This window comes from Janthinobacterium sp. GW822-FHT07H11 (assembly GCF_058798615.1).
The window spans coordinates 4,324,770-4,440,112 of record NZ_CM179507.1; the positions used below are offsets into that span (position 1 = coordinate 4,324,770).

The 115,343-nt window shown below is 66.0% G+C and carries 92 protein-coding genes and 2 tRNA genes (2 of these 94 cut by a window edge); 27 read left to right on the forward strand and 67 right to left on the reverse strand.

The window, feature by feature from the left end; translation table 11 throughout:
• Positions 1-990: the 5' portion of a peptide chain release factor 3 gene (locus AC3RCJ_RS19040; RefSeq protein WP_492961510.1), read on the reverse strand. The gene continues 687 nt to the left of window position 1, outside the view; only the first 990 of its 1,677 coding nucleotides appear in the window; it begins with the start codon at positions 988-990; its stop codon lies beyond the left edge, outside the window.
• A gap of 199 nt (positions 991-1,189) precedes the next feature.
• Between AC3RCJ_RS19040 and AC3RCJ_RS19045 the strand changes: the two genes are divergently transcribed.
• Positions 1,190-3,247, forward strand: a complete 2,058-nt coding sequence (locus AC3RCJ_RS19045) for a methyl-accepting chemotaxis protein (RefSeq protein WP_492961465.1) — start codon at positions 1,190-1,192, stop codon at positions 3,245-3,247.
• A gap of 229 nt (positions 3,248-3,476) precedes the next feature.
• Positions 3,477-4,286 carry a Crp/Fnr family transcriptional regulator gene (locus AC3RCJ_RS19050; protein ID WP_492961463.1) on the forward strand — a complete coding sequence of 270 codons (810 nt, stop codon included), beginning with the start codon at positions 3,477-3,479 and terminating at the stop codon, positions 4,284-4,286.
• Between the two features lie 72 nt (positions 4,287-4,358).
• Here AC3RCJ_RS19050 and AC3RCJ_RS19055 read toward each other — a convergent pair whose 3' ends face one another.
• The 12 genes from AC3RCJ_RS19055 to AC3RCJ_RS19110 form a co-directional block, all read right to left on the reverse strand.
• Positions 4,359-5,774: a sensor histidine kinase gene (locus AC3RCJ_RS19055; protein ID WP_492961461.1), complete on the reverse strand. Its 1,416-nt coding sequence runs from the start codon at positions 5,772-5,774 to the stop codon at positions 4,359-4,361.
• A gap of 145 nt (positions 5,775-5,919) precedes the next feature.
• Entirely contained in the window at positions 5,920-6,552 is a 633-nt protein-coding gene (locus tag AC3RCJ_RS19060) for a response regulator (RefSeq protein WP_034783185.1), read from the reverse strand.
• A 192-nt stretch (positions 6,553-6,744) separates the two neighbouring features.
• Positions 6,745-7,155: a MerR family transcriptional regulator gene (locus tag AC3RCJ_RS19065; RefSeq protein WP_492961459.1), complete on the reverse strand. Its 411-nt coding sequence runs from the start codon at positions 7,153-7,155 to the stop codon at positions 6,745-6,747.
• A gap of 10 nt (positions 7,156-7,165) precedes the next feature.
• Complete coding sequence (locus AC3RCJ_RS19070) at positions 7,166-7,513, reverse strand: integration host factor subunit alpha (protein WP_010399205.1); 348 nt, start codon at positions 7,511-7,513, stop codon at positions 7,166-7,168.
• Positions 7,514-7,685: 172 nt separating this feature from the next.
• Complete coding sequence (gene pheT, locus AC3RCJ_RS19075; RefSeq protein WP_492961457.1) at positions 7,686-10,112, reverse strand: phenylalanine--tRNA ligase subunit beta; 2,427 nt, start codon at positions 10,110-10,112, stop codon at positions 7,686-7,688.
• 78 nt (positions 10,113-10,190) lie between these two features.
• A complete protein-coding gene (gene pheS, locus AC3RCJ_RS19080; protein WP_034751917.1) occupies positions 10,191-11,207 on the reverse strand; it encodes a phenylalanine--tRNA ligase subunit alpha in 1,017 nt (338 codons plus the stop codon).
• 148 nt (positions 11,208-11,355) lie between these two features.
• Positions 11,356-11,715: a 50S ribosomal protein L20 gene (rplT, locus tag AC3RCJ_RS19085; protein ID WP_010399214.1), complete on the reverse strand. Its 360-nt coding sequence runs from the start codon at positions 11,713-11,715 to the stop codon at positions 11,356-11,358.
• A 26-nt stretch (positions 11,716-11,741) separates the two neighbouring features.
• Positions 11,742-11,939 carry a 50S ribosomal protein L35 gene (gene rpmI / locus AC3RCJ_RS19090; RefSeq protein ID WP_038493025.1) on the reverse strand — a complete coding sequence of 66 codons (198 nt, stop codon included), beginning with the start codon at positions 11,937-11,939 and terminating at the stop codon, positions 11,742-11,744.
• Positions 11,940-12,166: 227 nt separating this feature from the next.
• On the reverse strand, positions 12,167-12,727 hold the full coding sequence (gene infC, locus AC3RCJ_RS19095; protein ID WP_205711303.1) for a translation initiation factor IF-3: 561 nt from the start codon (positions 12,725-12,727) through the stop codon (positions 12,167-12,169).
• A gap of 12 nt (positions 12,728-12,739) precedes the next feature.
• On the reverse strand, positions 12,740-14,647 hold the full coding sequence (thrS, locus tag AC3RCJ_RS19100) for a threonine--tRNA ligase (RefSeq protein WP_230539337.1): 1,908 nt from the start codon (positions 14,645-14,647) through the stop codon (positions 12,740-12,742).
• 211 nt (positions 14,648-14,858) lie between these two features.
• Positions 14,859-14,935 (reverse strand) — tRNA-Val (locus AC3RCJ_RS19105).
• 86 nt (positions 14,936-15,021) lie between these two features.
• Positions 15,022-15,098 (reverse strand) — tRNA-Val (locus AC3RCJ_RS19110).
• 148 nt (positions 15,099-15,246) lie between these two features.
• On the opposite strand from AC3RCJ_RS19110, the gene AC3RCJ_RS19115 reads away from it, so the two are divergent.
• The gene (locus AC3RCJ_RS19115) at positions 15,247-15,711 is read left to right on the forward strand and encodes a hypothetical protein (RefSeq protein ID WP_492961453.1); all 465 of its coding nucleotides are present in this window, start codon (positions 15,247-15,249) and stop codon (positions 15,709-15,711) included.
• Between the two features lie 76 nt (positions 15,712-15,787).
• Positions 15,788-16,540, forward strand: coding sequence for a tetratricopeptide repeat protein (locus AC3RCJ_RS19120; protein WP_492964742.1), 753 nt, complete (start codon positions 15,788-15,790; stop codon positions 16,538-16,540).
• A 49-nt stretch (positions 16,541-16,589) separates the two neighbouring features.
• Here the strand turns inward: AC3RCJ_RS19120 and AC3RCJ_RS19125 are convergent, their stop codons facing one another.
• Positions 16,590-17,702 carry an acyltransferase family protein gene (locus tag AC3RCJ_RS19125; RefSeq protein ID WP_492961449.1) on the reverse strand — a complete coding sequence of 371 codons (1,113 nt, stop codon included), beginning with the start codon at positions 17,700-17,702 and terminating at the stop codon, positions 16,590-16,592.
• A 138-nt stretch (positions 17,703-17,840) separates the two neighbouring features.
• Between AC3RCJ_RS19125 and AC3RCJ_RS19130 the strand changes: the two genes are divergently transcribed.
• Entirely contained in the window at positions 17,841-18,803 is a 963-nt protein-coding gene (locus tag AC3RCJ_RS19130; RefSeq protein ID WP_492961447.1) for a M14 family metallopeptidase, read from the forward strand.
• Here the strand turns inward: AC3RCJ_RS19130 and AC3RCJ_RS19135 are convergent, their stop codons facing one another.
• Both AC3RCJ_RS19135 and sugE read right to left on the reverse strand, forming a co-directional pair.
• Positions 18,804-19,133, reverse strand: a complete 330-nt coding sequence (locus tag AC3RCJ_RS19135; protein ID WP_070217979.1) for an SMR family transporter — start codon at positions 19,131-19,133, stop codon at positions 18,804-18,806.
• A gap of 123 nt (positions 19,134-19,256) precedes the next feature.
• Complete coding sequence (gene sugE / locus AC3RCJ_RS19140; protein WP_070217981.1) at positions 19,257-19,577, reverse strand: quaternary ammonium compound efflux SMR transporter SugE; 321 nt, start codon at positions 19,575-19,577, stop codon at positions 19,257-19,259.
• Positions 19,578-19,785: 208 nt separating this feature from the next.
• Between sugE and AC3RCJ_RS19145 the strand changes: the two genes are divergently transcribed.
• The 3 genes from AC3RCJ_RS19145 to AC3RCJ_RS19155 all read left to right on the forward strand — a co-directional run bounded on the left by AC3RCJ_RS19145 (position 19,786) and on the right by AC3RCJ_RS19155 (position 21,679).
• Positions 19,786-20,148: a DUF1304 domain-containing protein gene (locus AC3RCJ_RS19145; RefSeq protein ID WP_035819959.1), complete on the forward strand. Its 363-nt coding sequence runs from the start codon at positions 19,786-19,788 to the stop codon at positions 20,146-20,148.
• Positions 20,149-20,270: 122 nt separating this feature from the next.
• On the forward strand, positions 20,271-20,567 hold the full coding sequence (locus AC3RCJ_RS19150; protein WP_492961444.1) for an ArsR/SmtB family transcription factor: 297 nt from the start codon (positions 20,271-20,273) through the stop codon (positions 20,565-20,567).
• Between the two features lie 56 nt (positions 20,568-20,623).
• Positions 20,624-21,679 carry an alkene reductase gene (locus AC3RCJ_RS19155; RefSeq protein ID WP_492961442.1) on the forward strand — a complete coding sequence of 352 codons (1,056 nt, stop codon included), beginning with the start codon at positions 20,624-20,626 and terminating at the stop codon, positions 21,677-21,679.
• Positions 21,680-21,787: 108 nt separating this feature from the next.
• Here AC3RCJ_RS19155 and AC3RCJ_RS19160 read toward each other — a convergent pair whose 3' ends face one another.
• Positions 21,788-22,027 (reverse strand): hypothetical protein, encoded by a 240-nt coding sequence (locus AC3RCJ_RS19160; RefSeq protein ID WP_492961440.1) that lies wholly within the window; start codon positions 22,025-22,027, stop codon positions 21,788-21,790.
• Positions 22,028-22,280: 253 nt separating this feature from the next.
• Between AC3RCJ_RS19160 and AC3RCJ_RS19165 the strand changes: the two genes are divergently transcribed.
• A complete protein-coding gene (locus AC3RCJ_RS19165; protein WP_492961438.1) occupies positions 22,281-22,892 on the forward strand; it encodes a 1-acyl-sn-glycerol-3-phosphate acyltransferase in 612 nt (203 codons plus the stop codon).
• On the opposite strand, the gene AC3RCJ_RS19170 is transcribed toward AC3RCJ_RS19165, so the two are convergent.
• From AC3RCJ_RS19170 to AC3RCJ_RS19225, 12 genes are all read right to left on the reverse strand, one after another.
• The gene (locus AC3RCJ_RS19170; RefSeq protein ID WP_492961436.1) at positions 22,889-23,449 is read right to left on the reverse strand and encodes a HupE/UreJ family protein; all 561 of its coding nucleotides are present in this window, start codon (positions 23,447-23,449) and stop codon (positions 22,889-22,891) included. The two genes, AC3RCJ_RS19165 and AC3RCJ_RS19170, sit on opposite strands and share 4 nt — an antisense overlap.
• Positions 23,446-24,084, reverse strand: a complete 639-nt coding sequence (ureG, locus tag AC3RCJ_RS19175; protein ID WP_492961434.1) for an urease accessory protein UreG — start codon at positions 24,082-24,084, stop codon at positions 23,446-23,448. The genes AC3RCJ_RS19170 and ureG overlap by 4 nt, the downstream gene beginning before the upstream one ends.
• Before the next feature lie 23 nt (positions 24,085-24,107).
• Positions 24,108-24,788: an urease accessory protein UreF gene (locus tag AC3RCJ_RS19180; RefSeq protein WP_492961432.1), complete on the reverse strand. Its 681-nt coding sequence runs from the start codon at positions 24,786-24,788 to the stop codon at positions 24,108-24,110.
• On the reverse strand, positions 24,788-25,312 hold the full coding sequence (gene ureE, locus AC3RCJ_RS19185) for an urease accessory protein UreE (RefSeq protein WP_492961430.1): 525 nt from the start codon (positions 25,310-25,312) through the stop codon (positions 24,788-24,790). The genes AC3RCJ_RS19180 and ureE overlap by 1 nt, the downstream gene beginning before the upstream one ends.
• 12 nt (positions 25,313-25,324) lie before the next feature.
• A complete protein-coding gene (gene ureC / locus AC3RCJ_RS19190) occupies positions 25,325-27,025 on the reverse strand; it encodes an urease subunit alpha (RefSeq protein WP_492961428.1) in 1,701 nt (566 codons plus the stop codon).
• A 1-nt stretch (position 27,026) separates the two neighbouring features.
• Entirely contained in the window at positions 27,027-27,356 is a 330-nt protein-coding gene (locus AC3RCJ_RS19195; RefSeq protein WP_492961426.1) for an urease subunit beta, read from the reverse strand.
• Positions 27,357-27,386: 30 nt separating this feature from the next.
• Positions 27,387-27,689, reverse strand: coding sequence for an urease subunit gamma (locus AC3RCJ_RS19200; RefSeq protein WP_492961424.1), 303 nt, complete (start codon positions 27,687-27,689; stop codon positions 27,387-27,389).
• Positions 27,690-27,714: 25 nt separating this feature from the next.
• On the reverse strand, positions 27,715-28,581 hold the full coding sequence (locus AC3RCJ_RS19205; RefSeq protein ID WP_492961423.1) for an urease accessory protein UreD: 867 nt from the start codon (positions 28,579-28,581) through the stop codon (positions 27,715-27,717).
• Between the two features lie 155 nt (positions 28,582-28,736).
• Positions 28,737-30,476, reverse strand: coding sequence for a DUF885 domain-containing protein (locus tag AC3RCJ_RS19210; RefSeq protein WP_492961421.1), 1,740 nt, complete (start codon positions 30,474-30,476; stop codon positions 28,737-28,739).
• 40 nt (positions 30,477-30,516) lie between these two features.
• Positions 30,517-32,721, reverse strand: a complete 2,205-nt coding sequence (locus AC3RCJ_RS19215; protein ID WP_492961419.1) for an EAL domain-containing response regulator — start codon at positions 32,719-32,721, stop codon at positions 30,517-30,519.
• A gap of 175 nt (positions 32,722-32,896) precedes the next feature.
• Positions 32,897-35,062 (reverse strand): sensor histidine kinase, encoded by a 2,166-nt coding sequence (locus AC3RCJ_RS19220; protein ID WP_492961417.1) that lies wholly within the window; start codon positions 35,060-35,062, stop codon positions 32,897-32,899.
• The gene (locus AC3RCJ_RS19225; protein WP_492961415.1) at positions 35,059-38,127 is read right to left on the reverse strand and encodes an ATP-binding protein; all 3,069 of its coding nucleotides are present in this window, start codon (positions 38,125-38,127) and stop codon (positions 35,059-35,061) included. Before AC3RCJ_RS19225 ends, AC3RCJ_RS19220 begins: the two co-directional genes overlap by 4 nt.
• A gap of 307 nt (positions 38,128-38,434) precedes the next feature.
• On the opposite strand from AC3RCJ_RS19225, the gene AC3RCJ_RS19230 reads away from it, so the two are divergent.
• A complete protein-coding gene (locus tag AC3RCJ_RS19230) occupies positions 38,435-38,926 on the forward strand; it encodes a GNAT family N-acetyltransferase (RefSeq protein ID WP_492961413.1) in 492 nt (163 codons plus the stop codon).
• On the opposite strand, the gene AC3RCJ_RS19235 is transcribed toward AC3RCJ_RS19230, so the two are convergent.
• From AC3RCJ_RS19235 to AC3RCJ_RS19265, 7 genes are read right to left on the reverse strand one after another with little or no spacing between them, the layout of a single operon-like run.
• A complete protein-coding gene (locus AC3RCJ_RS19235) occupies positions 38,923-40,830 on the reverse strand; it encodes an acyl-CoA synthetase (RefSeq protein ID WP_492961411.1) in 1,908 nt (635 codons plus the stop codon). The genes AC3RCJ_RS19230 and AC3RCJ_RS19235 overlap by 4 nt on opposite strands.
• A 46-nt stretch (positions 40,831-40,876) precedes the next feature.
• Positions 40,877-44,338: an indolepyruvate ferredoxin oxidoreductase family protein gene (locus tag AC3RCJ_RS19240; RefSeq protein WP_492961409.1), complete on the reverse strand. Its 3,462-nt coding sequence runs from the start codon at positions 44,336-44,338 to the stop codon at positions 40,877-40,879.
• A gap of 44 nt (positions 44,339-44,382) precedes the next feature.
• The gene (locus tag AC3RCJ_RS19245; protein ID WP_492961407.1) at positions 44,383-45,651 is read right to left on the reverse strand and encodes an OmpP1/FadL family transporter; all 1,269 of its coding nucleotides are present in this window, start codon (positions 45,649-45,651) and stop codon (positions 44,383-44,385) included.
• A 58-nt stretch (positions 45,652-45,709) separates the two neighbouring features.
• Positions 45,710-46,681 carry a fumarylacetoacetate hydrolase family protein gene (locus AC3RCJ_RS19250; protein ID WP_492961405.1) on the reverse strand — a complete coding sequence of 324 codons (972 nt, stop codon included), beginning with the start codon at positions 46,679-46,681 and terminating at the stop codon, positions 45,710-45,712.
• Positions 46,678-47,274 carry a VOC family protein gene (locus AC3RCJ_RS19255; protein WP_492961403.1) on the reverse strand — a complete coding sequence of 199 codons (597 nt, stop codon included), beginning with the start codon at positions 47,272-47,274 and terminating at the stop codon, positions 46,678-46,680. The genes AC3RCJ_RS19250 and AC3RCJ_RS19255 overlap by 4 nt, the downstream gene beginning before the upstream one ends.
• A gap of 31 nt (positions 47,275-47,305) precedes the next feature.
• Complete coding sequence (locus AC3RCJ_RS19260) at positions 47,306-49,189, reverse strand: FAD-dependent monooxygenase (protein WP_492961401.1); 1,884 nt, start codon at positions 49,187-49,189, stop codon at positions 47,306-47,308.
• Between the two features lie 10 nt (positions 49,190-49,199).
• Entirely contained in the window at positions 49,200-51,044 is a 1,845-nt protein-coding gene (locus AC3RCJ_RS19265) for an FAD-dependent monooxygenase (protein WP_492961399.1), read from the reverse strand.
• A gap of 231 nt (positions 51,045-51,275) precedes the next feature.
• Between AC3RCJ_RS19265 and AC3RCJ_RS19270 the strand changes: the two genes are divergently transcribed.
• Positions 51,276-51,974: a TetR/AcrR family transcriptional regulator gene (locus AC3RCJ_RS19270; RefSeq protein ID WP_492961397.1), complete on the forward strand. Its 699-nt coding sequence runs from the start codon at positions 51,276-51,278 to the stop codon at positions 51,972-51,974.
• A 6-nt stretch (positions 51,975-51,980) separates the two neighbouring features.
• Here the strand turns inward: AC3RCJ_RS19270 and AC3RCJ_RS19275 are convergent, their stop codons facing one another.
• The 6 genes from AC3RCJ_RS19275 to AC3RCJ_RS19300 all read right to left on the reverse strand — a co-directional run bounded on the left by AC3RCJ_RS19275 (position 51,981) and on the right by AC3RCJ_RS19300 (position 55,500).
• Positions 51,981-52,181, reverse strand: coding sequence for a hypothetical protein (locus AC3RCJ_RS19275; RefSeq protein WP_492961396.1), 201 nt, complete (start codon positions 52,179-52,181; stop codon positions 51,981-51,983).
• Positions 52,174-52,551 (reverse strand): DUF2750 domain-containing protein, encoded by a 378-nt coding sequence (locus AC3RCJ_RS19280; protein ID WP_492961394.1) that lies wholly within the window; start codon positions 52,549-52,551, stop codon positions 52,174-52,176. Before AC3RCJ_RS19280 ends, AC3RCJ_RS19275 begins: the two co-directional genes overlap by 8 nt.
• Positions 52,541-52,825 (reverse strand): hypothetical protein, encoded by a 285-nt coding sequence (locus AC3RCJ_RS19285; RefSeq protein ID WP_492961392.1) that lies wholly within the window; start codon positions 52,823-52,825, stop codon positions 52,541-52,543. The genes AC3RCJ_RS19280 and AC3RCJ_RS19285 overlap by 11 nt, the downstream gene beginning before the upstream one ends.
• A 1-nt stretch (position 52,826) precedes the next feature.
• Positions 52,827-53,216, reverse strand: a complete 390-nt coding sequence (locus AC3RCJ_RS19290; protein WP_492961390.1) for an Imm1 family immunity protein — start codon at positions 53,214-53,216, stop codon at positions 52,827-52,829.
• Complete coding sequence (locus tag AC3RCJ_RS19295; RefSeq protein WP_492961388.1) at positions 53,213-54,853, reverse strand: SulP family inorganic anion transporter; 1,641 nt, start codon at positions 54,851-54,853, stop codon at positions 53,213-53,215. Before AC3RCJ_RS19295 ends, AC3RCJ_RS19290 begins: the two co-directional genes overlap by 4 nt.
• 77 nt (positions 54,854-54,930) lie before the next feature.
• Positions 54,931-55,500: a TetR/AcrR family transcriptional regulator gene (locus tag AC3RCJ_RS19300; protein WP_492961386.1), complete on the reverse strand. Its 570-nt coding sequence runs from the start codon at positions 55,498-55,500 to the stop codon at positions 54,931-54,933.
• A gap of 127 nt (positions 55,501-55,627) precedes the next feature.
• On the opposite strand from AC3RCJ_RS19300, the gene AC3RCJ_RS19305 reads away from it, so the two are divergent.
• The 3 genes from AC3RCJ_RS19305 to AC3RCJ_RS19315 all read left to right on the forward strand — a co-directional run bounded on the left by AC3RCJ_RS19305 (position 55,628) and on the right by AC3RCJ_RS19315 (position 59,894).
• A complete protein-coding gene (locus tag AC3RCJ_RS19305) occupies positions 55,628-56,605 on the forward strand; it encodes an SDR family oxidoreductase (RefSeq protein ID WP_492961384.1) in 978 nt (325 codons plus the stop codon).
• Between the two features lie 3 nt (positions 56,606-56,608).
• Positions 56,609-57,466 carry a non-homologous end joining protein Ku gene (ku, locus tag AC3RCJ_RS19310; protein WP_492961382.1) on the forward strand — a complete coding sequence of 286 codons (858 nt, stop codon included), beginning with the start codon at positions 56,609-56,611 and terminating at the stop codon, positions 57,464-57,466.
• 115 nt (positions 57,467-57,581) lie between these two features.
• On the forward strand, positions 57,582-59,894 hold the full coding sequence (locus tag AC3RCJ_RS19315; protein WP_492961380.1) for a PAS domain S-box protein: 2,313 nt from the start codon (positions 57,582-57,584) through the stop codon (positions 59,892-59,894).
• On the opposite strand, the gene ligD is transcribed toward AC3RCJ_RS19315, so the two are convergent.
• The gene (gene ligD / locus AC3RCJ_RS19320; RefSeq protein WP_492961378.1) at positions 59,878-62,376 is read right to left on the reverse strand and encodes a DNA ligase D; all 2,499 of its coding nucleotides are present in this window, start codon (positions 62,374-62,376) and stop codon (positions 59,878-59,880) included. The two genes, AC3RCJ_RS19315 and ligD, sit on opposite strands and share 17 nt — an antisense overlap.
• 210 nt (positions 62,377-62,586) lie before the next feature.
• Between ligD and AC3RCJ_RS19325 the strand changes: the two genes are divergently transcribed.
• The 6 genes from AC3RCJ_RS19325 (at position 62,587) to AC3RCJ_RS19350 (ending at position 65,850) form a co-directional block, all read left to right on the forward strand.
• Positions 62,587-62,916: a hypothetical protein gene (locus AC3RCJ_RS19325; RefSeq protein WP_492961376.1), complete on the forward strand. Its 330-nt coding sequence runs from the start codon at positions 62,587-62,589 to the stop codon at positions 62,914-62,916.
• A gap of 222 nt (positions 62,917-63,138) precedes the next feature.
• Positions 63,139-63,480, forward strand: a complete 342-nt coding sequence (locus tag AC3RCJ_RS19330; RefSeq protein WP_492961374.1) for a hypothetical protein — start codon at positions 63,139-63,141, stop codon at positions 63,478-63,480.
• A gap of 40 nt (positions 63,481-63,520) precedes the next feature.
• Positions 63,521-63,853, forward strand: a complete 333-nt coding sequence (locus AC3RCJ_RS19335; protein ID WP_492961372.1) for a hypothetical protein — start codon at positions 63,521-63,523, stop codon at positions 63,851-63,853.
• A gap of 182 nt (positions 63,854-64,035) precedes the next feature.
• Entirely contained in the window at positions 64,036-65,058 is a 1,023-nt protein-coding gene (locus AC3RCJ_RS19340; RefSeq protein ID WP_492961370.1) for a serine hydrolase domain-containing protein, read from the forward strand.
• Between the two features lie 114 nt (positions 65,059-65,172).
• Entirely contained in the window at positions 65,173-65,526 is a 354-nt protein-coding gene (locus AC3RCJ_RS19345; protein WP_492961368.1) for a hypothetical protein, read from the forward strand.
• Between the two features lie 54 nt (positions 65,527-65,580).
• Entirely contained in the window at positions 65,581-65,850 is a 270-nt protein-coding gene (locus AC3RCJ_RS19350; RefSeq protein ID WP_474291878.1) for a hypothetical protein, read from the forward strand.
• Positions 65,851-65,904: 54 nt separating this feature from the next.
• Here the strand turns inward: AC3RCJ_RS19350 and AC3RCJ_RS19355 are convergent, their stop codons facing one another.
• The 6 genes from AC3RCJ_RS19355 to AC3RCJ_RS19380 all read right to left on the reverse strand — a co-directional run bounded on the left by AC3RCJ_RS19355 (position 65,905) and on the right by AC3RCJ_RS19380 (position 73,945).
• Positions 65,905-66,462: a fasciclin domain-containing protein gene (locus AC3RCJ_RS19355; protein WP_492961366.1), complete on the reverse strand. Its 558-nt coding sequence runs from the start codon at positions 66,460-66,462 to the stop codon at positions 65,905-65,907.
• Positions 66,463-66,696: 234 nt separating this feature from the next.
• Complete coding sequence (locus AC3RCJ_RS19360; RefSeq protein ID WP_492961507.1) at positions 66,697-68,139, reverse strand: efflux transporter outer membrane subunit; 1,443 nt, start codon at positions 68,137-68,139, stop codon at positions 66,697-66,699.
• A gap of 44 nt (positions 68,140-68,183) precedes the next feature.
• A complete protein-coding gene (locus tag AC3RCJ_RS19365; protein WP_492961364.1) occupies positions 68,184-71,384 on the reverse strand; it encodes an efflux RND transporter permease subunit in 3,201 nt (1,066 codons plus the stop codon).
• Between the two features lie 2 nt (positions 71,385-71,386).
• Positions 71,387-72,631, reverse strand: a complete 1,245-nt coding sequence (locus AC3RCJ_RS19370) for an efflux RND transporter periplasmic adaptor subunit (RefSeq protein ID WP_436540365.1) — start codon at positions 72,629-72,631, stop codon at positions 71,387-71,389.
• A gap of 271 nt (positions 72,632-72,902) precedes the next feature.
• Positions 72,903-73,763 carry an alpha/beta hydrolase gene (locus tag AC3RCJ_RS19375; protein ID WP_492961362.1) on the reverse strand — a complete coding sequence of 287 codons (861 nt, stop codon included), beginning with the start codon at positions 73,761-73,763 and terminating at the stop codon, positions 72,903-72,905.
• Positions 73,760-73,945 carry a hypothetical protein gene (locus AC3RCJ_RS19380; protein ID WP_492961360.1) on the reverse strand — a complete coding sequence of 62 codons (186 nt, stop codon included), beginning with the start codon at positions 73,943-73,945 and terminating at the stop codon, positions 73,760-73,762. The genes AC3RCJ_RS19375 and AC3RCJ_RS19380 overlap by 4 nt, the downstream gene beginning before the upstream one ends.
• 173 nt (positions 73,946-74,118) lie before the next feature.
• Here AC3RCJ_RS19380 and AC3RCJ_RS19385 point away from each other — a divergent pair, with 173 nt between their 5' ends.
• From AC3RCJ_RS19385 to AC3RCJ_RS19395, 3 genes are read left to right on the forward strand one after another with little or no spacing between them, the layout of a single operon-like run.
• On the forward strand, positions 74,119-75,078 hold the full coding sequence (locus AC3RCJ_RS19385; RefSeq protein ID WP_492961358.1) for a LysR family transcriptional regulator: 960 nt from the start codon (positions 74,119-74,121) through the stop codon (positions 75,076-75,078).
• Positions 75,075-76,046, forward strand: a complete 972-nt coding sequence (locus AC3RCJ_RS19390) for a D-2-hydroxyacid dehydrogenase (protein ID WP_492961356.1) — start codon at positions 75,075-75,077, stop codon at positions 76,044-76,046. Before AC3RCJ_RS19385 ends, AC3RCJ_RS19390 begins: the two co-directional genes overlap by 4 nt.
• Positions 76,043-76,498 carry a hypothetical protein gene (locus tag AC3RCJ_RS19395; protein WP_492961354.1) on the forward strand — a complete coding sequence of 152 codons (456 nt, stop codon included), beginning with the start codon at positions 76,043-76,045 and terminating at the stop codon, positions 76,496-76,498. Before AC3RCJ_RS19390 ends, AC3RCJ_RS19395 begins: the two co-directional genes overlap by 4 nt.
• 37 nt (positions 76,499-76,535) lie before the next feature.
• Here the strand turns inward: AC3RCJ_RS19395 and AC3RCJ_RS19400 are convergent, their stop codons facing one another.
• Positions 76,536-78,662 carry a TonB-dependent receptor gene (locus tag AC3RCJ_RS19400; RefSeq protein ID WP_492961352.1) on the reverse strand — a complete coding sequence of 709 codons (2,127 nt, stop codon included), beginning with the start codon at positions 78,660-78,662 and terminating at the stop codon, positions 76,536-76,538.
• 245 nt (positions 78,663-78,907) lie between these two features.
• Here AC3RCJ_RS19400 and AC3RCJ_RS19405 point away from each other — a divergent pair, with 245 nt between their 5' ends.
• A complete protein-coding gene (locus AC3RCJ_RS19405; protein ID WP_492961350.1) occupies positions 78,908-79,798 on the forward strand; it encodes a helix-turn-helix transcriptional regulator in 891 nt (296 codons plus the stop codon).
• A 55-nt stretch (positions 79,799-79,853) separates the two neighbouring features.
• Here the strand turns inward: AC3RCJ_RS19405 and AC3RCJ_RS19410 are convergent, their stop codons facing one another.
• The 10 genes from AC3RCJ_RS19410 to AC3RCJ_RS19455 all read right to left on the reverse strand — a co-directional run bounded on the left by AC3RCJ_RS19410 (position 79,854) and on the right by AC3RCJ_RS19455 (position 105,352).
• Positions 79,854-81,743 (reverse strand): hypothetical protein, encoded by a 1,890-nt coding sequence (locus tag AC3RCJ_RS19410; protein WP_492961348.1) that lies wholly within the window; start codon positions 81,741-81,743, stop codon positions 79,854-79,856.
• Positions 81,740-82,894: a saccharopine dehydrogenase NADP-binding domain-containing protein gene (locus tag AC3RCJ_RS19415; RefSeq protein ID WP_492961346.1), complete on the reverse strand. Its 1,155-nt coding sequence runs from the start codon at positions 82,892-82,894 to the stop codon at positions 81,740-81,742. The genes AC3RCJ_RS19410 and AC3RCJ_RS19415 overlap by 4 nt, the downstream gene beginning before the upstream one ends.
• Positions 82,895-83,011: 117 nt before the next feature.
• Positions 83,012-83,824 carry a thioesterase II family protein gene (locus AC3RCJ_RS19420; protein WP_492961344.1) on the reverse strand — a complete coding sequence of 271 codons (813 nt, stop codon included), beginning with the start codon at positions 83,822-83,824 and terminating at the stop codon, positions 83,012-83,014.
• Positions 83,821-88,449 (reverse strand): non-ribosomal peptide synthetase, encoded by a 4,629-nt coding sequence (locus AC3RCJ_RS19425; protein WP_492964763.1) that lies wholly within the window; start codon positions 88,447-88,449, stop codon positions 83,821-83,823. The genes AC3RCJ_RS19420 and AC3RCJ_RS19425 overlap by 4 nt, the downstream gene beginning before the upstream one ends.
• A complete protein-coding gene (locus tag AC3RCJ_RS19430; RefSeq protein ID WP_492964765.1) occupies positions 88,446-98,324 on the reverse strand; it encodes a non-ribosomal peptide synthetase in 9,879 nt (3,292 codons plus the stop codon). The genes AC3RCJ_RS19425 and AC3RCJ_RS19430 overlap by 4 nt, the downstream gene beginning before the upstream one ends.
• 50 nt (positions 98,325-98,374) lie before the next feature.
• Positions 98,375-101,365, reverse strand: a complete 2,991-nt coding sequence (locus AC3RCJ_RS19435; RefSeq protein ID WP_492964767.1) for a salicylate synthase — start codon at positions 101,363-101,365, stop codon at positions 98,375-98,377.
• A 198-nt stretch (positions 101,366-101,563) separates the two neighbouring features.
• The gene (locus tag AC3RCJ_RS19440) at positions 101,564-102,355 is read right to left on the reverse strand and encodes an ABC transporter ATP-binding protein (protein ID WP_492964769.1); all 792 of its coding nucleotides are present in this window, start codon (positions 102,353-102,355) and stop codon (positions 101,564-101,566) included.
• Complete coding sequence (locus AC3RCJ_RS19445; RefSeq protein ID WP_492964771.1) at positions 102,352-103,404, reverse strand: FecCD family ABC transporter permease; 1,053 nt, start codon at positions 103,402-103,404, stop codon at positions 102,352-102,354. Before AC3RCJ_RS19445 ends, AC3RCJ_RS19440 begins: the two co-directional genes overlap by 4 nt.
• Positions 103,405-103,415: 11 nt before the next feature.
• Positions 103,416-104,387, reverse strand: coding sequence for a FecCD family ABC transporter permease (locus tag AC3RCJ_RS19450; protein WP_492964773.1), 972 nt, complete (start codon positions 104,385-104,387; stop codon positions 103,416-103,418).
• Positions 104,388-104,395: 8 nt separating this feature from the next.
• Positions 104,396-105,352, reverse strand: coding sequence for an ABC transporter substrate-binding protein (locus AC3RCJ_RS19455; RefSeq protein WP_492964775.1), 957 nt, complete (start codon positions 105,350-105,352; stop codon positions 104,396-104,398).
• A gap of 159 nt (positions 105,353-105,511) precedes the next feature.
• On the opposite strand from AC3RCJ_RS19455, the gene AC3RCJ_RS19460 reads away from it, so the two are divergent.
• Together AC3RCJ_RS19460 and AC3RCJ_RS19465 are read left to right on the forward strand one after the other, a co-directional pair.
• Positions 105,512-107,365, forward strand: coding sequence for an ABC transporter ATP-binding protein (locus tag AC3RCJ_RS19460; protein WP_492964777.1), 1,854 nt, complete (start codon positions 105,512-105,514; stop codon positions 107,363-107,365).
• Positions 107,358-109,181 carry an ABC transporter ATP-binding protein gene (locus tag AC3RCJ_RS19465; RefSeq protein WP_492964779.1) on the forward strand — a complete coding sequence of 608 codons (1,824 nt, stop codon included), beginning with the start codon at positions 107,358-107,360 and terminating at the stop codon, positions 109,179-109,181. The genes AC3RCJ_RS19460 and AC3RCJ_RS19465 overlap by 8 nt, the downstream gene beginning before the upstream one ends.
• On the opposite strand, the gene AC3RCJ_RS19470 is transcribed toward AC3RCJ_RS19465, so the two are convergent.
• The 7 genes from AC3RCJ_RS19470 to AC3RCJ_RS19500 all read right to left on the reverse strand — a co-directional run bounded on the left by AC3RCJ_RS19470 (position 109,178) and on the right by AC3RCJ_RS19500 (position 114,185).
• Positions 109,178-109,687 (reverse strand): DUF1993 family protein, encoded by a 510-nt coding sequence (locus AC3RCJ_RS19470; protein WP_492964781.1) that lies wholly within the window; start codon positions 109,685-109,687, stop codon positions 109,178-109,180. The two genes, AC3RCJ_RS19465 and AC3RCJ_RS19470, sit on opposite strands and share 4 nt — an antisense overlap.
• Complete coding sequence (locus tag AC3RCJ_RS19475; protein WP_492964783.1) at positions 109,684-110,148, reverse strand: hypothetical protein; 465 nt, start codon at positions 110,146-110,148, stop codon at positions 109,684-109,686. Before AC3RCJ_RS19475 ends, AC3RCJ_RS19470 begins: the two co-directional genes overlap by 4 nt.
• 89 nt (positions 110,149-110,237) lie before the next feature.
• Entirely contained in the window at positions 110,238-111,119 is an 882-nt protein-coding gene (locus tag AC3RCJ_RS19480) for a CE1 family esterase (RefSeq protein ID WP_492964785.1), read from the reverse strand.
• Positions 111,120-111,192: 73 nt separating this feature from the next.
• Entirely contained in the window at positions 111,193-112,410 is a 1,218-nt protein-coding gene (locus tag AC3RCJ_RS19485) for a sensor histidine kinase (RefSeq protein WP_492964787.1), read from the reverse strand.
• On the reverse strand, positions 112,403-113,107 hold the full coding sequence (locus AC3RCJ_RS19490) for a response regulator transcription factor (protein ID WP_492964789.1): 705 nt from the start codon (positions 113,105-113,107) through the stop codon (positions 112,403-112,405). Before AC3RCJ_RS19490 ends, AC3RCJ_RS19485 begins: the two co-directional genes overlap by 8 nt.
• Positions 113,108-113,277: 170 nt before the next feature.
• The gene (locus tag AC3RCJ_RS19495) at positions 113,278-113,625 is read right to left on the reverse strand and encodes an SMI1/KNR4 family protein (RefSeq protein ID WP_492964791.1); all 348 of its coding nucleotides are present in this window, start codon (positions 113,623-113,625) and stop codon (positions 113,278-113,280) included.
• Positions 113,622-114,185: a GNAT family N-acetyltransferase gene (locus AC3RCJ_RS19500; RefSeq protein ID WP_492964793.1), complete on the reverse strand. Its 564-nt coding sequence runs from the start codon at positions 114,183-114,185 to the stop codon at positions 113,622-113,624. The genes AC3RCJ_RS19495 and AC3RCJ_RS19500 overlap by 4 nt, the downstream gene beginning before the upstream one ends.
• A gap of 139 nt (positions 114,186-114,324) precedes the next feature.
• On the opposite strand from AC3RCJ_RS19500, the gene AC3RCJ_RS19505 reads away from it, so the two are divergent.
• A protein-coding gene (locus tag AC3RCJ_RS19505; RefSeq protein WP_492964795.1) for a diguanylate cyclase crosses the window boundary here: on the forward strand, positions 114,325-115,343 show its 5' portion. It continues 565 nt past the right edge of the window; 1,019 of the gene's 1,584 nt are visible here — the first part of the coding sequence; its start codon is at positions 114,325-114,327; its stop codon lies beyond the right edge, outside the window.

The following is a 115,343-nucleotide window of genomic DNA, read 5'->3' on the forward strand; positions in this document are numbered from 1 at the left end:
ATTGGCCTGGATCTTGAAGACGAAACCGGTGAATGGCTGCTCGGTCGGATCGACGGAACGCACGGTGGCGTCGCGCTCGCGCGGCGCCGGCGCCCAGTCGACCAGCGCCGAGAGAATCTCGCGCACGCCGAAGTTGTTGATGGCCGAACCGAAGAACACGGGCGTCTGCACGCCGGAGAGGAACTCCTCCAGCTTGAACGGATGCGAGGCACCGTGCACCAGTTCAACCTCCATGCGCAATTGATCCATCTCCAGCGGGAACATCTCCTGCAGGCGCGGATTGTCGATGCCCTTGATGATTTCGAAGGCGCCGTCGGCCTTTTCCTCGCCGGCCTTGAACAGCATGATCTCGTCGTTCAGCAGGTGGTACACGCCGCGGAAGTTCTTGCCCATGCCGATAGGCCAGGTGACAGGCGCGCACTGGATCTTCAGCACCGATTCAAGTTCGTCGAGCAGTTCCAGCGGATCGCGCGTCTCGCGGTCCATCTTGTTCATGAAGGTGACGATGGGCGTATTGCGCATGCGGCACACGGCCAGCAGCTTGATCGTCTGCGCTTCCACGCCCTTGGCCGCATCGATCACCATCAGGGCCGAGTCGACGGCCGTCAGCACGCGGTAGGTATCTTCCGAGAAGTCCTGGTGGCCCGGGGTGTCGAGCAGGTTGACGACGTGGTCGCGGAATTCGAACTGCATCACCGAGGAAGCGACGGAAATGCCGCGCTGCTTCTCGATCTCCATCCAGTCCGACGTCGCGTGGCGACCCGATTTGCGGGCCTTGACGGTGCCGGCCATCTGGATCGCGCCCGAGAACAGCAGCAGTTTTTCCGTCAGCGTGGTCTTGCCCGCATCCGGGTGGGAAATGATGCCGAAGGTGCGGCGGCGCTTGACTTCGCGCGCGATCACGGCCGGCGCCTTGCTGCTCGCTGACGCCGCGGCATTGTCCGCGCTGTCGGTGGAATCGGGGGTGTTGATGTCGTTCTCGTTGGCCATATTGGTGACCATAATATGGCCCTCGCAAAAAACCCTCGATTTTACAGAAGGATCGGCCTTCCGTGTGAACTGCTTCACTCTGGCGAACGGCGAAATCGGCGGCGCGAATTGGCCAGGCAGCCGCGCAGTTCATCAAGGGGTCACAATCCGCAGGCAACATTGCACTGCAGAAATGTTGTCACCCTACCCTGGAAACCCGATGAAAATGCTCCTCACCCCCGCCATCCGCCTCATGCAGCGCCTGCGCCTGCTGCCCAAATTCATGCTCGTCTGCCTCGTCTTCCTGCTGCCGCTGGCGCTGGCGACGACCCTGCTGATCTCGGAACTGGGCAAATCGCTGGCCCGGGCGCAGGACGCGCAGCGCGGTGTCGCCTATGTGCGCCAACTGCAGGAAGGCACGCGGCTGCTGCAGCAGCGGCGCGGCCTCGAACACTTGCGCCTGAGCGGCAAGGCGGGCATGGACAATACGGCCGTCAACGCGCGCATCACGGCCGCGCTGGCGGCCCTGGCGCGCCTGCCGGCGGGCGCCGGCCTGCCCCAGGCGGCCGAGCTGACGAAGCAGTGGCAAGCGCTGCTGGGCCGCCAGGCGGGCCTCGCGGCGCGCGACAGCTACGCGGCGCATACGGCGCTGCTGCGCCAGGCCGGCAAGCTGGGCCAGCTGGTGGCCGACCGCTCGCACCTGAGCCTGGACCCGGACGCGGGCGCCAACCACCTGAGCGCCGTCTTCACGGCCACCCTGCCCGACCTGGCCGACAGCCTGTCCGATATCGCCGGGCGCGGCGCCGCCTACATCGACACGGGCCTGTTCGAGGCCAATGAAGACCAGCTGGTGAACGCGACGGCGCTGATCGCGCGCCACGAACTGGAACGCCTGCCTGCCCGCTACGAGGAAATCCTCGCCGCCCAGCCGGCACTGCGCGCCAGCCTGCAGCCGGCCCTGAAAGCGCTGCCGGCGGCACTGGCCTTCCTCGAGCGCACGAAAAACGAGGTGACGAATTCCTACGACCAGACCTCGGGCGCGCAATTTCACGCGGCCGGCATGCAGGCCATCGACGCCCTGCACGCACTGTCCGGCGCCTCGGCCACGGCCCTGGACGACTTGCTGGCGCAGCGCATCGCGCGCGACGAGGCGCGCCGCGCCCTGATCCTGGCGGCCATGCTGCTGGTGCTGCTGGCCGCCGCCTACCTGTGCGCGGGCTTCTATGCCGCCTTCGCGCGCGACGTGACGCAGCTGCGCGTGGCCGTGGGCGCGGCGGCGGCGGGCGACCTGTCGCAGCGCATCGACTCGCGCGCGCACGACGAGATCGGCGACCTGGTGCGCGACTTCGGCGCCATGACGCACGGCCTGGCCACCCTGGTGCGGGAAATCCGCGGCGGCGCGGCCGTCATCGCCGCCGCCGGCGCCGATATCGCGCAAGGCAATGCGGCCCTGTCCGGCCACACGGCCACCCAGTCCGAGGCGCTGGGCGCCACCGTGGATTCGATGCGCGAGCTGACGGCCACCGTGGGCCGCAACGAAGCCCACGTAGGACAGGGGCGCACGCTGGTGGCCTCGGCGGCCGAAGTGGCGCTGCGCGGCGGCGAAACCGTCGGCGCCGTGGTCGAGACCATGGCCTCGATCAAGGCCAGTTCGCACAAGATCGTCGACATCATCGGCGTCATCAACGGCATCGCCTTCCAGACGAATATCCTGGCGCTGAACGCTGCCGTGGAGGCGGCGCGCGCGGGCGAACAGGGACGCGGCTTTGCCGTCGTGGCCTCCGAGGTGCGCAACCTGGCGCAGCGCTCGGCGGCGGCGGCGCTGGAAATCAAGCGCCTGATCGGCGATTCGGTGGCCACCGTGGACGCCGGTGGCGACCTGGTGAACGCAGCCGGCAGCACCATGCGGCAAGTGGTGGACGCGGTGCAGCAGGTGTCCGTCGTCATTGGGCGCATCAGCAGCGCCGGTGCCGAGCAGAACGCGGAAATCGCGCAAATCAATGGCGCGCTGGCACAGATCGACGACATGACGCGGCAGAACGCGGGCCTGGTCGACGAGGCGCGCGAAGGTTCGCTGCGCCTGCACCAGGAAGGCGAGGCGCTGACGCAGGCCGTCAGCCGCTTCCGCCTGGGCGAACACGACGGCCAGCACGCGGCGGCCGCGCGCGCCGGCACGGGCACGCACAAGGGCCTGCCCAGCGTGCGGCCGGCCGGCCTGTGGAGCGCCAATAAACCGCGCGTGATATCACAAAATCGCGGACAACGGCGCAAGGCTTGACAGTCAAAAGTGTGCATGTAGGACAAGGACTACAATTTCGCCTCAAAAGAGACTACAAAGTGGCGACTGCTAATCTTATGTTCGCCACTTACATAAGCTTTTAAAGTAGCTACATCGCGATCTGCACCGCGCGGCTGGAAAAGATGCTGGCACCGAATGGGGTGAGAAGCTTTTCCAGCCAGCAACGCGGCAGTCGCACTCCGATGTAAAAAAGCCTGTGAGGAATAATATGAACCAAACTCAACTTAGCGTTCCCGTCCAAAAGAACCAATTGCTGCCGCGCGCCATGCCAGCGGCTGGCCGGGAAATCAAGCTTGCGTCGCGGGTTAGCCTCAGCAGTGCACAACAGAACGAATTGCTGGCCGCCCTGCCGCGCGCCGCGCTTGAATCGCTGTTCGAACACCTGGAACTGGTGGAACTGCCCTTCGGCAAAGAATTGTATGCTTATGGCAATAGCCTCGAGTACAGCTACTTCCCCACCACCGCCATCGTCTCGCTGCTGTATGTGATGGAAGACGGCGCCACCACGGAAATCGCCGTCGTCGGCCATGAAGGCGTGGCGGGCGCGTCGCTGGTCGCCGGCGAGCGCGCCATGTGCACGGCCGTCGTGCAAAGCGCCGGCTACGGCTACCGCCTGAAAACGCAGAGCTTGCGCGATGCCTTCAACCAGGGCGGTGCTCTGCCGCAACTGCTGATGCGCTACACGAATGCGCTGTTTGCGCAAATGGCGCAAAACGCCGTCGGTGGCCGCCACAGCTCGATCGAGCAAAAACTGTGCCGCTGGCTGCTGGACCGCCTGGACCGTTCGCCATCGAATGAATTGAAGGTGACGCAGGAACTCATTTCCATCATGCTGGGCGTGCGCCGCGAAAGCATCACGGCCGCCGCCGGCAAGCTGCAGGACGAAGGCCTGATCCACTACCGCCGCGGCAACATCACGGTACTCGACCGCCTGGGCCTGGAATGCTATGCGGGGGAATGCTACAAGGTGGCCAAGACGGAATACGACCGCCTGCTGCGCGACGTGTCGCGTTGCTGATGCGCCGCCGTGACGATACGGCGCGGTAAAAAAATGGCCGGGCATGCTGCCCGGCCATTTTTTTGTCTTGCGTCAGACGCTGGCGTCCTCGTCGATGTCTTCCGGCTCCGGTGTCAACGGCAAGGGAATCAGCGCCTCGACGCACGTGCCCTTGCCATGCGGCCCCTGCCGTACGGTCAAGGTGCCGCCCAGCAGCAAGGCGCGCTCGCGCATGCCCAGCAAGCCATGCGACATGGGTTTTTGCAGCGCATCGTCGGTAATGCCGATGCCGTCATCGATGACGCGCAGCACCAGGCCATGTTCATTGCGCTTCAGGGTCACGCTGACCGTGCCCGCGCGCGCATACTTGAGGATGTTCGTCAGCGACTCTTGCACGATGCGGAACAGGGCGATCGTCAAGGTCGCTTCGCGGTTGTCGATATTGATGGCCACGTCCGTCTCGCAGCGCACTGAGCTCATGCGCGCGAAATCCTCGCAATAGCTTTCGATGGCGGCGCACAGGCCCAGGTTGTCCAGCAGGCTGGGGCGCAAATCCTCGACGATGCGGCGCTTCAGCTCCACCGTTTCAAGCAGGGTGGCCTTGGCGCGGCGCAGTTGTGCGGCCAGTTCCGGCTGCGTATGGGCCAGTTGCTGCGTGACGGCACCCAGGTCCATGCTGATGGACGTCAAATTGGCGCCCAGCTCGTCGTGCAGCTCGCGCGCCAGGCGCGCCTTTTCCACCTCATTGACGCTGATCAAATGGCGCGACAGCACGGATAATTGCTCGGTACGCTTGCTGACCGTCGATTCCAGGGTGTCGTTGGCGTTTTGCAGCGCGAACTCGACGGCCGCCCGATTCTGGAAGCTGCGCCGCACCAGCTGGTAAAACATGACCAGCACGAGAATGGCCAGCGCATTGATGCCGATGCCCAGGATCACGGCTTTCTGGTATTCATGATAAAAGGCGGCGCTGCCGGTGGCCAGGGCCTCGTTCTGTTCGCGCGTCATGATCACCACCTGCAGGCGGATTTCGTCCATGGTGGCACGGTCGTCGGTGACGCGCGAGATATTGACGATTTCCGCCAGCCCGCCCTGCTTGTAGACATCGATGGACTGTTGCAGCATCGACATTTTCCGGCGGATCAGGCTTTTCAGCTGGGCCAGGTTCTTCAGCTGGCTGGGACTGCCGGCAAGCAAGGTTTGCAGTTCGTTCAGTTCGTTTTCGATCTCGGCGCCGGCCGTCTTCGATGGCCCCAGATAGGTTTCGGAATCGGAAATGAAATAGCCGCGCAAGCTGCTTTCCGCATCGAGCACGAGCACGTTCAAGTATTGCAGGCGGTCTGCCACGCGGGCGCTCTGGCTGAGCAAGGCGTTCGTGCCCTTCAGCGATTGCAGATTATGATAAAGACTGAAACCATTGAGCACAAGCAACAAGGCGCACGTCACGCACAGGATGGTCTTGTACAAGGGCAAGCGGTGATTCGGGGCCGGTTCAACGGTGAAATACATCCTGGTGTGCATCCTTAGCAAGGTTCGGCGCGGCAGAGAGGGCCGGCGCCGGCCAATTATAATCCTCGCTACAAACTGCTGCACTGCACAAGTCGTGCCTGCCGGGCTGGCTGAGCGATCATGGTTCCATGATCGCACCGCCAAGCTAGTCAAGCAAATTGTTTTTCATTGCGTAATAGGTCAAGTCGCTATTCGATTGCAAGCCCATTTTTTCCATGATGCGCGTACGGTAGGTACTCACGGTCTTGATGCTGAGCGACAGCGCCACGCCGATATCGGACACGGTGGCGCCGCGCGCCAGGCGCAGGAAGACCTGGAACTCGCGGTCCGACAGTTCCGTATGCAGGGCCGCATTCGTATCGCGGTCGAACGACTGCGCCAGCAATTCCCCCACGGTGGAGCTGACGTAGCGGCGTCCCTGGAACACCGTGCGCACGGCCGTCATCAGCTCGTCCGCTTCGCATTCCTTGTTCAGGTAGCCATTCGCGCCCATCTTGAACAGATTCAACGCATATTGCTGCGCCGGATAGCCGCTGAGTATCAGCACGGGCAATTCCGGCTGGCCCTGGCGGATCGTGCGCAAGGTATCGATGCCGCTCTGATCGGGCATGGCTATATCGAGCAGCAACACATCGCATATTTCGCGGCGGGCGATATCGAGCGCTTCGCGCCCGGTACCGGCTTCCGCCACCACACTGAAATCGCTTGACGACGAAAAAATCTGTTTGAATCCAGCTCGTACTATTTGGTGATCATCACAAATGGCAACGCGTATCATTGTTTCCCCTTAAATTTTCCTGGCCTGGGAAAGACTACCGGAACCTGAACGCTGCTCCGGTTCAGCGTCACTAACAAAAACGCAACATTAACATTATATTTAAAATGTGGCGCGCCACACGATACAGGCACTGCGCCAGTTCATTTTAATCAAAGGCGGTATCGGACAACCCGGCCTATATTGGTACAAATCTTATTTTAGCAAGTTCAAAATCGCAATTAATTCATTGCGTATCCATCTGCGGTCCAGCGGGGGAAGCGACGGCGCCGCTGGCTCGGCTGGCAAGACGGACAATGGCTCGCCATCGAGGACGGCATGGGCCGCGCCACGACTATCGAGCTTGTTGCGCGCACCGCTGATGGTAAAACCCTGCTCATACAGCAATTCGCGGATGCGCCGTATCAACAGCACTTCATGGTGCTGATAATAACGGCGGTTGCCACGCCGTTTGACCGGCTTGAGCTGGGAAAATTCCTGCTCCCAGTAACGCAGCACATGGGGCTTGACGCCGCACAACTCGCTCACCTCGCCGATCGTGAAATAGCGCTTGGCCGGGATGGGCGGCAAGGCGATCAATTCCGTTTTACTGATGCGCTCGTTCATCGCCACTCACTCAGGCAGCACGTGCCAGCGGACTGGTCTCTTCGACCATGCTCTTCAGCTTCTGGCTCGCATGAAAGGTCACGACACGGCGCGCCGTGATGGGAATTTCTTCGCCCGTCTTCGGGTTGCGGCCCGGCCGTTGCGGCTTGTCGCGCAACTGGAAATTGCCGAAACCGGACAGCTTGACGGCTTCGCCCCGTTCCAGCGCATTGCGGATCTCGTCGAAAAAGGTCTCGACCATGTCTTTCGCTTCGCGCTTGTTCAGGCCCACTTGCTCGAACAACAGTTCGGCCAGCTCCGCCTTGGTCAAGGTAGGTAGATCTTTTTCCGCTTCCTGGCGCACTTTGGCAACCAGCATGGCCCGGTGCAGATCGGCGGCCAATGCGGACTGCAGTACGGCGGAATCAACGTCGCTATTATTAATTTTCCTGCCCTGCCTTTTCTGTGCGCCCGAACCGGCCACATGGCAGGTTCGTCTACGGTTGACGACGGAAAGGCCGTCACGCAAAAAGCGACGGCCAGTCCGGTAATTACGAACGCAGTTTCGCGTCGTGGCCCTGCTTGGCGGCATCGATCAACACAGCCATCAGGCCATCGACGACATCGTCTTGCAGGGTGTTTTGAGTATCTTGCAAGCTAATCCGGAAAGCAAGGCTTTTTTCATCCGTTTCCAGCCCTTTTCCACGATATTCATCAAATAAAACAATGGCTTGCACGATACGCGCTGCAGGGCTTGCCTTGGCGGCCGCCTGGAAGGTATCGAGCAGATCCTGCACCGCCACCGATTGCTTGACGACCACGGCCAGATCGCGGCTGGCGCCAGGGAATTTCGAGATTTCCTGGTACACGGGCACGACTCTGTGCGTCAGGGCGGCCGCGTCGACTTCGAACAGCACGGGCGCCAGCGGCAAGTCATATTTTTGCATCCAGCGCGGGTGCAGTTCGCCGATGAAACCGATGACCTTGCCATCGAGTTCCACGTTGGCCGAACGGCCCGGATGCAGGGCCGGGTGCTCCGCCTTGGTAAAACGCAAGACCAGCGGCGCGAACAGCGCTTCCAGGTCCGCCTTCACGTCGAAGAAATCGACCGTGCGGGCGGGCTGGCCCCACTGCTCGTCGGCCACCGCGCCGTAGGCCATGGCCGCCACGCGCTTCGGCTGGGCGTAGCCGGCCACCGACAAGGGGCCGTTTTGCACGCCGTCGTCGCGCTGGTAGATGGCGCCCACTTCGAAGATGCGCACGCGGTTGGTCTTGCGGTTCAGGTTGTAGCGCACGTTGGCGATCAGGCTGCCGATCAGCGAGGAGCGCATCACGCTCATCTGGCTGGCGATCGGGTTCTGCAATTTGATCGGGTTCGTGTTGCCCGAGAAATCGCGCTCCCATGCCGTATCGACAAAGCTCATGTTAACCACTTCCTGGAAGCCCAGGTCGGCCAGCACATGACGTACCGCAAACAGGGAGCGGGTATTTTCTGGTGCAATCTGCATCACGTTCGCGGCCACGGGCGGCAGGGTCGGGATGTTTTCAAAGCCGTACACGCGCGCCACTTCCTCGATCAGGTCTTCCTCGATCTCGATGTCGAAACGGTAGCTGGGCGAGGTCACGGAAAACACGCCGTCGGCCAGGGTGAATGGCAGGGCCAGGCGCGTGAAGATGTCGGCGATCAGCGCATCCGTCAGCGGCACGCCGATGACTTTTTGCGCGCGCGCCGTGCGCATGGTCACGGGCTGGCGTTGCGGCAAGTTCACCACGTGGTCGTCGACGGGGCCGACGGTGGTGGCCGGCGTGCCGCAGATTTCCAAGATCAGGGCCGTGATGCGCTCGATGTGCTCGACGGTGGTGGCGAAATCGACGCCGCGCTCGAAGCGGTGCGCCGCATCGGTCGAGAAATTCAAGCGGCGGGCGCGGCCTTGAATGGCGTTCGGCCACCAGAATGCCGCTTCCAGGTAGATGCTGTCCGTATCGTCCGATACCGAGCTGGCGTCGCCGCCCATGATGCCGGCCAGCGATTCGATTTCCTGCTCATCGGCAATAACGCCGAGCCACTCGTCGACGGCGATGGTGTTGCCATTCAACAGCTTGACGGATTCGCCCGCCTTGCCCCAACGCACGTCGAGGCTGCCGTGGATCTTCGCCAGGTCAAACACGTGGCTGGGACGGCCCAGTTCCAGCATGACGTAGTTGGAAATGTCGACCAGGGCCGACAGCGGACGCTGGCCGCTGCGCTCGAGGCGCTGCTTCATCCAGTCCGGCGTGGCGGCACGGGCGTTCAAACCGCGGATGACACGGCCCGTGAAACGGCCGCACAGGTCCGGCGCGCTCACTTTCACGGGCAGGATTTCATCGCTGGAAACCGGCACGGTGCGGAACTGCGGCGCATTCAGGGGCACGCCCGTCAATGCCGACACTTCGCGCGCCACGCCCAGCACGGACAGGCAGTCTGCCTTGTTCGGCGTCAACTTGATGGTGAATTTCAAGTCGTTCAAGGCATAGTAGTCGCGGAAATTCTGGCCGATCGGCGCGTCGTCCGGCAATTCCATCAAGCCGGCGTTTTCTTCCGATAATTTCAATTCGCGCGCGGAGCACAGCATGCCTTGCGACTCGACGCCGCGCAGCTGGCCTACCTTGATTTCAAACGGCTTGCCGTCGGCGCCAGGCGGCAAGACGGCGCCGGCCATGGCGCAGACGACTTTCAAGCCCGGGCGCACGTTTGGCGCGCCGCAGACGATATTGAGCATGGTGCCCGTGCCGACGTCGACCTGGCACACGTTCAGGCGGTCCGCATTCGGATGTTTTTCCATCTCCAGGACCAAACCTACCACCACGTTCGAGAACGGCGGGGCGACGGGATCGACGTCCTCGACTTCGAGACCGGACATGGTCAGCAGATGGGCCAGTTCGTCCGAAGTCATCTTCGGATCGACCATGGTACGGAGCCAGTTTTCGGAAAATTGCATAATCAAGCCTTCAAATGGTCAAAGCTCACAGCGCGAGCGCACGGGCGCTCAAGCGCCATGAATCAAACGGAACAACGCTTAGTTGAATTGCTTCAGGAACCTTAAATCGCCCTCGTAGAACAGGCGCAGGTCGTTGATGCCATAACGCAGCATCGTCAAGCGTTCCAGGCCGGAGCCGAAAGCAAAACCGATGAATTTCTCGGGATCGAGGCCGAAGTTCTTCACCACGGTCGGATGCACCTGGCCGGCGCCCGACACTTCCAGCCAGCGGCCCTTCAGGGGGCCGGAGCCGAAGGCGATGTCGATCTCGGCCGACGGTTCCGTGAACGGGAAGTACGACGGGCGGAAACGCACCTGCAGGTCGTCCGTTTCAAAGAAGGCCTTGACGAAGTTCAGGTACACGCCCTTCAGGTCGGCAAAGCTGATGTCTTCGGCGATCCACAGGCCTTCGACCTGGTGGAACATGGGCGAATGGGTGGCGTCGCTGTCGACGCGGTAGGTGCGGCCCGGCGCGATGACCTTGATCGGCGGCGTGTGCGTGCGCGCATAGCGCACCTGCATCGGGCTCGTGTGCGTGCGCAGCAGCAAGGGCTTGCCATCGGTGTCGTTGCCATCGATGTAGAACGTATCCTGCATGGAACGGGCCGGGTGGTTTTCCGGGCTGTTGAGCGCCGTGAAATTGGTCCAGTCGTTCTCGATTTCGGGGCCGTCGGCCACGTCGAAGCCGATGGAGCGGAAGATTTCCTCGACCCGCTCCCACGTGCGCATGACGGGATGGATGCCGCCGGGCATGCGGCCACGGCCTGGCAGGGTCACGTCGATCGCTTCGGCGTTCAGGCGGCCTTGCATTTGGGCATCGGCCAGCGCATCACGGCGCGCCGTCAGCGCGTCCTCGATCTGCACTTTGACGGCGTTGATCAGGGCGCCCTGCGCCTTGCGCGCGTCCGGGTCCAGTTTGCCCAGGCCCTTCATCATTTCGGTAATCTGGCCAGTCTTGCCCAGGTAGCGGGCTTTGGCGTTTTCAAGTGCGGCAGCGTCTGCGGCGGCGATAAAGTCAGCCTGGGCCGAGACGACGAGTTCTTCTAGGGAGTTCATGCGGCTTTTCCTGTTTTGGAAATCAATCCTGGATTTAGTAATCTAGAACCCAACAATCAAAAACGGAAACGGGGCACAAGGTGGTTGTACACCCCTGCCCCGCTCTTTATAACGTCACCCTGGGGATGACGTTGTGCAATAACCGTGCTTACGCAGCGATTTTTGCTTTCACTGCGTTGACAATCGCAGCGAATGCTGGCTTGTCCATCACAGCCATATCGGCCAGGACTTTACGGTCCAGTTCGATATTTGCTTTTTTCAAGCCGTTCATGAATACGCTGTACGTTACGCCATGCTCACGGGAAGCGGCGTTGATACGGGCGATCCACAGGCGGCGGAAAACGCGCTTCTTGTTGCGGCGATCGCGGTAAGCGTATTGGCCAGCGCGCATAACTGCTTGCTTGGCAACACGGTATACACGGCTGCGGCGACCACGGTAGCCTTTAGCTTGAACAAGAATCTTCTTATGACGGGCACGAGCTGTAACCCCACGTTTTACTCTAGGCATAGTAACTCCTTAAATTGAGTGTGAGATTAAGCAGTCGGCATCATGCGCATGACGGATGTGACATCCGATGCGTTGATGTTACGGGTACCGCGCAACTGACGTTTGTTTTTGGTGGTTTTCTTGGTCAGGATGTGGCGTTTGAACGCGTGACCCGACTTGACTGTTCCACCTGGACGCACGCGAAAACGTTTTTTCGCGGAGCTTTTGGTCTTCATTTTAGGCATAGCAATCTGTCCTCTTACGGACAGCTCCATTTATAACAGGATTGCAGGTGGCAACACGACGCTGCGCTTAGATGCCTGCTTTCACATGTTGTGCAGCGGATGCGAGTCCGCTACAGTTCGCGCGGCCCGGACATTACTGGCCGGGCCGCGCAAATTCTGCCTGGGGTATGACGCCGCGCCAATGCTGGCACACGCAGTTTCCACCCACAGTAAAACGCTATTGTAACTTACTTCTTCTTCTTAGGCGAAAGAACCATGATCATTTGGCGGCCTTCCATCTTCGGGAACTGCTCGACCTGGCCGTACGGCTCCAGATCGGCTTTCAGACGTTCCAGCATGCGGAAGCCAATATCCTGGTGCGCCATCTCACGACCGCGGAAACGCAAGGTGATCTTGGTTTTATCGCCGTCTTCAAGGAACTTGATGAGATTACGCAACTTGATATTGTAGTCACCATCATCAGTCCCCGGACGGAATTTGACTTCCTTCACGAGGATGATCTTTTGCTTCAATTTGGCTTCGTGAGCTTTCTTCTGCTCCGAATACTTAAATTTGCCGTAGTCCATCAAACGGCACACCGGTGGCTGCGCGGTAGGCGCAATTTCCACCAGGTCGACGTTTGCCTCTTCCGCCAGGCGGAAGGCTTCAGCCAAACTTACGATACCGAGTGGCTCGTTATCGACCCCGCTTAAACGCATTTCAGGGGCAGTGATTTCGCCATTGATGCGATGTGACTTGTCAGTAGCTATTGTAATTTCCTTTAAAAATCTTGTAAGACGGTCGTGCAGCGAGTTTCCTCGTCAGGCCTTGGTGTCGACTTCATGTTTGAGTCGCTCAATCAGGGCATCGACGGACATGACGCCCAAATCGACATTGCCCCGCGCCCGCACGGCCACTGTATTCGCATCCCGCTCTTTGTCGCCAATTACTAAGATGTAAGGCAATTTTTGTACGGAATGTTCACGTATTTTATAGGTAATCTTCTCGTTACGCAAATCCGCCTGTACGCGCAGCCCCGCTTTGCGCAGTTTTGTTGTAACTTCCTGTACATAATCGGCTTGAGCGTCGGAAATATTCAACACCGACACCTGCACCGGCGACAACCACAAGGGCATGGCGCCCGCATAGTGTTCGATCAGGATGCCGATGAAACGTTCCAGCGAGCCCACGATCGCGCGGTGCAGCATGATGGGGACTTGACGCGTGTTGTCCACGGCCACGTATTCGGCACCCAGGCGGCCCGGCATCGACGGGTCGATCTGCACGGTGCCCACTTGCCATGCGCGGCCCAGGCTATCTTTCAGGTGGTACTCGATCTTCGGGCCGTAGAACGCGCCCTCGCCCGGCAATTCCGTCCACTCCACGCCACAGGCGCGCAGGGCAGAACGCAACGACTCCTCGGCGAAATCCCACGACTCTTCCGTACCGATGCGGTTATCGGGACGCAAGGCCAGTTTCACGTCGATGTTCGTGAAGCCGAATGCCGTGTACACATCCATGGCCTGCTGGTGGAACGCCGTCACTTCGCCGGCGATCTGCTCTTCCAGACAGAAGATGTGGCCGTCATCCTGCGTAAAGCCGCGCACGCGCATCATGCCGTGCAAGGCGCCCGATGGCTCGTTGCGGTGGCATTGGCCGAATTCGCCGTAGCGCAATGGCAGGTCGCGGTAGCTGCGCATGCCATTGTTGAAAATCTGGATATGCCCAGGGCAATTCATCGGCTTCAGCGCATAGGCGCGGTTTTCCGATTCCGTGATGAACATGTTTTCACGGTAATTATCCCAGTGACCGGTTTTTTCCCACAGGCCACGGTCGAGAATCTGCGGCGCCTTGACTTCCTGATAGCCGTTGACCTGGTATACATTGCGCATGTATTGCTCGACTTGCTGCCAGATCGACCAGCCTTTCGGGTGCCAGAAGATCAGGCCCGGAGCCTCTTCCTGGAAATGGAAGAAATCGAGCTGCTTGCCCAGCTTGCGGTGATCGCGCTTTTCCGCCTCTTCCAGGTTATGCAAATACAATTCCTGGTCTTCCTTCTTGGCCCAGGCCGTGCCATAGATACGCTGCAGCATCTCGTTTTTCGAGTCGCCGCGCCAGTAGGCGCCGGCCAGCTTCATCAGCTTGAACACTTTCAGCTTGCCCGTCGATGGCACGTGCGGGCCACGGCACAAGTCCGTGAACTTGCCTTCGGAATACAGCGACACTTCCTGGTCGGCCGGGATCGAACCAATCAGTTCAGCCTTGTAGGCTTCGCCGATACTGTTGAAGTATTCGATGGCTTCGTCGCGGGCAACCACCTTGCGCGTGACTTGCTCATCCTTCTTGGCCAGTTCCGCCATTTTCTTTTCGATCGCGACCAGGTCTTCCGGCGTGAACGGGCGCTTGTAGGCGAAGTCATAATAAAAGCCGTTGTCGATCACGGGACCGATGGTCACTTGCGCGTCCGGGAACAATTCCTTGACGGCATAGGCCAGCAAGTGGGCCGTCGAATGGCGTATCACTTCCAGGCCATCGGCGTCCTTGTCCGTGACGATCGCCAGTTCCGCGTCTTGCTCGATCAGATAGGAAGTGTCGACCAGCTTGCCATCGACTTTACCGGCCAGGGCAGCCTTGGCCAGGCCGGTACCAATATTGGCCGCAACCTGGGCCACGGTGACCGGGCCGTCAAATTGACGGGCGGAACCATCGGGAAGTCGGATTGTAAGCATATTGATCTCCATATCGGCGCTGGCGCCAGGTAAAACTGCGATGTGATGGGTAAAATAACTGAAAGGAAAACGCAGACGCAAAAAAACGCGGACTAGCCGCGTTTTTCACTTTCTTAAGACAAAGGAAACCCGTTCGACTAGCGTCACTCCCAAAGCTTGGTAGTAGTTCGCGGTGTCATAACCGGTTTACCCTTTCTCTCTAACTGCATTCTGGTGGGCGGTGAGGAATTCGAATCCCCGACCCCTTGGATGTCGACCAAGTATTCTAACCAGCTGAACTAACCGCCCGTAAAACTTTTGTTGATCATTGTATTTCAAATGACCGCTTGCGGCTTGCGCCAGCTTAACAACTAAAACTGCCTACTGCAAAATTCTGGTGGGCGGTGAGGAATTCGAATCCCCGACCCCTTGGATGTCGACCAAGTATTCTAACCAGCTGAACTAACCGCCCCGAAGACCAGCATTATAGAGAGGCTTTCCCAGAATGACAAGGGCTGTTTTGCAGGAAACTTTAATCTCTTTTTGAGCCGCTTCCCGGGCGTCAGCCTCCTTTATATAGAGTCGGCCCGGCGCACGCGGAATGCCGCTAAAATCGCGGCATGAACTCCACCCTATTAGCCTGGCTGAAAACCCTGAGCCGCATCTGCGGTTTCGAAACGGCCGACTCCTTCCCGCCCGGCCACCCGTATGCGCGCACGCGCTGGGAAGCCGCGTATTTCGATATCGCCTCCGACGTGAAGCCCGACGAGATCGAGCGGCGCATCTGCGCGGCCATCGCCAACACGCCAAGCGTCTTCGCCTACATCAGCAATCCCACGCCGCGCATGCAGCGCGCGCTGCTGAACGTGATCCACGACCGGCTGCGGCGCCAGCCCGGCGCGGGCGCCACGGACCTGGTCTTGTTATTGATCAATGCCTACGCCAGCCCCCACATCACGGAAGCCGTGCCCGGCCTGCGCAGCCTGATCTTCAACACGGAACATGAAGACACGAATCTGCGCGTGCATGCGATCCTGGAGTTACTGGTCGGCACGCCGCGCGGACTCGATGTAATCGATATGTAATTTACTCCTGCGAACTTGCCTGTCAAATGCGCCACGTCAATTTCGTCGTAGCAGGTTCCTGTACACTCCAAGAACAATGATGCCTGCCGACAACACCGGCAGCACGCCATTTGAAATGACCATCAGGCCAGGAGAGACAATGAAAAGACGTTCAACCAAGATCGCCATGTGGCTGCAATGCGCCCTCTTGATTGCCGCCATGGCTGGTCCAGGCGTAGCCGGCGCAGAAGATGTGCAGGCACCTGCGAGCCAGCGTATCGTAGAGGCATTGCCGCAAGATTGCAGCACTGAATCACACACACTCGTCAAGACGCGCGCCGACAGCGGCGATACGCAGGCTCAGCACTTGATGGGCATCAAGGCCTACCTCGGCGCTTGCGAGGACCGTGACCTCGACACTGCGGTGTTCTACCTATCAAAATCCGCCGCGAAATTTTTCCCTCCATCCATGTTCCACCTTGCCAGCGTCTTGCAGCTCCGCGGAGGCGCGCGCGATGCGGACTTGCTGCAATTATTTCGCGGCGCTGCAGAACGGGGATTTGCCAAGGCAGAGATGAACGTCCTCCTGTACTACGTAGACAAAAAGTCCAAGGTCTACGATATTGCCGAGGCCTATGCATGGCACTCTTTTTGCGCGCCACATGACACCTTTTGCGATTGGCCACAAATCAACGAGGCACTATCTCACATGAGCAAAAGAGAGAGGGAAAGGGGAGAAATACTCAAGGCCAGCTTGTTTGAAAAAATGAAATCCGTTGAAAGATTTGACGATATATTTTGCTGCGCTGGCACGAGGGTTGGCTCCGGCTCGGGCTTTGGCCGGCGTTAAACATGCATGATGCAGCCTTGGCAAAGCCCACTGCGGGAAATGCCGTACCTCAGCGGTGATTAGCCGGCACATAACGCGCCCGCAGGCGCATGAACGGCGTTTCCACCACTTTATATAGGAGCCAGCCCGTGGCGATGCTGACAGCAATGCTGATCAGTATTGCCGGCGCACCATCCGGCCCATGCCCCATGTCCTGCAACACCGGCCGCAGCAAGATGCACAGCTGCTTGTGCAGCAAATAAATCGCATACGACCACAACGCCAGGCTGGCCGCGCCCGGCACGCGCAGTTGATAGAGCGCACTGGCAGGACTCAGCGCGGCGACCAGCAGCAAGGTAAAACTGGCGGCCAGGGCCGGATAGCCGAACACGGTCACCGCATAGCCATAGTGATCGTTGAGAAACACATAAAACATCAGCGCCGTGCCCGCGATTCCCGCCAGCAAGGTGCGGTTGCCGTAGGCGGTCAGGCGCGCCCAGGCGGCAGGATGGTAGTTCTTCAGCAGCGCCAGCGCCACGCCCGCCACCAGCTCGTCGAAGCGGCACCACGACGCGTAATAAATATACTTGTAATAGCCGAGGCTGCCGCGCGGCAGGTGCACGTACTCATCCCACAAATACGCGCGCACCAGCATGCCGACGATCAAGCTGGCGGCCACGGCCAGCCACGCCCACAGCAAGGGCTTGCGGCAGGCGGCGATCGCCAGCGCCACGGCCGGCAGCAGCACATAGAACTGCTCTTCCACGCACAGCGACCACGCATGCGAAAACGCCGTGCCCGGCGTCAGGTTGATGTTTTGCGTAAAGGTCAGGAATTTCCACAGCGGCAATAGCGCGTTGTCACCGCGAAATGCGGGCCACAAGTAATACAGGGCCAGCACGACATAGAAATTGGGCAAGGTGCGCAAAAATCTCCGCGCATAGAAGCGGGGCAAGGAAAACCCGTGTTCGCTGCGCAGGGCCGCGAAGATCTGGTTGCCGATCAAATAGCCGCTGAGAGCGAAGAACAGGTCCACGCCTGTCCAGCCGATTTCTCCCCAGAAACCGAACGCCCCGCCCTCGCTGACGAACAGCAGATAATGATTCATGAACACAAGCACGATGGCCAGCGCGCGCAAGGTATCGAGGCCATACAGGCGGGAAGAATGGGACGTGCTGAGCATGGAATGGGCAAGGGAAAACAACGGTGGCGCCGATCATGCCACGCCAGAGTGCGCCATGGCCACATTTTTGCAGGCGTGCACGGCGAATCCCGCTAAAATATGCCGACCCCGCTTTCCCTTCCCGCAACAGCATAGGATATGTCCAGCATGAGCAGCGCACTCCACTTCAAGTCCATCAACTACACGGGCCAGGGCAGCGGCCCGCGCCTGATCGTCACAGGCGCCGTGCACGGCAATGAAACCTGCGGCACCAAGGGCATCCACCGCGTGATGGCTGAACTCGACAGCGGCGCCCTCTCCATCGTGGCCGGCAGCGTCACCTTCGTGCCCATCACCAACCCGCTGGCCTACGCCAAGGGCGTGCGCAGCGGCGACCGCAACCTGAACCGCAATCTGTTCCCGAACGACAATCCACAGGATTTCGAAGACCGCATCGCCAACTGGCTGTGCCCCTTGCTGGGCCAGCACGACGTGCTGCTGGACTTGCACTCGTTCAATGCCGACAGCCAGCCCTTCGTCATGGTGGGACCGCGCAACAACGATGGCCCGCTGCAACCGTTTCAACATGAAGAGAAGGAACGCGCGCTGGCGCGCCGCCTGGGCGTACGCCGCTTCGTCGATGGCTGGCTGCATGCGTATGGCCAGGGGGTGCAGCGCCGCCTGGGCAATAGCGAGCAGGTGGGCCTGGTCTTGCGCTACGGCGTGGGCACCACCGAATACATGCGCTCGACGGGCGGCTATGCGCTGACGCTGGAATGCGGCCAGCACGCGGACCCGGCCGCGCCCGACGTGGCCTACCGCGCCATCAAGAATACGCTGGCCTTCCTCGGCTTCATTGATGCACCGCAACCGGAACCGATCGCCGACGCCGACATGGAAGCGCTGAACATGGTCGTCGTGCACGACAAGCTGCACGCAAGCGACCGCTTCATCAAGACCTGGTCCAGCTTTGACAAGGTGAAACAGGGCGAACAGATCGGCGTGCGCGCGGACGGCACGCCCGTGACGGCCGAATTCGACGCCTACATCCTCTTCCCTGACGTCAACGCGCAAGCCAATGCGGAGTGGTATTACCTGGCGCGGGTGGCCAGCAGCTTTTGATTAGTGGCCGACGGACTTGGAAAACAAGTTAATGACGAGGACGCCGGCAATGATCAGCCCCAGGCCGATCAGGGCCGGCGTATCGAGGCTTTGCTTGAACCAGAACCAGCCCACGGCGGAAATGAGCACGATGCCCACGCCCGACCAGATCGCATACACGATACCGGTAGGAATGACCTTCAGGGTCAGCGACAAGCACCAGAAGGCGATGCTGTAGCCGACGACGGTGATCACGCTGGGCCACAAGCGGCTGAAGCCCTCGGATGCCTTCAAGGCGCTGGTGGCGATCACTTCAGCGATGATGGCGATGGCCAGGTAAAAATACGTCATGGCGAGGCTCATGCGACAGTCCTTTCAAGGTAAATAAAAACAACAACGCCCTGCCCGCCCGCCGCCTGGTCGATCAGGGCAGCGCGACAGCGCAGGGCGCAGGGCGCAACAGGGAAAAGGACGTTACTGCGGGCTGAGCAGTTTCAAGCCCAGGATGCCCGACACGATCAGGGCGATGCAGGCGATGCGCGCGGCGCTGGCCGGTTCGCCCAGCACCATGATGCCGAAGATGGCCGTACCCACGGTGCCGATACCGGTCCAGATCGCGTAGGCGGTGCCCAGTGGCAAGGTACGCAAGGCCAGGCCCAGCATCACCACGCTGCCCAGCATGGACACGGCCGTCAACACGGATGGCACGAGGCGGGTAAAGCCGGCGCTGTATTTGAGGCCGATGGCCCAGCCGATTTCCAGCAAGCCCGCCAAGACCAGGATGATCCACGCCATGATTATTCTCCCGAGGCGGCGGGGTCGTCCCCGCCATGCAGCCCCACAGCGAGCGGGGTCGTCCCCACAGGAGCAAAGGCAAAAGTATACCATCGGGTGAACGCTCTTGCCGCAAGCACATTTTTCTAGTGCGGCCACTCCAATCAAATGTTGCCAAAAAACATGCTGACGGCAGCATAATTACTGCATCCATTCACTCTCGGGAACAATGATGCTGCTACTGGCCCAAATCCTTACCGCCCTCATCCTGCTGCTGCACGTCTACATCGTGTTGCTGGAAACCGTGCTGTTCGATGCGCGCGGACGCAAGGTCTTTGGCCTGAGCAAGGAAAAGGCGGAAATCGTGCGCCCCGCCATGTCGAACCAGGGCTGCTACAACGGTTTTCTCGTCGCCGCGCTGGCGCTGGGCTTTTTTCACCCGGACGCGGCCATCGCCCATGCGTTCACCGTCTTCGGCCTGGCATGCATTGCCGTGGCAGGCGTATGGGGCGCGGCCACCGTCATGACGCGCATCCTCTACCTGCAAACGGTGCCCGCCGTCATCGCCCTGCTGCTGTTCCACTTCGCCTGAACCCTGCCTGAAAAATCCACTGGCCAGCAGGCTTTTCACTTATATCGTAATATACCGATATTGAAATTCACAAAAGACGATACATAGATCGTTTGAAGACGAACATCACCAGGAGAAACAGCATGGACATCGACGCCATCCACAAGGCGCTGGCCAATCCCGTACGGCGGCAGATCCTGCAGTGGCTGAAGGAGCCGGAGCAGTATTTTTGCGAACAAGACCATCCGCTCGACTTCGGCGTCTGCGCCGGCCTGATCGACCGCCGCCTGGGGCTGTCGCAATCGACGGTCTCGGCCCACCTGGCCACCTTGCAGAAGGCCGGCTTGATTTCCACCAGGAAAGTTGGCCAATGGAGCTTCTTCAAGCGCAATGAAGCCACCATCGAGGCCTTTCTGCAGCACATGCAGCAAGGTTTGTAACAGCAACCCCATCCATATCGCCGTCCGCGGCATTCTCGACAGGAAAGATAGCAATCATGGCAACTTTATTCGACCCCATCACCATAGGCAGTTTGCAATTGAAAAACCGCATCATCATGGCGCCGCTGACGCGTTCGCGCGCCGGCAACCCGGGCCGCGTGCCAAACGCCCTGATGGCCGAGTACTACACGCAGCGCGCCTCGGCCGGCATGATCATCTCGGAAGCGACGGCCGTCACGCCGCAGGGCGTGGGCTATGCCGACACGCCCGGCATCTGGTCCGACGAGCAGGTGGAGGGCTGGAAACACATCACCCGCGCCGTGCATGAGGCGGGCGGCAAGATCGTGCTGCAACTGTGGCATGTGGGCCGCATTTCCGCGCCCCTGTTCCTGGACGGCGACCTGCCTGTGGCACCCAGCGCCGTCAAGCCGGCCGGCCATGTGAGCCTGGTGCGCCCGCAACAGGAATACGTGACACCGCGCGCGCTCGATGCGGAAGAAATCCCCGGCATCGTGGCCGCCTACCGCCTGGGCGCCGAAAATGCAAAAAAAGCGGGCTTCGACGGCGTGGAAATCCACGGCGCCAACGGGTACTTGCTCGACCAGTTCCTGCAAGACAGCACCAACTTGCGTACGGACAACTACGGCGGCTCGATTGAAAATCGCGCCCGATTGATGCTGGAAGTGACGGACGCGTGCATAGCAGTGTGGGGCGCCGACAGGGTGGGCATGCACCTGGCGCCACGCCGCGATGCGCACGACATGGGCGATTCCGACCCGCGCGCCACCTTCGGCTACGTGGCGCGCGAACTGGGCAAGCGCGGCATCGCCTTCATCTGCGCGCGCGAAGCGCTCGGCGAAGACCGCCTGGGCCCTTACCTGAAGCAGCAATTCGGCGGTGTCTACATTGCCAATGAAAAAATGGACAAGGCGGCGGCCGAAGCCCTGCTGGCGTCCGGCGAAGCCGATGCCGTGGCCTTCGGCCTGTGGTTCATCGCCAACCCCGACCTGCCCATCCGCCTGCACGGCGATGCGCCGCTCAACCCGCTGAACGCCGACACCCTGTATGCACCGGACGCACGCGGTTACACGGATTACCCGGCACTGGCCTGATCGCCCGCCCTTACCGCCCCCGCCGGCGGGTGTCCCGATCCCGCAAGCCATCACGCCGGGATCGCGGCCCCGCCGTTTTGTATTGCCGCCCGCCCGCTGCCCTCGCCCCTAGCGCCATCGGCGCCGCGCCGGACGCGCCGGGCGCCGCGCCTGCGCACTGCTGAAGACGCGATAGATGACGTCGGCTGGCACGGCATTTTCCCGCAGGTAGGCCGTCGCCACCGTCCGCCCCAATGCATGATGAAAGGCCACGCCGCGCTCGACCAGCTCGGCCGTCACCTTGTCCGTCCGCGCATTGCCCTCGCTGAGCACATCCAGGCTGTTGTTCACATCGATACTGTTTTTCATGCCATCGCTCCATGTCTGGTGAATCAACCAGCATCAAGATATGACAGCGGCGCGCGCATTTAGTGCCCGGCACACTGGCCAGGCATGGTTAAATTGGCGGTACCGGCGGGCCGGATGCCGCATGGATAGAGGCCCGGGCCGCTTGTCGCCGTCGCCAGCCCCGTATAGAATGCCTGCGCAGAATTTTTGCTTCAAGGAAAATGGCCGCCAGCGCCATCCTATCAAAACAGAGACCAGCCACTAAAGGGTATCCATGGACGATTTATTTGTACAAGCGGGCGACTTGCCGACCTGGCACCAGCGCTGCGCGCTGCGCGTGCTGCACCTGTTCGGCTGGCGCATGCGCTTCCGCCCCCTGCCCGGGCCGCGCGGCATCGCCGTCGTCTACCCGCACACCTCGAACTGGGATTTCATGGTGGGCCTGTTCGGCAAATGGGCGCTGTCGCTGCCGTTCCGCTGGCTGGCCAAGGATTCCCTGTTCCGCGGCCCCATGGGCAAGGTGCTGCGCTACCTGGGCGGCGAACCGGTCGACCGCAGCACCACCAGCGGCACCATTGGCCGCCAGGCCGAACGCATGCTGGCCGCCGAGTGGTACTGGCTGGCCATCACGCCGGAAGCGACGCGCAGCTACCGGCCGAACTGGAAAAGCGGCTTTTATCACCTGGCCCTGGCCGCCAAGGTGCCGCTATTGCTCGTCTACATCGATTACCCGAACAAGGTGCTGGGCGTCGTCGACCATTTATATTTGACGGGCGACAAGGAGGCCGACATGGCCGCCATTGCCGCCGTGTATGCAGGCCACCAGGGTTTACATCCGGAAAAGGCCGCGCCCATCGTGCTCTCCGACAAGCGCCCCGGCGCCTAATTCATTCCCATCAACACCACGCCGGCGGCCGTCAAGGCGACGCCGGCCACACGCAGCACGCGCCCGGCCAGCACCTGGCCGACGACACGTCCCGCACACAGCAGCATGGCCGAGGCCAGCATGAAGCCGCAGGCGGCCGAGGCGGCCGGCAATTCCTGGCCATGCGCATTGCCATGCGCCAGCGCAAACACGCCCACGAGCAGCATGCCGAGCCAGTTCGGCAAGGCCAGCGCCAGTGCGATGGCCAGCCCGATCAGTGCCACCGTGGCGGCGATGCCCGTTTCCAGCCCGGGCAGCGTCAATCCGACCATGCCGGCCAGCGCGCCGAGCAGCATCATGCCGAGAAAAGTGGCGGGCTGGCCCCAGCCGCGGCGCTGCTGGCCGCCCCACAGACCCACGCCCAGCATGGCCAGCAAATGGTCGATGCCCGTGAACGGGTGGGCGAAACCGGCCAGCAAGCCCGCGCTGTCGCCATGGCCGGGGTGGGCCATGGCGGGCAAGGCCAGCAGGCACAGGGCCGCCACGGCGGCCGTTTTTGTCATCAGTATTGCGCTCATTGCAGCTCCTTGCCGGGTTGATCGAGCAAACCTTGCTCGCGGATAAAATCGATGACGACCTGCACGCCGTCGCCGCTGCGCAGGTTGGTGAATACGAAGGGACGTTCGCCGCGCATGCGCCTGGCGTCCTGCGCCATCACGTCGAGGTTGGCGCCCACGTACGGCGCCAGGTCCGTCTTGTTGATAATGAGCAAATCGGAGCGCGTGATGCCGGGGCCGCCCTTGCGCGGGATTTTTTCGCCGCCGGCCACGTCGATCACATAAATGGTCAGGTCCGACAGTTCCGGGCTGAAGGTGGCGGCCAGGTTGTCGCCGCCCGATTCGACCAGGATCAAATCGAGCTTGGGAAAATCTGCCTGCATGCGCGCGATGGCTTCCAGGTTGATCGACGCATCTTCGCGGATGGCCGTGTGCGGACAGCCGCCCGTCTCCACGCCCATCAGGCGCTCGGCCGGCAAGGCGCCGGCGCGCAGCAGGATTTCCATGTCTTCCTTGGTATAGATGTCATTCGTGATGACGGCCATGTCGTAGCGCTCGCGCATGCCCTTGCACAGCATTTCGCACAGGGCCGTCTTGCCCGAGCCGACGGGGCCGCCGATGCCGACGCGCAAGGGGTTTGAGGTAATCGAAGTCATAGCATGGTCTCTCGGTGTAGTGTTCAGGAACGGTACAGGCGGCTGTACTGCATTTCGTGCCGCATTGACAGCAGCGACAGGCCCGGTGCCCAGTTGCCCATCTCGTCGTCTGGCAAGGTTTGCGCCGTGCGGGCCGCCGCTTCCAGGTCGGGGCGCAGCGACAGCAACAGGCGCTGGCCCGCCACCTGCCCCAGCGGCACGGATTTCACGCAGACGAGCACCTGGTTTTCCGCCCAGGCGAACAGCATGGCCAGCAGCGCCTCTTCGCGCGGAATGGCCAGCGCCGCCACGGCGCAGGCATACGCGGTGGGCAGCGCCACCTCCGGCTGGCCCTGCAGCATGTCGATCAGCACGCCGTCGGCCACGCCCAGTTCGGCCAGCAATTTGCTCAATGAGTATCCCATCTGGATGGTCTCGGCGCGAAATTCCGCCGTGTCGCGCGAAGCGATGAACCGCTCGCTCCAGCGCTGCACGGCGCGCAGATCCTGCTGCCCGAACGCCTGCATCAAACGCCAGCACAGGGGTGCTTCCCAGCGCGCCAGCACCAGCGCCAGATGCTGCGCGATCCACTCGCGCGCCGTGGCCGCGTCGTGCACCAGGCTTGACTCGAGCGCCGCTTCCAGCCCCTGCGAATAGCTGTAGGCGCCGATCGGCAGGGCCGGGCTGGCGAACTGCAGCAGATGCAGCAGGGCCGAGGCCTGCATCAGGCGGCGCCCGGCGTATCACTGGGGCGGTGGATTTTCTGCCGCAGCGGCACGGGCGCCAGCAAATGCTGGCCATGGCCGTCGTGGTGGCCGTGGCCGCCGCCGTAGGCGCCCGCTTCCGGCTCGAACGGCGCGTCTTCCTCCGTCACGGTCGCCTGCAAGCCTTCCAGCATTTCCTTGAGCACTACGTCCTTGCGGATGCGCAAAAAGCCGTCGCCCACCTGCGCCTGTGTGTGGCGGTTCCCCAGGTGAAAGGCGCAGCGCAGCAGGGTGTGTGCGTCAAGGCAGCGCACCAGGTAGGTGGCTTCGCGCGCGGCGACGATCCGCACCACCTGCCCGCCCGGCCCCGTCATGCGCTCGCCGTCGCGCAGCACCGTGCCGCGCACGGTGAACACGGCCACGTCCTCGCCGTTCGACAGCACGGCGCGCAAGCGGCATTTTTCGCGCTGGTCGTAGGGCAGCACCAGTTGGGCAGTGGGCGCGCGCGCATCGTCGGGACTTAATTTGGTATGCAATGTGAGCATGATGTCTCCCGCTTAAAATAGAAAATAGCGCTGCGCCATGGGCAGCACGCTGGCCGCCTCGCACACGAGCAGCTGGCCGTCGGCGCGCACGGCGTAGGTTTCCGGGTCCACTTCCATGTGCGGCGTGGCGCCGTTGTGGATCATGTCGTGCTTGCGCAAGCCGCGCATGTTCTTCACGGCGATGACGGATTTATTGAGTTTGAGCTGGTGGCCGATATCGAGCTCGTAGGCCGCCTGCGAGACAAAGGTAAACGACTTTTTCAGGCCGCCGCCGAAGGCGCCGAACATCATGCGGTAATGCACGGGCTGCGGCGTGGGGATCGAGGCGTTCGGGTCGCCCATCTGCGCGGCGGCGATCATGCCCCCCTTGAGTATCATCGACGGCTTGACGCCGAAAAACGCCGGCTTCCACAGCACGATGTCGGCGATCTTGCCCGCCTCGATGGACCCCACCACGTGCGAAATGCCGTGCGTGATGGCCGGGTTGATCGTGTACTTGGCGATGTAGCGCTTGGCGCGAAAATTGTCGCTGCGCGCCGTGTCGGGCGCCAGCGGCCCCCGCTGCACCTTCATCTTGTGCGCCGTCTGCCAGGTGCGCATGATCACTTCGCCCACGCGGCCCATCGCCTGCGAGTCGGACGACATCATCGAGATGGCGCCCATGTCGTGCAGGATGTCTTCCGCGGCGATGGTTTCGCGGCGGATGCGCGACTCGGCAAAGGCGACGTCTTCCGCGATGGCCGGGTCCAGGTGGTGGCACACCATCAGCATGTCCAGGTGCTCGTCGAGCGTGTTGACGGTGAACGGGCGCGTGGGGTTGGTCGACGAGGGCAGCACGTTGGACTGGCCCACGGCGGCGATGATGTCGGGCGCATGGCCGCCGCCCGCCCCTTCCGTGTGAAACGTGTGGATGGTGCGGTCCTTGAAGGCGGCCAGCGTGTGCTCCAAAAAACCGCCTTCGTTGAGGGTATCGCTGTGCAGCGCCACCTGGACATCCATGCGCTCGGCCACCGACAGGCAATTGTCGATGGCGGCCGGCGTGCTGCCCCAGTCTTCATGCAGTTTCAGGCCGATGGCGCCCGCGCGCACCTGCTCTTCCAGCGGCAGCGGCAGACTGACATTACCTTTGCCCATGAAGCCCAGGTTCATCGGGAAGGCGTCGGCCGCCGCAAGCATGGCGTGCAGATGCCACGGACCCGGCGTGCAGGTGGTGGCGGCCGTGCCCACGGCCGGCCCCGTGCCGCCGCCCAGCATGGTGGTCACGCCGCTCATCAGGGCTTCCTCGATCTGCTGCGGGCAGATGAAGTGGATGTGGGTATCGACGCCGCCTGCCGTGACGATCATGCCTTCGCCGGCGATGATTTCCGTGGCGCCGCCGATGGGGAGCGTGACGCCGGGCTGGATGTCCGGGTTGCCCGCCTTGCCGATGCCGAAGATCAGGCCGTTTTTCAGGCCGATGTCGGCCTTCACGATGCCCCAGTGGTCGAGGATGACGGCATTCGTGATGACGGTATCCATCACCTCGGCCGCGCAGCGCTGCGACTGGCCCATGCCGTCGCGGATGACTTTACCGCCGCCGAATTTCACTTCTTCGCCGTAGATCGCGTAATCATGCTCGATCTCGATGAACAGTTCCGTGTCGGCCAGGCGGATGCGGTCGCCCTTGGTGGGGCCGAACATCTCGGCGTATGCGCTGCGGGGAATGCTGGCCATCTCAATCCTTTCCCGGTGGGGTATCCTGCAGTTCGCCCATCACCGCGCCATGGAAGCCGTAGACCTTGCGCTCGCCCGCCAGCGCCACCAGTTCCACCGTGCGCTGCTGGCCCGGCTCGAAGCGCACGGCGGTGCCGGCCGTGATGTTGAGGCGCATGCCGTAGGCGCGCCAGCGCTCGAAGGCCAGCGCAGGGTTGACTTCAAAAAAATGGAAGTGCGAGCCGACCTGTATCGGCCGGTCGCCCCGGTTGGCCACCACCACGGTGGCCGTGGCGCGGCCCGCATTGAGGCTGATTTCGCCTTCTTCCAGTTTGTATTCGCCTGGGGTCATGAGGGGCTCCTGTCAATGTCGCTTGTGTGCTTACGGTATCGGGTGGTGCACGGTCACCAGCTTGCTGCCGTCGGGGAAAGTCGCCTCCACCTGGATGTCGGGAATCATCTCGGCGATGCCGTCCATGACGTCGGCGCGCGACAGTATCCGCGTGCCGTCCGACATCAGCTGCGCCACCGACCTGCCATCGCGCGCGCCCTCCATGATGGCGGCGCTGATCAGGGCCACCGCTTCCGGGTAATTGAGCTTCAGGCCGCGCGCCAGGCGCCGTTCGGCCAGCAGCGCGGCCGTAAAAATGAGCAGCTTGTCTTTTTCGCGGGGTGTCAGGTCCATGGTTTTCCTTGTGCTTCCTTGCTGTTCAAGTGTTCCAGATGCGCGGCACGACGGCCTCGCGCCCCAATGCGGCCGGGCGCAGCAGCTGCCAGGCGGCCAGCATGGCGTGGCGCGCCGCCTCGCTGTCGCCGCACAACAGGCGCACCGCCACCAGTGATTTCATCTGCGTGGCGCCAAACATGGCGCCTTCCGGCACGGCGATCGCGCGCACGGCGGCCAGCACGGCCGGGGAAACTTGTGTGCCGACGGCGATCAGGGTGGCGCACACCGTGTGCCCGCCCAGGCCGAGGGGGCTGGCCATCAGCGCACCGCCGCCGGCCAGCACGCCCTGCTCCCACCACAGCAGCTTGCCGCCGCGGCGGATCCGCACCTGCTGGCCGATGCTGCCCGTGTTGAAAATCTCGCCCGAGGCGCTGCGGCCCAGGCAGACGATGTCGCAGCCGATGTAGGCGGCGTCCGCCGCCAGTTCCACCTCGTGGCGCAGGCGCACGCAGGCCTGGTCGAAGAAAATGCTTTCCTGCGGCAGCCACTCGATGGCCGCGCCGCTGCCGGCGCGCAGCGCGATGTGCTGGCCCGAGACATGGCCGTTGGCGCGGTACCATTTGGCGGCGCCTGGCGACGTGAGCAAGGCGTGCGCGCCTTCGCCCGCCGTGGCGTCGACGGCCAGCTGGTCGCCGCCCACCACGCCGCCGGGCGGGTGGATGATGATGGCGTGGCAAACGGCGCCGCCTTCGGGGTAGAGCGGCTTTTGCACGCGCAGGGGGCCGCAGTGCGTGCGCTCGACCAGGCGGCTGACGCCATCGTGCAGGGTAAAGCCCAGGCGCAGATGCGCCTGCCACGCGCTGTGCGCGCCGGCGCCGGAGGGCGTTGCAAGGCTGGGGCTATCGGGCATGCTGGGCAATCGAGTCACGATGCGATTACCAAAGCAGGATGCATGCCAGCGCCAGGGGGACGGGTGCGGCGCGGGAAAAGGCGAGAATCGCGCACCATGGCGCGGCGCGTGCACCAGCATGGTGCGCCGGCCGCGCCATGGGCGCTATGCGGCGGTCAGGGCGCCGCCAGGTAAGGGCTCTTGCCGCCGTCGGCGATGAAGCTGTCGATGCGCCGCTCCAGCACGGGCAGCGGCACCGAGCCCAGTTCCAGCACCGTGTCGTGGAAGGCGCGGATATCGAAGCGCGCGCCCAGCGCCGCCTCGGCCTTGCGCCGGCCTTCGAGGATCGCCATCTCGCCCAGGTAGTAGGACAGCGCCTGGCCGGGCCAGGAAATGTAGCGGTCCACTTCCGTCTCGATTTCATGCGCAGACAGCGCCGTATTGGCGTGCAGATAGGCTTGCGCCTGCGCGCGCGTCCAGTCCTGCGCATGGATGCCCGTGTCGACCACCAGGCGCGCCGCGCGCCAGGCCTGGTAGCTGAGCATGCCGAAGGTTTCATAGGCATTTTCATACATGCCCATTTCGGCGCCCAGGCGTTCGCAGTACAGGGCCCAGCCTTCGCCATACGCGGAGATATACGCGCGGCGAAATTCCGGCCGCCCCTTCTGTTCCAGCGCCACCGGCATCTGGAAGGCGTGGCCTGGCGCCGATTCGTGCAGGGTCAGCGCGGGCATGCTGTACAGCGGACGCGAAGGCAGGTCATGGGTGTTGACCAGGTAGACACCTGGCCCGCCGCGGCCGGAAGTGTAGTAAGGCGCCTGCTCGGGCGGCACGGGGATGATGGCGAAGCGCTGGCGCGGCAGGTAGCCGAAATACTGCGCCGCCTTGGCGTCGAACTTCTTCGCCACCCAGGCCGAGCGCATCAGCAGCTCTTCCGGCGTGCGCGCATAGAACTGCGGATCGCTGCGCAGGAACCGCAGGAAGGCGGCGAAGTCGCCCTTGAAGCCCGTCTGGCGTATCGTCTCCTGCATCTCGGCGCGTATCTTCGCCATTTCCTGCAGGCCGATCGCGTGGATCTGCGCCGCGCTCAGGGTCGTGGTGGTAAATTCCGCGATCTTCGACTGATAATAGGCCTTGCCGTCTGGCAGGCGCTCGGCGGCCAGGGTGGTGGCCGCGCCCGGAATGTACACGTCGCGCATGAAGGCCAGCAGTTCGCCGAAGGCCGGCATGACGGCCTCGCCGATCACCTGCGCGGCGGCCGCCCGCAGGGCTGTCTGCTCCTGCGCAGGCATGCCCGCCGGCAGTTGCTGGAATGGCCGGTAATACAGCGTCGCCTGCGCCTCGCGCGCCTCGGCCACCTCGGCCAGCGCCTGTTCGCGCCCGGCCAGCGTCACTTGCGGCGGCGTGAAGCCGCGCCGCAGGCCGGCGCGCATGTTCGCCATCTGTTCGTGGAAGTAGCGCGGCACGTCATTGAGCAGCGCCAGATAGGCGCGGTATTCGGCCGCCGTGCGGCGCGGCTTGCGGGCCGCGTAGGCGAGATCGTTCCAGAACGCCGTGTCGGCATTGAGCGGCCGCTCATACTCGCGGAACTGCTGCGCGGCCAGCAAGGCGGCCACCTGGGCGCGGTACACGGCATAGTTGATGCCCGCCTCGGCATCGAGGCTGGCGGCATCGAGCGCATCGAGCTGCGCCAGCACCCCGCTCCAGTAAGCCTGGCGCGCCTGCTGCGTGGCGGCATCCACGCGCGGCAGCGTGGCGTCGGCGTCGAGCTTCTGCGCCTGGCGCCACCGCCATTCCTCAGTGTAGATCTGCTGCAAGCGGCTGCCGGCGGCGGCAGGCGATACGGGAGCGGAGGCGGCGGCGGCACCGCCGAGCAGCAAGCATGCGCCGAACAGCGCGGGAATCAGTCTTTTCACGGAAGGCCTGTGCAAGGTCGAAAAGAGCAAGCATAGCCTGTCACCCCACTGCCAGGGTCCTTTTTTCGCGCAGCAGCGCCGTAAACGGTTCGGCCGCCAGCGGACGGCTGAAAAAATACCCCTGCATCTCGTCGCAGCCGTGTTCCGTCAGGAAGTCGACCTGAGCCCGCGTTTCCACGCCCTCGGCAATCACGCGCATGTCCAGGTTGTGCGCCAGCGAAATGACGGAGCGGGCGATGGCCGCGTCGCTGCTGCTGGTGGTGACGTCGTCGACGAAGGACTTGTCGATCTTCAGCACGTCGATGGGAAAGCGCTTCAGGTAGCCGAGGCTGGAATAGCCGGTGCCGAAGTCGTCGAGCGAAATGCCCACGCCGATATCCTTGAGCCGCGTGAGCGCCGCCACCGCCTTGTCCGGGTCGCCCATCACCGTGCTTTCCGTGATCTCGATGCCCAGGCAGGCCGGCGCGATGCCGTACTTGCGCAGGGCCGCCTCGACGAACGGCACCGTGCGGTCCTGCGCAAACTGCTTGCCCGACAGGTTGACGGCCACCTTGATGCTGCCCAGGCCGGCATCGTGCCAGACGCGGATCTGCGCACAGACGCTTTCCAGCACCCATTCGCCGATCGCCGTGATCAGGCCGTATTCCTCGGCCAGCGCGATGAACAGGCCAGGCGGCACCTTGCCCAGCACGGGATTTTCCCAGCGCAGCAGGGCTTCCGCACCCAGCATCGCGCCCGTGCGCAGGCACATTTGCGGCTGGTAGTGCACGGCGAATTCGTCGCGTCCGATGGCGCCGCGCAGCTGCTGCTGCATGGCCAGGCGGGCGCGGATATCGCTGCCCATGCGCTCGGTGAAGAAGGCGTAATGGTCGCGCCCCATTTCCTTGGCGCGCACCAGGGCCGTATCGGCATGCCGCAGCACGTCGTCGAGGCTGTCGCCATCGGCCGGGCACATGGCGATGCCGATGCTGGTGGTCAGCGCCAGGCGCTCGCCATCGACGCTGAGTTCCTCGCGCAGGCCGGCCAGGATGGTCTGCGCCAGCGCCAGCGTGCGCCCCAGCAGGGCGTCGTCCTGCAGCAGGATCTGGAATTCGTCGCCGCCCTGGCGCGCCACCGTGTCGCCTTCGCGCACGCAGCCCGTCAGGAAGCGCGCCACCACTTGCAGCGCCTTGTCACCCACGGCCTGGCCATGCGAATCGTTGATGTTCTTGAAGCGGTCCAGGTCCAGGCACATCAGCACCACCTGCTGGCCGGCGCGCGCGGCGCCCGCGCGCGCCTGCTCGAAACGCTCGCGCATCAGGACCCGGTTGGGCAGTCCCGTCAGCGCATCGTGGTAAGACAGGAAATCGATCAGGTGCTGCTCGGCCTTGCGTTCGCTGATATCGAGGAAGACGCCCACGTAATTGACGACGGCGCCATCGGGGCCGTGCACGGTGGAGACGCTGAGCAGGCAGGGATAGGTGTCGCCGCTCTTGCGCCGGGTCTGCACCTCGCCCGACCAGCAGCCGCTGCTGCGCAAGCCCTGGCGCAAGGCCAGCAGCACCGCTTCGCCCGTGTATTCGGCGTGCAGGCGCATGATGTCGACGCCCAGCACTTCCTGCGCCGCATAGCCGGTGATGCGCGTAAACGCGGGATTCGAGGTGACGATGATGCCGGCCGGGTCGGTGATCAGGATGGCGTCCTGCGTCGCTTCGAAGACTTGCCCGGACAGCCGCAGCAGCTCTTCATTGGCGCGGCGGATCTGCACTTCGTGGGCCAGCGTGCTGGCCACCTGCTCCAGTTCCGCCGTGCGCTCGGCCACCCGCCGCTCCAGGTTGGCGCGCTCCTGCGCCAGCTGCACGCGCGCCCGTCCCAGGCGCACATGGGCGTCCGTGCGGGCGAGGATTTCCTCGGCCTGGAACGGCTTGGCGATGAAATCGACGGCGCCCAGCGCAAAGCCGCGCACCTTGTCGTCCGTATCGTACTGGGCCGACAGGAAAATCACCGGCACCTGGCGCAGCGCCGGCGACTCCTTCAGGCGGCGGCACACTTCAAAGCCGTCCAGGCCCGGCATGCGCACGTCGAGCAGGATCAGCTCCGGCGGGCGCGCCTCGGCCGTCCACAAGGCCAGTTCGCCATTCGGCGCCTGGCGCACCGCATATCCTGCGCCACCGAGCAGGTCGCTCAACAGCTTGAGCGAGGCCGGCGTGTCTTCGACTATCAGTACTTCGCCCTTCGTATTCACTTCCGAAAAATCGCGGTGCATGTAGCAGTTCTCTCAGCTTTGGATGAGGCGCGGCAGACTGTCGCCGCGCTGGACAAGACACTTTTTTGCAGTGAACTACGTACTATCATCATAATCTTTATTGCAATTTAGCACCATCGCCAGGCCGCATTTTGCGCGCTTTTTTCACCGAATCCGATGTTGGCAGCCCACACTTTCACGTAGGCGCCGGCACGCCGTCACGTTCGAGCAAGGCGCACAGCTGCCGGTACTGGTGCTGTTCCAGCATCGCCTGCAGCCGGCCCACCAGCGGCTGCGCCGCCGGCGGCAGGTCCTCGAGCAGCAGCGCCACGCGGCCCAGGTTCAGCTCGCGCAGCGCCACCAGCAAGGCGGCGCGCTCTTCCCGCGGCAGTACCGCCAGGTCGTGCGCATGCAGCGGCTGCGCGGCCCCGGACACGGGCGCCGCGGGCGAGGGCACGGGCGGCGCCGCCACCGCGTCGGCCGCCTGCGCCTCGATGCTGAAGCGGAAGGTGGCGCCCTGCCCCGGCATGGACTCCACCGTCAGCTCGCCCTTCATCAGCTGCACGAACTCGCGCGAAATGGCCAGGCCGAGACCCGTGCCGTCCTTCGGCCCTTCGCTGTCGGCCTGCACGAACGGCTCGAAGATGCGCTGCTGGTCGCCGATGGCGATGCCGATGCCCGTGTCGCTGACGGCAAAGCTCAGGCGCCAGGCATCGTCGCGCAGCCGTTCGCCGCGCACGCGCAGGGTGACCTTGCCGCTGCCGGCGAACTTGACGGCGTTCGACATCAAATTCAGCAGCACCTGGCGCAAGCGGGTGGCGTCCAGACGCGCCGCCTGCGGCACGTCGGCGCAATCGAGCCACAGCGCCAGCCCCTGCTGCTCGGCGCGCATGCCCAGCATGTCCATCACTTCCTGCAGCAGCGGCGCCAGCGCCACCACCTCGGTCTGCGGCGACAGCCGGCCCGCCTCGCCCTTGGACAGTTCGAGTATCTCGTTAATCAGCGTCAGCAAATGGGTGCCCGAGCGGTGGATGATGGCCAGGTTGCGCTTCTCGTCGGCCTGCATGTGCGGCGAGGCGGTCATCAGGCGCGAAAAGCCGATCACGGAATTCAACGGCGTGCGCAGTTCGTGGCTCATGTTGGCCAGGAAGGTGCTCTTGGCGCGGTTCGCCGCCTGCGCCTGGCTGACGGCCACCGACAGCGCGCCAGTGCGCTCGGCCACCAGTTCCTCCAGGTGGTGGCGATGGCGCAGCAGCTCCAGTTCGGCCTCGCGATGCGCCGTGATGTCGTAGTTCGAGCCGACCATGCGCAGCGGCCTGCCCTCGCCGTCGCGGAAGATCACGGCATCGACCTTGATGTAGCGCACGCTCGCATCGGGCCAGAGGATGCGGTATTCATGCGCGAACGCGTGGCCGCCGTGCAGCGCGGCGCGGATGGCCGCCTTGGTGGCGGCAAGGTCTTCCGGCACCAGCGTGGCGCGCCAGATGGCCGATGGCGGCATGCCGCTCGCCGCCTCGATCTTGAATTGCGCGTACATCTGCTCGTCCCATTGCAGTTCGCCGGCCGCCACGTTCCAGTCCCAGATGCCGATGCTGGCCGCGCCGGTGGCCATCTGCACGCGCTCCTCGCTGCGCTGCAGCGCGCGGTAGCGGCTGTCGAGCAGGGCCACCATCTCGCGGATGGTGCGGTACAGGATGCGCAGCTCGCCCAGGAACCAGGCCTTCGGCGGCGTGCCCAACGCTTCGCTCCGGCCCGCCTTGACCCCGGCCGCATACTGGCCGATGGCCTTCAATGGCTTGAGCATCAGGCACCACATCAGCAGCCAGATGCTGGCCACCAGGATCACGTCGAGCGCCACGATCATGGCGCCGATGGCCAGCGCGCGCTGGCGCAGCTGCGCGTGCAGCAGCGCTGGCGTCGCATACACGGCGACGTTGCCGATGACTTGCCCGCCCATCGTCACGGGCCGCCGTTCGGCCAGCAAGTCCGCTTCGTCGGGCAGCACGGCCAGGCTGTCGAAACCGCCATCGGCGTTGCGGCGCAGGACCAGCGCTTCCTTGCCGATGGCCGGCATGAGTGCGCTGGCCACCAGTTCGCGGTTGCCCAGGGTGCCGCGCATGATGGCCTGCATCTGCTTTTCATCGAGGTTCCACAGCGGCAGCTCGATGGCCACCGCCAGCTGGTCCGCGCTGACGGACAGGCTCTGGTACAGCTGCTGCCAGCGCTGTTCGCGCTCGGACTGGTAAAACAGCACGGCGAACACCAGCAGCAGCGCAGTGACGACAAAGGTCAGCGCCACGCTGACGGCCAGCACGATGGAGATGCCGCCCAGGCGGGGCATCCGCTCGGTCGGGGAAGTCATATGCCGGCCCCATGCGTCAGGGCGCCGGGCCGCGCCAGCAATTCGCACAGCGACTGGTACTGGTGCTGTTCCAGCATGGCGGCGATATGCGCGGCCAGCTGCGGCAGGCCGGTCGCCACGCCGGCCAGCACGATGGCGCTGCGCCGCAGATCGAGCGCGCGCACCGATTCGAGCAGCGCCTGCCGCTCGGCCGCGCCAAGCTGCAGCAGCGCCTGTTCCACGTCGAATGCGGCCGACGGCGCCGCCTGCGGCCCGGCGGCGGCGCGCTGGAAGCGCAAGCCCAGTTGCTGCTCCAGCATGGCGAACAGGTGTTCCTGCTCGATCGGCTTGCGCAGGAAACCGTCGGCGCCGGCCGCCAGCGCCTCCTGCTTTTCCTCCTCGAAGGCGGAGGCGGTCATGATGACCAGGCGCGGTTGCGCCAGGTCCGCTTGCGCGCGCAGCCAGCGCGTCAGCGCCAGGCCGTCCATGTCGGGCATGCGCCAGTCGCTGAGCACCATGTCGTAGCGCCGCGCCGCCAGCATCGCCTGCGCCTGCCTGCCGCCGGCCGCCTCCTGCAGGCTGAAACCCAGCGGCGCCAGCAAACCGGCCAGCAGCTTGCGGCAGTTTTCATCATCGTCGACCAGCAGCACCGTGCGGCCCCGCTGGACGGCCGGCAGGCGGCTCACCCGGCCCGGCACCAGCGGCGCGGCCGTCGATGGCCGCATGGCAGGCGCGCGCAGGGAAAAGCTGAACGCGGAACCCTGCCCCAGCAGCGATTCGACGCGCAGCTCGCCCCCCATCAGGCGCACGAATTCGCGCGAAATGGTCAGGCCCAGTCCCGTGCCGGCCTGCGCCACCGCGCTATCGGCCTGCACGAACGGTTCGAAGATGCGCTCCAGGTCAGCTTCGGCGATGCCGCTGCCCGTATCGCGCACGGAAAACGCCAGCGCGACCTGGCCGTCGGCCTCCGGCTGGCAATGCAGCGCCAGCGTGACGCTGCCCCGCTCGATGAACTTGAGCGCGTTCGACAACAGGTTCAGCAGCACCTGGCGCAGCTTGGCACCGTCCAGGCGCACCAGCGGCGGCACGCCCGCGCGTTCCAGCCGCAGCGCGATGCCCTTGTCGCCCGAGCGCATGCGCACCATCTCGAGCACCTCGTCGAGCAAGCCGTTCAGGTCCACGGGCCCCGCCTGCAGCTGCATGCGCCCCGCCTCGATCTTCGACAGTTCCAGGATATCGTTGATCAAGGTCAGCAAATGGTGGCCGGCGCGGTTGATGATGGCCAGGTTATGCTTTTCTTCCTCGAACATGCTGCTCGAATCGGCCATCATCTGCGAAAAGCCGATCACGGAATTCAAGGGCGTGCGCAATTCGTGGCTCATGTTGGCGAGGAACACGCTCTTCGCGCGGTTGGCCGATTCGGCTTCGGTGACGGCCACGGACAGCGCGGCCGTGCGCTGCTGCACCAGCTCTTCCAGGTGGTCGCGGTAGCCCAGCAATTCCTGTTCGCTTTGCTTGCGCGCGGAGATATCGATGATGCCGCTGCGCACCAGGCGCCGCCCTTCCATGGGCAGCTTCACCAGCCGCACTTCGCAGGGAAACACGCTGCCGTCGGCGCGCCGCACATGGCGCTCCACGTGGACCGGCTCGCCCAGCATGACCCGGCGCAAATGCTCCTCCACCATCAGTCCCAGCGGCAAGCCATCGGGCTGCGCAGTGCTGTACAGGTCGAACGGGCCCCTGGCCAGCAGCGCCTCGCGCGACATGCCCAGCATCTGCTGGGCGCTGCTGTTGGCGTCGACGAAGCGGTCCTGGTCCAGGTCATACACGAGGATGGCTTCGGGCGCGTGTTCCACCAGGATGCGGAAGCGCTGCTCGCTTTCGCGTGCCTCTCTCTCGGCGCGCCGCAGCCGGCGCCGCTGCAGCAGCAGCGCGCTCAGCAGGCCGGCCATGGCGAGGAACACGGCGCTGACCGACAGCACGGCCACACGGTGCTCGTGCCACAGCTGGGGCGGACGGTTGACGAACAGGGTGTGCGGCGGCAGCTGGCTGATGTCGGCATCCCAGCGCTGCAGCTGCTGCCAGTCGTACATGGGCACCGGATGCGACGGCGGCAGCAGGGCGCCCGGCGCGGCAGGCGCCTTACCCTGCAGCAACTCCAACGACAGCTGCGCCACCTGCTGCGCCGCCTGCTCGATATGCAGGATGGAGCCGCCCAGGATACCCTTGCCCACGTTCGCGTTATACATGCCGAAGGCCGGCACGTTGGCCAGGCGCGCCAGCTGCGCGGCAAACTGCACCGGCGTGGCGATGGCGCCGTCCATGTCGCGGTTGACATTGCCCGCCACCAGCACGCTGTCGGCCGGCAGGTGCGCCACCGTCTCGCGCATCTGCGCCAGGGTCAGGCCGTCCAGGTAGCGCATGGCGACCTTGCCTTGCCACGCCAGCGCCGCCTGCTGCATGGTGCGCTTCAAGACCTGGTCGGCCTCGCTGGCGCCGACGGCCACGACGATGGTTTTGGTATCAGGAAACAAGGCCATGGCTTGCGCCAGGGTGCCGGGAAAATCGACGTTTGCCTTTTGCTGCCAGATGGCGGCGGGACTGCCCGCAGGCAAAGGCTTGCCCGAGGTATTGATCGCCAGCACCGGCACGCCGCGCGCCAGCGGCGCCAGGTCCGACAGCAGATAGTCGAGCGCGGGCTGCTGCATGGCGACGATCAGGTCGGCCTTGCGGCCCATGATTTGAGTGTACCTTAAAAGCAACAAATCACGCATCTCGCCCCGCTGGGCGGGGTCGCCCTGCGTGTTCAGGTTCAGATGCTCGACCATGACGTCTTCACTGGCCAGGCCGGCCGCCGTCATGGCGGCGACATAAGTACGCGTGTACGATTCCACGCCGGCGCGGCCGTAATCGTAGGCATTCAGGAACAGCACGCGCTGGCCGTGCACGGGCGCCGATGCCGGCGCGGCCGACGCGGACACGCACGCGGCCACGCAGAGCGACAGCAGCAATGCGCGGCAGCGGCAGCGTCCCGCTGCCCTGCCGGCCCCGCCGCCAGCGAACAAGCCGCCCGGCGCATCACGCATCACTAGCCATGCCCATGCTCACTTTCGCCTGTCACCATGTTTCACCCATGCGCCGGCTTGCCAGCCACCGACACTTACAAAAACATGATAACGTCAACTGCAGGAGCAAGTCCATGCCTTAAGGCAATCATTTCTCAATCTGCCCCGGCTTGCCCCGTGGCGCGTGGCGTCGCTAACTGGCGCAATAAGCAAGCACGCCGCCGGGCTCGTATTACATCGATCCGGACAAGCCGGCGCAGTGACAAGAAGGCATGCTGGCGAAGTGCAAGCCATTGCCCTAGCATGCTCTTTTGCCCCGAAAGCCGCCATGCCCATCACCCTGCGCCCCGCCCTACCCTCCGACATCGACGCCCTGTGGGCGCTGCGCACGGTGGCCGTGCGCGTCGGTTGTGCCACGCACTATGCGCCGGAGCAAATTACTGTTTGGACGGCCTCGCCCGTGCCGGACTCTTATGCCGCCATGCTGGCAGCAGGCGGCGGCATCGTCGCCATGCGGGACGGGGCCATCGCCGGCTACGCCATGCTCGATGCGGACAAGCAGGAAGTCGATGCCGTATTCGTCGATCCGGCCCGCGCGGGACTCGGCATCGGCAAGCGCCTGCTGGCGGCGCTGGAGCAGCTGGCGCACCAGCGCGGCATCGTGCGCCTGCACCTGTCCGCGTCGCTCAACGCCGTGCCGTTTTACGCTGCCGCCGGCTTCATCGCCTTGCGCGAGGAAGCGTATGCGCACCCCAGCGGCATCAGCCTGGCCAGCGTGGCGATGGAAAAGGCGCTGGCTTGGCGGTCCGCCATAGGCTAGAGCGCGCGCGCCCGGTGCTGGAAGGTGTAGCGCGCCAGCGCGGCCTGGAATGCCGTCGTGTCGCCCGCGGCGCTCCATTCGATGACGGTGCCGTACCGTTCGTCGGGGCACGCTTCCAGCGTCAGCAGCTCGAGCTGCAAGGCGCTGGCCTCCGCCTGCACGACGGACAGGATTTCGCGCCGCAGCAAGTCAGGCTTGAAGATTTTCCCCACCGTCGTGGTCGGTAATGCCGCCACGATATGGATGGTCTTGGGCAGCGCGGCCCGTTCCGGTATGTGCTCGAGCGCAAATTGCTGCAGCTGCTCCAGCGTGGCCGTCGCCCCCGGATGCAGCTGGAGATACACGACGGGCAGCTCGCCCGCATAGGCATCGGGCCGTCCCACGGCGGCGGCCAGCGCCACAGCCGGATGGCGGCACAGCGGCTCTTCGATCCACTTCGGATCGATATTGTGGCCGCCGCGGATGATCAATTCCTTGGTCCTGCCCGCAAGCCAGACATGGCCGTCCGCCTCCATGCGGCCCAGGTCGCCCGTATTGAACCAGTCCTGCTGTCCGCCCTCCCCGTCCGGACAGGCTACCCAGATGCCCCGGTTGTGCACGGGGTCGAGGTAGCCCTTGAACAGATTCGGTCCGCGGATCAGCAAGGCGCCTACCTCGTCCGCTTGCGCGTCGCGCAGATAGGCGCCTTGCGCATCGAGGATGGCGATGCGCACGCCCTGCCACGGCAGGCGCAAGCCGATCGAGCCATAGCGGTAGTCGCCGCCCGGGATGTTCAGGGTCGATACGCAGCCGCCTTCCGTCAAACCATAGCCCTCGCCGATGCGGATGCCGAAGGTGTCCATGAAGCGCTTGAACAGTTCCTGCGGCATGGGCGCCGCGCCGCAGATGCCAAGCTTGACGCACGACAAGTCCAGTCCCGCGCTGGGCGCCTGCAGCAGCGCCGCATAGATCGTCGGCACGCCCGAAAACGCCACCACCCGGTGATGCGCGACGATTTCCCAGAACAGGGAAATGAGCTGCGGCGCGCGGTAGCCTTGCGGCGTGGCCAGCAGCACGTGGCCGCCGTGGCTCCAGCTCGCCAAGCCCGTCACCAGCTGCGCATTCACGTGAAACAGGGGCAAGCCGCAAAACATGGTGTCGCCCGGCCCCATCAGCGCGTCGCCGATCACGGCCGTCACCTGCAGCGCATTGGCCACTTCCGTCAGATGCGTGCGCACGGCGATCTTTGGCATGCCGGTCGTGCCGCCCGTGCAAAAATAGGAGGCGACATCGTCCAGCGACGGCGCGGCGAAATCGAGTTGCTGCGCGCTTTCGCGCATCAGCAGGCTGTGGAAGTCGTGCACGGGCAGGTCGACCTGCAGCGGCGCGGCCTCGCCGGCGCCCTGCGCCGCCGTTCCATAGTGCTCGGTCGACACGGCCACGATGGCTTGCAGGCTGGCGATGCCGGCAACGGCTTGCGCCACCTTGTCCCACAGCTCCCGGCCGCTGGCCGGCGCCACGGTGACCACCAGCCGCGGCTGCGCGGCTTGCAGCAATTGCCCGATGGTGGCGGCTTCCAGCATGGGATTGATCGCCATCACGATGCCGGCCGTTTCGCCGCCCCAGATCGTCCAGTGGGTTTCCGGCAGGTTCGGCAGGATGAAGGCGACCAGCTCGCCCCGCTCCAGGCCCAGCTTGCGGAACATGTTCGCCGCGCGCGTGATCTGCCCCAGGTTCTCGGCATGGCTCCACACATGGGCTTGCGCATAGTCTTGCGCGCGCATGAAAAAGGACAGCGCCGGCGCATCGGGGGCGCGCGCCGCGCCGCGCCGCAGCAAGTCGTAGGTGTTGGCGACGCCATCGAGCGGCACATCGCGGGCCGCTTCAAGGGCCAGCAGGTCGCCCGCGCTGGCGAGGGTAGTCAAGGAAGTCCGTATAGGGGCAGGCATGGAAGTTGGCATATTGCGTCCGTTACAAAGTAGGCTGAACAGCTGTCAGCGGGGAGCATACCGCAATGCCGGCACGCCTGGCCAGCGCGGTGTCGGCCTGGCGTGCGCGCACATGGCCGTAGCCGCGCATGCCCTCGGGCCAGGAAGCCAGCTCCAGCATCTGCTCGCTGCCATCGCGCCCTTGCGCGATGCGCGCCAGGTCGCCTTCATACAGGCTGCGGATGCGCCGGTTCAAGGCCGCTTCCGCGCCGCGCGCAAACGGGTCAAGCTTCCCGCCGCGCAGGAAGCGCAGGCTGGCCAGCAGGCGGAAGGCCGGCAACACCCAGGCGCCCACGGCCGTCTTGCGCGCCTGCCCCGTGGCCGCGTCGGTCTTGCCGAACGGCCCGCCCGCCAGGTGGAAGCGGATGCGGAAGTTGCCTTCGAAGCTGCCGGCCAGCGACTGGCGGAACTCCTTGCGGCTGTACAATCGCGCCACTTCGAATTCATCCTTGACGGCCAGCACGCGAAAATACTGCGTGGCGGCCTGGCGCAGGATCTTTTCCGACGCCGGTTTCTGCCCCAGCGCCGCGCGCAAGCCCTGCATCCGCTCGCGGTAGAGCGCGGCCAGCCCGGCATCCTGGTACACCTGCAACCTGGCGCAACGGTCTTCGATCAGCGCGGACAAGCTGGGTTGCTGCGCCCGCGCAAAATGCACTTGCTGGACCGGCAGCACCTGCCGCCGCACGGCGGCCGGGTCGTGGATCAGCCAGCGGCCCACGTCGAACGCGCGCAAGTTGGCCTTGACGGCCACGCCGTTCAGCTCTATCGCCCGGCGCATCGCGTCCAGCTTCACAGGCAGCAAGCCCTGTTGCCAGGCACAGCCCAGCAAGAGCATGTTCGACAGGATGGCGTCGCCCAGCAGCGCCTGCGCCAGCGCCGAGGCGTCGACGAAATGGGCGCGCTCGCCCAGCACGCTGCGCATGCCTTGCGCCAGGCTGTCCGCATCGGCGGACCAGTCGGGCTGGCGCGTAAAATCGCTGGTCGGCACCACTTCCGTATTCACGATGGCCCTGGCCAGGCCCGGGCGCAGGCGCGACATGGCCTCGGCGCCGGCCGCCACGATCAGGTCACAGCCCAGCAGCACATCGGCTTCATGCTCGCCGATGCGCGCCGCGTGCAGCTCGCCGGCCGTGGGCGCCAGGCGGATGTGCGACGCCACCGCGCCGTATTTCTGCGAAATGCCCGTCAAGTCCAGCGAACTGCCCGCCTTGCCGTCGAGGTGCGCCGCCATCGTCAGCACGGCGCCGATGGTCACCACGCCCGTGCCGCCGATGCCGGCGACGAGCAGCGATACGGGCTCGAAACGGTCGGCGATGACGGGGCCGGGCAGCGGCGGAATCGTCAGCGCCGCCGCGCCGGCCGCCTTGCGCAAGGTGGCGCCGTGCAAGGTGACGAAGCTGGGGCAAAAGCCCTGCACGCACGACAGGTCCTTGTTGCACGACGATTGGTTGATCTTGCGCTTGCGCCCCAGCGGCGTGTCCAGCGGTTCGATCGCCAGGCAGCCCGACTGTTCGCCGCAGTCGCCGCAGCCTTCGCACACTTCCGGGTCGATATAGGTGCGCACCTGCGGATCGGGCAGCTGGCCACGCTTGCGCAGGCGGCGCTTTTCCGTCGCGCAGGCCTGGTCGTAGATCAGTACGGACAAGCCGGGATAGGCGCGCAATTCCTGCTGCACGCGCTCCATCGCCGTGCGGTCCCAGATGGGCACGTTCAGCGCCTGGCGGCGCTGCGCGTACGCGGCCACGTCGTCCGTGACGATGACGATCTTGCGCACGCCTTCGGCCTGCAGCTGCGCCACCGCCTTGTCGACGCTGATGTCGCCATCGATGGGCTGGCCGCCCGTCATCGAGACAAAGCCGTTGAACAGCAATTTGTAGGTCATCCGCAAATTGGCCGCCACGGCCTGGCGGATGGCCAGGTAGCCCGAGTGGAAGTAGGTGCCGTCGCCCATGTTGGCAAACACGTGTTCCTCGTCCGTGAACGGCGCCTGCCCCATCCACATCACGCCCTCGCCGCCCATGTGCGATACCGTATTGGTTTTCAAGGGGTCGTTCAGCATGGCGATGGTATGGCAGCCGATGCCTGCCAGCGCCCGGCTTTCCTGCGGCAGCCGGGTCGAGATATTGTGCGGGCAGCCGGCGCAAAAGCTCGGTTTGCGCAGCGGTACGGCGCCGGCCGGCGCCTGGCAGGCGGACGCGCGCTCTTCCACCACGGCCATCCCCAGCAGTTTCGCGATGGCGGCGCTGATCTGCCCCGTATTGAGTTCGTAGCAGATGGGCAGCTCCGGCCGTCCCCGCAAGCTCGACCATTCCGGCGCACCGTCGAATTTGCCCCGCACCACGGGCGGCGGCGACAGGCGCGCGTCGAACAGGATCGATTTGAGCTGGGCTTCGAGCAGCGGGCGCTTTTCCTCGACCACCAGTATCGTTTCCAGCCCCTGCGCAAAGTCGCGCACGATCTGGTCTTCCAGCGGCCACACCATGCCGATCTTCAGCAGGCGCAGGCCCTGCCCGGCCGGCCCGTCCGCGGTGACGCCCAGGCGCGTGAGCGCCTGCATGGTATCGGCATACGACTTGCCGGCCGTGATGATGCCCACGCGCGCCTGCGGCGCCGGCCACACGAGCTGGTTCAGGCCGGCCATCCGGGCGAACGCCACGGCAGCGGGCAGCTTGTGCACATACAGCCGCTCTTCCGCCGCGGGCGCCATTTCAAATTTGCGGATGTGCAGGGAAGTGCCCGCCGCGGCCGGCGCGGGCCGGGGCAGCGGCGCCAGCTGGCCCACCGTCACTTCCGCTGCCGACTCCACCACATCGGTCACCAGCTTGATGCCCACCCAGCAGCCCGTCTGCCGCGACATCTCGATGCCGCGCAGGCTGAAATCGAGAATATCCTGCACATTCGCCGGGTACAGCACGGGAATGCCCGCCGCGATCAGCGCAAAGTCCGACTGGTGCGCCGTGGTGGACGACTTCGCGCTATGGTCGTCGCCCGCCAGCACCAGCACGCCGCCCAGCGGCGAGGTGCCGGCCAGGTTGCCATGCTTGAGCGGATCGCCGGCGCGGTCCACGCCGGGGCTCTTGCCATACCAGATGCCGAACACGCCATCGACCCGGGCACCGGGAAAACTGCCGACGAACTGGCTGCCCCAGACGGCAGTGGCGGCCAGGTCTTCATTCACGCCGGGCTGGAAGTGGACTTGCGCCGCCTTCAGGACGGGCGCGACGCGCCACAGTTCCATGTCGAAGCGGCCCAGCGGCGAGCCGCGGTAGCCGGAAATGAAGCCGGCCGTGTTCTTGCCCTGGGCGGCGTCGAGGCGGCGCTGGTCCAGCGCGATGCGCACCAGCGCCTGGTTACCGGTCAGATAGACTTGCCCCTTTTCCAGCAGGAAGCGGTCATCGAGGGACGTGGGCTGGGCCTCGGCTGGTGGTGTGATGCGAGCGTTCATGGGGTCAGGATTTCCAAAGTGGTCAATCGGTGGTCAAGAGATAGTCAATAGTCATGGCTGTATTGCAGGCCGATAATCTGCTGGCGCGTGCCGATGCTTTCCCGCCCGGACGAGCCCATGGCGGCGGCCAGCGCGGAGGGGCCGCTGCGCGTGTCCTGCGGCGCATACAGGTAATACGCGGACCACTGCGCGCCGCCGCCCGCATAGCCGGCGCCCAGCGTGTAATGGCGGCGGAACGTGGATGGCGAATTGATGTTGGCCGAAGTGCTGGCGCTGGCAAATGCGGCCGTGTTGTACGACAGGCCCGCCGACAGGTGCAGGCGCGGCGTAGCCTGGTAGCGCACGCCGCCCTTCCAGACATCCATGTTTTCCCAGCCGTTGCCGGCGCCGCCCGCGCTGCCGAACGGATTGCCGCCGTCGAAAGGCCGGTTCGCCAGCGCCGCCACGCCCTTGTAATTGATGCGCTGGTAGTCGGCCAGCAGCGACAGCTGCGGCGTGGCCGCCAGCGACAGGCCGATCAGATAGTTTTCCGGCGCGTCGAAACGGCCCGCGTCGGCCAGCAAGCCCCTGTATTTGCCGAACTCGCTCATGCGCACGCGGGGCGACCAGGAAGCGCCCAGGCCCAGCTGCTCGCTGGCGCGCCAGTAGGCGCCCAGGCGCAGCCCCAGTCCGTGGGCCGTTGCCGTGCCCTGGTTGCTGACCCGCCCCGGCGACTGCGAGGAAGCGGCCAGCATCTGCACCCCTTCCGCCTTGAACAGCTGCCCCACCAGCAGCAGCGAGGCGCCCAGCGACACGTCGGGCGCCACCTTCATCGACACGCTGGGCGCGACGATCAGCTGGCGGATGCTGACGCCCGTCCTGCCCGCGCCGCACATGGCATTGCCCAGCGTGCCGGGACAGGCCGTCGTCGAGGCGGGCAAGAAGGTCGAGGCGCCATTCGCATAGGCGACCACGCTGACCGACATGGCGGGACTGATCAGGGTGCCGTAGGCGAATTCGCCCACGGGTTCGAAAGCCCGTTCGCTGTCCGTGTGCGTGTCGAGCAGGGGCGCGGCGGCGGTGCTGCGCGACATGCGCGTCCTGCCCTGGATGATGGCCATGCCCGCTTCCAGGCGTTCGCCAGCCCCGTCGATCCATATGGTGGTGGCGGGATTGCTGGCGCCGCCCAGCACTTCGCGCGTGACGGCCGCCGACGCGCCGCCGACGCCGCGCGCTTCGGCGCCATAACCGACCTGGAAAAAACCATTGTCCGCCTGGGCCAGGGTGTGCGCGAGCGCGCCGGCCATCGCGATGGCCAGATGTTTCGTATGCATGCAAGTCTCCGTTATTTATAATTTTTGGATAACACTCTTCCTGAAACGCCTGCGCCGGCTAGCCTCCTTCCTGTTTGCCGATGAGGTTCGCGAGCGAGCCCAGGCCGTCGATGGCCACCTCGACCCGGTCGCCGGCCGCCAGGAAGCGCCATTGCTCGATGCCCGCGCAATTGGGCACGCAGCCCGTGGCCAGCAATTCGCCCGCCTGCAAGGTCTCGTTCCATGACGCGTACTCGACGATGCGTTCTATCCTGTGGCTCATCGCGGCCGTCGTGCCGCTGCCCCGCAATTCGCCGTTCACGCTGACCGTCACCTGCAGCGCGTGCGGGTCGGCGATGTCGTCGCGCGTCACCAGCCAGGCCCCCAGGCTGTTGCTGCCATCGAAGTCCTTGCCCTTGGCCGGTCCCGCGCTGGGGCGTGAACCCATCTCCTTCATCAGTTGCGAGCGTTCGGAAAAGTCGTTGAAGATCAGGTAGCCGAACACATGACGCATCGCCTGGCTGGCCGGGATGTTCTTGCCGCCACGGCCGATGACCACGCCCAGTTCCGCCTCGTAGTCGAGCATGGGGCCGGACGCAGGCGGCGTGATCGTGTCGCCCGGGCCGGACAGGTTCAGGCGCACGCCCTTGTAGTACGCGGGCGCGGCATAAAACGACGGCGGAATCTTGAACAGCGCGCGCAGCAGCAGGGACGCCAGCGGATTCTTCTTGCGCTTGAGTATCTGCCCGAAGGCGTTCTTCAGATGCTGGGCATAGGCGCTGAAACAGCGGATTTGCGGCGGCTGCAAGGGCAGCTCCAGCATGACGGCATGCACTGCGTGAATGTGCGCGCTGACGGATGCTTCAAGCAGGCGCCCCAGGCTGGCCCGAATGGCGGGCAAGGTGGCCGCCTCGTGTTCGATGATGGCCAGCAGGCTGGCGAAGCGCGCATCGGACGCATGCAGGGCCGTGAGGTCGAGCAGGCAGCCCCCGTCGAGCGCCACGCCCGCATGGCGCTCGATGCCCGGCGCGGAAAAGGTGCACAGCCTCATGGCAGCGTGACGAAACGCCGGCTGACGACATTGCCCGCGCCGAGCAAGACCCGCTCGGCATCGCCCTGGCGGTGCCGCTCCAGCAGGTAGTCGGGGTCGAATTCCACGCCGATGGCGTTCTTTTCAAACGCCCCCGAGTGAAACCACACGTCGAGTTCTTCCTGGCTGGAGAAGTTATCCACCTGCAGCTCCACCTGCACGCCGTCCGGGTCGCGGAAGTACATCGACGTCGTCGGCCCGTGGTTGATGCACCAGACGGGCGTGATGTCGATCTTCTTCAGGCGCTCGTAGGTGTGCAGCAGGTCGTCGAGCGAGGCGTAGGTGAACGCCACATGGTCGAGCCCCGTGCTTTCGCGCCGCTTCGAGCTGAAATTGGCCGTATTGATCAGGGCCAGGCGGTGGTGTTCCTCGTCATACGACAGGAAGCACAGCAGCTCGTTGCGGAACATGATCCGCGCGCCCAGCACGATGGCCCACCAGTCGATGCTTTCCTCGAAATGGCGCGAGGCCAGCACGATGTGCGCCAGCTTGGCCGGCTGGCGCGCCTGCGGGTCGGGACAGGGAATCGGGAATTGCTGCATGGTATGGCTCATGGTGTCTCCTTGGTGGGGTCTGTCCTGCGCATCAGGATTGGTAGTTATTGTGGGAAAACAGGGTGGCAAAGACGTCCGCCAGCGCTTGCGCGGGCGCGGCGCAGCGATGGCGGCTGCGCCACACCACCACGCCGTCGCCGCGCACCAGCAGCGCGCCGTCCGGCGCCATTTCCAGCGCCTGCGCGAAGGCTGGCGCGGCGAGGCGGAACTGGGCCGCATCGCTGTCGTCGATGCAGGGACAGGCGATGCGTATGCCCCATTGCGCATTGACGGCATCGAGCGCGGCCAGCCATACAGCCCGTTGCGACGCCTGCACCAGCAGGGTCAGCGGATGCTGGCGCGCCAGGTCGCGCGTGGACAGGTCGCTGCCGCGCCGCCCGCTCCACGCGTGGGGAATCAGGCCGCCGGGGCTGGTGGTAGGCCAGTACTCGGTATGTTCGTTCGGCGAACGGGGATGCGGATGCGGCTCGCGGCAGACAAAACCGCGGGACAGCGCGTGGCCCAGGTCCATGCCCAGCGTGACGAATACTTCGCGCTGCCTGTCGATGGCGCGCCGCACGCGGGTGCGCAGCGCGGCGCCATCGCCCGACGCCTCGGCCAGCCTGGCCAGCGGTTTCAGGCCGCCCGCCAGCAAGCCGCCGACCAGCTTGCGCGCCAGCGCGCGCGGCAGCAGGCGCACGGGGACCGATGCCGACAGCGCGGCCAGCTTGCCCAGTCCCGCGGGATCGAGCCCCGCCGCCGCCATCACCTGGTCGGACAGGCCGGACAGCTCGCGCGTGCGGCGCGCATGGTCGTCGATGCTCTGCCGGCGCTCGCTGACATAACTGTCCAGCAAGACGTCGCGCAGGGCGGCCGCATCGCCGGCGCGCAGCAGCAGCGCCAGGCGCCAGGCCAGGCTGGCCGCATCCTGGATGCCGTGGTTCATGCCGAAGCCGCCGATGGCGGAAAAACCGGCCGCCGCGTCGCCGATCAGCAGCGCGCGGCCGCGCCGCAGCGTCGCCGCCTGGCGCAATTCCATGTTCCATGGCCGCACCGACATCAGTTCCACCGGCACCCCGGCGTCGCCGATGGCCGCGCGCACCATGGCCAGCGCCTGCGCGTCGCCGATGTCGGCCGCCGTCAGCAGCGGCGGCAGCACGGCGCAGCTAAGTACCCATTCGCTGTCGTCGGCCGTGTGCGCGGACAGCGCGCCGGCAACGCCGGCGTTGAGTATCCAGTACAGGGGACTGGGCCGGGCCGACGTCAGGTGCGCCAGATTGGCCCGGAAATGTATCTGCACCACCGCTTGCAGCGGCGTCGCCGCCGAAGCGATGCCCAGCGCCTGGCGCGTGGCGCTGGCCGCGCCATCGGCGCCGATCACGTAGCGCGCCGCGCGCCGCGCCGTCTTGCCGCTCGCGCTGTGCGCCAGGGTCAGCGTGGCCGCTTGCGCGTCCTGCGACAGCGCGACCAGCGCATGCCCGGGCAAAAATTCGATCAGCGGCTGCGCCAGCACCTGTGCGCGCAGGATCGGGTCCGCCACGTTCTGCGACAGGTGCAAGGGACGGCACGGACTGCATGCCAGCAAGGCCGCCGTGTGGGCGGGATCGCCGAGCGGCACGCAGCGGCCCAGGTCCACGCCGGCCAGCGACGTGCACCAGGTGATGTAGCGCAGCTTGAGCGGCGGCGCGCTCGCCTCCCTGAAGTCGTCCGCCAGCTCGGGCGCGATCGAACGCAGCACTTCCATCGAGCGTATCGACCAGACGTTGCCGCGCGGATGCGGGTCCGCTTGCGTGTTGCGTTCCACCAGCACGCTGCGGATGCCATATTCGGCCAGCAGCAGCGCCAGCACGGAGCCGGCCGTGCCGGCGCCGACGATGGCGACAGGCGCCGTTTCGCCGCCGCGCGCGCGGTGGCTATCTGTTTGAGTTGAAATCACGGCGATACCTTCAGTGAAGAGCGGCCGCCCGGGCGGGCAGACCGAGATGGAACAGGCTGGCAAAGATGGCGCTCAGCTCATCGGCTTGCGGCAGGTCCGCGTGCGCATGGCGCCAGGCGATATGGCCGTCCGGACGCACGAGGAACAGGCCATCGGGCTGCTCCTGGTTGAAACCGGCCAGGCGGCCGGCCTCGTCCGGATGAACGAGCGCGTCGAGATCGGCCGCGTGCAGCGCCACGCCCAGCACCGCCGCGGCCTGGCGCGCCAGGGCATGCACTGCGCCGGCGTGGCGCCCCATGCCCGCCAATACGAAGCGCTCACCGCCGAGCAGGCTGTGCGACGACAGTTTGACGCTAACGGGCGCCGCCAGGTGAAAGTGGGGAAAGCGCGCGCCCGGGTGGAACGACGGCAGGTGCTCCAGCACCGGGTCGGCGGCCTGCGGCGCGCGGCTGCCGTCACTGCGCACGGCCGCGCTGCGGTACAGGTAGCCCAGGTCCAGACCTATGGTATTGAAATGGGCGAACTGGTTTTCCGCCGCCTGCTGCACGCGCTGTCTTTGCAAGGCATGCGGGCCGCCGGCCGCCAGTTGCACCTTGTCCGTGCGCGCCTCGACGGGCGCCACCAGCAGCTTCTTGACGCCGCTGCGCACGACGCGCGGCAGGATCCGCGCCGCCAGGCTGGCGCGCAGCCTGGCCAGACGCGGCAAATGGTCCATGTTCAAGCCCAGCGCGTCGCTCACTTCGCGCATCTTGTGGTGGTTCACCGTGCTGGCCTGGCCATTCGCCAGCGCCACCGGCCGCCTTTCCTCTTCATAGGTTTGCAGCAGCGCCTGCCCCGCCTTGCCCTGGATGACCAGCGCCAGCTTCCAGGCCAGGTTGTGCGCGTCGGCCGCGCCCGTGTTCAGGCCCAGGCCGCCCGTGGGCGGGAAGCGGTGCGCCGCATCGCCGACGAGGAAAACCCGGCCGTGGGCGTAGCGTTGCGCCGTGTGCGACTGCATGGTCCAGCTGGAAGTGGAGGTCACGCGCAGCGGCATGGCGTCGTCGCCCAGCGCGGCGCGCACGATGCGCTCGCAGCGCTCGACGGGATAGTCGCGCGGCGATTCGCAGGCGGGAAAATACGGCGTCATGAACACCGAGTAGCGGGCCGCGTCGTGCACGATGAAGGTGCCGGGACAGCGGGCCGACATGATCCAGAACAGGATCGATGGCCGGTCTTGCACCAGGTGGCGGATATCGGCCTCGAAATTGATGGTGATCAAATTGGCCAGGTCCGTCTGGCCCTCCATCGCGATGCCGCACTCGCGCCGCACGCGGCTGCCGGCGCCATCGGCCGCGATGATCCAGCTGCTGCGCACGCGGTATTCCTTGCCCGTGGCGCCATCCCTCAGGCGTGAAATGGCGTGATCGTCGCCGTGCTGCGCGCCCAGCCAGGTCTGGCCGAAGGCCGTGCGGCACGGCACGCGCCGCGACAGGTGCTGGAACAGCAGGCGCTCCAGTTGGTGCTGCGGGATATTGCGCGTGATCTTGCCGCTGGAGCGCGCCAGCTTTGCCGCATACGCGGGGCCGCCGATATCGATGCTGGCCAGGTCGCCGCCGGCCAGGGTGCGGCGCCACGTCACATGGCTGGCGCCATCCGCATGCGTGGCGATACCGGCCAGCTCGGCGTCGCCGATGCCGATTTCCGCGAGGATTTCCAGCGTGCGGCTGTTGATGACATGGGCTTGCGGCGCCAGGTGCAGATCATCGCGCTGCTCCACGATCAGGGATGCGATGCCCCGGTCCGCCAGCAAGGCGGCCATGAGCATGCCTATGGGGCCGGCGCCCACGATGAGCACCGGTACGTCTGTTTCATGCATGTCTGTCTCCTGTCATGACGGTTGGTTCGCCACGTCAATTTATATGAGTATCAGCACAGCTTATATAGTTATAAGTTTGAAGTCAACAGCAATTCCACGGCACGCATCGGACGACGGCGGACGGCGCGCGCGCCGTATAATGGCGCACAAGCGGGCAGCGTTGCGGCTGCGCGACAGGATGAAATGGAATCCGGGCAGAACAGCCCGGTGGCGTGACCTTCAATGAAAAATATGACAGCAGACGACAAGCAATCCACACAAGCCGGCCCCGCCTGGAGAGCCACGCTGTTCAATGCCGACACGCCGCCGGCGGCGGCGCCGGAAGCGAATGGCAAGCAAAGGCTGATACAAGCGGCCGAGATCGAGTTTACGCAGAAGGGCTATGAAGGCGCGTCGGTGCTGTCGATCGCGCAGCGGGCCGGCGTCAAGCAGCCGCTATTGAATTACCATTTCGGCAGCAAGGAAGGCTTGTGGCGCGCCGTCGTGGCGGGCGCGTATGCGGAAGCGGAAGAGTTTTCCCGCACGGTGGACCAGACATTGGCGTCGGCCGACCCGCTGACGCACTTGAAAGCGCAGCTGAAGACCTTTGCCGTGATCAATGTGCTGCACCCGGCCGCGCATGCGCTGGTCTTCAAGGAAGTGGCCCAGGGCGGTCCCCGGCTGGACTGGATCATCGCCACCTACATGAAGCCCTTCCACGCGCGGCTCGACGCGCTGATCCTCGAATGCCAGGAACAGGGGCTGCTCAAGCGCTATCCTGTCGAGTATGGCAGCATCATGATGACCGGCATGCTGACCTCCGTGCAGTCGTCGATGAACCTGCTCAAGGGCATCTACGGCATCGACACGATGACGGCGCAGCAGGCGGAATTGCACGCCGACCAGCTGATCGACGCCCTCTTCGATGGCGTCGCGCTGCGCCCGGCCTAGTTTGGCCTAATTTTCGCTCTGGGCGGACGGGCCGGCGTCGGCTTGCGATTGCGCCAGGCACAGTTCCAGCCTGGCGATCAGCGCGCGCACTTCGTCGTCGCCCAGGTCCAGCGGATCGCCGTGCGCGCCGACGGCGATCAGGCAGATGGCCGAGCCGTCATACCAGGCGTCGAGGCGCTCCTTGCATTCCCCCTCGCGTTCATTCATATTGTTCCGCCTCACGTTGCAAATCCATCAATAGATCAGCCGGCGCCGCGATGGCGCCCGCTCCTTGCGGCACGGGAAACACGGACGCCAGCTGGCCGTTGCCCGCCATGCCGGGCAGCCACTTGGCCAAAAAATCGCCGAGCGCGATGGCGCGCGGCTGGAAATGCGCCCACTCGCCGCTGGCGCACGCTAGCGCGTATGCCGCTTCCGGCCAGAACGGTATCGCCACCTTGCCGCCGGCTTGCGCCGTGGCCCAGCCATCGTGGTGCAAGCCCCACACTTCTTGCGTATCGGCCACCTTGCGCACAAAATAGCCACGGCGTTCGGCGGACGGCAGGCCCATCACCTGCTTGAACTTGTCAGGATGCACGGTTTCCCCCTGCCTCGTCCCATACCCGCAGCTGCGGCGCGCACCAGCCCGTCACCATGTCGAGGGCGTCCAGTATCACATCTTCCCGCGCCTCATCCTGCGCGCCGTCCTGCGCAGACGCGCGCAATTCCTGCAGCAAGCCGGCCACTTGTTCCGCCGTCACGCCGCTGGCCTGGTAGCGCAGCAGGATGGCGCGCAGCGTCAATAGACCTGCCCTGGCGTCCAGCGCGGCCAGCAAGTCGCGGTCGATGTCGGCGATGATGGTGTGCGCCATGTCAATCCGCCTCCCAGGCGATGGCGGCCGGCCGCGCGCCGCCCGTCCTGAAAAACGCGACGAACGCACGCTGGCAGTGCTCCACGTCCACGCACCAGCTTTCCGGATACTCGTCCACCTGGCCGTTGGACAGCAGATAGCTGCAAACGCCGTCCGCCTCCTCGTCGCCGAGCGAGTGAAAACTCAGCTCATCCTGGCCCGACAGGTACATCAGCCAGGCGTTGCCGCCATTGCGCAGCATGCACAGGGCCGGGCCCTGCTCCGCATCGGTCGCCATGGTCAGCCACAGCTCGCACTGGGCCAGCGCGCGCGCGTCGAGCAGCGCCTGTTCCAGCGCAAGGATACTATCGACGGCACGCGCCTCGCCATGCAGGTTCAATTCCATCGTCATGTTGTGCTTCCGCTCAAATCGTTCGTCGCCAGCGCCGTGCTCAGGTACAGCTTGCCGCTCAGGTCCTGCAATAAACTGCTCTGGCGCAAACGGTCCATCACGGGCCCTTTCACTTCGGCCAGGTTCAGGCTGATGCCGCGCTTGGCCAGTGCGCTGTTGAGCTCGATCAAGCCCAGCAAGGCCGTGCTGTCGATCTGGTTGACGGCCGACAAGACCAGCACCAGGTGGCGCGCCGTCGGGTGGCCCCGCAACTCGTCTTCCACGCGCTCGGTGACGGCTTCGACGTTGCCGAAGAACAGGCCGGCATCGATGCGCAGCAGCAAGACATCGGGCAAGGTGTGCGCCTCGTAGCGCTCCACGTTGCGGAAGTGCTCGCTATTCGGGATACGGCCCAGCACGGCGATATGCGGGCGGCTGGCGCGCCAGATCAGCGTCCCCATCGACAGCAGCACGCCGATCACCACGCCCGCTTCCACGCCCAGCACCAGCACGCCGGCCGTGGTCGCCAGCAAGGCCAGCGCATCGCTGCGGTCGTAGCGCCACGACAATTTCAAGGTATCCCAGTCCAGCAGGCTGGCCACGGCAAAGATGATGGTGGCCGCCAGGACCGGCAGCGGCAGCAGGGCCAGCCAGCCCGTGGGCGCCACCAGGGCCAGCGCCAGCAGTCCCGCCGTGATGATGCTGGCCAGCGGCGTATTCGCACCGGCCTGGAAATTGACGGCCGAGCGCGAAATGGACCCCGTGACGGGAAAGCCGCCCGACAGCGCGCTGGCCACGTTGGCCGCGCCCAGGCCCAGCAGTTCCCGGTTCGTGTGCAGTTTTTCACCGCGCTTTTGCGCCAGGGTCTGGGCGGCGGACATGCTCATCAGGAAAATGATGAAGGCGATCAGCAGCGCCGGCGACAGCAGGGTGCGCCAATGGGCACTCGAGGTGGCCAGGTTCAGGCCCGGCAAGCCGCTGGGCACGTGGCCCGTCGTCTGCACGCCCATCGCCTCCAGGCCGCCATAGGCGACGAGCGCGATGCCGGACAGCACCAGCGCCATCGGCGCCAGGCGCGCGCCCACGTCGGCCGCCACCCGGTTCAAGCCGCAGCGCTGCAGCAGGCGCGAGGCGTAGCGCTTGGCCAGCCACAGGAACAGCAGGCCGGACAGTCCCAGCACCAGGCTGGGCGCGTGCCAGTGGGGAAGCGTTGCACCCAGCAAAGGCGTGATCTGGCCCCAGATGATCAGGATTGCCGCGCCATTGCTGAAGCCGCTGATCACGGGACGCGACAAAAAACTGGCCATGAAGCCCAGGCGCAGCACGCCGCACAGCAGCAGGACCAGGCCGCTGATGAAGGCCAGCTGGGCGGCCAGCACGATGTACAGTGAGGAGCCGGGGTCGGCCAGCGGCGCCAGGGCCGCGGCTGTCATCAGGGAAACGATGGCCATCGGGCCCACCGATTGCGTCATGCTGCTGCCGAACAAGGCGTACAGCACGGGCGGCAGGATGCTGGCGTAGATGCCCACGACGGGCGGCAAGCCGGCCACCAGCGCATACGCCATGCCTTGCGGCACCATCATCATGGCGACAACGATACCGGCGGTGATGTCCCCGGCCAACAGAGGACGCCGGTATTGCCTGAGCCAAAGCAGCATGATGCGATCCCAAAATCTGAAAACCGAAGCCTATCATGCGACGAGGCCGGCTGACAGGGGGGACTTGGCTGCCGTGCTCAGTCTGGCAGCAATTGCGCCTTCACGGCATCGAGGATTTCCGCCGACAGCGCCTCGTCATCGATTGCGCGCGCCAGCACCATGGCGCCCACCATGGCAGCAAACGTGGCAATGGCTTGCTGGCGGCGCTCTTCTGGCCTGCCTTCCGGCAGCAAGCCTTGCAGCAGCGCGAACTGCTGCCGCGTCGCTTGCGTAAACGCGGGACGCGCGCCGGGCGACATGCGCGCCACGTCGACGCCCATGGCCGCCGCCGGGCAGCCGCCGCCGGGCTGGTCGCGGTGCCGGGGAGTCAGATAATTCTCGATGATGGCCGGCAGCGCCCCTTGCGGGTCCTGTGCGATCTTCGTCCGCCAGCCTTCCAGCGATTTCTCCAGCGCATGCTGGCACGCCTCGATCATCAAGTCTTCCTTGGACGCGAAATGGCCATAGAAGCCGCCATGCGTGAGACCCGCCTGCTTCATCAGGTCGGCCACGCCGATGCCGTCATAGCCCTTTTCGCGGAACAACCTGGCCGCCGTTTCGACGATGCGTTCGCGGTTCAGCGCCGCCTGTTCCCTGCTCACCTTCATGCTACCCTCCTACAATCATGTCAATCATCATATAACTTTGCGCCCGTTTGCGCCACTCTGTTAGCAAGCGCACCGTATGGCCGCCCTGCCGCGCCGATACTGGATCTTCGTTTCCAGGGAGGCCAGCATGAACGAAAACAAGGATCAGTCCGCCGGTAACTTGCAGCGCACCCTGCAGCGGGAACAGGATGGCCGTGACGCTGCCAAACAAGACAAACGGGACAGCGAGCCTCCCGTGCAGACGGGCCAGCGCGGCCAGCCGGCACCTCCCCTGCCCGCCCAGCACCTGGACAAGCCCGGCAGCGAGGCGCAGATGCAGCTGAAACCGCGCTTCCTGGCGCCCGACTACTGCGGCAGCGGCAAGCTGGCCGGCATGGTGGCCATCATCACGGGCGGCGATTCGGGCATCGGCCGCGCCGTGGCCGTGCTGTACGCGCGCGAGGGGGCCGATGTGGCCATCATTTACCTGAACGAACATGCGGACGCCAACGAAACGAAGCGCTACGTGGAAGCGGAAGGCCAGAGCTGCCTGCTGATCCCCGGCGACGTGCGCGACCAGGGCTTTTGCCAGCGCGCCGTCGGCCAGGTGCTGGAGAAGTTCAGCCACATCGACGTGCTGGTGAACAACGCCGCCTTCCAGGAACACGCCGAATCCCTGCTGGACCTGAGCGAGGAACGCTTCGACCTCACCATGAAGACCAATGTCTACGGCTATTTTCACATGGCCAAGGCCGTGCTGCCCCATCTGCAGCGGGGCGCGTCCATCATCAACACGGGTTCCGTGACGGGCTTGCAAGGTTCGAAACACTTGCTCGACTACTCCACCACCAAGGGCGCCATCCATGCGTTTACCATGGCGCTGGCCGGCAACCTGCTCGACAAGGGCATCCGCGTCAACGCCATCGCGCCCGGCCCCGTCTGGACGCCGCTCAATCCGGCCGACAAGTCGCCCGAGGATATCCAGAAATTCGGCGCCGACACGGACATGCGCCGCCCGGCCCAGCCCGAGGAACTGTCGCCCGCCTACGTGTTTTTGGCCTCGCCCGCCTGTTCCAGCTACATCAGCGGTATCGTCCTGCCCGTCACCGGCAGCGTGGGAGACTAAGCAATGGCGCGCGCACTCTGGAAAGGCGCCATCAGCTTCGGCCTCGTGCACATCCCCGTCGAACTGATTTCGGCCAGCCTCGAGCATGAACTGGATCTGTCCATGCTGGACCGGCGCGACTTCGCGCCCATCGGCTACAAGCGCTACAACAAGCAGACGGGCAAGGAAGTCGAATGGGACGACATCGTCAAGGGCTATGAATACAAGACGGACGAGTACGTGGTGCTGTCCGACGAGGATTTAAGGCAGGCCAATGTGAAGGCCACGCAAACCATCGCCATTTTGACCTTTGTCGACGCGGCGGAGGTACCGCTGACCTTTTACGAACACCCGTATTACCTGCTGCCCGCCAGGGGCGGCGAGAAAGTCTATGCGCTGCTGCGCGAAACCTTGCGCCGCGCGGACAAGGTCGGTATCGCCACAGTAGTCTTGCGCACCAAGCAGCACCTGTGCGCGCTCGTCTGCATCGGCGACGCCATCGTGCTCAACACCCTGCGCTATGCCGATGAAATCCGCGCCACGGATGACCTGGACTTGCCCGCCGGCCCCTTGAAGGCGGCAGGTATTTCCGACAAGGAACTCAAAATGGCCCTGTCCCTGGTGGAAGGCATGAGCGAAGCGTGGGAACCCGGGCAATACCACGACAGCTACCGCGAAGACGTGCTGGCGCTGGTGAAGAAAAAGATCAAGGCGAAACAGACCAAGAGCATCACCGCGCCCGCGCCCGCGCCGGAAGAAGAGCCCGGCAGCAATGTGATCGACCTGGTCGCCCTGCTGCAGCAAAGCCTGGGCAAGGGCGGCAAAGGCGCCGCCAGGGCCACGCCACGCAAGGCCGGCACGGGCAGGCGCAAGCTCGCCTGAGGCGCGCCGCCTGCATGCACAGGTCGCTCATAAAGGCATTGACTTTAGTCAAGCTTCTCGCTACGTTATGCACACGGCCAGCCACCCGGCAAGCCCTGTCTAGCGTGCGGAAAAAATGGATATTGAGTTAGATAAGCTTATCCTCAGCGAAGCCCCTGGCGGCGTCGTCGTCACGACCGAGGACCATGCCGTCGTGCGCTGGACCATGGGGGCGCAGCGCATCTTCGGCTACACGGGCGAGGAAGCCATCGGGCGCAACCTGTGGGAGCTGATCTCGCTGCCGGGCCAGGCCGATGCCGACCAGGCCATCGAACGGCACCTGGCCCTGCATGGCAGCTGCGACCATGAGTCGCTGCGGCGCCGCAAGGATGGCGAATTCATCTACGTCGATGCCACGTGCAAGTGCGCGCGCGCGGAGCAGGACGGGCCCAGCTACCTGATTTCCACGATGAAGGACACGACCTTGCTGAAGGCCCTGCGCGATGCCCAGTTCGTCGATGCGCGCTACCGCGTGCTGTTCGAATCGACGCCGGACAGCGTCATCATGGTCAACGCCACGGGCGCCATCGTGCTGGCCAACCTGCAGGCGGAGCGCCTGTTCGGCTACGCGGAAGGCGAATTGAGCGGCAAGCAGATCGATGCCCTGCTGCCGCAGCGCTTCCGCCATGCGCACGTGGGTCACCGCTCGCGCTACTTCGACCAGCCGCGCACGCGCACCATGGGGGCGGACCTGGAACTGCTGGGACTGCGCAAGGATGACGTCGAATTCCCCGTGGAAATCAGCCTGTCGCCCATCCAGACGGAAATCGGCTCCTTCGTCATCAGCGCCATTCGCGACGTCAGCGACCGCCGCCGGGCCGAACAGAAGTTTCGCGGCTTGCTCGAATCGGCGCCGGACGCCATCGTCATCGTCAACGGCGACGGCGAGATCGTGCTGATCAACTCGCAGACCGAGCGCCTGTTCGGCTATACGCGCACCGAACTGCTGGGCAAGAACGTCGAAGTGCTGATCCCGGCCCGCTACGCTGCCGACCACCCGCATCACCGCCAGAGCTTTTCGGCCGCCCCGCGCGCCCGCTCCATGGGCGCCGGCCTGGAACTGTACGGCTTGCGCCGCGACGGCACCGAGTTCCCCGTCGAAATCAGCCTGTCGCCGCTGGAGACCGAGGAAGGCGTGCTGGTGTCGTCGGCCATCCGCGACATCACGGAACGCAAGCGCATCGAACGCACGCTCAACGAACAGAAAATCGAACTGGAGCGGGCCAGCCAGGCCAAGGACCGTTTTCTCACCAGCATGTCGCACGAATTGCGCACGCCGCTCAACGCCATCCTCGGCTTTGCCCAGCTGCTGGCCAACGAATCGCTGCCCGCGACTGTCGTGCAAAAGCGCACCTTCGTGCAAAACATCGTCACCTCGGGCCGGCATCTGTTGACACTGATCAATGAAATCCTCGACCTGGCGAAGATCGAATCGGGCAGCCTGAGCCTGTCGATCGAGCCGGTGGCGCTGCCCGCGCTGCTCGAGGAAGTGCGCGTGATGGTGGAGGAACAGGCGCAGCAGCGCAAGATCGACATGGTCTTTTCGCCCTGCGAACAACTGACGGTGAGGGCCGACCATACGCGCCTCAAGCAAGTACTGCTGAACCTGCTGTCGAACGCCATCAAGTACAACCGCCCGGCCGGCAAGGTGGAGCTGGAAATCTCGCAACCCGATCCACAGCGCGTGCGCATCGCCATCCGCGACACGGGCAAGGGCCTGGACGACGCGCAGATGGCCGAACTGTTCCAGCCGTTTAACCGGCTGGGACAGGAAGCGGGCAGCGAGGAAGGCACGGGCATCGGCCTGGTCGTCACCAAGCGCCTGGTCGAGCTGATGGGCGGCGGCATGGGCGTGCACAGCTGCATCGGCGTGGGCAGCATATTCTGGATCGAGCTCGATACCATGGCGGCGCTGCCGCCCAGCCTGCTGGCGGAAACGGAAAACCTGCTCGAGTCCGGCGCTGACGCCGATGACGATGCCAGCGGCCAGGCGCTGCTGCTGTATGTGGAAGACAATCCGGCCAGCCTGCGGCTGGTGGAAGATATCGTCAGCTTCCTGCCGCACCTGCGCATGATCTCGGCCACCGATGCGCGCCATGGCATCGCGCTGGCGCTGGAACGCCGTCCCGATGTCATCTTGATGGATATCAACCTCCCTGGCATGAATGGTAACCAGGCGCAGCGCATCCTGCGCAACGATCCGCGCACGGCGCACATTCCCGTCATCGCGCTGACGGCCAATGCCATGAAGGGCGACATCCGCCACGGCCTGGCCGCGGGCTTTTTCCGCTACCTGACCAAGCCTGTCGAGATTTCCCTGCTCAACGCGGCCATCGACGAGGCGCTACAGATGGCGCGCACCGTCCTGCCGTTCAAGCCGGCGGACTGAAACCCAGTTTTTTCATGGCCGCGGCGATGCCCCTGGCGCTGCGCGCATAGCCATCCCATGGCGCATTGCCCACGTCGAGGCGGCTGTGCACGTTGCCCACGTTCCACTGGTCGCCCGCCTTCAACTTGTCGAGCTCGTCCCAGGCCAGCGGTACGGAAATGCCCAGGCCGGAACGCGCGCGGGCCGACCACGCGCACACGGTGGTGGCGCCGCGTCCGTTGCGCAAATAATCGATGAAGATCTTGCCGACGCGGTTGGCCGGTCCGCTTTTCAGGACGAAACGCTGCGGTATCAGCTGCGCCATGTGCGCCACGATGGCTTGCGCAAACGCCTTCACCGTATCCCAGCCGTATTGCGGGCGGATCGGCACGACCAGGTGCAAGCCCTTGCCGCCGCTGGTCTTCAAATAGGCGGGCAAACCCAGCTCCGCCAGGAAGGCGCGCAGCAGCGTGGCCGCTTCGCGGATGGCGGGCCAGGCCACGCCCTTGCCCGGGTCCAGGTCGAACACCAGGCGGTTCGGCCTGTCATAGGCACTGGCCAGCGCGTTCTGCGTATGGAATTCCACCACATTCCATTGCGCCGCCGACAGCAAGCCCTGCGCGCCAGCCACTGCCAGCATCGACGCGTGGCCCGGCTCCAGCGCCGGGTCCAGCTGCCTGACGCCGGGCATGCTGGCCGTCTCCGCATGCTTCTGGAAGAACAGTTCGCCGCCCACGCCGGCAGGCGCGCGCACCAGCGACACGGGCCGGCCGCGCAAATGCACGAGCATCAGCTTGCCGACCAGCGCGTAATAGCGCACCAGGTCGATCTTCGTGGCGCCGCTGTCCTTGTCGATCACCCGGTCCGCATGGCTGACCTTGAAACGGGACGGCAAGACGCTGTCCCGCGTGGCTTGGTGTTGCATGGTCTTCTCCCTGTCGATGTGCTGCGCCCGCTCGCGCACGATGGCGGCCGGCTGTTTATCCTCGCGCAAGCCTTGAAACACGGCGTGGCGCACGGCGCCGCCGCTGGTCCATTGCGCAAAAGCGACCTCGGCCACCAGCGCCGGCTTGACCCAGATGGGCTGGCGCACGCCGCCCGCCTTGCCCGCGAACGGACTCGTCTCGCTGCTCAGGGCGTCGAGGCGGCGCCGCAAGTCGCGCAAGGCTGCATCGTCAAAGCCGCTGCCCACATTGCCCGCGTAGCGCAATTTCCCGTGGTCATCGTGCACGCCCAGCAAGAGCGAACCGATGCCTTCGCGCGCGCCCTGCGGCGCCGTATAGCCGCCGATGACGAATTCCTGGCGCAGCCCGCATTTGAGCTTGATCCAGTCGCCGCTGCGGCGCGACACATACGGAGAACCGTGCCGCTTGCCGATCACCCCTTCCAGCCCCAGGCGGCAGGCATGCGCCAGCAGTTGCCGTGGCTTGGCGTCGAGCGCGACACTGAAGCGCACCAGCGGCGAGGCCGGCAAGCTCTGCAGCAGCTGTTCCAGCAAGGCCCGGCGCGCCTCGACCGGCTGGCCCCGGAGATCGTGGCCATCGAAAAACGGCACGTCGAACAGGTAATACACGATGTCGCTGCTCGTGTCCGCATCGAAGGCGCGCTGCAAGGCGCCAAAATCCGGGTGGCCGCCGGCGTCGTTGACGACGATTTCACCGTCATACCAGCCTGGCGGCAAACCCAGCTCTTCCAGCGCCCGCCGCAGCTGCGGCAGTTTGGCCGTCCAGTCGTTGCCATTGCGCGTGATTAACGCAATATGATCGCCATCGCAACGCGCGAGGATGCGGTAGCCGTCGAATTTCACCTCGAAAAGCCAGTCTTGCGCGTCTGGCGGCGGCGCATCGACGAGGGTGGCCAGCTGCGGCGACAGGGTGGCGGGCAGCCTGACGGCTGGCGCGGCCGCCGGCTCCGCGCTCTTCCTGCGCCTGGGCATGGCCTTGTGCCCGACACTGTCGGGGAATTCGTCGACGACGGAAAACGCCTGCGCCGGCCGGGCATAATCGTCTTTTTCCTTGATCAGCAGCCAGGCTGGCTGCTTTTCGCTACGTTTATCGCCCTTGCCCTTCATGCGCACCAGCACCCACTTGCCGTGCATCTTGTGGCCGTACAGGGTGAATTTCAGCTCGCCGGCCGCCAGCGCGGCACGCGCATCGGGCGTGGCTGGCTGGGGCTGCCACGTGCCCTTGTCCCAGACGATGACCTTGCCAGCGCCATACTGTTTTTCCGGGATCGTGCCTTCAAAACTGGCATACGCGAGCGGATGGTCTTCCACCTGCACGGCCATGCGCTTGTCGCGCGGGTCGTAGCTGGGGCCTTTCGGCACGGCCCAGCTTTTCAGCGTGCCATCGAGTTCCAGGCGAAAATCATAGTGCAAGCGGCTGGCCCAGTGCTTCTGGATCACGAACGCAAGGGCCTCGCCCACCCCCTCGCCGCCGTCAGCGGGCTCGGGCGTGACGGCGAAATTGCGCTTGGCTTGATAGGTTTTCAAGGCGGCTTTCATGGCGAACCCATGCGGTGACGATGGCATCGAGTCTAGGCCGCCGCGGGCCGTGGCGCGGTACGCCAGCTAACAGAGTGCCTGCCCCGGCAAATGTAAGTGTTTGTAATTGCCCGAAAACGTGTCAACGCAATTGCCACACGGCGCGTTTTTGCCTCAGTGACAGGGGATTAATCTCCTGAACTACAACCCCACTTCTCGAGGAACTGCATCATGAAAAAACGCACTGTCAACATTGTCGCTACTCTGATCGCCGGCTTGTTCGCTACCGCAGCCTTTGCTCAAACCCCAGCACCAGCAGCGCCGGCCAAGGCCGAAGCCAAGCACACCAAGGAAGTGGCCAAAGCAGAAGCCAAGGAAACCAAGGCCGTGGTGAAAGCCGATGCGAAAGAAGCCGCCGTCGCCGCCGATGCGAAAGCCGACGTCGCCAGCGCCAAGGCCGATGCCGCCGCCACCAAAGCCAAAGCCCACAAAAAAGCAAAAAAAGCCAAGGCCAAGGCTGACGAAGCCAAAACTGAAGCGACCGCTGCAGCGGCCAAGTAATCAGTTCCGCGCGTTTTACGCGCCACACAAAAAGACAGCTTCGGCTGTCTTTTTTCTTTTTCATGCCGACATCACACAGCAACAGCCGATAAAACACCTGATTGTAAGAAAGTGTAAACGAGGTCAACGGTAAGCTTGCGGGCGACGTTTTATGCTCAGTGACACGGGAATCATCCCGGCACCAACAGACATACCAGACAAACCACCACCGAGGACTGCACCATGAAAAAAGCAATTGTTACCCTGATCGCCGGCCTGTTCGCAACCGCAGCCTTTGCCCAGTCCCCTGCAGCGCCAGCAGCGCCCGCCAAAGTGGAAGCGGCCCACACCAAGGCCGTCGTGAAAGCGGACGCCAAGGAAGCGCAAACGGTCGTCAAAGCGGATGCGAAAGAAGCGAAAGCCGTCGTCGCCGCGAAAACGGACGTCGCCAGCGCCAAGGCGGAAGCGGCCACCACGAAAGCCAAGGCCCACCACAAGGCCAAGCACACCAAGGCCAAGGCCGATGCAAAACTGGCTTCGGCCACCGCGGAAGCAGCGCCAGCAACGCCAGCAGCAGCCAAGTAATCCTCGACACACCATCACTGACACTCGCCAGGAAAATAAAATGAAAAAAGTTATCGCCACCCTCGTCGCCAGCCTGTTCGCAACCGCAGCCTTCGCCCAAACCCCTGCCGCCCCGGCAGCTTCGGTCCCCGCCAAGGCGGAAGCGGCCCACACGAAAGCCGTGGTCAAGGCAGAAGCCAAGGAAAGCAAGGCCGTCGTGAAGGCCGACGCGAAAGTAGCGGCTGTCGCCGCCGACGCGAAAGCCGATGTCGCCAGCGCCAAGGCCGATGCCAAGGTCACCAAGGCCAAGGCGCATCACAAGGCCAAGAAAGCCAAGCTGGCGGCCGATGAAAGCAAGGCGGCCGAAGCGATTCCAGCGACACCGGCAAAATAACTGCCGCTATCCTCAAGTCATCGCCGTCTTTGACGGCAATGCCGTTCAGTCCTGGGCTGAACGGCATTTTTTTTGGCTGTGGCGCCTTCATGCAAACTTCATGCGGCAGGCCACGACAAGCGCGACAAAATGGCGCAACCGGGCGACACTGGCAGTCCGACCACCATCATGGAGCACTCCGCATGCGCCGCCTTTCCCTGCCCTTCCTCAGCCTCCTCTTGCTGTCCTGCGCCGCAGTGGCGTACGATGGCGCCACTTCCTCCATGAAGCAGCTACTACAAGGCTATGACAGCGACAGCCATGGCGACCTGCGCGCCGTCGTCGTGCTGCGCGACGGCGCCATCGTGGCCGAACGCTATTACAACGGCGAGACGGCCGACACCCTGCACGACATCCGCTCGGCCGGCAAGAGCATCACCGCCCTGCTGGCCGGTGCGGCCGTGGCGCGCGGCCAGCTGGCGACAACAAGAACCGTGGGCGACTACTGGCCCGAAATCGCCGGCAGCCCGGCCGGCAAGGTGGTCCTCGACGACGTGCTGACCATGCGCTCGGGCCTGGCCGCCTTCGATGAAGACGAACAGTCGCCCGGCAATGAAGACAAGCTCGATGCCGCGCCCGACCCCGCCGCCTTCGTGCGCGGCGTGCCGGCCGCAACAAAGCCGGGCAGCGCCTACCGCTACAACTCACTGGGGGCCTACATCGCCGGCAGAGTGGTGGAAAGCGCCAGCGGCGCCGACCTGGAAGACTACGCCGCCAAGGTCTTGTTCGCGCCGCTGGGCATCACGCGCTGGAGCTGGGGCCGCGACGTGGCCAACCATCCGAAGGGACAGGGCAATCTGTCGCTGCGCGCGCGCGACACGGCGAAGATTGGCCAGATGGTGCTCGACGACGGCGTGGTGGACGGCAAGAGGGTCATCGACGCCGCCTGGCTGCACGCGGCGCTGGCGCCGCGCGTGGCCATCGGCGCCGTCGACCGCTACGCCGACAGCTATGGCTATTTCTGGTACGCGAAGACGCAGGACATCGGCGGCAGGAAGATCGCTGTGCATTTCGCCTCGGGCAATGGCGGCAACAAGATCTATGTGATTCCATCGCGCCGCATGGTGGTGAGCATCGCCTCCAGCGCGTATGGCAAGGGTTACGGACAGCGCCGTTCGGAAGACATTCTCAAAGCCATCCTGAAGGCCGATGCCACGCAGATGTAAGCGTTTGTAATGACCGTCAACGCAAGCGTCCCGGGGCGCGTTTTATGCTCAGTGACACGGGAATCATCCCGGCACCAACAGACTTACCAGACAACCACCACTGAGGACTGCACCATGAAAAACGTAATCGCTACCCTGATCGCCGGCCTGTTCGCAACCGCTGCCTTTGCCCAGACGCCTGCAGCTCCTGCAGCCACCCCGGCAGCCTCGGTTCCCGCCAAAGTGGAAGCGGCCCACACCAAGGCCGTCGTGAAAGCCGATGCCAAGGAAGCGCAAGCCGTCGTGAAAGCGGACGCGAAAGAAGCGAAAGCCGTCGTCGCCGCGAAAACGGACGTTGCCAGCGCCAAGGCGGAAGCGGCCACCACGAAAGCCAAGGCCCACCACGCTGCGAAAAAAACCAAGGCCAAGGCAGATGCGAAACTGGCGTCGGCCACCGCCGCCGCACCAGCTCCGGCACCAGCCAAGTAATCCAGTCCGTCAGCACCCGAATTCATTAACCACTCTACCTTATAGGATTTCATCATGAAAAAAGTTATCGCCACCCTGATCGCCACCCTGTTCGCCACCGCCGCTTTCGCACAGACGCCAGCCGCTCCAGCAGCGCCGGCCGCTCCAGCAGCTTCCGCCGCAGCCGTTGCGCCTGCCGCCAAAGCCGAAGCGCCAGCCGCCGCCGTCAAGCCAGCGACGCACAAGAAAGCCAAGCATCACAAGGCGAAGAAAGCGGCTACTGGAGAGAAGGCAGTTCCAGCGACGCCAGCAGCTTCCGCACCGGCAGCAGCGCCAGCCAAGTAATCTCGGCCGCGCAAGCCAAAAAGACAGGGTTTTCCCTGTCTTTTTTTCGTCCGCTTATTTTGGCATCAGCACCGTGTCGATGACATTGATCACGCCATTCGACTGGTACACGTCATAGGTGCTGATGTTGGCGCTGTTGCCGCCTTCATCCATCACGACGATGTTGTGCATGCCGTTCATGGCGAACATCAGCTTGCCCCCGCTCGCCGTGGGCAAGGTGGCTTTACCGTCATGCATCTTGATTTCCTTCGCCAGCGCCTTGAAGTCGTATTTGCCGGGCACCACGTGGTAGGTGAGGATTTTCGTCAGGGTCGCCTTGTTTTCCGGCTTGACCAGGGTCTCGACGGTGCCGGCCGACAGCTTGCCAAACGCCGCATTCGTCGGCGCGAACACGGTGAACGGTCCCTTGCCTTTCAGGGTGTCGACCAGGCCGGCCGCCTTGACGGCGGCGACCAGGGTCGTGTGGTCGGCCGAATTGACGGCGTTGTCGACGATGTCCTTGGACGGATACATGCTCTGGCCGCCCACCATGGTCGCCATGTCGGCGGCAAAGGGGGCGCTGGCGGCCAGCATGGAGGTGATGAACAGAGCTGCGGGAACGATAGTGCGCATGATGGTATCTCCTGGATGACTGCGTTTGCGTGATTGCAGGAGTATTTACGCGGCCTGTCCGCAAACGGATTCAACTGATTTGGCTGGTCTTGTCTGGATTGAGGGCGCGGGTGTTGTCGGCTTACGCGCTGCGCGCTAAGCCGACCTACAGCGCTGAGCCGACCTGCGCCAACCATAAAAAAACGGCGCCGTGCAATGCACGACGCCGTTCTTGGCTGGCTTATCGCCGGGATACTAGTTGACCGCGACCTGCGGCTCTGTCTCGCCCCAGCCGCCGCCCAGGGCGCGGATCAGCGCCACCGTGGTGACGGCGCGGTTGCCGCGCAGTTGCACGGCATTGCGCTCGATGGCCGCCAGGTTGCGCTGCGCGTCGAGCAGGTCCAGGTAGCTGGAACGGCCCGCGTCGTACAGCTTTTGCGCCAGGTCGGCCGAACGGCGCGCCGAGACGACGGCTTCGTCGATCTGCTGCGTCTGGCCCGACAGGATGCGCAGGCCGGCCAGGTTGTCTTCCACCTCGGCGAAGGCCACCAGCACGCTCTGGCGATACGTGGCTACCGATTCTTCCAGCTGCGCTTCGCTGCGGGTCACGGCAGCCTTGTTGCGGCCGCCGTCGATGATGGGCATCGACATCAGGGCGCCCAGCAGCCAGGAGCGGCTGCTCCACTTGAAGATATCCGAGAAGGTATCGGACGCGCCGCCGCCGGAAGCGTTCAGGCTCAAGGCGGGGAACATGGCCGATTTGGCCACGCCGATGCGCGCATTCGACGCTTCCATGGTGCGCTGCGCCGACGCGATGTCGGGACGGCGCTCCAGCAGGGACGATGGCATGCCGGCCGGGATCACGGGCAGGAAGCCGCTATCCTGCAGCGGGTTGACGCCCGCCGTGAAGCTGGCGGCAGGTTTGCCCAGCAGGACGGCCAGCGCATGCTCGCCGGTGGCGCGCTGGCGCTGCAGGCCGATGGCTTCGGCGCGCACGGTCGACAGCTCCGTGCGGGCACGCGACAGGTCGAATTCGCCGATGTCGCCCAGGTCGTAGCGGCGCTGGTTCACATGCACGCTCTCCTCGCGCAGGCGCACTGTCTGTTCCAGGGTCGCCAGTTCGGCGTCCGTGGCGCGCAGCTGGAAGTAGGTTTGCGCCACGTCGGCCTGCAAGGACAGCAGCACGGAACGGTAAGTCGCTTCCACGGCCAGCGCATCGCTGCGCGCGGCGCTGACATTGGCCGCCACCCTGCCGAACAGATCGACTTCGTAGCTGGCCGTCAGGTTGGCCTGGTAGACGTTGGTCGCCGCCACCGGCGCGCCGTTCGGCAAGCCGAGCGACACGGCGGAGGCGCGGTTGCGCTGGCCGCCCACGTTGACGCCCACTTGCGGGATGCGGTCCGCTTCGGCGATGCCGGCAATCGCCCTCGCCTGCTTGACGCGGGCGGCGGCGACGGCCAGGTTGGCGTTGGCCTGCGTGGCTTCGTTGATCAGGCTGGTCAAAGCCGGATCATTGAAGGCCAGCCACCATTCGCCGCGCGCCTGGCGCTCGGCCGGCACGCCCTGCTTCCAGCGCGTGCCGTCGGCCGCCGTCTGCACGGCCGGCGCTTGCGCTTCCTTGAACGCTGCCGGCGTCTCGATCTGCGGCTGCTTGAACTCGGGCGCCGCGCAGGCGGCCAGCAGGACTGCGGCGGCCATGGCGCTCAAGACGGGCTTGACGCGCCCGATGATTGCATTGGTTTTCAATATATATCTCCTTCCAGGTCCAGCGCTGGCGCGGCGACAGGCTTGGCGGCAGCGGCGGCTGGTTTTTTCTCAAAACGCTGCGCCAGGGTGCGCAGCAGGACGTAGAACACGGGCGTCAGGAACAGGCCGAAGAAGGTCACGCCCAGCATGCCGGCGAATACGGCCACGCCCATCGCATGGCGCATTTCCGAACCGGCGCCGTGCGAGAACACCAGGGGCACCACGCCCATGATGAAGGCGATCGACGTCATCAGAATCGGACGCAGACGCAGACGGCACGCTTCCAGCGCCGCTTGCACGACGGTGCGGCCATGCTCTTCCAGTTCGCGGGCAAATTCCACGATCAGGATGGCATTTTTTGACGCCAGCCCCACCAGCACGAACAGCGCGATCTGGGTAAACACGTTGTTGTCGCCGCCGGTCAGTTTGACGCCCAACAGCGCGCACAGGATCGACATCGGCACGATCAGGATCACGGCCAGCGGCAGGGTCCAGCTTTCGTACTGGGCGGCGAGCACCAGGAACACCAGCAGCACGCACAGCGGGAAGACATAGATCATCGTATTGCCGGACAAGATGTCCTGGTAGGTCAGCTCCGTCCATTCATACGAAATCCCCTGCGGCAGCACTTCCTTGGCAATGCGTTCCAGCGCCACTTGCGCCTGGCCGCTCGATACACCAGGGGCTGCGCCGCCGTTGAAATCGGCTGCTGCATACGCGTTGTAGCGCTGCACGCGGTCGGGACCATAGCTGTCCTTGACGCGCATCAGCGACGACAGCGGGATCATCTCGCCCTTGTCATTGCGTACCTTCAGCTGCGCGATGTCCTGGGCATGCGAACGGAATGCCGCATCGGCCTGCACGCGCACCTGGTAGGTGCGGCCAAACTGGTTGAAGTCATTCACGTACAGCGAACCGAGGTTGATCTGCAAGGTCTGGTAGATCGTTTGCAGCTGCACACCCATCTGCTTGGCTTTCACGCGGTCGACGTCGGCGAACAGCTGCGGCACGTTGATCTGGTAGCCCGAGAACACGCCCGCCAGTTCCGGCGTCTGGTAAGCCTTGGCGGCCAGCGCCTGGGTGGCGTTGTACAGCGCGTCGTAACCGAGATTGCCGCGGTCTTCGATCATCATCTTGAAGCCGCCGATGGTACCGAGGCCATTCACAGGCGGTGGCGGAAAGACCATGATGAAGGCGTCCTGGATGCCGCCCAGGCGCTTGTTGATCTCGGCCGCGATGGCGCCGCCCGACAACTCCTTGGTCGTGCGCTCGCCGAACGGCTTCAGGGTGGCGAAGACGATGCCGGCGTTCGGTGCATTGGTAAAATCGTTGATCGACAGGCCGGGGAAGGCGATGGTCGATTCGACGCCAGGCACCGACTTGATGACGTCGGACATGCGGCGCACGACATCTTCCGTGCGGTCCAGCGAGGCGGCGTCGGGCAATTGCGCAAAGCCCACCAGGTATTGCTTGTCTTGCGCCGGCACGAAGCCGGCCGGCACGGACTTGAAGGTGAAGATGGCGGCAACGACCAGCAGCGCATACACGCCCAGCGAGGCGCTCTTGCGGCCCAACACGCCCTTCACGCCCGCTTCATAACGGTGCGAGGCGCGGCCGAAGAAGCGGTTGAACCAGGCGAAGAAGCGGCCGAAGACCATGTCCATGCCGCGCGTCAGCGCATCCTTCGGCGCATCGTGCGGTTTCAGCAGCGCGGCCGACAGGGCCGGCGCCAGGGTCAGCGAGCTGAAGGCGGAGATCACGGTCGAAATGGCGATGGTCAGCGCGAACTGGCGGTAGAACTCGCCCGACAGGCCGGGCACGAAGGCGATCGGCACGAACACGGCGCACAGCACCAGGGCGATGGCGACGATAGGACCGCTGACCTCTTTCATGGCCTGGATGGTGGCGTCGCGCGGCGACAGCCCTTCCTCGATGTTGCGCTCGACGTTTTCCACCACCACGATGGCGTCATCGACGACGATACCGATGGCCAGCACGAGGCCGAACAGCGACAGGGTGTTGATCGAGAAGCCAAAGCCCAGCATCACGGCAAAGGTGCCGACGATGGACACGGGAACGGCCAAGAGCGGAATGATCGATGCGCGCCAGGTTTGCAGGAAGATGATCACCACCAGCACCACCAGGGCGATGGCTTCGAGCAGCGTGTGGATCACGGCTTCGATGGACGAGCGCACGAATTGCGTCGGGTCGTACTCGATCCGGTATTCCACGCCTTGCGGGAAGTCTTTTTTCAGTTCGTCCATCTTGGCGCGCACGTCGGAAGACAGTTGCAGCGCGTTGGCGTTCGGCGCCTCGAAAATACCCATGCCGACGGCCGGATTGTTGTTCAGCAGCGAACGCAGCGAGTAGCTGTTGGCGCCCATTTCCACGCGCGCCACGTCTTTCAGGTGCGTCACGGCGCCGTCGGCATTCGTGCGCACGATGATGGCGCCGAATTCCTCGGGCGTCTGCAGACGGCCCTGGGTGTTGACGGTCAGCTGGAAGTCCGAGTTCTTCGCCGGCGAGGCGCCGATCACGCCGGCAGCCACCTGCACGTTCTGCTCGCGGATGGCGTCGACGACGTCATTGGCCGTCATGCCGCGCGCCGCTACCTTTTGCGGGTCGAGCCAGATGCGCATGGCATAGTCGCCGGCGCCGAAGATCTGGATGTCGCCCATGCCGGGCAAACGGGCCAATTGATCCTTGACGTTCAGCACCGCGTAGTTACGCAGGTACATATCGTCATAGCGCTTGTTCGGCGAGACCAGGTGCACCACCATGGTCAGGTTGGGCGACGATTTGACGGTCGTCACGCCGATCTGGCGCACTTCCTCGGGCAGGCGCGGCAAGGCGCGCTGCACGCGGTTCTGCACCTGCGTCTCGGCCTGCTCGACGTTGGTGCCGATCTTGAAGGTCACGGTCAGCATCATCGCGCCATCGGACGTGTTTTGCGAGGACATGTAGAGCATGTTCTCGACGCCGTTGATCTGCTCTTCGAGCGGCGCGGCGACGGTTTCGGCGATCACTTTCGGGTTGGCGCCCGGATACTGCGCGCGCACCACCACCGATGGCGGCACGACGTCGGGATATTCGGAGATGGGCAGGCCGAATATCGACAGCAGCCCGGCCACGAATATGACAATCGACAGCACCGCCGCGAAAATCGGCTTGTCGATGAAAAAGCGGGAAAAATTCATGTTTATTCCTTGGAAGTCGATGCTGCTTTCGCGGCGATCTTGGCGTCTTTTACTTCAGGTTTGGCGGGAGCGACGGGCGCGGTCGGGTCGAAATCCATCGCCACCATCTGCGGCGTCACGGGCGCGCCGGGGCGCACGCGCTGCAAGCCGTTGACGACGATCTTTTCGCCCGCCTTCAAGCCTTCGCGCACCACGCGCAAGCCGTCCGAGGTCGGGCCCAGCTTGACGGCGCGGTATTCGGCCTTGTTGTCGGCACCTACCACGTAGACGTATTTGCGGCTTTGATCCGTGCCGACGGCGCGGTCGCTGATCAACAGTGCCGTGCTTTGTGCGTGCGGGCCGTTGCCGCCGTCGAGCTGAATGCGCGCGAACAGGCCCGGCACCAGCTGGCGCTCGGCGTTGGCGAAGGTGGCGCGCATGCGCACGCTGCCCGTGGCCGGGTCAAGCTGGTTGTCGACAAATTCCAGCTTGCCTTCGTGCGGGAAGCCCGTTTCGTTGGCCAGGCCCACCTTGACAGTGACGGGCGTGCCCTTTTGCGCCGTGCCGGCCACGCGCAGATACGTGTCTTCATCGCCGTCGAAGCTGGCGTAGATGCGGTCCGTCGAGACCACCGACGTCAAAATGGCGGAAGCGTCGATCAGGTTGCCGACAGTGATTTCCGCCTTGCTGACGCGGCCGCTGATCGGCGCCTGCACCTGCGTGTATGACAGGTTCAGCCTGGCCGCTTCATACGCGGCTTGCGCCGAGCGGACATTCGCGTCCAGCTCCTTCAGGCCCGAGGCTTTTTCGTCGAATTCGCGCTGGGCGATGGCTTTTTCGGCCAGCAGCTTTTCAGCGCGCGACAGTTCCAGCTTGGCCAGTTCCGCCTTGGCGCGGGCCGAGGCGGCCGTGCCTTCGGCGCGCGACACTTCGGCCTGGAACGGGCGCGGATCAATGACGAACAGCACATCGCCCTTTTTGACTTCGCTGCCCGGCTTGAAGTTGACGGCAGTGATGAAGCCGCCGACGCGCGAGCGGATTTCCACGCGCTCGATCGCTTCCAGGCGGCCCGAGAATTCCTGCGTTTCCGTGATCTGTTTTTCAACGACGGCGGCGGCCGAGATGGGCGGGCCGCCGGCCGCTGGCGCGTCGGGCACCTTGCTGTTGGCCGAATCGCAGCCGGCCAGGCTGACTGCCACCAGTCCCGCCAGCGCGAGCGAGGCAGCCAGGGGCTTGAGCAGAGTGGAAAATTGTTGAACGTTTTTCATTTTATTTCCCTGTTTTATGAAAATTTCTAATGGTATGGGCGGCAGGAAGCAACCCAGCTGAAAAAGTGTATGGTGGTGCCATGGCGCCCGACGGCGCTCGATCAAAGGTAAACAGGCCGCCAACTGCTTGAAAGCGGACGGGGACGACGAAGCTGGCTGTGCGAGCGCACAACGCAGACAGGAAGGGAACTACACTGCGTAGTGTAGCAACCGAAACTCAAAAAGTAAACTGGTTAGTGTAAGTTTTTTTGCGGTGCCGCAGATGGCGGCCTCATGACTCGGGCTCCTGCCCCAGTCCGGCGACGAAACTGCTAATTTCGCTCAATACCTGCACCTTGCAGGCGCATTCATTACGGGCGGTCGCGTCTTGCAGCGGCGCGGCGGCCATGCGCCGCACGGTGGTCTTGATGCCGCAGGCGATCAATTTGCTGCCGTATTGTTCAGCCTCGTCGCGCAATGGGTCGTCTTCGCTGGACAAGATCAAGGCTGGCGGCAGGTTCTTCAGGCGGCTAGACTGCAATGGCGACGCGTACGGATGGGTACGATCTGCGGCATTCGGCAGGTAGCCACGGTAGGCGGCGGCACATTGATCGGCCACTTCCGCCAGGTCGGGACAGCTCGGCAAGGAGCGCATCGAGCAGCTCGACAGGCCGGGGTCGAGCATGGGCATGATCAGCACCTGGCCCGCGAGGGGCGGGCCGCCCCGGTCGCGCGACATCATGGCGCACACGGCAGCCAGGTTGGCGCCCGCTTCGATGCCCGACACCACCATCTGCTTGCCCGTCCAGCCCAGCTTGGACTTGTTCTTTTTTGCCCACAGCAGCACGGCATGCGCGTCTTCGACGGCGGCGGGAAATGGCCGCACCTTCGCCAAGGTGTAGTTCGCGGCCAGCACCACGTGGTCCGGGTTGCTCAGCACGAGGCAGCGCAGGAAGTCGTCCGCATCGTCCAGGTCGCCGTCGACAAAGCCGCCGCCATGGAAAAAGACGATCAGGTTCGGCTGTTTGGCGCCCGGCACGCCGGCCGTGTAGACGCGCGCGCCGAGCGCATCCTGCGCGCCCTGCACCTCGATGTCGCGTATCTTCAGCGCCTGGCCAGGCGCCAGTTCGGCCGCGGCGTCGGCAAACGTCATTGCGCCACCACCGGCTGCACCGCAGCATCGAGTACCGTGTCGTTCAGGCACAACAGGGCGGCGCCGCCCACTTCATGGGTCAGGGCGCTGTAACCACTGGCTTCGCTTTGCGCCGCCAGCGAGTAGGCATCCGTCGATACCATCGCGGCCAGAGCAAGCGAGCTCACAGCGAGAGCAAGCACTGCAAAGATTCCATTCCGATAAGCCATGATGTTTCTCCTGTTGTCCTTCCTGCGGCATCATTTATGCTGCAGTACAACAACTATAGACTTGATCTACAATCTGATAAAGAGTGCAATGCCGAATTGATTGTTCAGGATTCTGAATAATCATGGATAAAGTGATAGGAAATCAAGTGAACAAGCTGCAAGCCATGGAAGTGTTCATCCAAGTCGTCGATGCGGGCGGCTTTACGCGCGCGGCGGAAAACATGCAGTTGCCCAAAGCCACCGTATCGACCCTGATCCAGTCGCTGGAAAGCAGCCTGTCGGTCAAGTTACTCAACCGCACCACGCGCCACGTCAGCATCACCTCGGACGGCGCCGCGTATTACGAACGCTGCGTGCGCATCCTGTCGGATGTGCGCGAGGCCGAGGAATCGCTGTCGCGCACGCGCTTGAGCCCCAGCGGACGGCTGCGCGTGGATGCGCCCACGGCCCTGGCCAGCGAACTGATCATCCCCGCCCTGCCCGACTTCTTCGCCCGCTACCCGGACATCTCGCTGGAACTCGGCTGCAGCGACCGCCCCGTCGACCTGATCGAGGAAGGCGTCGACTGCGCCGTGCGCGGCGGCGAACTCGGCGATTTGAACCTGATCGCGCGCCGGGTCGGCGTGCTGCATTTCATTACCTGCGCCGCGCCCGGCTACCTGGCGCGCCATGGCACGCCGCTGCACCCGAACGACCTGGCGCAGCACCGGGGCGTGAATTTCTTCTCCGCCAAGACGGGCAAGACCTTCGACTGGGATTTCACGCGCGCCGGCGAACGCCTCCAGATGTCCATGCCCAGCCATATCGCCCTGAACGACTCGAACGCCTACGCGGCCGCCGGCCTGGCGGGCCTGGGCATCGTGCAAATGACGCACTTCATGCTTGCGCCGCTGCTGGAACAGGGCAAAATGGTGGAATTGCTGGGCGACTGGGAATCCGACCCGCTGCCCATCCACGTGATCTATCCGCCCAACCGCCACCTGTCCGCCAAGGTGCGCGTGTTCGTCGAATGGGTCGCCGACATGTTTACCAACCACCCGGCCACGCAGCTGAAGGGCAAGAGCAATCTTCCCGCGCGTGCCACCCTGACCGAGGCCCAGCCATGACCGCAGCAAGCACATCGCCCCACCGCATCGTCTTTCTCGACCGCGACAGCCTGATCGCCACCGTGCGCCCGCCCGCCTTCGCGCACAGCTGGGCAGAATATCCGCATACCAAGGGCAGCGAACAGACGGTGTCCCGCTTGCAAGGCGCCAGCATCGCCATCACCAATAAAGTGCCGCTGCGCGCGGCCGAACTGGCGCAGCTGCCCGAGCTGAAGATGATCGCCGTGGCCGCCACCGGCACGGACATCCTCGACCTGGCCGCCTGCCGCGAGCGGGGCATCGTCGTCGCGAATATCCGCGACTATGCGCGCGCCACCGTGCCCGAACACACCCTGGCCCTGATGCTGGCCCTGCGCCGCCAGCTCATCGCCTACCGCTTTGATGTGGAAGCGGGCCTGTGGCAGGCCTCGGACCGCTTCTGCCTGTTCGGCCACCCGATCCGCGACCTGGCGGGCAGCCGCCTGGGCCTGCTCGGCTACGGCGCGCTGGGCAAGTCCGTGGCCCAGCTGGGGCGCGCCTTCGGCATGCAGGTGATCGTCCACAACCGTTCCCCGATCGAGGAAGACGGCGTCAAGGAAGTGAGTTTTGACGAACTGCTGGCCACCTCCGACGTGCTGAGCCTGCACCTGCCGCTGACGGACAAGACGCGCAACATCATCGGAGAGCAAGAGCTGGCGCGCATGCAACCGACTTCGCTGCTGATCAATACGGCGCGGGGCGGCCTCGTCGACGAGGCCGCCCTGGCCGACGCATTGACCCGTGGCGTGATCGCCGGCGCCGGCTTCGACGTGCTGAGCAAAGAGCCGCCCCTGCCCGACAACCCGCTGTTGAATTTGCGCCTGCCCAACTTCATCCTCACGCCCCACACGGCCTGGGCCAGCGGCGAAGCCATGCAAAAGCTGGCCGACATATTGATCGGCAATATCGAAGCGTTCGAACGCGGTGCGCCCGTGAACGTGGTGGCATGAGCGTCTTGCAGGAGCTCGATGAACTGCTGTGCGGCGACGACGAGGAATACGACCGCCTCGACCTGTTCCGGGAGGCGGACGAGCTGGTCGGGCAACTGCGCACGGCCGACGTGGCCGCGCTGCTGGCCCTGTGGCCGCAGCGCACCCTGTGCTGGCAGCAGCGTTTCACGCAAGCGAGCGCTTCCATCGACGGCGCCGCGCTGCGCGCCCTGCTGGCCGGTTTGCTGCAGATCAAGGAGACGTGCCACGGCGTGTTCGAACTGATGAGCCGCCTGCCGCCCATGGCCGACCATTCCCCGCTCAGCGAGGCCCTGCTTGACTGCGCCGAGCAAGCCTGGCATGCGGATCAGGGGCGGCACAGGCAAATCCAGATCAGTTGCTGGAGCTGCGGGCTGTCGGGCCGGCTGTTGAAGCGGCTGGGGCTGGCGTCCTGGAAAGAAGCCGGCCTGTAGCGGCCGGATCTGGCTTCCGTGCTGCCGGGACGCGAGCCTAGAACCGCAAGGTCAAGGTCGCGCCAATCAGGCGCGGCGGGCCCACCTCCGCCAGCGGCGTGACGCCCTGCTGGGTAATGGCGCTGGAATAGAACTTGTTCCCGGCATTTTTCACCCACAGGTAGGCATCCCATTTCTCCGCTTCCACGCCCATTTTCAGATTGAGCAGGGCGTAGCCGTCCTGCTGCAGCGTATTGGCGGCGTCGAAATAATGCTTGCCCGTGTACTGCAGGTCGGCGCGGGTGAACAGGCTCAGGTTGCCGCCCAGCGGGCGGCGGTTCTGCAGCGACAGGTTGCCGCTGAATGTGGGCGCGAAAGGAAAATGCCGACCGGCGTAGTTCGTATTCTGGTCGTACTGGTACTCGATGAATTCGGTGCGCGTATAACCGGCGCCCGCGCCGATCAGCCAGCCCGGCGCCGGACTCATTCTCAATTCCGCCTCCGCGCCCGTGCTGCGCCCCTTGCCCGCATTGTCCGTCACGATATTGAATGCGCGCGCGCTGGGGATGACGCGCTGCACCTGCTGGTTGCTCAAGTCGATGCGGAACAAGGCCACGCTGAAGTCGGCGCGCCGGTCCCAGAACGTGCCCTTGTAGCCCGCCTCATAGCTGGTGCTGTGCTCGGACTGGAACGATGGCTTGTCGCGGTCCAGGTAGATGGTGTCATAGCCGCCGGCCCGGTAGCCGCGCGCCACGCTGGCATACCACAGCGCGCCCGGCGCAGGCGCATACGATACGCTGCCCTTCGGCAGCCACTGGTGAAAGGACATCTGCTCCTTGACGGGATAGGCCACGCCCATCGTCTCGCGCTGCGACCAGGCATCGATCTTGCGGGTCTCGTCATCCATGCGCAAACCGCCCGTCACGCTCAGGGCCGGCGTCAGCTGGTAGCTGGCCTGGCCGAACAGCGCATAGCCGGAACCGTCCTTGTGATAGCGCAGACGGTCGAAATACGGGCCGCCCATCACGGCGCCGGTGTAGTCGACCTCGCCGAGCGAGCCCGATTCGGCGCGCGTATCGTAGGCATACAGGCCGGCCAGCCACGCCAGAGGACCCGGCCCCTTGGACGCCAGGCGCACTTCCTGGGTCAGCTGCGTCTGGTTTTCGCGGGCATTGCTCTTGTAGAAGCCGTAGGAAGAGCTTTGCTGGTGGATGCCGTTGACGGAACGCCAGTCGCGCCAGCCCGTCACCGACGTCAGGTCGACGCTGTCGCCCGACCATTTCAGCTGCACCGACGTGCCGGCCGACTCGCGCCGGTCGACGCCGCCCAGCACCGTCTGCGTAGTGTAGCGGTCGCGCCGCATCTCTTCCAGCGGACCATAGGTATACGAGCCGCCGTTGAAATGCTCGGCGTCGACGATCCAGTTAAGTTCCAGCTTGCTGTTCGGCACCCAGCGCAATTTGGTGCGCAGCGTATAGTCTTCATGCGCGTTGAGCTTGCCGCCCGTCAAGCCGCTGCGCACATAACCGTCGGCGTGGCTGCCGCCCAGCGCCAGGCTCCAGAACAGCTCATCCTTGATCAGCGGCGTGGCCGCCATCGCCTTCAGGCTGGCTGCACCACGGTCATCGAACTGCAGCGCCACCTTGCCCTCGCTGGCATTGCCCGGCTTGCGGGTGACGACGTTGATCACGCCGCCCAGCGAGTTGCCGCCGTACAGCACCCCCTGCGGACCGCGCAGCACCTCGATGCGTTCGATATCGAGGAAATCGAGGTCGAACATGCCGTTGCCCAGATAATTCACGCCATCGACATAGAAGCCGACCGTGGGTTCGGTGAACAGGCCAGGGCCGATGCCGCGGATAAAGATATTCGTGTCGCGCCGTCCGCCCCAGGAAAAGATATGCAGGTTGGGCACGCTGCGCGACAACTCGGCGACCGACGCCGTCTCGGCATCCGCCAACTCATCGCCCGTCTTCGCCGAAATGCTCATCGGCACCTCGGCCAGCCTGGCGCTGCGCTTTTCAGCCATCACCTCGATGACCGGCATGGCCGTGCTGCGCTGCTGCGCCGCCGCAGGCAAGGCGACCGCCAGCACCTGGGCGACGGCCAGCGCGCACGCGCGGCGGTACAGCCGCGGTCGTGCGCATGCCGGCTGGCGATGGGTACGCTTGTGGTAAATCTTCATGGTCCTGTGCTCTCCCTGTTGATGACAATTAAAGATAATAAGAATCATTAGCATCATCGTCGGAAACGCCGGCCGGCACTCCCCGAAACGGTGGCACGCCCCCCCGCATCGGCAGCATTGCTGAAGAAATACCTTGCGAAACGGATTACATTAAAAATTTCACAAGCGAAGCCCATGCTCTGATAATATAAATGAGAATCATTTAGATTTACGCCATTGCGCATACATTCAGGGAGTCAGGCACCATGGGGCAGAAACAGTTGACGGATGACACACTTCGCATCACCACCCGGTACGTCGAGCTGCAACCGGGACTCATCGTGAGCCTCACCAGCGCCAACGAACAGGATAATATCGCCACCAAAGTCTGCTACCAACATGACAGCGCCTACATCCATTTCAATTGCCTGCTGCGCGGGCGCTTCGAGGCGACGGTCAGGGACCGCGACATCGCCCTTTCCCCTGGCGACCTGAACGTCGGCTATGCGCAGCACGAGCATTTCAGCGCCGAACACAGCGGCGACCTGTCGACCATCGAGCTGATGGTCGATTCCGGCCTGCTGACCGAGTTGGCGGGCGAAGATTGCCTGCTGTTCCAAGGGCACGCCGCCGACGCCTTTTTTACGCGCACCTGCCGCGCCGGCAGCCGGGTCAAGGCGGCGGCGGCGCAATTGCTGCACCACCTCAGCCAGACGCCCTGCCCGCAACTGCTGCTGCACTCGGCCACCCTGGACTTCCTGCACTGGCACCTGGACGCCTTCAAGGGCGAATGCTGCGAGCAAAAAATCGGCCTGCGCGACCGTCGCAAGCTGCAGGAAGCGCGCGACTACCTGCTGCTTGACCTGAGCACGCCGCCGACCATCGCCGACATCGCCCGCAAGGTCGGCCTGAACCAGTGCAAGCTCAAACAGGGATTCAAGCAGGTGTTCGACAGCAGCATCTACGCCTATTTCCAGGGCGAGCGGATGAAGCAGGCCCAATTGTTGCTACAACGCTACAACGTGACGGAAACGGCGATGATCCTCGGCTACAGCAATGTCAGCCATTTCAGCTCCGCCTTCCGCAAGCAGTTCGGCATGTTGCCCAGTAATGCGCGGCAGCACCTGGCCGCGTGCATCGGCGGGGCGGCCGCGTAATGCCAATCTAACGTGCCGATGTGGCGGCCAGGACAGGCCGCCACGCGCGATGCCCTCAGGCCGCGCCGCGCACCGCGCCCGACGCTTCGAGCGCCTCGATGGAAACGCTGGCGCTGCCATTCGCGCCGGCCCGCCAGCACACCTCGACACCGGCCTGCGCGGCCATGTAGCCGAGCGCCTCGTGCTCCATTTCGCGCACCACATTGGCCAGTTCGGGGCAGCCGAGCAGGAAGAACATCTCGGCATAGGCGCAATACTCGATCGCGTAGCCATGTTCGCTGCGGCGCCCGCGCAGCAGGCCCAGTTCCTCGCAGCGCCCGACAAACGCCAGCCAGTAGTCGCGCACCGCCAGCGCAGGTTCCGCCGTCTCGGCGATGACTTCGGGAACGGGCCACAACCAGCGCATTTCCATGCGCCCCGTCTCGAGGAACATGCGGCGGTACAGCGCAAACGCCTCGTTCTGGCCCAGCAATTCGCGGGCCCGGCTGTAGCCTGAGGTAAACATGCTGATATCGCGCGTGATGCGCGCCCACTGCGCCGCATGATCGGCATGCGCGGCGCGCAGCGGCGCCAGCGCCGCGTAATGGGCGCGCCAGCGCAGCATCACGCGGCAGACGAAGCCGGCAAACGCCATGCCCCGCACCTGGCTTCGGAGCAAGCCCCAGATCGCCGAATCGGTCAGGTAGCGCGTCTGCAGCGCCGTCATGCGCGGATGCACGACGATGTCGTACCAGCAGGCGCCGTAATGGGCAAGGCTGGCGGCGCCGCCATCGACCGGCTGGCACCAGCCGAAGTGCAGCGGGTCTTCCTTGTGGCGCAGGGCGCCGGCGCGCCGGCAGGTGACGCCATAGCGCCGCAGCGCCGCTTCCAGCGCGTCATGGCCGTCCGGCGCCAGGTGCTCGACGCTGTACGCGCCGGCGTCCGTGCCGAGCGCGCCGGCCAGCAGCGTGTCGGTGGCCGCGCATGCCATCAGCGCCGTAAAATCGTAGGACGACATGGCGCCGTGCAACAGCCAGCCGTCTTCCGGCCGGTCGTCGGGATACACCCACAGGCTGCAGTCGGCATCGGCGTTCTTGCGTTTTTTTACGGACTGGCCGCTGTTGAAAAACATGCGCGCCAGGCGCTGGCGCATGCCCTTCCAGCGGCCGATGCGGCCGAAGAAGCGCGCCGCGCCAGGCGTCAGGAACTGGATGTGGTAGCGCGGATCGAACGTCATCACCTGGGCCGCAACGCCGCTGCGGCCCCGCGGCGCGGCCAGCGCTGCCACTTCCGGCGCGGAATAGGCGATCAGCGGCGCCGCCTTGGCCTGGCCGGGAAAGAGGAAGCTGGCGTGGCCGTCATGCCACGGCGCCGCCTCGTGCCGGCGCTTGCCCTGCCGCAGCACCTCGATATCGGGCTTGAAACTGTCGAGTATCGCGTACGGACTCGTTTCGCCGCCGCCGTATGCGGCGCCCGCGTAGAAGCGGCTGCGGTACACGCCGGCCGGCGAAGCCTGCTCGCGCGCCAGCTTCATCAGCAGCAGGCCGGACAAGCCTGGCGCCAGGCCCATGCCCGTCAAGATCGTGCGGCCGGCGCGGCGCGCCTCGCCGTCGAGCGCCAGGATCGCCTCGGCCGAAGCGAGGCTGTCGTTGATGTCGATGCAATCGATGCCCGCCTGCAGGCACAAGGCATGCGGCGCGGCGCCGAAGGCATCCATCGGCCCAAGCGCGATGATGGCCAGGTCGAACTGGCACAGCAGCGCCAGCGCCGCCTCGCTGTCGCGCATGTCGAGCGTGGCGCTGGCCACCCCGGCCGGCAGCTCGTGGGGCCGCGGCCGCCGCGCGGCGCAGCACAGCTGCAGCTGCGGATGGCGCGCGCGCAGCACGCGCAGGATGCGCCGGCCGCTCTCGCCCGTGCCGCCGATGACGACGACGCGCGCGCCGCCTGGACTGCCATGTTCTTTCATGCCGCTTTCTCCTGTAATGTGGCGCCGTCCGCGGCGCCCAATCCTGTTACCACCACCAGTCCCTCTTCCTCGAGCAGCACCATGGCCCGCCGCGCATCAACCGCCTCGTGCAGCAGGTGCACGCCGGGGGTGATGGCCGGCCCTTCCAGCAGGCAGCGCGCGGCGATGCCGATGGTCACGCCCGTGGCCTGATAGGTATCGGCGATCATCATCGTCGCGCTGGCGGCATCGCCATCGGCATAGGCGATGTCGACCTTCAAGCCGTACACGGGCGCCAGCCTGCGCATGTCGCGCCGCGACGCGGCCACCAGCCAGCCGGCCGCGCGCGCCACCCGCGTCGGCGTGCGGTACATGCCCAGCACCTTGGCCAGCACGCAAACCATGGCCGCGCGCGGGCCCACATTGCTGCCGTAGGCGCGCGCCTCGGCGATGCCGGACTGACGCGCCAGCCGCGCCAGTTCCTCGGCCGGCACCAGCATGGTGGTGACGCGGCCCACGGGCGCGGGGAAATCGACCTTGCGCGTGGCCGCGCGAAAACCCACGTTGCAGTGCTGCCCGTCGCGTATCACGGGAAAGCCCCGGTCCTGGCCAAAATCGCCCAGGCTGTAGACGATGTCCCAGGCCGAGTTATAAGTCCAGGCGTCGCGGCCGATGCAATACGTTTCCAGTTTCAGCGCCGCGCGTCCGCGCGCCGTGCGCTCCAGCACATATCTGGGGAACAGGCCGGACAGGCCGGGCAGCAGACCGACGCTGATGATGGCGGGCGCCTGCGCCGGCTGTCGCCGCTGCGTCAGCTCCAGCGCCGCCAGCAACGGATCGTAGCCGCCCGCATCGATCAGCGGCGTGCCTGCCGCGCGACAGGCGTTGGCAACCCGCTCGCCCACCAGGCCGGAGGGGCCGATGCAGGAGATGACCAGCGCCGCGCCGCGCAGCAGCGCCGTCAGCGCCGCCTCGTCGAAGGCGTCGACAGCGGCCCAGGACAGGCGCTGGCGCTGCGAACCGAACCACTCGAACGCCAGCGCCGGCTCGCTGCGCGAGGCGAGCTGCAGCTCGCAGCTGGTATGGCGCATCAGGTAGCGCACCGCCTCGCGCCCCACCCGCCCGGCCCCGCCGAGAACGACGACGCGGGCTGCTTGTTCAGGAATATTCATATCAGGAATGATTATCATTTAGGTATTTCGACTATGAACGCGCAATCGCCGCCCGGCTCCCCCGAAGCGGCAGCCGCATGCCCGCTTCGGCAACTTTTCAGGGGACCGCACGCCGCTTCACGGCGTACTCGGCCACTGCCCGCCCAGTGCGCCGAAGCGCTGCAACAAGGCGGCCAGCACGGCATCGCGCTGCTCGATCAGGTAAAAATGCCCGCCGGGGAAGGCTTGCTGCTCGAAGGCGGCGGCCGTCTCGCCGGCCCAGGCCTGCGCGTCGCCGGGCTCGAGTTCGGTATCGGCCAGACCCGTGAAGGCGCTGATGGGTGCGGCGATCGGCGCCCTGTCCGGCGCCGGCACATGCGTTTCGATCACCCGGTAGTCGCCGCGCATCACGGGCAGCACCAGGTCGAGCAGCTCGGTCATGCCGGCCAGCGCCGCGTTGGTGCCGCCCAGCTTGAACATTTCCCGCTTCAGGGCCTCGTCCGAACCCGCATGCAGCAGGCCGGGCCTGTGCCGGGCCGGCCCTTCGCACGCCGACACCACCAGGCGGCCGGGCAGCGGCCGGCCGCGCCGCCGCAGCGCCAGGTACAGTTCGTGCGCCACGGCGGCGCCCATGCTGTGGCCAAACAGGATGTAGGGCCGGTCCAGCAAGTACGGCAGGCGCTCCAGGCCAGCGGCGATGCGTTCGACCAGTTCCGCCAGGTTGCCCAGCGGGGCTTCCGCAATGCGCTCCTCGCGGCCCGGATACTGCACCGCCACCAGTTCGATCGATGGCGGCAGGGCTGCGCCCCAGCTGCGGTAAAAGCTGGCCGCGCCGCCCGCGTGCGCCAGGCAGATCAGCCTTTGCCTGGCCTGCGGGCGTGGCTGCCAGGTGCGGAACCAGCGCGCAGGGTCATCGGTGGCGGCTGGCCGGGCCAGCACGGCGCCGCTCATGGCGCCACCCCGGCGACGGCATTGTTGAACTGCCGGTACAACAACGCCAGGTAATCGGGACCCACCTCGAAGCCGGCCACGCCATGGTGCTCCAGCACCTGGCGCAAGGCGTCGCTGGCATACTGGTGGTGGCCGCCGCTGTCCATGCCGTCGCGGAAGTACAGGTTGACGAACCCCTCGACGAAGCTGTCCTGCAGGCGCGCCTTCCACTGCGGGAAGTCCAGCGCATCGAAGACGCAGCCCATCTCGCCCAACGCGCGGTAGACCTGGTCCACCGGTATGCTGCGCTGCGACACCAAGTGGTAATTGGTGCTGGCGCCGGTGGCCGAGGCCACCACGCAAGCGATGGCGCGGGCCACGTAGTCGACCGGCACGATATTGATCGTCAGCGCCGAACGGGGATACGCCGACACCGCCAGACAGGCGCGGTAGAACTTCAGGAAGGCATCGTCATTGATGTAGGGCCCGGCGCCGTCCTGCCGGTCGCTGTGCAAGCCGCTGTCCCAGGTAATGGTGCCGGGGCGCAGCACATTGACAGGTATCCCGGCCAGGCGCGCGCGGTAAAACAGCTGCTCGGCCATCGTCTTGCTCTGTTCATAGGTCAGGCGCAGCTGCGCCCAGGCGTCGCTGGCCGCGACAGTCTCGGCCACCGGTTCGGGCGCGCCTTCCGGCAGCGCGTGGTGCACGGCGATGGTGGAGATATAGTGCACCGGCTTGACGCGCGCGCTGGCCGCCAGTTCGATGATGCGCGCCGCCCCCAGCACATTGGTCGGATACAGGCGCGCCAGCGGGTCCATCAGGTTGATCATCGAGGCGCCGTGGACGATGCAGTCGATATGCTCGCTCAGCCAGCGATAGCGCTCCGCGTCCACGCCGAGGCGCTCCTGCGCCACGTCGCCGCACACGATATGCAGTTGCGCGGCGTCGGCATCCAGGCGCAAGCCCTTTTGCGCGGCCGCCAGGCGCAGGCGCTGGCGGCCCGCGGCCACGTCGTCGCAACGCACCAGGCAATGGATTTCATATGCGCCCCCGGCCAGCAGGGCCGCCAGCGTATAGATGCCCAGGTAGCCGGTGGCGCCCGTCAGCAGCAGGCGCCGCGGCGGCTGCGCCGGGTCATGCGGACTGGCCGCGCCGACACCGGCCAGCGCCGTGGCGGCGATGGCGTCCAGGTCGATGCCGGCCAGGAAGGCATTCTCGCGTTCGCGCGAGCGCTCCAGCGCCTGCGCCATGTCGTGGAACAGCGTATTGCCGAAAATGAGCTCGATATCGACGGCGTGGCCCTGCGCCATCAGCTTGCTCAGCAGCGCGATGGCGGACAGGCTCGAACCGCCGATCTGGAAGAAATCGTCGTCGCGCGCCACCCGCTCCAGCCCCAGCAACTCACACCAGACAGCCGCCAGCGCCCCTTCGATGCCGTCGGTGCGCGGCGCCTGGTAGACACGCGCCGGACCGGCCGGTGCCGCCGCCAGCAGCGCGCCCAGCGCGTTGCGGTCGATCTTGCCGTTCACGCTCAGCGGCAACGCTTCAAGCTGGCGTATCTGCACCGGCACCATGTAGTCGGGCAAACGCGCGGCCATGCCCGCCCGCAGGCCGGCCAACTGCGCTTCGCCTGCGCCCGCCGCCGCCACCACGGCCAGCGCCAGCGACGGCCCGGCCAGCACCAGCGCCGCCGCCTGGCCCACGCCGGGCTGCGCCAGCGCCGCCGCCTCGACTTCGCCCAGCTCGATGCGGTGCCCCAGGATCTTGACTTGCCGGTCTTCGCGGCCGAGGATTTCGATCACGCCATCGGGACGGTAGCGGCCCATGTCGCCGCTGCGGTACAGGCGTTCCCCGCTGAGCGGGTGATCGATAAAGGACTGCGCCGTGCGCGCGGCATCGTTGGCATAGCCGAGCGCCAGCCCCGCGCCGCCGATGTACATCTGCCCGGCCACCCAGTCCGGGCAATCCTCCAGGCTGTCGTTGAGGATGTACAGGCGGTGATTGTCCAGCGGGGTGCCGTACGGAATGCTGGCGGCACCAGGCGCGCTCTCGCCGATCGGATGCCAGACGCACCAGATCGCCGTTTCCGTCGGCCCGCCCAGGCTGACCAGCCGCGCCGCCGGGCAACGCGCCCGCAGTTGCGGCGGCAGCGACAGGGGAATCCAGTCGCCCGACAGCATCACCAGGCGCAGCGTCGCCAGCTGGGCCGCCACGCCCGGCTGGCCGTCAATCAGGCTCATCAGCATCTGCATCTGCGCCGGCACCGAATTCCACAAGGTGACCTTGTGCGCGGCCGCCAGTTCTGCCCAGTGGCCGGGATCGCCGCGCCGCTGCGCCTGCGGCAGCACCAGCGCGGCGCCCGCGTTGAAGGCGCCGAACATGTCCCATACCGACAGGTCGAAATTGAAGTTGGCCAGGCCCAGCACGCGGTCCGCCGCGCCGACAGCGAAGCGGCGGTTGATGTCGGCCACCGTGTTCAGGGCCGCGCGGTGGCTGACCACCACGCCCTTGGGCGCGCCCGTGGTGCCGGACGTGTAAAGTATGTAGGCCGGCCGGTCGGGATGCAGCGTCGGCTGCGCCAGCGCCTGGCGCAAGGCCGCGGCGGCGTGGCTGCCCTGCTCCAGGCCGTCGACGGCGATGCACTGCAGCCCGGCCGGCCAGGTGTCGCCAGGATGCGCCGCCAGCTGCGCGGTATCGCTCAGCACGAACTGCGCTCCCACGTCGGCCAGGATGGCATCGCGCCGCAGCCGGGGCTGGCGCGCGTCGAGCGGCACATAGCTGGCGCCGGCCAGCAGCGCGCCCAGCACGGCAGCGATCTGCGCGGCGCCCTTGTCGAGCACGATGGCCACCGGCGCTGCCTTGGCCGCATCGCAGCCCGCATGACGCAGCAGCGCGGCGATGCGCGCGGCCCAGGCGCCCAGTTCGCCGTAAGACCATGCGCGCTCATCGGCCACCAGCGCCACGGCTTCGGGAGCTGCCTGCACCTGGCGGCAAAAGCCGCTGTGCAGCAGGTCTTCGGACGGCGCGCGCCAGCTGCGGTTGACGGCGGCGCGCACGGCCTGCGTCGCCGCCGGCAGGGGCACGCCCTGGCGCGCCTGCCAGGCCGCGTCGCCGTCGGCCAGCCGCTCCAGCAAATCGGTAAACGCGGCGAAGGCGGGACCGATGACGCCGGCCTTGAAGACGCCGCCGCGCACGTCCCAGTCGACGTGCAGGGTAGCGCCCCGCTCCGTTACCTGGCAATCGAGCCAGACCTGCGGCGTTTGCGTGATGCCGTAGCGCAGGCTGGCACCCTGCATGAAGTCATTGCCGTCGAGTCCCTCGCCGCTGACCCCGACCGTGCTGGTAAACACCACCGGCACGATGGTCTGGCGGCCATTGCGCTGGCTCAGTTCGCGCAATACGTCGATGCCCGTAAAGCTGCCGTGCTCCATGTCTTGCAGCAGGCGCTGCTGCAACTGGGCGGCACGCGCGGAAAAACTCGTTTGCGGCTGCGGTTCCACGGCCAGCACGTTGACGGCGATGAAATCGCCCACCACGCGATTGACGTCCGGGTGCAGGGCCGGCCGGTTCAGCAAGGTCAGATTCAGGCAGAACTGCTGGCGCCGTGACCAGCGCCCCAGGATATCGGCAAACGCCGACAGCACCACGCTCGAGGTGGTATTGCCGCAGGCGGCGGCGCGCACGCGCAGGCTTTGCCACTGTTGCGGCGCCAGCTCGAAATGCAGGCGCTCGAAACGCACCGGCTCGGCCTCCGTCAAGGCGCGCTCCTCGCGCGTGAGCACGGGCAGCTCGGGCGGCGCGGGAAAGCCCGCGTCGATGCGACCGTGCCAGTACAGGCGGTCGCGCTCCATGCGCGCCGCCGCCTGCGCATCGGCGCCGGCCGCGCGCTGCGCCAGCACCAGGTCGCGGTAGCCGATCTGCAGCGGCTCGGGCTGCAGCGCCGGCTGGTGATAGAACTGCCCCAGCTCGGCCAGCATGATCTGGATGCTGGCGAAGTCGGCGATCAGCAAGTCGATGGAAAAATGCAGCACCGCGCCGCCATCGTGGCTGCTCAGGCGCAGCTCGTGCAGCGGCCACTGGTCGGTGACGTAGCAGCGCTGTCCCATTTCCTCGCGCACGCCCGCCAGCGCCGCGGCGGCCGCCGCGGCACCGATGCCGCGCACGTCCAGGTGCCGCAAGGCGGGCAGCGCGACATGGCGCAGCACGGCCTGGTGGCCTTCCGGCGAGACGACCGCGCGCAGCATGTCGTGGCGCAGGATCAGCCGGTGCCACGCCTGCTCCAGGGCGGCGGCGTCGATTGCCGGCAAATCGAGCTCGATATAACTGTGGCAGCCCACGCCGCCGTAATCGTACAGGCGGGTGCGCCCGACCAGATAGGCCAGTTGCAGATCGGTCAGCGGAAACGGCGCGTGCCGCGCCTTTATGTCCGCTTCCAGGCGGCGCCCTGCCGCGCGCTCCAGATGGCGCAACAGCGCCTCCCTTGCCACCTTGATTTCGCTGCGCAGCGTCTCGCTCAGTACCCCGGCCGGCGCCTTGAAGCGCAATTGCCCGTCTTCACTCCACAGATGCACGCCCAGGGCCTGCAAACGGGTCAACATGGCGGGAACGCTTTCCACTCCTGCTTGCGCATTTTCTTTCAGACTCACAGTGCACCCTCCTCGAAAATCAGTTCATCACCGGAAACGCCGACGGCGCCCAGTTCCTGCCATTGCGCCCGCACCTGCGCCGCCAGCGCCGCGATGTTGGGCGCGCCAAACAGCATGCGCAGCGGCACCGCGCCCGGTGCGACCCGGCGCTCCTGCAACAGCGCGACGATGCGCGTGGCGCTGAGGCTATCGCCGCCGATCGCAAAGAAATCGTCGTCGCACGAAATCCGTTCGCGCTTGAGCACTTCTTCCCAGATGGCCGCGACGGCCGCTTCCAACGCGTCGCCCGGTCCCCGGTAAATGCGCTCGCAGCGCGACAAGTCGCCCAGGCGCTGCGCCACCTGCCGGCGGTCCACCTTGCCATTCGCGCTCAGCGGCAAGGCGTCCAGCAGCAGCACCGTGGCCGGCACCATGTAGTCGGGCAACAGCAGCGCCAGCTTGCGCCGCAATTCCTCCACATAGGCCGCCGCCTGCTCCGGCGGCGCCACGCCGGCGCCCACCACCAGCGCCGCCGCCAGGCTGGCCGGCGTGCCCACCGTCACCGCCACCGCCTGGTCGACGCCCGCCTGCGCCGTCAGCGCCGTCTCGATCTCGCCCAGCTCGATGCGGTGCCCGCGCACCTTCACCTGGTGGTCGAGCCGCCCCAGAAATTCCAGCGTGCCGTCCGGCCAGTAGCGGCCGCGATCGCCCGTGCGGTACCAGCGCTGTCCGCCATGCTCGACGAAACGCTGCGCCGTCAGTTCCGGCGCCCCCCGGTAGCCGTCGGCCACGCCCGCGCCGCCGATCCACAATTCGCCCGCCACCCAGTCCGGGCAATCGCGCCCCTGCGCGTCGGCCACCCGGTACTGCTGGTTGGCCAGCGGACGGCCGTACGGAATCGAGGTCCAATGCGCCGGCAGCTCGCCCACCACCTCGTGCACGTTGGACCAGATCGACGCCTCCGTCGCGCCGCCCATGGCGATCAGGCGCGCCGCGCCCCCCGTGCTGTCGGCCAGGCGGCGCGGCAAGTCCAGGCCGATCCAGTCGCCCGACAGCATCACCTGGCGCAGCGGCAGCCTGCGTCCCTCGTTGCGCGCCACGATCAGCAGCATGTCCAGCAGCACCGGCACGGAATTCCACACCGTCACGCCGTGTGCTTCCACCAGCTGCAGCCAGGCGGCAGCGTCGCGCCGCTGCTCCTCGCCCACCAGCACCAGCGCGCCGCCCGCTCCCAGCAGGCCGAAGATGTCGTACACGGACAGGTCGAAATCGAGCGCCGACAGCGCCAGCGCGCGGCTTGAAGCGCCGATGCCGTAGCGTGCATTGATGTCGTCGACCGTGTTGGCCGCCGCCTGGTGCGCGATCTGCACGCCCTTCGGCTCGCCCGTCGAACCGGAGGTAAAGATCACGTACGCAGGCGCGCCGGCCGCCACGGCCACCGGCTGCGCCAATGCCGCGTGTTCCTGCGCCAGCGCCAGGTCCAGCAAGGCGGCCGTATCGCCCGCTTCCAGCTCGGGCCAATGGCTGCGCCGGCACAGCACGTGGCCGATGCCGGCCGCGCGGTGGATGCGCGCGCGGCGGCTGGCCGGCTGGCCCACGCCCACCGGTACATAACAGGCCCCGGCCGCCAGCACGCCCAGCACGGCGACGATCTGTTCCACGCCGCGCGGCAGGCTCACCGCCACCGGCATGCCGGGCGTCACGCCCTGGTCGCGCAGGCAGGATGCCACGCGCAGCGCGCGCTGGGCCAGTTCGCCGTAATTCAATGTCTCGCCGGCGGCGCCGATCAGCGCCACCTGCGCGGGTTGCGCCAGGGCCTGGGCAAAGATGTCCGCATGCAGCAGCCGCGCGCGCTGCGCCTGCCGCGTGGCGTTGACGGCGGCGCGCACCTGCGCCTGCGCCGGCGGCAGCTGGCACTGCAGCGCCGCCTGCGGCGCATCCCACGCCACGCCATCGAGCCCCTTCAGCGCCGCGACAAAGGCGGCAAACATGCTGTCGATCATGCCGTCCGGGAACAGCTCATCGACGGCATCCCAGGAAAACAGCAACTCGCCGTGGTGTTCGTACATCTGGTGGTCGAGCCAAACCTGCGGCGTCTCCGACAGGCCGCCATCGACCAGGTCGGGGAAGCCCGCTGGCAGGGCCTGGTCGAACAGGCTGTCGGCGATGCCCAGCGTGCTGGTAAATACCACCGGCAAGGCGGCTGCCGCCATGCCCACGCTTTTTGCCCGTTCGCGCTGCACCCATACCGAGGACACCTCGCGATGCTCCAGCGCGTCGGCGATTTCCTGCTGCATGGCGCGCGCCAGCGGCAGCAAGCCCGCGCCCTCCCGCGGCTGGAAGGCCACCGGCGCCAGCGACGTGAAGTCGCCCAGCACGTGCTCGATATCGGCATGCACGTCCTGGCGGTCGAACAGGGTCAGGTTCAGGGTGTGGGCGACGCCGCCGCTCCACTGGCTCAGGATCTGCGCATACACCGTCAGCACCAGCACGGACGGCGTGATGCCATGCCGCCGCGCCTGCTGACGCAGGACTTGCCAGCAGGCGGCATCCAGGCGCGCGGCGCGGCGGCGAAAACGCACCGTCGCCAGCGATTGCGGATCGCGCGCCAGCGGCAGCGCAGGCGCCGGCGGCAGCTCGGCCAGGCGGCCGCGCCAATACGTTTCGGCCTTGTCCAGCGCCAGCGGATCGGGCTGCACCTGGGTCACGTAATCACGGAAGGTGATGGCGCAGGCGGGCAGCACGGCAGCATCGTTGCCGTACAGCAATGCCAGTTCGTTGAGCAGCAGCTTGATGCTGTAACCATCGAGCGCCATATAGTTCAGGAACATGCCGATACGGCAGCGCAGCCCGCCACCATCGCCGCGATAAGGCACCGCCTTCAGTTCGAACAGCGGCCAATGGCCAAGCGCCGGCGCCTGCTCTTCCCACGCCAGGTGCAGCCGTGCCTGCGCCTCCTGCGGCGATGTGGCGGGCACCGCGTCGAGCGCGATGCGCACGGCCGGCACCTGCTCCTGCACCCGCTGCAAGCCATCCTCGCCGATCAGCACGCGCAGCATGTCGTGCCGTTGCACCAGGCGGTTCCACGCCTGTTCGAGGCGCGTCAGGTCGACATCCGCGCCATCGAGTTCCACCAGATAATGCGTGCCGCAACTGAGCGGCAAGCCGCCCGTCTGCCCCATCCAGTAGGCGCGCTGCACCTCCGTCAGGGCAAATGGCTGATGCCGCGACTGCGGTTCGGCCACCACCTGGCGCAGCTGCGCCGGCGCCGCGACGGCCTGCAGCTGGGCCGCAAACTCGGCCAGCACGGGCGTGACGAACAGCAGCCGCAAGCCCAGCGGCGAGCCCAGGCCCGCCTGCTTCAGGCGCGCCATCGCCTGCGTCGCCAGCAAGCTGTCGCCGCCCAGTTCAAAAAAACCTTGCCGGCGGCCGATGCGTTCCTGGCCCAGCACTTCCTGCCACAACGCCGCCACCGTTTCCTCGCGCTCGCCCTGCGGCGCCTCGTACGCCGCGCCTGGCGCGCCGGCCTGCGCCGCCAGCAACTGCGCCACCTGCCGGCGGTCCACCTTGCCGTTCGCGCTCAGCGGCAAGGCGTCCAGCAGCAGCACCGTGGCCGGCACCATGTAGTCGGGCAGCAGCAGCGCCAGCTTGCGCCGCAATTCCTCCACATAGGCCGCCGCCTGCTCCGGCGGCGCCACGCCGGCGCCCACCACCAGCGCCGCCGCCAGGCTGGCCGGCGTGCCCACCGTCACCGCCACCGCCTGGTCGACGCCCGCCTGCGCCGTCAGCGCCGTCTCGATCTCGCCCAGCTCGATGCGGTGCCCGCGCACCTTCACCTGGTGGTCGAGCCGCCCCAGGAATTCCAGCGTGCCGTCCGGCCAGTAGCGGCCGCGGTCGCCCGTGCGGTACCAGCGCTGTCCGCCATGCTCGACGAAACGCTGCGCCGTCAGTTCCGGCGCCCCCCGGTAGCCGTCGGCCACGCCCGCGCCGCCGATCCACAATTCGCCCGCCACCCAGTCCGGGCAATCGCGCCCCTGCGCGTCGGCCACCCGGTACTGCTGGTTGGCCAGCGGACGGCCGTACGGAATCGAGGTCCAATGCGCCGGCAACTCGCCCACCACCTCGTGCACGTTGGACCAGATCGACGCCTCTGTCGCGCCGCCCATGGCGATCAGGCGCGCCGCGCCCCCCGTGCTGTCGGCCAGGCGGCGCGGCAAGTCCAGGCCGATCCAGTCGCCCGACAGCATCACCTGGCGCAGCGGCAGCCTGCGCCCCTCGTTGCGCGCCACGATCAGCAGCATGTCCAGCAGCACCGGCACGGAATTCCACACCGTCACGCCGTGTGCTTCCACCAGCTGCAGCCAGGCGGCCGCGTCGCGCCGCTGCTCCTCGCCCACCAGCACCAGCGCGCCGCCCGCTCCCAGCAAGCCGAAGATGTCGTACACGGACAGGTCGAAATCGAGCGCCGACAGCGCCAGCGCGCGGCTTGAAGCGCCGATGCCGTAGCGCGCATTGATGTCGTCGACCGTATTGGCCGCCGCCTGGTGCGCGATCTGCACGCCCTTCGGCTCGCCCGTCGAACCGGAGGTAAAGATCACGTACGCAGGCGCGCCGGCCGCCACGGCCACCGGCTGCGCCAATGCCGCGTGTTCCTGCGCCAGCGCCAGGTCCAGCAAGGCGGCCGTATCGCCCGCTTCCAGCTCGGGCCAATGGCTGCGCCGGCACAGCACGTGGCCGATGCCGGCCGCGCGGTGGATGCGCGCGCGGCGGCTGGCCGGCTGGCCCACGCCCACCGGCACATAGCAGGCTCCGGCCGCCAGCACGCCCAGCACGGCGACGATCTGCTCCACGCCGCGCGGCAGGCTCACCGCCACCGGCATGCCGGGCGTCACGCCCTGCGCGTGCAGATACGCCGCCACCTGCAGCGCCCTGTGCGCCAGTTCGCCGTAATGCCATGTCTCGCCGGCGGCGCCGATCAGCGCCACCTGCGCGGGTTGCGCCAGGGCCTGGGCAAAGATATCCGCATGCAGCAGCCGCGCGCGCTGCGCCTGCCGCGTGGCGTTGACGGCGGCGCGCACCTGCGCCTGCGCCGGCGGCAGCTGGCACTGCAGCGCCGCCTGCGGCGCTGCACCCGCCAGGCTGGCCAGCAAGGCTTGATAGGCGCCAAACATATCGTCGAGCATCCCGGGCGGGAACAGCGCTTCGACCGCGTCCCAGGTCAGCACCAGGGTGCCCTTGTATTCGTACAGCTGATGGTCGAGCCAAACCTGCGGCGTTTCCGACAGGCCGCCGGCGACCATCTCGGGAAAGTCCTGGGCGGGGTTTTCAAACAGGCCGCCACCCAGGCCAAGGGTGCTGGTAAACACCACGGGCAGCGATGCGGTCGCCATATCCATGCCGCGGCTGCGCTCGCGCTGTATCCAGATGGACGACACTTCGCGGTGTTCCAGCGCATCGGCGACTTCCTGCTGCATGGCGCGCGCCAGCGGCAGCAAGCCCGCGCCCTCCTGCGGCTGGAAGGCCACCGGCGCCAGCGACGTGAAGTCGCCCAGCACCCGCTGTATGTCGGGGTGAACGTCCTGGCGGTCGAACAGGGTCACATTCAAGGTGTGGGCCACGCCGCCGCTCCACTGGCTCAGTACCTGCGCATAGGCCGTCAGCAGCAGCACGGACGGCGTGATGCCATGCGAGCGCGCGTGTTGGCACAGGCCGCCCCATTGCGGCGCGGGCAGCACCACCTGGCGCCGCGCAAAGCGGGCTTCGCGCAAGGTTTGCGGATCGCGCGCCAGCGGCAGCGCGGGCGCCGGCGGCAGCGCTGCCAGGCGGCCGCGCCAATACGCCTCCGCCCGCCGTACGGCTTCCGGCTGCGGCCGCACCTGGACCACGTAATCGCGGAACGACAGCCCCGGCGCCGGCGCCGGGCCATGCGGGTCGCGGTACAGGGCCGCCAGCTGGTCGAGCAGGAGCTTGATGCTGAAACCGTCCAGCGTCATGTAATTGAAGAAAATCCCCAGCCGGCAGCGATTTGCGCCGTAGCGCAGCGCGTGCAGGGTATGCAGCGGCCACGCATCCTCGCCGCGGCCATGCGCTTCCCAGCGGCGGTGCAGCCGCTCCTGCGCCACTGCCGCATCGGCACCGCCCAGTTCCTCGACCGCGATGCGCAAGGGTGGCACCTCGGCCAACACGCATTGCTGGCCATCGGCGTCCACCACGGCCCTGAGCATGTCGTGCTGCAGCACCAGACGGTGCCACACCCGCTCCAGGCGTGGCAGGTCGACATCGGCGCCGTCCAGTTCGACCAGGTACAAGGTGCCGCAACTGAGCGGCAAGCCGCCCGTCTGCCCCATCCAGTAGGCGCGCTGCACCTCCGTCAGGGCAAATGGCTGATGCCGCGACTGCGGTTCAGCCACCACCTGGCGCAGCTGCGCCGGCGCCGCGACGGCCTGCAGCTGGGCCGCAAACTCGGCCAGCACGGGCGTGACGAACAGCAGCCGCAAGCCCAACGGCGAGCCCAGGCCCGCCTGCTTCAGGCGCGCCATCGCCTGCGTCGCCAGCAGGCTGTCGCCGCCCAGTTCAAAAAAACCTTGCCGGCGGCCGATGCGTTCCTGGCCCAGCACTTCCTGCCACAGCGCCGCCACCGTTTCCTCGCGCTCGCCCTGCGGCGCCTCGTACGCCGCGCCTGGCGCGCCGGCCTGCGCCGCCAGCAACTGCGCCACCTGCCGGCGGTCCACCTTGCCGTTCGCGCTCAGCGGCAAGGCGTCCAGCAGCAGCACCGTGGCCGGCACCATGTAGTCGGGCAGCAGCAGCGCCAGCTTGCGCCGCAATTCCTCCACATAGGCCGCCGCCTGCTCCGGCGGCGCCACGCCGGCGCCCACCACCAGCGCCGCCGCCAGGCTGGCCGGCGTGCCCACCGTCACCGCCACCGCCTGGTCGACGCCCGCCTGCGCCGTCAGCGCCGTCTCGATCTCGCCCAGCTCGATGCGGTGCCCGCGCACCTTCACCTGGTGGTCGAGCCGCCCCAGGAATTCCAGCGTGCCGTCCGGCCAGTAGCGGCCGCGGTCGCCCGTGCGGTACCAACGCTGTCCGCCATGCTCGACGAAACGCTGCGCCGTCAGTTCCGGCGCCCCCCGGTAGCCGTCGGCCACGCCCGCGCCGCCGATCCACAATTCGCCCGCCACCCAGTCCGGGCAATCGCGCCCCTGCGCGTCGGCCACCCGGTACTGCTGGTTGGCCAGCGGACGGCCGTACGGAATCGAGGTCCAATGCGCCGGCAACTCGCCCACCACCTCGTGCACGTTGGACCAGATCGACGCCTCCGTCGCGCCGCCCATGGCGATCAGGCGCGCCGCGCCCCCCGTGCTGTCGGCCAGGCGGCGCGGCAAGTCCAGGCCGATCCAGTCGCCCGACAGCATCACCTGGCGCAGCGGCAGCCTGCGCCCCTCGTTGCGCGCCACGATCAGCAGCATGTCCAGCAGCACCGGCACGGAATTCCACACCGTCACGCCGTGTGCTTCCACCAGCTGCAGCCAGGCGGCCGCGTCGCGCCGCTGCTCCTCGCCCACCAGCACCAGCGCGCCACCGGCTCCCAGCAGGCCGAAGATGTCGTACACGGACAGGTCGAAATCGAGCGCCGACAGCGCCAGCGCGCGGCTTGAAGCGCCGATGCCGTAGCGCGCATTGATGTCGTCGACCGTGTTGGCCGCCGCCTGGTGCGCGATCTGCACGCCCTTCGGCTCGCCCGTCGAACCGGAGGTAAAGATCACGTACGCAGGCGCGCCGGGCGCCACGGCCACCGGCTGCGCCAGCGGCCAATACAGCACGGCCGTGGCCATGTCCAGCAACAGCACGCTGTCGCCCGCTTCCAGCTCGGGCCAATGGCTGCGCCGGCACAGCACGTGGCCGATGCCGGCCGCGCGGTAGATGCGCGCGCGGCGGCTGGCCGGCTGGCCCACGCCCACCGGTACATAACAGGCCCCGGCCGCCAGCACGCCCAGCACGGCGACGATCTGTTCCACGCCGCGCGGCAGGCTCACCGCCACCGGCATGCCGGGCGTCACGCCCTGGTCGCGCAGGCAGGATGCCACGCGCAGCGCGCGCTGGGCCAGTTCGCCGTAATTCAATGTCTCGCCGGCGGCGCCGATCAGCGCCACCTGCGCGGGTTGCGCCAGGGCCTGGGCAAAGATGTCCGCATGCAGCAGCCGCGCGCGCTGCGCCTGCCGCGTGGCGTTGACGGCGGCGCGCACCTGCGCCTGCGCCGGCGGCAGCAAGGCTGGCGCCGGCATGTCCCAGTCGCCATCCTGGCGCACCAGCCACTCGATCAGGGCGCCATGCGCGTCGAACATGTCGTCGAGCAGGCCATCCGGGAATAATGCATCGACCGCATCCCAAGCCAGCAGCAGGCCGCCATCCATTTCATACACCTGGTGGTCGAGCCAGACCTGCGGCGTCTGCGAAATCATGTAGCCAAGCTGCCCCAGCGCCGCGCGGCACTGCGGATTGACCAACGGCGTGCCCAGGTTACAGGCAAACACCACGGGCGCGGCAACCCCTTCGCCTTGACGCAGGCGCGCCAGGTCGCGCTGCACGCGCACGCCGGAATAGGCGGCGTGCGCCACGTCGGCATGCACTTGCGCCTGCAATTGCCGCACCCGTTCCAGGAACGGCATGGCCGCGCCGAAGTCGCAGCCCAACAGCAGCAGGCTGGTGAAATCGGCCACCACCTCCTCGATGCCGGGATGCTCCGTCTGGCGGTCGAACAGGGGGATGTTGATCAGGAAGCGCGCCTCGCCGCTCCAGCGCGCCAGCACTTCCGCATAGGCGGCCAGCAGCAGCATGGCCGGCGTCACCTGGTGCGCCGCCGCAGCGCGCCGCAAGCCGCTCCATTGCGCGACCGTCAGCTGCCGCGTGCGGCGCGAAAACGTCGGCCGCACCACGGCGCCGGGCGCCACCCGCAGGGGCAGTCCCGGCGCGCCCGGCAAGCTGGCCAGGCGCTCCTGCCAGAATTGCCTGGCCTGCTCCATCCGCGGTCCGCGGCGCTGCGCTTCCTGCGCCAGGTAGCGCGCAAAACGCCATTGCGGATCGGCCGCCGGCGCCGTGGCGCCCGCATAAGCGGCAGCCAGGTCACGCAGGATGATCTGCAGGCTTTGCACGTCGGCCACCAGCAGGTCGACGTCGAAGTGGATGCGCGTGCGGCCACCGTCGAGCAGGCTCAGTTCTATCCCCATCACCTCGCCCTGCTCCACCGCCAGGCGGCGGTGCGACAGGCGCTCGCGGACGCGCCCGAGCACCGCCTCGGCCTGCGCCGCGTCCTGGCCGCGCAGGTCATGCACCGCCACGCGCGGGTGTGCGGGCGCGGCGCTGACCACCTGCAAGCCATCGTCGCCGAAGCTGGCGCGCAGCATGCAATGCTGCGCCTGCACCAGCTGCCAGGCCGACTCCAGCCGCCCGGCCTCGACGCCGGCGCCATCGAGCTCGATGTAGGCATGGCAGCCGACGCCGCCCAGTTCCTGCTGTTCCTGGCGGCCGATCCAGTACGCATGCTGCACATCCGTCAGCGCGAATGGCGCGTCGGGATCGAAGCCGGCCGGCTCAGGCAGCGAATCGAAGACGGCATGCCCGGCGGTACCCGGCGATGCCGCCAGCGCCGGCGCGAGCAATGCCAGCCAGGCGTCCACGCACGGCTTGTCGATCAGGGCGGCGAACGTCACGTCCGCCCCCGCCTGGCGCCACAGGCTGACCAGGCGCAGGATGTTGAGCGAATCGAGGCCCAGCGCGATCAAGTTGTCGGCATCGGCCAGCGGCAGGTCCGGTTCGAACAGCAGGGCCTGAATCTGGCGGAGGACGGCCTCCCGGGTCAGCGCGGGGCGCTCTTGCGGGTGCGGATGCGGCTGGTTCACGGGGAATGCTCCTTCATCTGAAAGGGAGGGATTACGGGGCGCCGGGCCGTTCATTGCGCCACCACCAGGTATTGCGAAATGCTGCGGAATTTCTCGATGGTTTCCTGTAATTCGCGCTCCGGCGTCGATTGCGCGACGATGCCGGCGCCGGCCTGCAGCCAGGTCTGGTCGCCCTGGCGATACAGCGCGCGCAGCACCAGCGCGGCATCGAGGAAGCCATCGCTGTCGGCGATCAACACGCAGCCGCTGTACGGGCCGCGCCGGTACGTCTCGAGCCGGTTGATGGCGTCGATCGCCTGCCGCTTGGGGATGCCCGAGGCGGTCACCGCGGGGAACAGCGCGTGGAAGGCATGCCAGGCGTTGCGCCCATCATCCAGCCGGCCCCTGACGCGCGACGCCAGGTGCTGCACCGGGCCGCGCTGGCGCACCGTCATGAATTCCGAGACCATCACCGAGCCGGGCCGGCACAGCGGTTCCAGCTCCTGCACGGCGAGCTTGACGGAAACCGCATGTTCGGCGATTTCCTTGCTGTCGCTTTCGAGCTCGCGGCGCAGGCGCCCGCGCTCCTGTTCGCTGCCCACGTTCGCGCGGGTACCAGCCAATGGCTGGGTACTGACTTCGCCGGCGGCGCTGACCTCCACCACGGTTTCGGGGCTGAAGCCGACGATGGCCTGGCCTGGCCGCTGCAGCACGAAGGAGCGCGCGGGCGTGTTGTGGCGCCGCCCCACCAGGTAGCTGGCGATCAGGTCGATGGCCCCATGCACGGGCACCTTGCGCGAAAGGATCACTTTTTGATACTGGCCAGCGCCGATTTCGGCCACCGCCTGCGCCACTTGGCGGCGGTACTGGTCAGCTTCGAACGTGGCGATGTCGGGCGCCAGGCGCGGCCGCGCGGCGGCGGCCGCGTCATCGCGCGGACGCTGCAGGCAATCGCGTTCCAGGCCGGCAAGCAGCCCCGCCAGCCGCTCCAGCTGCGCCGGATCAAGCGCCCGCAGCAGCGCGGTGCCGCTGCGCAGGCGCACTTCCATCTGCGGGACGAACAGATCCAGCAGCGGCGCCGTGGCCGCCGCCGGCGCGCTGCCGTGCAGCGTATCGGCCAGTTCGAAATTGGCGCTGCCGTAGACGCGCCAACCGCGCACGAGGAGCGCCGCCAGCGCCTGCGCGACGCCCTGGCACAGGTCCGGCCCGGGCCAGTCGCGCACCTGGCCGCCCTGCTCCAGGCGCACGCCGGCCGCGTCGGCCCGCACGCTGGCGGCGCGGCCCAGGCCGACCGACCACTCGCCGTGATGTTCGTAGAGCGCATAGTCGTCGGCCAGGCCAGCTTGCACCAGCAGCGCCGCCAGCGCCATCGGCTCGGCACCGGTGACCAGCTCGCGCTCGGCATACACGGCCACTGCCGCCGCGCCGGCCGCGGGCCGCGCCGCCAGCGCCGCCAGGCGCCGCTTGTCGATCTTGCCGACCGGCGTCAGCGGCCAGGCCTGGATGAACGCGAGCTGGTCCGGGCATTTGTACTGGGGCAAGCCATGCTGCTGCAGGAAGGCCGCCAGCTCGCCCAGGCCCGGTTCGCGCCCCGCAACGATCAGGAAAGCGCAGCTACGCTCGCCCAGGCGCTCGTCGGGCAGGCCGACCAGCGCCGCGCTGGTGATGTCGGGATGGAAGCACAGCGCCTGCTCGACCTCCTCGGTGGCGATCTTTTCGCCGGCCCGGTTGATCTGTTCCTTGACCCGTCCCTCGACCACCAGGTTGCCCTGCACCGTCATGCGCACCAGGTCGCCCGAGCGGTAATAGCCATCGGCAGTGAAAGTGCGGGCATTGTGCTCGTCGGCGCGGTAGTAGCCGCGCAAGGTGTACGGGCCGCGCGTGAGCAGTTCGCCGCAAGCGCCAGGCGCCACATCGCGTCCGTCGGCATCGACGATGCGCACCTCGTCGTGCGGCGACAGCGGCCGGCCCTGGGTGTGCAGCACCACGTCCTGCGGGTCATCCAGGCGGGTGTAGCACAGCAAGCCCTCGGCCATGCCGAACACCTGCTGCAGGCGGCAGCCGAATCCGGGCGCCACCTTGGCCGCCAGCACCGACTCGCAACGCGCGCCGCCCACCTGCATGAACGCCAGGCTGGACAGATCGGCACGGTCCCAGGCGCGCGCTTCCAGCCACAGCTGCACCAGCGGCGGCACCAGCGCCGTGAAGGTCACGCGTTCGCGGGCGATCAGCGGAAAGCATTCGTCCGGGCCCGGCGTCTGCGCCAGCACCACGGTGCCACCCACGGACAGGGTGCCCAGCACGCCGGGGCAGGCCAGCGGGAAATTGTGCGCCACAGGCAGCGCCGCCAGGTAGACGCTGGTACTATCGAGGCCGCACAGCTGGGCCGAGGCGCGGGCGTTGTAGGCGTAGTCGGCATGGGTGCGGGGAATCAGCTTGGGCGTGCCGGTGGTGCCGCCCGACAGCAGTAGCAAGGCCGTCTCGCGGTGTCCTGGCGCGCGCCGCGGCGGCGTCGACGTGCGCGCAGCGCCACGCTGTTCGATCTGCGCCAGGGTCGTCCCCGCAGCGGCAGCACCGGCATCGGCGCCATCGATGATCAGGTGCGCCAGCGACGGCCGCGCCGCCGCCACCTCGCGCGCCAGCGCCGCGTAATCGAAACCGAGGAAGCGGTCCCTGACGATGTAGGCTACCGGTTCTGCCAGCGCGCACAAGGCCTCGATATCGGTGCGCCGCTGTGCCGGCATGGCCATGATCGGCAGCGCGCCGAGGCGGAACAGGGCAAAGCTGGCCAGCACGAAGGCGATACTGTTGGGCAGCTGCAGCAGCACCCGGTCGGCGCGACCGATACCGAGCTGCTCGAAGCCGGCGGCCAGGTCGTCGACCCTGGCATCGAGCTGCCGGTAGCTCAGCCGCATGCCCCTTTCCACCAGCGCCGTGGCGTCGCCGTGCGCATTCGCCCATTGCCGCAGGCAATCGCCCAGCGACTGCGCCTGCCAGTAACCATGCCGCTCGTATTGCGCGCACGCGTCCTCGGGCCACGCCGTGAATTCTTTGTTCGTCATTCGCTGCTCTCCAATAAATGCCGGAGCGGCGCTAGCGCACCTGCCCGGCCAGATCAGTCGCGCATCCGGCAAGAGGCCGGATGCCAGTCAGCAGATGATATTGATTCTCATTTAATGAAACCACCCGAAAGCGCAGGCGGTTATCCCTATCAGCATTCTTTGGAGGGGGTGCGTCGGCGGGCAGCAGAAAAAGCGGCGTCAGGCGCCCGCTGGGCTCAGCGGCAGGCTGTAGGGAAAGCGGCGGCCGCGGTCTTCGCGCGCCACCAGTTCCACGCCGATGCCAAAGGTTTCGCGCAGCAGCGCCGCCGAGACCACCTCGGCCGGCGCGCCACTGGCGACGATGCGCCCGGCGCGCATCACCAGCAGGCGGTCCGCATACTGGCTGGCCTGGTTGAGGTCGTGCAAGACCATGGCGATCGTCATGCCATGCGCGCGATTGAGGGTGCGCAGCAGTTCCATGACCTCGATCTGGTGGCCGATATCGAGATAGGTGGTCGGTTCGTCGAGCAGCAGCAGCGGCGCCTGCTGCGCCAGCGCCAGGGCGATCCACGCGCGCTGGCGCTCGCCGCCCGACAGCGTTTGCAGGGCGCGTCCGCGCAGCGCTGCCAGTCCCGTCACTTCCAGCGCCCAGTCGACGGCCGCATGGTCGCGCGCGCGCAGCGCGCCGAACAGCCCCTGGTGCGGATAGCGCCCGTGCCGCACCAGTTGCAGTACCGACAACCCATCCGGTCCTGCCGGCGACTGCGGCAGCACCGCCAGCGCGCGCGCCAGCGCCCTGGGCGGCCAGGCCGGCAGCGCCTTGCCGTCGAGTTCCACATGGCCGGACTGAGGCGCCTGCAGTCCGGCCAGGCCGCGCAGCAGGGTCGACTTGCCGCAGCCGTTAGGACCGATCAGGCAGGTGATGGCGGCCGGCTCCAGCCGCAGCGAAGTGGCCGGCACGACAATGTGGCGGCCATAGCCGAGTTGCAGTTGGTACGCTTCCAGGGTCATTTCAGGTTCCAGTCGGCGCGCATCAGCAGCGCCAGAAAAAGGGGGATGCCAAGCAGGGTGGTGACGGCGCCCGCCGGCAATTCCAGCGGCGCGGCGGCGACCCGTCCGACCAGGTCGGCGGCCACCATCAGGCAAGCGCCGCACAAGGCGGTGGCCGGCACCAGGCGCGGCAGGGAACTGCCGACCAGTTGGCGCGCCAGGTGCGGCACCACCAGCCCGACGAAGCCGACCGGCCCCGTGACGGCCACCGCGCTGGCTGCCAGCCCCACCGCCAGCAGCACGGCCGCCAGGCGCCAGAAACGCACGGCCAGGCCCAGCGAGCGCCCCACGTCGTCGGGAAAGCGCAGCATGGCCAGCGGCCGCAGCATGCATAGCAGCGCCAGCGTGCCGCACAGCAGCCACGGCAGTACCGCGCGCACGTGTTCCATGTCGCGTCCGTACAGGCTGCCGGCCAGCCACAGCATCGTCGTTTCCGTGCGCCCTCCGCCCCAGCCGACGACGATCCACATCGCCGCCGCGTTGAGGATCGCGCCGAGGGCCACGCCATACAGGGCCATGCGCATCGGCTGGACCTGTCCGCGCCAGCTCAGGGCCAACAGCAGGCCCGCCGTGGCCACGCCGCCGGCGAAGGCGGCAAACGGCAGCATGTCCAGCGACAGCGACAGCCCCAGACGCAGCGCATCGGCCTTGAAAAAATCCAGCAGCAGGATGAAGCCGGTGACGAACAGGCTGGCGCCGCCGGAGACGCCAACCACGCCGGGGTCGGCCAGCGGGTTGCGGATCACCGTTTGTAGGATCAGGCCGGAGAGCGCGAAATGCACGCCCACCACCAGCGCCAGCAAGGTGCGCGGCAAGCGCACGTTGAAGATCAGCTCGCGCGCCAGCAGCGCATCGGCCCCGGCTTGCCCCGTCAGGCCTTGCCACAGCCGGGCCATGTCCAGTTGCAGTGCGCCGCTGGCCAACGACAGCGCGCACAGCGCCGCCAGGGCCAGCGCCAACAGCGCCAGGGCCGGCCACAGGCGGCGCGGCGCCGCCCGTTCGCATGCCATGCCGGGCGCGTTCACCGCTTGCCGATCAAATACACGAACAGCGGACCGCCCAGCGCCACCGTCAGGATGCCGACGGGGATATCCTGCGCCTTCGCCGCCACGTCGGCCAGCGCGACGACGGCCGCGCCAGCCAGTGCGCACAGGGGCAGCAGCACGCGGTGGTCGGCCGCCAGCGGCCCCGCCGACAGGCGCACGATGTGCGGCACCATCAAGCCGACAAAGGCGATCGGACCGGCCACGGCCACGCTGGCGGCCGTCAGCATCACGGCCGCCAGGCCCGTCAGCAGGCGCCAGCGCAGCACGGGCACGCCCAGCGCCTGGCAACTGTCGTCGTCGAGCATCAGCATGTTCAGCTGGCGCGCGAACAGCATGCCCAGCAGCAGTCCGCCCAGCACCCACGGCGCCAGTTGCCCGGCGTGCGCCGCCGTGCGGTCGGCCAGCCCGCCGATCAGCCAGAAATACAGGCCGTTGGCTTCATTCGCCGCCGCCACCAGGAACACCATGATGGCCGACGAGCAGAACACGGCCACGCTCATGCCCGCCAGGGTCAGGTGCACGGGATGCAAGCGGCTCTTCCACGCGATGACGACCGTGATGGCGGCCGCCAGCGCGCCGCCCAGGGTGCCGATCAGCACCATGCCCGCCGTCGGCAGTTCCAGCAGCAGGTGGGCAGCGACGATGGTCAGCGCCGCGCCGGCGCTCACGCCCATCAGGTCGGGCGAGCCGAGCGGATTGCGCGTGGCCGCCTGCACGATGGCGCCCGCCATGCCCAGCGCCGCCCCCACCAGCAAGCCGACCGCAACGCGCGGCAGGCGCAGTTCGCGCACGATGAAGGCATTTTCCGAGCCGTCGGCGCGCCACAGCGCAGCCAGCAGCTCGGCCGGCGCAATGCGCACCTCGCCCTGGCCCAGCGACAGCAGCGTGGCCAGTGCCATCACGGCCAGCGCAGCGGCGGCGATCCAGGCGGCGCGTCCTTTGAGCATGGCGCCGCCTATTGCTTGAAGCGCAGCGGCCGGGCGCGCGCCGCCTGCGGTATGCCGGCCGGCATGGGAAAGACCTGCGGATACAGCAGGTGCGCCATTTCGTCCAGCACCATCTGGCGCGCGATCGGTCCATGCACTTCGGCGTACTGGCTGCCGACACGGTAGGCATGGCCGTTCTTGACCGCCTTCAGGCGCGCCCATACGGGATGCGCCTGCACCGGCGCGCCGCCGGCCTGGAAGGAAAAAATATAGTCGGGATTGAGTTTGAGCAACTGCTCCATGCTCATCACCCTGGCGTGCGGATTGACCAGTTCCGGCGTGGGACTGGCGCCCGCCACGTTCTTCGCCTTCAGCGCGCGCATCATGTCGGCCGTCATGTAGTGGTCGTAGTGCACCCACAGGATGTCGACCCAGTGCCAGATGAAGATGGCCGACACGCCGCCGGGCGCCCGCTTGCCGGCCTCGTCCAGCTTGCGGTCGAAGTCGTCGTTGAGCTTGCGGCCCTGCGCGGCAAAGCCGGCCGCCGCCGAGGCCGATGCCACCGCCGAACGCGAATTGCCGGTCGTGATCAGGTCGTAGGCGACAAAACTGCCGATCGCCTCGAATTTTTTCTCGAACATTTCCGTATAGGTGCGGATGCCTATCGTCAAGTCGGGCTTGAGTCCCGTCAGCAACTCCATGCTGGTTTCGTGGGCGGCGCCCAGGTCGACGGCCCTGGCGGCGCGCGCGCCCAGGTATGCGGGCTTGCGGTTGCCCATCGACGACATGCCGACCACATCGCGCCCCAGCGCGCCCATCAGGTCGGCGCCAAACGATGAAATCGAGGCCACCGTGCGTGGCTGCGCCGCGATCACCACCGTCTTGCCCCGGTCGTCGACGACGCTGACGGGGAATTGGTCGGCCCGCGCCGCGCCGGCGGCCAGCGCGGCGCCCAGCATCGTCATTGCAATCAGTCCGGTTTTCATCGGCGTAGCGCCCCTGCATGGTTGAAAGGCCACCATGCTAGGCCGCCGGACCGTGGCGCACCACCCGGAACGGGAATAAATCGCGCCCCGAAAGCGGCGCCGCCGAGTTTCCCGATGCGGGCAACTGGCAGCCCGATACGGGGAGGCAGGCGCGCCGCGATGCGCCACACTGAAGCCATCCTGGGGTCACGCCCCTCAACCAGCGCCATCAAGGTTTCTCTTGCCGACATGAACCACGCCGTTGCCACGCCACCGCCATTCCCACCGCCAGGCATGCTTTCCCTGTTGCAAGGGGAGCGACGGCGCCTGTCGGCGGCCCTGCTGCTCACCGTCGCCGGCGCCGCCTTCGAACTGCTGCCCTACTGGATACTGTACCGCGCCATCGACCTGGCCATGCCCGGCGCGGAGTTGTACCGGCTGGCCGGCTGGATGGCTGGCGCCCTGCTGGGCAAGTACCTGTGCTATTCCGGCGCCTACTACCTGAGCCACCGCGCCGCCTACCAGGTGCTCTCCAGCGTGCGCCAGCAACTGGTGTGGCGGCTGTCGTGGGCGCCGCTGCTGTGGCTGCAGCAACACGGTTCGGGCGAGCTCAAACAAACCGTGCTGCAGGACGTCGAGCAGCTCGAATCGTTCATCGCCCACCACAGCGTGGAAATCCTGGCGGCGCTGGTCACGCCCGTGTTCGTCGCGCTGGCCCTGTTCTGGACCGACTGGCGCCTGGCCCTGGCTGCGCTGGCCACCGTGCCGCTGGCGGCGCTGGCGTCGGCCCTGCCGCTGCGCAAGCTGGGCGGCCACTTCGCCCGCCATGCCCGCTCGGCCGCCACGCTCAACGCCACGCTGGTGGAATACCTGCGCAATATGCCGGTCATGAAAGCCTTCAACCAGGATGTCGGCAGCTTCCAGCACATGCGCCGCCACCTGGCCGACTATTACGCGCTGATCCGCGCCATCACCCACCGCACCGTGCCTGGCTGGTCGCTGTTTACCGTGCTGCTCAGCGCCAACGCCTTTCTGATCCTGCCGCTGGGCGCCTGGCTGCACGGCCAGGGGCAGATCAGCCTATCGGGCTTGCTGCTGGCCATGATGCTGGGCGCCGGCATGCTCAAGCCGCTGTTCAAGCTGACCAGCTTTTCGTCGGACTACCAGCTGGTGCAAGCCAGCCTGGCGCGCATCGGCCCCCTGCTGGCCCTGGCGCCGCCCGCGCCCCGGCCGGAACTGCCGCTGCAATCGCCGCTGCAGGTCGACTTCAAGGCAGTCTGTTTCAGTTATGCGGGCCGGACCGTGCTGCACGATGTGGCGCTGCACTTGCCAGCCGGCAGCATGACCGTGCTGACCGGCCCGTCCGGCGCCGGCAAGTCGACCCTGGCCAGGCTGCTCGGCGGCCTGATCGCCTGCGATAGCGGCAGCATCAGCATCAACGGCGTGGCGCTGGACGCGCTGCCGGACGCCCAGCGCAGCCGCCTGATCGCCGTGGCAGCGCAAGATCCCTTCCTGTTCCAGGGCAGCGTGCTGGACAACCTGCGCCTGGCCCGCCCCAACGCCAGTGAAGCCATGGTGCGCCAGGCCGCCGAGGTGGCCCAGGCCAGCGCCTTCATCGAAGCGCTGCCGCACGGCTATCACAGCCAGCTGGGCGAGCGCGCCCTGCGCCTGTCCGGCGGCGAGCGCCAGCGCCTCGCGGTCGCCCGCGCGCTGCTGGCCGACACGCCCATCGTGCTGCTCGACGAAGCCACCGCTTTCGCCGACAACCTCAGCGAACACCGCTTCTACCGGGCCTTGCGCCGCGCCTATCCGCACAAGACGCTGCTCGTTATCGCCCACCGCATGGTCGCCATCGCCTACGCCGAGCAAGTGGTGCTGATGGCCAACGGCCGCGTCTGCGACGCCGGCACGCACGCCGCCCTGCTGCAGCGCAGCGCCCTGTACCAGGGCATGTGGCAACGCCACCAGGCCTGCGAGAACTGGGTGCTGCGCGGCGGCAAAGAACCGCAGGCACGGAGGAGCGTCCATGAATGACATCGACATCGCCGGCGAGGACGCCGCAACGGCGCGCGCACAAGCCGGCCCGCTCGGCATGCTGCGCAGGGTCGTCAAGCTCAGCGGCAAGTCCGCGCGCCCCTTTTACCTGGGGCTGGGGCTGCGCTTCCTCGAGCGCGCACTCGCGCTCGGTCCCTTCCTGGCGGCCTTTGCCTGGCTGCATGGCGCCGCCGGCGGCAGCGGTTTCGCGCCAGGCGACATCGGCGCGCTGCTGCTGGTGCTGGCGTTGCTGCTGGGCGGCCAGTTCCTGTGCGCCTACCTGGGCCAGCTCCTGTGCTTTCTCGGCTCCTACAGCCTGATCAGCGGCTACCGCGAGCGCGTCATCGACAAGGTGCGCCGGCTGCCCCTGAGCGCGCTACGCCGCCGACGTGCCGGACAATTGGCCGAAGTGCTGTCGGAAGACGTCAAGAACGTCGAAAGCATCTTTACCCACGTCACGGCCGACCTGATCACCGCCGTCAGCGTGCCGCTGGCCTTCCTGGCCGCGCTGGCATGGCTGGACTGGCGCCTGGCCGCCAGCCTCCTGCTGATGCTGGCGCCGGCACTGCTGCTGCTGAACGGCGCGCGGCGCTGGTTCATCCGCAGCGGCCGGCGCAAGCAGGCGCAGTTCCGCGACACGGCCGGCCTGCTGGTCGAATTCGTCAACGGCATCACCACCTTGCGCCTGTTCAACAGTCCGCAACGCTGGCTCGACAAGCTCAACGGGCGTTTCGAAGAGATGCGCCAGAGCAGCATGCGCGTCGAAGCCCTGGGCGCCGGCCCCGTGCAGCTTTACCGCCTGTGCCTGGAAAGCGGCCTGGTGCTGTTGCTGGCGTGCGGCGCCTGGCTGGCGCAGGATGGACTCTTGCCGGCCTGGACCTGGCTGCTGTTCCTGATCCTCGCCTGCAAGCTGCTCGAACCGCTGCTCGACGCCGCCGCCACCCTCACCGTGCTGCGCATGGCCGCGCAAAGCGAGGCGCGCATCCAGGCGCTGCTCGATGAAGCCGAATTGCCCGAACCCGATCCCTCCCGACCGGGCCCGGCTCCGGCCGGCCACGCCATCGCCTTCGAGCAGGTCAGCTTCCGCTACCCTGCCGAGGCGGCGGCGCCCGGCGAGCCATGGGGCTTGCGCGATATCTCGTTCCGCGTGCCGCAAGGCAGCGTGACGGCCATCGTCGGCCCGTCCGGCGCCGGCAAGAGCACGCTGGTCCACCTGCTGGCGCGCTTCTTCGATACGCAGCAGGGCTGCATCACGCTCGGTGGCGTGGACGTGCGCGCGCTGGGCACCCGGCGCCTGTATGAACACATCAGCGTGGTATTCCAGGACGTCCAGCTATTCGACAGCAGCATCCTGGAAAACGTGCGCATCGGCCGCCCGCACGCCAGCGATGCGGCCGTCATCGCCGCCTGCCGGCAAGCGTACTGCGACGATTTCGTGCACCGCCTGCCCGACGGCTACCACACCGTGGTCGGCGAAGGCGGGCAAAACCTGTCCGGCGGCGAGCGCCAGCGCGTCTCGATCGCCCGCGCGCTGTTGCGCGATGCGCCCGTGCTGCTGCTCGACGAAGCCACCGCTTCGGTCGACCCCGAAGCCCAGCATGAAATCCAGCAGGCGCTGTCGCGCCTGGCGCGGGGCAAGACCGTGATCATGATCGCCCACCGGCTCAACACCATCCGCCATGCGGACCAGATCCTCGTCTTCGACCGGGGCCAGCTGCGCGAATCGGGCCGCCATGAAGAGCTGCTCGAGCGGCGCGGCCTGTACGCCCGGCTGTGGCAGGGCCAGAGCACGATGCCGCCCGACGCTACGCACTAGGCGCCGCGCGCTTCGAACGAAAAATCCGGCGCATACAGGTGATAACCGTCGAAATCGCCCTTGCCGATGGCGGCACCTTGGCTGCGCGCGATCGCATACGCCATGCTGAAGTGAAAGTAGAAATTCGGCAGGATGTACAAATTCAAATATTCATCGGCCGGCAGCGCGATGTCGGCGAAGCCGGCGCGGTCGCGGCAGATGCGATCAAGCGCCCCGTCGAAGCGTTCAGGGGGAATCGTCTTGAGGTAGCGCATGGTCTGCGCGATCTGTTCCTGCAGGCTGGCGGCAGCGCTGAAATCGGCCACCTCCAGCCCCGCCAGCGGGCAGCAGCCGCGCAGGGAAAAGCTCACGGCCGCGCGCACCTGCTGGGCAAACGGCAGCATGTCCGGGTGCAGCCGCGCCGCCAGCAGCTGTGGCGCCGTACCGGTCTTGTCGAGCATGGCGGAAAGCTGCGCCAGCGAGCGGCAAAAGAGAGTGGCGGGGTTAATCTGCATCAGGTCCGTCATGACAAGCCCTCCTGCGCGGCCGCCTTCTTCAGCACGCGGATCAGCCTGCGTTCGTGGCGGCCCACGGCGTCCCAGTTCCAGGCATCGATCGGGCCGAATTCCGGGTAATGGGGCTGCCATTTTTCCGCGCGCTTCCGCGAATTGGCGCCCACGTTCGAGTCCAGGCCCTTGCCGCTGGACAAACGCAGGTAGACGCGGATGACGCCCCAGCCTTCGCACACATAGCGGTAGGTAAGGCCAGCGCACTTGGCCGGGTCGAGCGCGATGCGGCGCGGGGCAAAGTGCCCGGCCATGTCCGGGTAATGGACGGCCAGGAACACCTCGCTGGCCCCTTCGGCTTCCAGCCTGGCCGCATAGGCGCACAGCTCGGCAGGCGAGCGGAAATGCAGCGTTTCCTGTTCCGCCTCCGAATAGGCTTGTGCCACAGACGCGCCGGGCTTGGCGAAGATCGCCTCGGCCATGGCCGCGATACCTGCTGTTGATAATCCCACTGTGCCTGCCTTTCCTGTTGCCTGATGGTTACGCCATGCGCCGTCATCCTAGCATGGCGTCAACGCCGATGGCGGCTGAAAAATTCCCACATCACCTCGTTCGCATCGATGGCGCGCGTGGTCTTGCCGATGGGTAGGCCAATATTAAAAGCGTCGGCGCCGGGCCAGGTGTGGCCGCCATCCTTGACGGTGAGCAAGGCCACGCTGGCGCCGCCCGCGGCACTCCCCTGCTCCAGCCAGGTGACTTGCGTGGCGTCGCCGGCAAGGCCAGGCATCAGGCGCGGCGGCGGCATGGCGCCGTCGATGCCGTTGTGCCTGCGCCAGTAGGCAAACGTGTCTTCGGCCGACAGGTAGCTGGCGGCCTTGCCTTCATACAAGACGACCTTGTCGGCCGTGCCCTGTATCAGCAGCATGCCGACCTTGTCCGTCTGCTTGTGATGCCGCAGCACCGGTTCCGGCATCGGTGCGCCCACCGAGGCGACGGCGGCGAACTGTTGCGGCAACTCGGCCGCCAGGCGCAGGGCAAAGAAGCCGCCGCGCGACAGGCCCGTCGCATACACGCGCTTGTCATCGATGCGGTAATCCTGTTTGAGCTTGCTCAATATCGCTTGCGTAAAACCGACATCATCGCTGCCCGCCAGGTAATCCATGCCGAAGCCCACGTTCCAGTCCTGCTTGATGCCTTGCGGATACACAACGATGAACTGCTGCCGCTCGGCCGTCTTGTTCATCTGCGTGTACAGCATCTGTTCCGCCATGCTCATGCCGCCGCCATGGAAATTGAAGACGACGGGAAACGCCTGCCGCGGCGCCTGCTCGTAGGCGGGGGGCGTGTAGACGATGTAGCGGCGTTTTTCCTCTTTGTGGACGAGGCTGCTCACTTGCGCCAGAACAGGGATGCTGGTGCAGACCAGCACCAGCAGGCAGACAAGACATTTCATGCGGTTTTCTCCGTTGATCAAGAGCTTGCAGCTTACGCAGGCGCCGGTGAAATCGCGGTGAAATCCGGCGCCTTTATTGCACCACCATGATAGCGACACGGTACTCCCCCTCGCCCGGGTGGAAAACAATGTCCCAGCGCATGGCTTGCGCCAGGCGCAGCAGCAGGTTCTGGCCATGCGCGAAACCGTGGACGCGCCGCGGCTGCCCTGCCGTCACCGTATTGACGATGCTCAGGCGGCCTTGCGCAAACGCAATGCTGATGCGGCAAGCGGGGCCGCCATGGAACAGGGCATTCGCCAGGCAATTATTGATGAGCAACATCGCCAGCTGCCCGTTGCCGACAACCTCCAGCCGCTCGGGCAAGTCCAGGCTCAGCAGGCTGGCATCCCAGGGGAAATCTTCAAGCAGGCGCAGCAGGCATTGCTCGATGCAGCCGCGCAGCTCCACCACGTCGCCGGACAGCTGTTCGGCGCGCGCCAGCGCGAACAGCACGTCGATGGTGGCGCGCATGTCGTCGACGCCCTGGCGCAGCTGCGCCTGCCCGTCTGCCGCCAGGGGCTGCGCGCCAGCCAGCGCCAGGCTGTTGTGCATCACGGTCAGCGGCGTGCGCAGTTCGTGGCTGACATCGCGCGCGAATGCCTGCTCGCGCCGCAACACCTGCTGCAGTTCGGTAAACGTGGTGTCCAGACGGCGCGCCAGGACACCGATCTCGTCGGGGCGGTCGCGCCCACTGAAATGCACGGCGCCGCCGGGCGCCAGCTGGCGCGCTTCCTGCGCCAGCCGCTGCAAGGGCCGCACCAGGCGGCGCGCCAGCCAGTAGGCCAGCAGCAGGGCCACGGCGATCAGCGCCAGCGCCACGCCAGCGACGACACCGCCCACTTCCCGCACCAGGCGCTGCACCACCAGCACGGGCGCCACGTCGGCCAGCAGATAGGCGCGCCGCGGCTGGCCGGCGGCAGCGAGATCGAGCGCCAGCACGTGATAATGCTGGCCCGTCGTCGTGAACACTTCGGCGCGCGGGGCGGACGGCGGCACTTGTGCGCGCACCGTTTGAGGCAAATCAAGGTAACTGCCATGAACCGTGATGAGGTCGCTACCAGACGGCGTCAGCTCACCGTGCAGCTGCCAGCGCCGGCTGACGGCCACCGCCTCACGCTCGAGCAGGCGCTGCACCAGCATGTCTTCCGTCACGTAGGCGATCACCAGCGCCAGGCCCGTGTAGCACAGGCACAGCAGGACAGTGAAGCCGGCCAGGACCGCAAACAGGCGGCGGCGGATCGACTTAGCCATCGCCGGTCGCCGTATCGAAGGCAAGGCGGTAACCCAGCTGCGGGATGGTCACCAGCATGCCCGCCCCACCAAGCAACTCGAGCTGCTTGCGCAGCGCATAGATGTGCGATTTGAGGGCGTCGCTGTCGGGCGGCTGGCTGCCCCACAGGGCTTGCAGCAAGGCCGAGCGCGATACGGCGTGCGGATGTTCGCGGCACAGCAGCAGCAATATCTTGAAACCCGTCTGCGTCAGCGGCAGCGGTGCGTCACGGTACAGGGCGCGTCCGGCGCGCGTCTGCAAGGTGAAGGGCCCCACGCGCATTTCCTGGTGCACGTGCAGCTGCCGCCGGCGCGCCAGCGCCTCGCAGCGCAAGGCCACCTCGCGCAAGTCGAAAGGCTTGGTCAAATAGTCGTCGGCGCCGTCGCGAAAGCCGCGTGCCTTGTCTTCATAAGAGTCGCGCGCCGTCATCATCAGGATCGGCACATTGCTGGGCGCACTGGCCTTGATGGCGCGACACACCTGCAAGCCATCGATATCGGGCAGGTTCAGGTCCAGCAACACCACGTCATAGGGATTGCGCGTGGCCAGCTCGACACCGAGCGCGCCCGTGCCCGCATGGTCCGTCTGCCAGCCCAGGCCGTCGAGGAAATCCAATACCTGGCGCGCGATGGCCAAGTGATCTTCCACCAGCAGGATGCTCAGGGGAGCCTTGCTCATGGCACGCCGGCAAGGCGCGCAGATGGCCGGAAGTTGCCCGATCTTCCACGAGTCTTCCGGTGGATCGGGCGTTCATCGCTCTCCGGCACGCTCGCCAGGTAGCGGAAGCTCACTGGCGAACGGTTGGAACGGGGCAAGTCGGCCGGCTTCATCGTTGGCTCCTGGAATAGTCAATCGACGGGGCAATCGGCGGCCAGCCATGCGGCGAAATCATCGGCGAGCGGCTCGACATCGTCGCGCTGCATCGAGCCATGGCCCACCAGGTACACGGCGCGGTCAAGGCCATCGAGGGCCAGCATGACGGCGCGCCCGCCGCTGTCGTCGCCGATGGCGAGGTAGCCGGGGCAGGATTGCGGCACGTCATAGGTTTCGTTGCGCTCCCGCAAGCTTTTCATGCCATACAGCAAGACCTGTTCGCCGCGCAGGCCCTCTTGCCAGTCCTGCAGAAAGCACAGGTAGTGCGCCGGCAAGGCGCGACCCAGCCAGTGCTGCACGGCGTCGATGTCTTGCCCGCTCACGCGGCGCCCTTGCGCCGCGCTTCCCACTCGCGCCGCAGCAAGCCATACAGGGCCGAGTCGCTGACGTGGCCACCGACGATCCAGCGTTCAGGCAAAAAGCCTTCCTTGTTAAAGCCCTGGCGCTCGAGGGCGCTGGCCGAGCCGGCGTTGAGCGGATCGATATCGGCTTCCAGGCGGTTCAGGTCGCGCTCGACAAACGCATACTCGATCAGCGCCGACAGCGCTTCGTGCATATAGCCACGGCCCCAATGCGGACGCGCCAGCGCGTAGCCGATCTCGGCGCGGCGGTTCTGGCGGTGCACGGAAAACAGCGTGCAGCTGCCCAGGTATTCGCCCGTCGCCTTCAGCTCGACGGCGAAGCGGAAGAATTCCTCTTTCTCGAAGGCGGCGCTGTCCTCGGCGATCTGGCGCGCGGCGCGGCCCGCATCGTCCCACGGCGGTTCGCTGAAATAGCGCATCACTTCGGGATCGGCATGCATGGCGAACAGGGCCGCCTCATCGGATGGCTGCGGCTTGCGCAGGATCAGGCGTTCGGTGGTGAGGATTTTCGTGTAGGCCATGCAACTCCAATCGAAGGTTGAAACGGACGATGCCTATTATTCCATGCAACTATAACGAAGTGGCAATTTTGTGACGGCACTTTTAATGTAGTATGGCAATATTTTTACCATATCATTGATGCAATTTCACGATCCGTTCATGCGCCCACTAAAGGATGTCCCCGACACCGACGCCGTCGCGGCGCAGCCCGAGGTCTTGCACCGCCACAAGCGGCCAGTGACGGTCTGGGCCAGCATCGCCTTCTTTTGCATGTGCGCCATGCTGCTCGGCATGACGGTGTGGATCGTCTGGTCTTCGCGCGACGTGCGCTTGCGCGAAGCGCGGGCGACGACGGAAAACATGGCGCGCACCCTGGCCACGCAAGCGTACATGGAACTGGAAATTGCCGATGTGATGCTGGAAGATATTGCCGAACACGTCAGGAACGAAGGCAATAATGACCATACCGGCGAACGGCTGCAGTCGCATCTGCAGCAGTTGTCGAAAAATATCGTGGAAATTGCCGGCGTCTTCATTTTCGACGCACAGGGCCAGCTGCTGGCCGCCTCCTCCGGCGCCGGCCACGACGGCAACAATGCCGACCGCAATTATTTTATCTACCACCAGACGCATGCGCAGCTGGGCAGCCATATCAGTGCGCCCGTGCGCAGCAAATCAAGCGGGCAATGGGTATTGCCCGTTTCGCGCCGGGTCCAAGCAAAAGATGGCACGTTTGCCGGCGTGGTGCTCGTCACCCTGGGGCTGAATTCCTTCGAACGCATCTACGCCACGCTGAACCTGGGCAATACGGGCACGGCCTTCTTTGCCCTCGATGACGGCACCCTGATCTACCGGCGGCCGTTCCAGCCCGAGGTGATCGGCATGGATATTTCCTCGGGCGCCATCTTGCAAGCCTACCGCGACCAAGGGCCCGTCGGCACGGCGATGATGACGGCGAAAGTGGACGACATCGAACGGCTCTACAGCTATCGCCATCTGCAGCGTTTCCCCGTCATCGTGGCGGCAGGCTTGTCGAAGGACGACATTTTTGCTGAATGGCAATGGTTGAGCATGCAAATCGTGCTGGCCTCGCTGGCGGCGGGGGCGCTGCTGCTGTACCTGTTCCGCAAGCTGATGCGGCAAATCGCCATACGCGACCGTATCGAGGCCAGCCTGCG

Coding starts and splice junctions, on each gene's coding strand:
- AC3RCJ_RS19325 (WP_492961376.1), top strand. CDS start 62,587: ATGAAAAAACGCACTGTCAACATTGTCGCTACTCTGATCGCCGGCTTG.
- thrS (WP_230539337.1), bottom strand. CDS start 14,647: ATGCTTACAATCCGACTTCCCGATGGTTCCGCCCGTCAATTTGACGGC.
- pheS (WP_034751917.1), bottom strand. CDS start 11,207: ATGAACTCCCTAGAAGAACTCGTCGTCTCGGCCCAGGCTGACTTTATC.
- AC3RCJ_RS19125 (WP_492961449.1), bottom strand. CDS start 17,702: ATGCTCAGCACGTCCCATTCTTCCCGCCTGTATGGCCTCGATACCTTG.
- AC3RCJ_RS19490 (WP_492964789.1), bottom strand. CDS start 113,107: ATGAGCAAGGCTCCCCTGAGCATCCTGCTGGTGGAAGATCACTTGGCC.
- AC3RCJ_RS19420 (WP_492961344.1), bottom strand. CDS start 83,824: ATGAGCGGCGCCGTGCTGGCCCGGCCAGCCGCCACCGATGACCCTGCG.
- AC3RCJ_RS19300 (WP_492961386.1), bottom strand. CDS start 55,500: ATGAAGGTGAGCAGGGAACAGGCGGCGCTGAACCGCGAACGCATCGTC.
- AC3RCJ_RS19295 (WP_492961388.1), bottom strand. CDS start 54,853: ATGCTGCTTTGGCTCAGGCAATACCGGCGTCCTCTGTTGGCCGGGGAC.
- AC3RCJ_RS19050 (WP_492961463.1), top strand. CDS start 3,477: ATGAACCAAACTCAACTTAGCGTTCCCGTCCAAAAGAACCAATTGCTG.
- AC3RCJ_RS19225 (WP_492961415.1), bottom strand. CDS start 38,127: ATGCGTGATGCGCCGGGCGGCTTGTTCGCTGGCGGCGGGGCCGGCAGG.
- AC3RCJ_RS19375 (WP_492961362.1), bottom strand. CDS start 73,763: ATGACGTTTGCCGACGCCGCGGCCGAACTGGCGCCTGGCCAGGCGCTG.
- AC3RCJ_RS19145 (WP_035819959.1), top strand. CDS start 19,786: ATGATGCTGCTACTGGCCCAAATCCTTACCGCCCTCATCCTGCTGCTG.
- AC3RCJ_RS19180 (WP_492961432.1), bottom strand. CDS start 24,788: ATGCAGGCCTCGGCCCTGCTGCATCTGCTGCAGTTCGCCAGCCCGGCC.
- AC3RCJ_RS19360 (WP_492961507.1), bottom strand. CDS start 68,139: ATGGCCGCCGCAGTCCTGCTGGCCGCCTGCGCGGCGCCCGAGTTCAAG.
- ureE (WP_492961430.1), bottom strand. CDS start 25,312: ATGCTCACATTGCATACCAAATTAAGTCCCGACGATGCGCGCGCGCCC.
- AC3RCJ_RS19315 (WP_492961380.1), top strand. CDS start 57,582: ATGGATATTGAGTTAGATAAGCTTATCCTCAGCGAAGCCCCTGGCGGC.
- AC3RCJ_RS19270 (WP_492961397.1), top strand. CDS start 51,276: ATGACAGCAGACGACAAGCAATCCACACAAGCCGGCCCCGCCTGGAGA.
- sugE (WP_070217981.1), bottom strand. CDS start 19,577: ATGGCGTGGATCATCCTGGTCTTGGCGGGCTTGCTGGAAATCGGCTGG.
- AC3RCJ_RS19480 (WP_492964785.1), bottom strand. CDS start 111,119: ATGAAATGTCTTGTCTGCCTGCTGGTGCTGGTCTGCACCAGCATCCCT.
- AC3RCJ_RS19240 (WP_492961409.1), bottom strand. CDS start 44,338: ATGAACGCTCGCATCACACCACCAGCCGAGGCCCAGCCCACGTCCCTC.
- AC3RCJ_RS19265 (WP_492961399.1), bottom strand. CDS start 51,044: ATGCATGAAACAGACGTACCGGTGCTCATCGTGGGCGCCGGCCCCATA.
- AC3RCJ_RS19340 (WP_492961370.1), top strand. CDS start 64,036: ATGCGCCGCCTTTCCCTGCCCTTCCTCAGCCTCCTCTTGCTGTCCTGC.
- AC3RCJ_RS19365 (WP_492961364.1), bottom strand. CDS start 71,384: ATGAATTTTTCCCGCTTTTTCATCGACAAGCCGATTTTCGCGGCGGTG.
- AC3RCJ_RS19330 (WP_492961374.1), top strand. CDS start 63,139: ATGAAAAAAGCAATTGTTACCCTGATCGCCGGCCTGTTCGCAACCGCA.
- AC3RCJ_RS19290 (WP_492961390.1), bottom strand. CDS start 53,216: ATGACGATGGAATTGAACCTGCATGGCGAGGCGCGTGCCGTCGATAGT.
- AC3RCJ_RS19230 (WP_492961413.1), top strand. CDS start 38,435: ATGCCCATCACCCTGCGCCCCGCCCTACCCTCCGACATCGACGCCCTG.
- AC3RCJ_RS19065 (WP_492961459.1), bottom strand. CDS start 7,155: ATGAACGAGCGCATCAGTAAAACGGAATTGATCGCCTTGCCGCCCATC.
- AC3RCJ_RS19410 (WP_492961348.1), bottom strand. CDS start 81,743: ATGAAAGAACATGGCAGTCCAGGCGGCGCGCGCGTCGTCGTCATCGGC.
- AC3RCJ_RS19045 (WP_492961465.1), top strand. CDS start 1,190: ATGAAAATGCTCCTCACCCCCGCCATCCGCCTCATGCAGCGCCTGCGC.
- AC3RCJ_RS19465 (WP_492964779.1), top strand. CDS start 107,358: ATGAATGACATCGACATCGCCGGCGAGGACGCCGCAACGGCGCGCGCA.
- AC3RCJ_RS19400 (WP_492961352.1), bottom strand. CDS start 78,662: ATGAAGATTTACCACAAGCGTACCCATCGCCAGCCGGCATGCGCACGA.
- AC3RCJ_RS19305 (WP_492961384.1), top strand. CDS start 55,628: ATGAACGAAAACAAGGATCAGTCCGCCGGTAACTTGCAGCGCACCCTG.
- AC3RCJ_RS19165 (WP_492961438.1), top strand. CDS start 22,281: ATGGACGATTTATTTGTACAAGCGGGCGACTTGCCGACCTGGCACCAG.
- AC3RCJ_RS19200 (WP_492961424.1), bottom strand. CDS start 27,689: ATGGACCTGACACCCCGCGAAAAAGACAAGCTGCTCATTTTTACGGCC.
- AC3RCJ_RS19440 (WP_492964769.1), bottom strand. CDS start 102,355: ATGACCCTGGAAGCGTACCAACTGCAACTCGGCTATGGCCGCCACATT.
- AC3RCJ_RS19195 (WP_492961426.1), bottom strand. CDS start 27,356: ATGACCCCAGGCGAATACAAACTGGAAGAAGGCGAAATCAGCCTCAAT.
- AC3RCJ_RS19070 (WP_010399205.1), bottom strand. CDS start 7,513: ATGCTGGTTGCCAAAGTGCGCCAGGAAGCGGAAAAAGATCTACCTACC.
- AC3RCJ_RS19415 (WP_492961346.1), bottom strand. CDS start 82,894: ATGAATATTCCTGAACAAGCAGCCCGCGTCGTCGTTCTCGGCGGGGCC.
- AC3RCJ_RS19405 (WP_492961350.1), top strand. CDS start 78,908: ATGGGGCAGAAACAGTTGACGGATGACACACTTCGCATCACCACCCGG.
- AC3RCJ_RS19460 (WP_492964777.1), top strand. CDS start 105,512: ATGCGCCACACTGAAGCCATCCTGGGGTCACGCCCCTCAACCAGCGCC.
- ureC (WP_492961428.1), bottom strand. CDS start 27,025: ATGGCCAGCATTCCCCGCAGCGCATACGCCGAGATGTTCGGCCCCACC.
- ligD (WP_492961378.1), bottom strand. CDS start 62,376: ATGAAAGCCGCCTTGAAAACCTATCAAGCCAAGCGCAATTTCGCCGTC.
- AC3RCJ_RS19135 (WP_070217979.1), bottom strand. CDS start 19,133: ATGACGTATTTTTACCTGGCCATCGCCATCATCGCTGAAGTGATCGCC.
- AC3RCJ_RS19130 (WP_492961447.1), top strand. CDS start 17,841: ATGTCCAGCATGAGCAGCGCACTCCACTTCAAGTCCATCAACTACACG.
- AC3RCJ_RS19120 (WP_492964742.1), top strand. CDS start 15,788: ATGATGCCTGCCGACAACACCGGCAGCACGCCATTTGAAATGACCATC.
- AC3RCJ_RS19150 (WP_492961444.1), top strand. CDS start 20,271: ATGGACATCGACGCCATCCACAAGGCGCTGGCCAATCCCGTACGGCGG.
- AC3RCJ_RS19245 (WP_492961407.1), bottom strand. CDS start 45,651: ATGCATACGAAACATCTGGCCATCGCGATGGCCGGCGCGCTCGCGCAC.
- AC3RCJ_RS19250 (WP_492961405.1), bottom strand. CDS start 46,681: ATGAGGCTGTGCACCTTTTCCGCGCCGGGCATCGAGCGCCATGCGGGC.
- AC3RCJ_RS19370 (WP_436540365.1), bottom strand. CDS start 72,631: ATGAAAAACGTTCAACAATTTTCCACTCTGCTCAAGCCCCTGGCTGCC.
- AC3RCJ_RS19060 (WP_034783185.1), bottom strand. CDS start 6,552: ATGATACGCGTTGCCATTTGTGATGATCACCAAATAGTACGAGCTGGA.
- rplT (WP_010399214.1), bottom strand. CDS start 11,715: ATGCCTAGAGTAAAACGTGGGGTTACAGCTCGTGCCCGTCATAAGAAG.
- AC3RCJ_RS19470 (WP_492964781.1), bottom strand. CDS start 109,687: ATGACGGACCTGATGCAGATTAACCCCGCCACTCTCTTTTGCCGCTCG.
- AC3RCJ_RS19215 (WP_492961419.1), bottom strand. CDS start 32,721: ATGCACCGCGATTTTTCGGAAGTGAATACGAAGGGCGAAGTACTGATA.
- rpmI (WP_038493025.1), bottom strand. CDS start 11,939: ATGCCTAAAATGAAGACCAAAAGCTCCGCGAAAAAACGTTTTCGCGTG.
- AC3RCJ_RS19355 (WP_492961366.1), bottom strand. CDS start 66,462: ATGCGCACTATCGTTCCCGCAGCTCTGTTCATCACCTCCATGCTGGCC.
- AC3RCJ_RS19255 (WP_492961403.1), bottom strand. CDS start 47,274: ATGAGCCATACCATGCAGCAATTCCCGATTCCCTGTCCCGACCCGCAG.
- AC3RCJ_RS19350 (WP_474291878.1), top strand. CDS start 65,581: ATGAAAAAAGTTATCGCCACCCTGATCGCCACCCTGTTCGCCACCGCC.
- AC3RCJ_RS19115 (WP_492961453.1), top strand. CDS start 15,247: ATGAACTCCACCCTATTAGCCTGGCTGAAAACCCTGAGCCGCATCTGC.
- AC3RCJ_RS19335 (WP_492961372.1), top strand. CDS start 63,521: ATGAAAAAAGTTATCGCCACCCTCGTCGCCAGCCTGTTCGCAACCGCA.
- AC3RCJ_RS19220 (WP_492961417.1), bottom strand. CDS start 35,062: ATGACTTCCCCGACCGAGCGGATGCCCCGCCTGGGCGGCATCTCCATC.
- AC3RCJ_RS19170 (WP_492961436.1), bottom strand. CDS start 23,449: ATGAGCGCAATACTGATGACAAAAACGGCCGCCGTGGCGGCCCTGTGC.
- AC3RCJ_RS19055 (WP_492961461.1), bottom strand. CDS start 5,774: ATGTATTTCACCGTTGAACCGGCCCCGAATCACCGCTTGCCCTTGTAC.
- AC3RCJ_RS19205 (WP_492961423.1), bottom strand. CDS start 28,581: ATGCCCGATAGCCCCAGCCTTGCAACGCCCTCCGGCGCCGGCGCGCAC.
- AC3RCJ_RS19500 (WP_492964793.1), bottom strand. CDS start 114,185: ATGGCCTACACGAAAATCCTCACCACCGAACGCCTGATCCTGCGCAAG.
- AC3RCJ_RS19445 (WP_492964771.1), bottom strand. CDS start 103,404: ATGGCATGCGAACGGGCGGCGCCGCGCCGCCTGTGGCCGGCCCTGGCG.
- AC3RCJ_RS19435 (WP_492964767.1), bottom strand. CDS start 101,365: ATGACGAACAAAGAATTCACGGCGTGGCCCGAGGACGCGTGCGCGCAA.
- AC3RCJ_RS19390 (WP_492961356.1), top strand. CDS start 75,075: ATGACCGCAGCAAGCACATCGCCCCACCGCATCGTCTTTCTCGACCGC.
- AC3RCJ_RS19285 (WP_492961392.1), bottom strand. CDS start 52,825: ATGGCGCACACCATCATCGCCGACATCGACCGCGACTTGCTGGCCGCG.
- AC3RCJ_RS19455 (WP_492964775.1), bottom strand. CDS start 105,352: ATGAAAACCGGACTGATTGCAATGACGATGCTGGGCGCCGCGCTGGCC.
- ureG (WP_492961434.1), bottom strand. CDS start 24,084: ATGACTTCGATTACCTCAAACCCCTTGCGCGTCGGCATCGGCGGCCCC.
- AC3RCJ_RS19160 (WP_492961440.1), bottom strand. CDS start 22,027: ATGAAAAACAGTATCGATGTGAACAACAGCCTGGATGTGCTCAGCGAG.
- AC3RCJ_RS19345 (WP_492961368.1), top strand. CDS start 65,173: ATGAAAAACGTAATCGCTACCCTGATCGCCGGCCTGTTCGCAACCGCT.
- AC3RCJ_RS19155 (WP_492961442.1), top strand. CDS start 20,624: ATGGCAACTTTATTCGACCCCATCACCATAGGCAGTTTGCAATTGAAA.
- AC3RCJ_RS19450 (WP_492964773.1), bottom strand. CDS start 104,387: ATGCTCAAAGGACGCGCCGCCTGGATCGCCGCCGCTGCGCTGGCCGTG.
- AC3RCJ_RS19275 (WP_492961396.1), bottom strand. CDS start 52,181: ATGAATGAACGCGAGGGGGAATGCAAGGAGCGCCTCGACGCCTGGTAT.
- pheT (WP_492961457.1), bottom strand. CDS start 10,112: ATGCAATTTTCCGAAAACTGGCTCCGTACCATGGTCGATCCGAAGATG.
- ku (WP_492961382.1), top strand. CDS start 56,609: ATGGCGCGCGCACTCTGGAAAGGCGCCATCAGCTTCGGCCTCGTGCAC.
- AC3RCJ_RS19475 (WP_492964783.1), bottom strand. CDS start 110,148: ATGGCCGAGGCGATCTTCGCCAAGCCCGGCGCGTCTGTGGCACAAGCC.
- AC3RCJ_RS19485 (WP_492964787.1), bottom strand. CDS start 112,410: ATGGCTAAGTCGATCCGCCGCCGCCTGTTTGCGGTCCTGGCCGGCTTC.
- AC3RCJ_RS19395 (WP_492961354.1), top strand. CDS start 76,043: ATGAGCGTCTTGCAGGAGCTCGATGAACTGCTGTGCGGCGACGACGAG.